Genomic DNA, 89,178 nt, shown 5'->3' with positions numbered 1-89,178 from the left:
ATTAAAAACACATCGATGGAAAATCTTATTCAGTCAGAGAATTACAAAATTCAAAAACCAGCAGAATGGGCTACTAATATTAATGACAATCAACTTATTGAATACATTAAGGAATCGGATTTTGCAAGTAAACAAATAGATGAAGGACGTGATTATTGCTACTTTTTAGATAAAATTTATTATACAAGTGATGAGGAAAATAGCGAATATGCTTGTGTAGCTTATACGCTTAACGAGCCTGCTAATCTTGAAAATGCTTCGGTGATGGATGTTGTAGTCGAAGAAAATGAAACTTATATTATACACAGAATAAGCGTTTTGAGAGAAGGTGCTTTGGTTGACAAAATTCCTGATACGAAAATTAAAGTATTAGACAGCGAAAACCAGAGTGATGGCGGTGTTTTAAGCAGCAATAAAAAAATTAATATTACGATAAAAGATTTACGTCTTTACGATGTTTTGATCATGGAAGATTCGAGAGTAAAAGTGTTTACAGAACGTGACTTTTTACGTAAGGAATTTTCTAAGTTCGTTTGGGTGAGTCCAAGTACTTATTGGGCTTACGGAAGTTATAAGTTTACTTTTATCAATGATCGCAAAAAAAATATTGCTTACAAAAAAACGTTTTTTAGAGATGAAGACGGGAATGTATTGGCTCCGGAAATTAACTATTTAGAAAAGGGTCAAAAATTTACTATCGAAAAACAAAACTACATCAATTTTGTAGATACAAATAGAGAAATTGCTCCTTTTATCGATTTTGCAACTGATAGTAACTGGATCGACTTATCGAATTATATTTCTCCTTTGTATGAAGAGGTTTATGCTAAATCGTCTTTACAGGAATTTGCTCCTAATCTAGTCGAAAAACTGGATGCCATTACCAACAAAGATGAACAATTGCAGTTTGCGATAGATTATGTGCAAAATCATGTTTACTATGTTTTTAATGCTGATGAAATGAATGGGCACAAACCTCAGGAACCTTCGATCACGTATCAAAACAAACAAGGAGACTGCAAGGCAAAATGTGTTTTACTAAAAGTAATTTTAGATTATATCAAAGTCGATTCGTCTGTGGTTTTGGTAAATTTCAATACAGATCATTACCTTAAATATTACTTGCCTTCTTTATTGACTTTTAATCATGTTATTGTAAAAATCGATTATAAAGGCGAAACGTATTTTATTGATGCTACAAGTCGTGATGAATTTGGATTGATCGAAAATCGCGGTTTTATTTACTTCATGCATTATTTAGAAGTAAAACCTAATCAGGATTTACAAATAAAAAAATCGCATAAATTTCCTTATTATGGTATAAATGAAAAAGCTGAATTTAATGTTCAGAATAATACTGGAAAGCTTTCACTAACGACTACTTACAAAGGAAATCGCGCCAATTATATGCGTAAGTATTTTAAAAACACCAACAAAAGAGAAATCATTGACAGCTGGAATAATTTCTTTTTTTATACGCTGAATTACAATAACGACAGAAACGGAACTGATGTTCGAAATATATTTAAGGATGCTACAATCGAAACAATCAGTGATGATAAAAAGCTGAATGAATATACCATTCAGTACAAAGCTACGGTTGAAGATCCATATTATACAGATCCTCAAAAGAATCGTTTCTTAATGTATTTTGATCGAAATGTAATTAAAAATAATGCTCGTGACTTTTTGCATACTGATATCGCCTTCTGGCATAATTTTGATAACGAAAAGTACGAAATCAACCTTTACACAGATCAAAGAATAGATGTTGAAGAGAAATTTACAGCACAGGAAAGCACCATTAAAAATCCGTATTTTGATTATACAAGCCGAAAAAAGATCACAAAAAATGGCGCTACAATAAACATCGATTTTACACCATTGGTTAATTTAGAAATTCCGCCTGCAGATTTTGAAGAATTTAGAAATGCGCATCACGAAGTGGCAGATAGCAATTTCGGACTGGGAATTGATATTATCGAACAGGGTTTTATGAATTTAATGAAGTTTAATTTCAAAAAACTGGTAAAATAATTGTAACAAAAAAGGGCTTCAAAACGAAGCCCTTTTTTATTGTTGTTGAATTGTTTTATAACAACTCAAAATTAGATTTTACTTTGATATCTGCTGATGAAGCTCCTATTAAAGCTTCGAAATCTCCCGGTTCTGCAACAAATTCTAATTTATCATTGTAGAAAGAAAGTTTCTCTTTGTCGATTGTAAATTCGATTGTTTTAGATTCTCCTGCATTTAATTTTATTTTTTGAAAATCTCTCAATTCTAAAACTGGTCTTACAACTGATCCAAATTTATCTTTTAAGTACAATTGTACTACTTCTTCTCCAGCTACTTTTCCAGCATTCGATAATTGAAATGAAACTTTAATGGTTTCATTATTTTTCATTTTAGTCGAAGATAATTTCAAATCTGAATAATTGAATTTAGTATAACTCAAACCATATCCAAAAGGAAATTTAGGTGAATTTTTTAAATCGATATAAGCTGAAACATAATTTTTTGAATCTTCGTCTTTAGCTGGTCTTCCTGTACTGTAGTGATTGTAGTAAATTGGAATTTGTCCTACTTCTCTCGGGAAAGTCATTGGTAATTTTCCAGACGGATTATAATCTCCAAACAAAACATTAGCGATTGCATTTCCAGCCTCAGTTCCTAACCACCAAGTGTAAACAATTGCAGGAACGTTATCTGCAGTCCAGTTAAAAATAAGAGGTCTTCCTGCATTTACCAAAACTACCACTGGTTTTCCTGTAGCCTGAATTGCTTTTACTAAATCTTCCTGAACACCTGGCAAATGAATATCACTTCGGCTTTTTGCCTCACCACTCATGTCGCGTCTTTCTCCAATACTCAAAATAACAACATCAGCTTGTTTGGCAGTTGCAACAGCTTCTGCAAAACCATCTTTATTGTCTCCGTCAACTTCACAACCTTTAGCGTAAAGCAACTTGGTATTTTTACCTACTTTATTTTGTAAACCATCCCATTGCGAAACGATCCATTTATTATAATCTACTTCAGGTAATTCTACAGACCAGAATCCCATGTTTTCTTTGTACTCTTTTACCATTGGCCCGATAAAAGCTATCGTTTTCAGGTTTTTAGAAAGTGGCAAAGTTTCGTTTTCGTTCTTTAATAAAACGATACTTTTTTGCGCTACATCAAGAGCTGCTTTTCTGTGTTCAGGATTGCTCAAAGCTTTATCAGCTCTTTTTTGATCTGAATATTTGTACGGATCATCAAATAATCCTAATTCGAATTTCTTGCGAAGAATTCTTTTTACGGCATCATCAATTAATTCAACAGGCACTTTCCCTTCTTTAACCAAGTCGGCTAAATGATATCTGTAAGCATTACTTTCCATATCCATATCACTTCCGGCAGTAATTGCAGAAAGTGCTGCGGCTTTAAGATCTTTAGAATATCCATGTGCTACCATTTCGCCAATCGAACCCCAGTCAGAAACTACAAATCCCTGAAAGTTCCATTTTCCTTTTAAGATATCACGTTGTAAATGTGCATTTCCTGTAGCAGGAATTCCATTTAAATCGTTGAATGAGTTCATGAAAGTTGCTGCTCCTGCATCAAGAGCGGCTTTAAATGGTGGTAAATAAGTTTCCCATAACATTCTTTCGCTCATATCTACTGAGTTATAATCCCTTCCGCCCACTGCTGCACCATACGCTGCAAAGTGTTTCACGCAAGCCATAACTGAGTTTAAATCGCCTAATTTATTTCCCTGAAATCCTTTTACTCTTGCATAAGCAATTTTAGATCCTAAGTAAGTGTCTTCTCCGGCACCTTCCATAACACGTCCCCAACGAGGATCACGGCTAATGTCTACCATTGGTGCAAATGTCCAGTGAATTCCGCTTGCAGAAGCTTCTACAGCAGCAACTCTTGCTGCTAATTCTATGGCTTGTAAATCCCAACTTGCAGCCTCGGCCAACGGAAGCGGGAAAGTTGTTTTATAACCATGAATAACGTCCTGACCAAATAACAACGGAATTTTAAGACGTGATTGCATTGCCAGTTCCTGATATTGTCTGGTGTATTTTGTACCCACAATATTTAACATAGAACCTATAAGTCCTGCTTTTATCTCGGCTTGTTTGTTTGGGTTAATTGTGATTGGTCCTGTTGCCGAATTATCTCCCGTATATTGATTAAGCTGACCAATTTTTTCTTCGATGGTCATTTTTTTCAATAGAGCATTTACTTTTTGATCTATTGTTTCTTGTTGTGCTGTCGCAAAAAGCGATACCATCAACAAGGCAAATGTGGTTAATTTCTTCATGAATTTAATTTTGATTACCAAACATAAGTAGCCACAGCACCTGCGTTTAAGGTAGTTGAAAATTGTTTTTGATTGTATTTTATATTAAAAGTTTCTGTTGTAGTTCCGTCGTTTTCTACAATTAAAACCGTTTGTCCTGATGGCGTTTTAAAAGCGACATTGTATAAATTTCCGCTAATATTACTTCCTATTCTTACTGATCCTTCAGGAACAAATTTTGATGCGTGACCTATTATATAATACCCTACTTCTCTTTTGATATTCTGAGCCTGATCGATCATTAACGCTCCTTTACAAGTAGAACATCCGCCTGGTGTAAATGGTTTGTAATACTCATCATTTGCTAATCCCCACGAAAGCGCATTTACGCTCCAGTTACGCATTGAACCAATAACAACATTTTTTACACTCCATTTTAAGTCAGATTCGAAACTGCTTTTTGACCCTGTATATTGTTCGGTAAAATACAAATCTTTATTTGGAAATGCATCATGAACCGTAGATAATGCGCTGATATCTCCTTCGTACAAATGAAATGCAGAACCTGCTACAAAAGGATTCGCTTTTGGATCTTTTAAAATCGTTAAAGGATATTCGGGTTTGTTGCAATTGTGATCGTAAATCACGATTTTGGTTTTTATTTTAGCTTTCGCGAAAGCGGGACCTAAATGATTGCCAATAAAATCTGCCTGTTGTTCAGCAAGCATTAATAAACTTGGATTATTTCCCGGATGCAATGGCTCATTTTGAGGTGTAATCGCATCAATTACAATTCCGTGCGATTTCATTGCCTGAATATATTTTACAAAATACTCGGCATAAACCTGATAGTATTTTGGTTGAAGACTTCCGCCTTTTGAGCTTCCGTTGTCTTTCATCCAAACTGGAGGCGACCACGGAGAACCCATAATTTTTATTTTTGGATTAATAGCTAAAATTTCTTTTAACAAAGGCACAACGTCGTTTAAATCCGGACCTAAATCAAATTTTTCCAGTTTTAAATCAGTTTCACCTTCCGGTAAATCATCATACGAAAAAACTTTTTCATTCAAATCAGAAGCTCCAATACTAATACGAAGGTAACTTAAACCAATGGCATCATCTTTTCTGGAAAACAATTCCTGAAGCAGGGCTTCTTTTTTTGCTTTATCCAGTTTTAAAATGGCCTGAGCGCTTCCTCCTGTCAAAGAAAATCCAAAACCTTCGATGATTTGAAATTTTTCTGAAGGATTTACTTCAATAGTCTGGTTTGAATTCGTTTCTGCATTAAAAACTAAATCATTTTGCTTTTGAAGTTTTAAAGACTCATCAGTTGTTGTTATCCACGATTCTGCTTTATTAGAAGTGGCTACTGCATTTTTTGAAGTTCCGCATTTTATCTGAACTGCAATAAGTGGCAGTAAAAATAAAATTTGAAGTTTTTTGTTGATGTTTTTCATTTTAATCTATTTCTATTAAAACAGGTAAATGATCCGATGGATATTTTAAATCTTTAGAATCACTTAAAACTGCATGTTTTTGAATTTTTAATCCGCTGTTTTTTGAAACAAAAATATAATCGAGTAATAATGTTACAGGTTCGTTGTGTTTGAAATCGTTAAACGTTCCTGATGGTCCAAAAGGTTTTTCTTTCGAAACATCTTTGGTATCATCCATTACTTTTTTAATTTCTGCAATTTGTTTTGTATCTGGTTCTGAATTGAAATCTCCCATTAAAAATGCCGGATATTTCTTTGTATTCAATTCGCTTATTTTTTTCAAAGCAAGCTGTACGCCTTTTATTCTTGCTTCTTCTCCCATGTGATCAAGATGAAGATTAAAAACCCAAAATGTTTTTTTAGTTTTTAAATCTTGAAAAAGCCCGTACGTGCAAACTCTGTTACAAGCTGCGTCCCAGCCTCTTGAAACTACATTTGGAGTTTCTGATAGCCAAAATGTATTTGACTGCTCTACTTTAAAGCGATCTTTTTTATAATAAATCGTACACGCCTCTCCTGTTCCTCCTTCTTCTCTTCCTACTCCAAATTTATTATAATTTGGCAAAGCCGATGCAATATCTGTTACCTGACCTGGCGTTGCTTCCTGAACCCCAAAAATATCCGGGCTGTAAAATTGTATTTGAGAAGCAAAATAATCTTTTCGTTTTGGCCATGCATTTTCTCCATCAGAAGCAACATCTAAACGAATATTATAGGTCATGATTTTTAAATTTTGACCATAGAATGATCCACTTGCAAAAAGTAGGAATACTACTAAAATAATTTTGTTTATCTTTTTCATCTTTAAAAAATTTTAATCGGTAAAGCTAATGTTTCTGTAGCCTTAAAGAAAAAAACTTATTTAAAAGTTATGTTAATTATGAATGTTAGAATGGTTAATATTAAATTTATCATCGCGCTCTGCTTTAAATATTTTGAATATAAAATTCTTACAGAATAATTTTACGTGAATTTGCCCTTCTGTTGAGTTTTCTCTTTAGCGAAGAAACTTTCAGAATTTTAAATTATTTCCAGGTATAAGTGGCTACAGATCCCCCTTGCAAAGAAGTAGTTACCCACTTACCGTCGAATTTAATATTAAATATTTCAGCCGCTTGTCCGTCATTTTCAACAATTAAAACTTTCGATCCTGATGGCGTAATAAAAGCTACATTTTGCAAATTCCCACTTATATTACTTGCAATTCGTACTGATCCGGCCGGAACAAATTTAGAAGCGTGTGCTATAATATAATAGGCTACATTACGCTGAAAAGCTTCGTTTGATGTTACTGTTAATGCGCCTTTGCAGCTATTACATCCGCCTGCAGTGTACGGCCCGAAAGAGGCGTTATTGGCTAAATTCCATTCTAATGCATTTCTGCTCCAGTTGCGCATTGAACCAATGATTACATTTTTAAGATGCCATTTTAAATCTCCGCCAAAATCACCTGTAGAAGAAGTCCATTGTTCTGTGAAATAAATATTTTTATCCGGATATGCATTATAAACATTTGAAAGTGCACTGATATCTCCGGCATATAAGTGAAATGCTGAACCATCAACAAAAGGATTTGCTACCGGATCTGCTAAAATTGCTTTTGGGTACTCTGGTTTATCACAATTATGATCGTATGAAATAATTTTTGTCGCAATGTTGGCCGCTTTAAACGCCGGACCTAAGTTATTTTTAATGAAATTGGTTTGCTCTAATGCCGACATTTCCATACTTGGATTATTTCCGCCGTGAAGCGGTTCGTTTTGAGGCGTTACGGCATCAATAACAATTCCTTCCGCTTTCATTTGCTGAATGTATTTTACAAAATATTTTGCGTAAACATCGTAATATTGAGTTTGTAATCTTCCTCCAATAAAACTGTCTTTATCTTTCATCCAAAGCGGAGCTGACCAAGGCGTGGCTAAAATTAAAATCTTAGGATTAATGGCCAGAATTTCTTTTAAAAGAGCAATTACTCCTGTTTTATCTTTATCTAAACTAAATTTCGCTAAATCTAAATCAGTACTTCCGGTTGGAAGATCATCATAAGTAAAAGGAGATGCATTCAAATCAGAAGCTCCAATACTGATTCTAATATAACTTACGCCAATAGAATTCTCTCCCGAACCAAACAATTCCTGCAAAAGTGCAGTTCTTTTGGCTGCTGTTAATTTATAAATGACATCAGCGCTTCCGCCGGTTAAAGTATATCCAAAACCGTCTACAGTTTGGTATTTTTGGGCAGCATTTACTTCAATATTTGCATATGAATTACTAGTGGTGCCAAATCCTAAAACGCCGGTTTGTTTTGCCAGTAATACGCTTTGGTCTCCTTTGGTAAGCCAAAAATCGACATCGTTTGTTACTACAACCGGAGGAGTTACTACTGGTGGTTTCACCACCGGATCAGCAGCATCACTAGACGAAGAGCATTTTGCCTGAGCAAAAACTGCCAGAGCCAGGAACAATACTTTTATGGTGTTTTTAAAGTTTAATTTCATTTTATAGTTTTTAGTTTAGCACTTAGTATACAATAGTTTGCATAGCATGTGCCGGGATAGTTATAGTGTTTTGCAAATCGTGGTTCATTAGGGTATAAACAATCTCCTTATCTGATTGGTTCATGACAATTGTAATTATTTTGCCGTCAGAGTTTTTAAATGAAGTGCTTATTAAATTTTTATCGCTTATGGTTTGAATTATTCTTTTTGCTCCAGGGCGAATAAATTTCGAAAGGTGTCCGATATAATAATACATTGGTGTGTAAATTAACTCATCTTTTGTGGTGTCAGCGTGAATTGGCGCAAAACAAAAATTCCCCACATGATTTGGTCCTCCGTTCTGGTCTAAGAGGATGTTCCAGTCTGTCCAGGCAACGGTTCCGTTATTGAAATCGTTAATCATATTAAGTCCGTATCGTTCTGCATTTCCCCAGAACTGAAATTTAGTTGCATCGAATTTTTCTATACAACCTTCGGTAAATATTAAATTTTTATTCGGAAATGCTTTGTGAACCTCTCCTACCGATTCGAATTTTGGAGCACCGCCATTCCAGGTTTCGTACCAGTGAAATCCAATTCCCCATGCATATTTAGAAACCTCAGGATCTGAAAACACAAGATTGGCTCTTGTGGTTAGCATATCTCCACGATTGTGATCCCAAATGATAACATTTTTAGCACCAAGTCCTTCTTTTTCTAAAGTGGGCCCAAGAAAATTTTTCAGGAAATCTCTTTCTGCTTCGGGAGTATAAATACAAGATTCCCAACGTTGTTTTGCCATTGGCTCGTTTTGAATCGTTAATCCCCAAATCGGAATTCCTTCTTTTTCGTATGCTTTTATAAATTTAGCATAATAATTTGCCCATGACTGGGCGAACTCAGGCAATAAAACGCCGCCGTGCAAAATATCATTATTGTCTTTCATGAAAGCTGGGGGACTCCATGGACTAACAAATAAAGTTAATTTCCCGCCGGCTGTTTCAATTGCTTTTTTGATTAATGGAATTCTGTATTTTCTATCGTGATCGATATTGAAGGTTTTTAAATCTTTATCTCCTTCCTGAACATAGGTATAGCTGTCGCTGCTAAAATCGCAACTGTGAATATTTGTTCTGGCCAAAGAATAGCCAATTCCTTTGTTCTTATCGTAGTAAGCGGTAAGAAACTCTTGTTGATTTTTAGGTGATAGTTTGGCAAAAACTTCAGCACTTGCATCAGTTATAGCTCCACCAATTCCGAGAAAAGTCTGGTCTGTTTTGTCAGGATCTAAATTTATAGATACTGTTGAAGTTTTTTGTTGTGAAGTTGGTTTTGAAATGAAATTATTAGATAATGATAATCTCAGATTTGTGTTTTCGGCAGTAGTATAAACCTCTATTTTTTTATTTTTTTTGGATGTATGAGCATTTTGTCCAACAACTTTTGATGAAGAACAAATTAATTGCAGAACTAGTATTGGGGCTATTAAAATTCTATTGATGATTTTCATTGTACTTTCAAAAAACGATTTAATTTAAATTAAATTGAGGGCTAATCTGGATGATTCATTCAGAACAGCCCTCGTTTTATTACTAACAAAACATTAATACACAAGCGTTTGTATTGCATGTGCAGGAATCTTAACTACTGATTGTTCAGCACCTATAATTAGTTTATAGTCAATTGCTTTATCAGTTTGGTTCATGACAATTGTAGCCATTGTACCATCAGCATTCAAAAATGATGTACTTAATAAAGCACTTCTGCTTACTGCTGAGCTTACTCTTTTTGCATTTAAGCGAATGAATTTTGAAAAATGCCCAATATAATAGTATGATGGAGTGTAAATTAACTCTCCTGTTCTTGTATCAGCATGAATTGGCGCGAAACAAAAATTACCAACATGATTAGGACCTCCGTTTTGATCCAGAAGAATATTCCAGTCTGTCCATCCGGCAGTTCCGTTATTAAAATCATTAATCATAGAGATACCGTATCTTTCTCCGTTACCCCAAAATTGATATTTTGTAGCATCAAATTTTTCAACGCATCCTTCTGTAAACATTAAACCTTTATCTGGATATGCTTCGTTTACTTTTGCAACATTTTCAAACATTGACGATCCTCCTGACCATGTTTCGTACCAGTGAAATCCCATTCCCCAAACATATTTTGAAGCTTCCGGATCAGAGTAAATTACATTTGCTCTGTAATTCATTAAATCACGATTATGATCCCAGGCGATAATTTTTACATTGCCCAGTTTTTCTTTTTTTAATGTCGGTCCAAGGAAATTTTTAATAAAATCTCTTTCTGCTTCTGCTGTATAGATACAAGATTCCCAGGTTTGAACGGCCATTGGTTCATTTTGAGTAGAGGTTCCCCAAATTGGAATTCCTTCTTTCTCATACTCTTTTATAAATTTAGCATAAAAATTTGCCCAGGTTTGATAATATTCAGGTAGTAATGTCCCGCCTTTTAATACGTTTCCGTTGCTTTTCATAAAAGCATTTGGAGACCATGGTGCAGCATAGGTCATTAATTTACCGCCTGCAGTCTGAATGGCTTTTTTAATTAACGGAATACGAAATTCTCTATCGTGTTCAATAGTAAACGTTTTTAATTCTTTATCTCCTTCTTTGATATAAGAATAGCTTCCACTGCTAAAATCAGAACTTTGTATCGTGGTTCTTAGCAATGAATAGCCTATTCCTTTTTGTTTATCGTAGTAGGCATTCAAAAATTCTGTTTGTTTTTCTTTTGAAAGTTTAGCGAATATCTCGGCACTCGCATCTGTAATAGCTCCTCCAATTCCTATAAAAGTCTGAAACTTTTTTGCAGGTTCTACAAAAACAGCTGTTTCTACTTCCAGAGGTTGTTTAGCGGCAGTAAAGGTTAGATTATCTGTAGAGGTTATTCTTAAATTTGAATTTTCAGCTGTGGTATAAACTGTTATCTTTTTTCCATGGGTTGTAAACTCTTTTTTTGTTTTGGGTTGTTGGGCAAAGGCCGCTAACGAAAACAAAAAACATAGCGCTTTTAAACTATTTTTTTTCATTCTTCCTTATTTTTTTAAAATTCTAAATTGAAACTTTTTGTGAACTCGTCTCCACTAAAAAAAGTTTCCGCCAGCTTACGGATTTAAAAAATAGCCCATACTCATACTGATTATGGGCTATTTACAACCAAACTTAAACTTAACTTAAACTTATTTTCCTCGAAGCTCTACTTCGGTAACTTTTATTCCTGTTGGAGTAAATGCATCTCCACCACTTTTTATTACTAAATAGATTTTACCTGTTTCAGTGAATTTTACAACATTACTTACTGTATTATCTAAAGCACTGTTTTTTACGCATCCTACAGCTGATAATTTCCCGTCAAAAGCTTGTTTTCCACAACCTTCAGCAGAAGCAAGTCCCATAACTTTATTGTCTGTATATGGTACTCCGGCAGTTGGTACTGTTTTTCCAGCGAATACTTCAAACACAAAATTCTCAGAACCACTTGTTGCGCTTACATGCATATCTATTAAGTATTCTTTATCTTTTACAACATCAATTGCCTGATAAATTGCCTCCTGATTTGAGGTTCCGCTTACGTTTATAGTTGCAAATCCAGGAGTAAATGTCCATGTTGCTAACCCATTAGTGTTAAGGTGCAAATTCGTCCACTGTGATTGTTCTGCTGCATCTGCAAAGTTGTTACCTTCTACTAAATTTCCTTTTTCAGGATCAGCTTTTACAATAATAATTTCTTTCGTTGCAGTATTAGTTTTTCCACCACGGCCTACAGCAGTATGTACTACTGTATATTTTCCTCTATCAGCTAAAAAAACTTCCAACTCCATTTTTCCGTAATACTCAGCTTTACCAACTTTCCAGTAAGAATTCAGCACGTTTTTTGTACCGGACACTAATAAGTAGGTATTATTTTTTCCTGCTACAGGAGTAATTGTAAATGAAGGATCAACATTTGGGTCTTCCAATCCATTGCCTTCACTTGCTGTATCAGGCTCACAACTTACTATTATTGAACCTAATGTTGCGAGAGCGAACATTAGATATATACTCTTTTTAAAAATTATATTTAAACTCATATGATTTTATTTAATTGTTATAATTAGGGTTTTGAACAATTTTAGTGTTTTCTAATTCTTTGAAAGGAATTGGCCAAATTTCATTTTTACCTGCCTTGAATCCTTTAGATGCCAAAGCTGCAGCAGCTTTTCCTGTTCTTACTAAATCGAACCAACGGTGTCCTTCTCCAGCTAATTCTTTTCTTCTTTCTAATGCGATTGCATCCAAAGAAACCGGAATTGATCCTAAACCTACACGTGCTCTTACAGCATCAAGTAACGCTTGCGCTCTTGCTCCTGTACCGCCTAATGCTTCAGCTTCCATTAAATAAGTATCTGCCAAACGAATTGCATAAACATCTTGCTTATAATTTAAAGCTGTTGCTCCACTACCTGTAGAAGTATCTGAGTTTAAAGGCATGAATTTCTTAAGAAAATATCCTGTATCATCATAGTTAGGTGACCATTTTGCTTGCCCAGCATCCGTCATCGCTTTCATATCAAGAATAGTAGCATCAAAACGAGGATCTCCTTTTAGAACATCATATAAACCTTGTCTTACAGTATTAAAACTCCATCCTGAAACGTAGTCCGGTGCACTTGGAAGTATTCTATTATATCCCCTAGGTCCAACCATGATACAAACAGAGTTCCCTTCATCTTTTCCACCACCCCAAAAGCCCCAATCGGCATTACTTTTGTCAGTGTGAACAATTTCAATAATAGCTTCTGAGTTAAATTTGTTGCTTACTTTCCATAAATCAGCAAATTTATCTACCAATTTATATCCGTACATACTTGTTCCTCCAGGAGTACCATTTACATCAGCAAATTCTGCTGCTGATAATGCGTTTTTCCCTTCGTACAAATACACTTTTCCTAACAATGCTTTTGCTGCTCCCTGAGATAAACGACCAGCTTCCTCGGTCATATTTGTAATTTTAACAGGTAAACCCGGAATCGCTTCTTTCAAATCTTTTTCGATTTGTGCATAAATTGCTTCCGGAGCAACCTGAACTACATTGAATATATCAGCTGTTTTAATTGGCTCCAATATCAATGGTATATTTCTAAACGTACGAACTAATTCAAAATAATAGTAAGCACGTAACGCTTTGGTTTCAGCTGCAAATCTTCCTTTTTTAGCTTCATCCATAGGTACTGCCGGTAATTTTTGAAGCAATACGTTCGCTCTAAAAATTCCCTGATAAAAATCTCCCCAAAAACTACCCGGAATTGTAGACTGACTAATAGAATAATCTGCAAATGAATGTATTCCTACACCATCTGTAGCACCACCACCAGCTGCATTAAAATCATCTGAACCTGCATTCATCATACAGATCATATTTTCAAATCCTTTAGATTGTTTACCAATTATATCATAAACGGCCACTAATCCTGCATAAGCCTGACTTTCATTTTTGTAATAATTAGCCTCTAGGGAAGTTCCTTTCGGCTCTACAGTTAAAAAATCCTCACTGCACGAAAGGGCAGTAAATAGTGCACCGCAAACAACAAGTGAATATTTTATATTTTTTAGTTTCATGATTCTTGTTTTTTATTAAAATTGTAAATTAACTCCCAGCATGAAAGTTCTTGCCTGAGGATAAATACCTCTGTCGATCCCCATAACATTTCCTGAGGCACTATTTGCTCCAATTTCAGGATCATATCCAGTATATTTAGTAAAAGTGAATAAGTTCTCACCTGTTAAATAAACTCTTGTTTTGTCTAAACCAATTTGACTGATCGTTTTAGTTGGCAATGAATAACCAAGTTGAATTGTTTTGATTCTTACATAATCTCCTTTTTCAAGATAGAAATCAGATGGATTATTAAAGTTTTTGTTGGTATCATCAGATGTTAATCTTGGATAAGTATTCGATGTACCTTCTCCTGTCCAACGGCTTAAAGCTTTAGTCTGAAAATTAGAATTGTCGATATCTAACCTACGTAACCCCTGGAAAATCTTGTTTCCTGTCGCTCCCTGAGTAAAGATCATTAAATCGAAATTTTTGTAATCTAAATTAACTGTAAATCCAAAAGTATATTTTGGTATTGGGCTGCCAAGAAATTTTCTGTCATCCGGAGTAATCTGACCATCTCCGTTTATGTCTGTCCAACGGAAATCTCCCGGTTTAGCATCAGGTTGAATTAATCCTCCTGAAGCATTTCTGTACGCATTAATTTCAGCTTGGTTTTGGAAAATACCTGCTGTTTGAAATCCGTAGAAAGATCCATAAGCTTGTCCTACCTGTGTTCTTGTAATATCAAATGTCATCGCTTTAAATTGTTCTCCTGATGCTAGGAAACCAACTCCACGTCCTAAAAATGTTACTTCATTTTTCAGGTAAGATACGTTTCCACTTAAACCTATATTTACCTGTCCTAATTTTTTACGCCATCCTAATTCTAAATCGATACCTTTATTTTGCATGTCAGCAACGTTTCCTGTTGGGTTTCCTGAACCAACATAACCTGGTAATAAAATATCTTGAAGAATTCCAGTAGTTTTTTTAATGTACCAGTCAAATGATAAATTGAAGTCAGAAAAAATAGTAGCATCAAAACCAATGTTAGTTTGGCTTGTTTCTTCCCATTTTAAATCTGGATTTGATGGTGCATTAGGGCTGTTACCAATAGTTACAGATCCAGATGTACCAATTGTATAGTTACGACCGTCTCCAATAGTTGCTAAATATTTGAAATCTCCAATATTATCATTACCAGTTACACCGTAACCTCCTCTGAATTTTAATTGGTTTACAACTTTATTTTCAATCCAAAATGCTTCTTTTGAAGGAACCCAACCTAATGAGAATGATGGGAATGTTCCATATTTATTGTTTGATCCAAATCTTGAAGATCCGTCTCTACGAATAATACCTGTCAATAAATATTTTTCTTTGTAGTCATAAGTTAATCTTGAGAATAATGAAGTTACTCTATGCTCATTTCCTGTACTGGCTGTAGCATTAATTTGATCTTTTGGCAAGTCAAAGTTAAAAGATGCATCTTTATAACTATCTACTGGTAAGTTAGTATACGTAATTGTAGTACCGCTATTTCTATTGTCTACATATGCTCCCTGACCTACTAATACGCTAAAGTTGTGATCACCTATACTTCTTGTATAAGAAGCAACATTCTCAATATTCCATCCAAAACCTTGATTGGTATTTCTTGAAAGGTTATTAACCTGTGTAATATTTGTTGAGTTCAGGTAAGAAACTGGTGTGAAGTTTTCATAACCCCAATACGCTAATTTACCCCCTACAGTTGTTCTGAATTTTAATCCTTTTATTGGCTCAATTTCTAAGTAAGCATTTCCAACAAAGTTATCTGCCCAGTTGTAGTTTCCTAATCTTGTTTGCGTATAAGCTAATGGATTAGACATTTCCTGAGTAACCATAGTCGAAACACCGTAAGGGTTTCCGTTCGCATCTCTTAAAATTCCTTTACCTTTCCCGTCGATACCTACAGAATAAGGTGCATTTGCAGCCATAGTAGGATCTGTTACAATAGCAGGAGTGATTGGATCTAAGTTGATTGCAGAACTTAATGGTCCTCCAAATTCACTATTTGTATTTCCTAATCCTACTGTTTTTTCTCTAGAAAAACCTAAAGTCTGACCAAAAGTCATCCATTTAGTTATTTTGTGAGTAGAATTTAAACGAATATTTTTTCTGTTGTAATGAGAAATATCTGTTGTTACAATACCTTCTTGATCTAAAAGACCAAAAGATACATAAAAAGTAGATACATCATTACCTCCGGATAAGCTTAATTCTTGACCTATACGTGCTGCACTATCATTAAAAATTTCTGATTGCCAATTTGTACCTACACCATATGATGAAGTAGGACTATCGAAAGGCAATTTGAATGTATCAGTTGCATTCTTTTTAACATATCCATTTGCATACTTTTCATTTTGCAAAGTTGCATATTGAGTAGCATTTAAAAGATCTAATTTTCTTGCAGGACCAGAAAAGCCAGTATAACCATTATAGCTTACACTCATTTTACCTGATTTTCCTTTTTTAGTCGTAACGATAATTACCCCAGCTGCTGCTCTTGCACCATAAATAGCTTGAGAAGCTGCATCTTTTAATACCTCCATAGATGCGATATCAGACTGGTTTAAGTAACCTATTCCTCCCGCATCAACTACTACACCATCTATAACCCATAAAGGATCATTGTTTCCTAATGTAGTGATACCACGCACACGAATAGTAGAAGAAGCTCCAGGTTGTCCTGAACTTGCTGCAACTGTAACCCCTGAAACCCTACCTTGTAAAGTTTGTTCAACTCTCGTTATCGGTAAATTTTCGATATCCTGAGCTCTTACTTTAGAGATCGCTCCTGTTACTACTGTTTTCTTTTGAGTACCGTATCCAACAACAACAACTTCATTTAGTGATTGTGATTCAGGTTTTAATTGAACCGATAATTTTGTTCTTCCGTTTATAGCTTCAGTAACTGTAGCATAACCAATAAAAGTAATTGTTAAAACTCCATTTGAAGGAACTTGCAACTGAAATTTCCCATCAAAATCTGATGCAGTTGATTTTGTAGTACCTTTTAATAGAATAGTTGCGCCTGGAACTGGCATTCCACTTTCATCATTTATTATTCCACTTACTGTGACATCCTGGGCCACAGCTATAACCGAGAATAACAAAGACGAAACACAAAAAATAAGTAATTTTGTTAATTTCATTTTTCTAAAAATTTTGGTTAATTAATTAGTAATTTGATGCAATAATAATGTTAATTTTTCACTACCCGCAACTAATTTTCACTACAAAAACACATCAAATCAAATTTTATTACATTACAAAAACACATCAAATTTTATATAAAATATTGATTTACAAATATTTAAAAACAAAATTTAAGATGTTATCAAAATGTTAATTATAAAAATAAACACTACACTACTATTAGAATGCTTATTTTTATAAAAAAAACAGCTTCCTACATCGTGATAGTAGAGAAAAACAAAACATAAAACACTACAAAAGAGATAATTAACTATTAAAAATTTAAAAAAAACCAAAAACCCATGCAATTGATAAAATCATATTTTATTATAACTTTTTTTACATTATTCTCAATTACATTTTTTGGCCAGGTTAAAAGTATAGGTCTTCCAGACGTAAGAAATTACAAACGAAATGAATATAAAGGAGGGACACAAAACTGGAATATTGGTCAGGATAAAAACGGAAACTTATATTTTGCGAACAATAATGGTCTTTTTCAATTCGACGGATCGTCATGGCGAAAATATCCACTACCTAATCACACTTCTGTACGATGTTTAAAAATTGATGACTCAGGGAAAATTTTCGTTGGCGGATACAATGAGTTTGGGTACTTTAAAACAAACAATAAAGGAAAACTAGAATACACATCATTAGCCCAAAAAGTAGATAAAAACAAAATCAAAATCATCGATTTTATCTGGAAGATCCACACTTTAAATAATGAGACTATTTTTCAGTCTTTTGCACGGGCCTATATTTTAAAAAACGGAAAATTATCGATCCTAAAAGCGCCTAAGCGATTCCAATTTTCATTTGTAGTTAATGACAAACTTTACTTTCAGGATGTCGAAAAAGGTATTTTAGAGTACCGAAATGACAAATTATATCCTTTACCTAATACTACAGTTTTAAATAATACCGAAATATGGGGAATGTATTCCTTATCAAAAGAGAAAATACTTATCATAACGCTCGAAAAAGGATTATTTATGTACGAAAACAATACCGTTAAACCGTGGGAAACTGAAGCGAATAATTTTGTCAGGAAAAACAACTCTTTAGGAGGCGCCATCATAAACAAAAAATTTATTGTTTTAAACTCAGTACTTGACGGAATCATTATTTGTGATTTTAATGGTAAAATAATTCAGCATGTAAACAGAAAGAAAGGATTACAAAACAATACAGTCCTCACCTCTTTTATTGACAACAAAAATAACTTGTGGCTTGGACTGGACAACGGTATAGCTTTTTTAAACGAAAGCTCTCCGTTTACTTATTTTGGGTTCAGTTATGACATTAGTACCGTCTATGCTTCTGTAATTCATCAGGGAAACCTATATGTAGCGACAAATCAGGGTGTTTTTTATCATGCCTGGAACAATAGTTTTAAGGAAGATGTTTTTAAACTTGTTGAAGGAACTACTGCACAATCATGGAATGTTCAGGTTATTGATAATGAACTTATCTGTTCTAACAATAGAGGAGCTCTAGCAATACAAGGCGGAAGAGTAACACATATTATAGATACTAAAGGATATTTCGGATTCAAAAGTATGCCCAATCATCCCGGATACTTTATTGGTTCTAATTACGACGGATTTGCCATTTTTCAAAAAACAGGAAACGGACTGGTATTCAAAAATCAAATCGCTGGTTTCGATAAATCTTCTAATAGTTTTGAGCTTGATGATTCTTATTTATGGCTTAAAAAGGATGAATCTATATACAAAATGCAGCTTAGCAGCGATTTGACACGATTTATAACCATCAAAAAAATAAGTCAATTATCTCCTAAATATAAAAACATTGGAAGCCTTCAAAAAATAGACGGAAAAATATACTTTCAGACCAACAATCACTTTTTCAAATTTTCAAAAGAACAGGATTTGTTTTATGAAGACAAAAATTTATCCGCATTATTCAAAAATATTCCAATTATAAACGCTTTGAGCGAAGATTCGCAATCGAATTTGTGGTATGCATTCGATGAATCTTTAGGCGTACTAATGAAACAAAATAATCATTATAAAAATGTTGTTGCACCTTTCTCTAACTTAACCGGCAATTTGGTGAGCAGTTATTTATCTGTAAACACAATCGACTCAAAAAACATTTTTATAGGATTAACAGACGGTTTGGCCCATTACGATTCTGAATTACTCAACAATTTTGTAACCAAGCCTAAAGCTTTCATTAGGAGCTTTTCATTTCCCGGCGACACAATTGTTTTGGGAAACAATCAAAATAAGATCGAAAACATTCGTATACCTTACTCGTCAAACCATGTACGTTTTACATTTTCATCTCCTATATATGAAAATCTTGAGACTGTGGAATTCTCTTACCAATTAGAGCCTTTTGATGACAAATGGAGCAATTGGTCGACAATTTCGATAAAAGAATATACCAATTTAAGAGAAGGCGAATATACGATGAAGGTAAAAGTCAGAAACAGTTACGGGATTCAATCTGAACCTTCGACACTTTCATTTATGGTATCTCCACCTTGGTACCGACACTTTTTAGCCTTTATGATTTATTTTATACTCATTATCGTAGGCATATATCTAATTTCCGCAAGGGTAAAAATGAAAATTCGTAAAAACAAATACTACGAAACGATCGAACAGCGTAGATTATATCTTGAGAAAGAATCTAAAATAAGACAAGAACAATTTGATCTTGAAAAAGAAATTGAAAAACTAAAAAGTGACAAACTTCAGATTAAAATCTTAGCAAAGGATAAAGAACTGGTAAACAACTCTCTGCAGGTTGTAAAGAAAAACAAAATCCTGAATGGAATTATTCATAAACTTAAAGAAATCGACGTTGAAGCGCTTGACGATTCGACAAAATTTCAGGTGAGTAAATTAAACAAAAGCATTGTAAAAGAAGTAAATACAGATAAAAGCTGGAAAGACTTAGAAAAACACATTAAAAACGTTCATTTTGAGTTCTTAAAAAGATTGAAGGAAAAATATCCCACAATTTCGCCTCGTGAACTCGATTTGTCTACTTATTTATTGATGAATATGTCGACCAAAGAAATAGCCGAAATTATGAATATTTCTACAGGAGGTGTCGAATTAGCCCGTTACCGATTACGAAAAAAACTCGGTTTAAATAAAAAGGAAAATCTAATAGGCTTCTTAATGAGCATATAAAAACAAAAAAGCCATCTTGATCAGGATGGCTTTTGTTTTATTTAATATATTCCAGAGTGCGCTCTAAGGCCATTCCTCTGGATCCTTTTACGAGGATTGTATTTTCGCTAAAATGTCTTGTTTTAAGGTATTCGACAAAAGCATCAAAGGTTTCAAAAAACTGAATATTATCTTTAGTAACTTTATTTTCATAAAATGATTTACCTATCAAATAACACTCGGACTCATTCTGCTTCAATAAAGAATCTACAATTAATTTGTGCTCCTGCGGACTTTCATCACCCAGCTCAAACATATCACCCAAAATCATCACTTTGTTTTGATTTTCTAATTGCAAAAAGTTAGTTATCGCAACAGCCATACTACTAGGATTAGCATTATAGGCATCCAGAATAATCTGATTAGAATCAATTCTTAACAATTGCGATCTGTTATTCTCAGGGATATAGGTCTCAATTGCTTGTTTCATATCCGCCTCGGTAACTTTAAAGTAATATCCTATCGCAATAGCCGCATTAATATTATTGGCATTATAAAGCCCAATTAAATGCGATTCTACACTAAAATTATCATACTCTATAGCAACAAAAGGATTGGCTTTGATATTTTTGATTTTTAAGTCAGCAGTATCGTTATTTATTCCGAAAGTAAAGGATTGTATTCCTGCAGATCTTTCTATCTGAATAGAATCTTCAAGATTTACAAAAGCTAATTTGTTATTTTTTGCCAGATATTGATACATTTCGCTTTTACCTTCAATAACACCCTGAACTCCACCAAAACCTTCAAGATGAGCTTTACCAAAATTGGTAATATAACCATAATCAGGCTGAGCAATTTCACATAAAAATTCAATTTCTTTTTTATGATTTGCCCCCATTTCAACAATACCTATTTCTGTTTCTTTAGTAAAAGACAATAAAGTCAACGGAACACCAATGTGATTGTTTAAGTTACCTACTGTAGCTTTGGTTTTGTATTTCTTTCCAATAACAACATTTATAAGTTCTTTGGTCGTCGTTTTACCATTACTTCCCGTTAAGGCAATAATAGGCAGTTTAAGATAAGTACGATGAAACTTTGCCAGTTCCTGCAAAGTTTCTAAGCTGTTTTCGACAAGAATTGTTCTCTCATCGATAATATAAGCTGCATTATCAACAATAACAAATAAAGCACCTAATTCCAATGCTGTTGCAGCAAAGGTATTTGCATCAAAATTTTCGCCTTTGATAGCAAAAAACATAGAATCGTTTTCAATCTTTCTTGTATCAATTGAAACTGATTTACATTGCAAAAACAAGTTATGAATGTCCTGAATATTCATTTATAAAAATATTTACATATTATAAAATAAGCAATAAAAAAATTCCAAATTCCAAAAGCTGAGTAAATCAGTTGGAATTTGGAATTTTTTTTATTGAATTTTCTAGAATTTAGTTTCTAGGCGATTTTCTTTTTTCAGCTTTTGCACCTACTCTAGACATAGCACATCTAAATCCGATGTAATCTGTTGCCATATCCTGAGGGAAATATCTTCTTTGAGCAGGATCTAACCAATAAGCTCTATCTCTCCAAGAACCACCTTTGTAAACTCTTACATTATCATCGATTAATGTAGTACGTTTACTAGAGCTATCATATTTTCTAACCATTTGACCTAAACTGTCTGTTGTTACATTGTGTTTAGGAGAGTTGTACATTGACTGATCAGCTTTAGCTCCTGACTCAGAATCTCCAAAGTCAAAATATTTAGATGATTGTTTATCACCATCTCTATAGTTGATGTTATCACTTGTAGTGAAGTTTTGTCTCAAGTAAGTTTCGTTTTCGTCAACCGGAACCTGAGCAATTTCTCCTGGTAAGTTTGTTGCAACTTTTTTACCGTTACTTAAAGTTTTGTATTGGATATTATCTTTAGTAATAATTTCGATTTTACCGTCTTTACCAATTTTGTTTTTAGCATATTGATTTCCTCTAAAGTAGTTAAAATCATTCGCTTCATTATCGATAATAGGTCTGTAAACATCGGCAACCCATTCGGCTACGTTTCCTGCCATATCGTATAATCCAAAATCATTCGGTGCATAGCTTTTTACAGCATTTGTAATATCCGCACCATCATCAGACCAACCTGCAATTCCACCGTAATCACCGTTTCCTTGTTTAAAGTTAGCCAATTGATCTCCTTTGTTTTTACGTTTAGATGAACGTGTATAATCTCCAGACCAAGGATATTTCTTTTGTCCTTTATATATATTGTATTCTCTTTGTCCAACATCTGCAGCAGCAGCATATTCCCATTCTGCCTCTGTAGGAAGTCTGTATTCTGGCAAGATAATACCTGAAGAACGTTGTGCGTAAACATTTTTTTCTTCCGGAACTACACCGTCTTTACCAGCTTTTGGTCTTCTTCCGTTTGGATTTTTCTTTAAAACAAGCTCTTCATTACCACCGTAAGTAGTACTTGGAGATGCAACATAAGCTTCTGTATTAAAGATACTTTCAGCGCTTACATCCTGAGTTTTAGCTCCTTTTTTAAGGTAACCGTTTTTCTCTAAAACTGCTTCGTTTACACGATCAGTTCTCCATTTAGCAAATTCAACAGCCTGAATCCAGTTAACACCAACTACAGGGTAATTTGCATAAGATGGATGTCTTAAGTAGTTATTAGTCATCGTTTCGTTATATCCTAAACGATTTCTCCATACAAGCGTATCCGGAGATGCTCCTTCGTATATGTTTTTGTAATTTTCTTCTGTTGGAGGGAAAACTTTCTTTAACCACTCCAGGTATTCTAAGTACATACCATTCGTAACCTCGGTTTCATCCATATAGAATGACTGAACGTGTTGTTGGGTTGGCGTGTTATTCCAATCGTGCATAACATCATCCTGTACTTTACCCATTGTAAATGTACCTCCCTCAACAAAAACTAAACCAGGACCAGCCTGTTGTTTTTTGCCTGCATTTCTAGCAGCCGTTCCATTCTGACTATCTACATCCCAACCAGTTGCTCTGGAAGCACGACTGGAACTCGATTTTTTGCTACAACTAGCCGTGCCCAACATCAATATCATTGACATCATTAATTGCAAGACTACAATTTTGTTTACTTTCATACTCATTCTTAGGTGATAAATTTAGGTGCTGCAATATAATAATTAACATTTAATTAGCAACATCTGTTCTAATAATTTTATTTAGCTGTTTTTTACCAGAAAATAACCTATAGTTACGAACGCAAAAATATACTTTTTATTATTTACTATAACATGAAATACTATATTTTTACTTACTAAAATATTTTTAATTTAAAACGGTTTTACATACCAATGAAACAAGCCCTATACTTATACCTTTTTTTAATTCCGTTCATCTCATTTTCTCAGGTAAATTGGAGCTTTACGCTAGATTGGCAAAATAAAAAAGAGATGAGTTTTGGCGAATCAAAAATCAAAATACCATACTTTTCAGGAGGCAGTTTCCGATACGATACTACTAAAAAAAACATAAGCTTATTACTAAACCTAAGCGAATCGGGCTCTTCCAACAATAATTCCGTACAAATTACAAACGTAATTTACGAATCGGTTTCAGTTACCGACTTGGGAGACCTATCACTCGAAAACATACCCGAAAAACCAAATGAAACGTTAAAAACAACTATTTCCAGAGATACAAAACAAACTTTCCTGTCGTTATCACCTATAATAAAGGAAGGCAATAACTATAAGCGAATCCGGTCATTCTCTTATTCAACAAGCAGTTCTGCGTCAAAAAGCAGTAATTCTTCTACTTTTCAAAAATCAAATTCCGTTTACAATTCAGTTTTAGCTTCCGGAGACTGGTATCGTTTTTATATTGAAAAATCAGGTGTTTATAAAATTTCGAAGTCATTTTTGCAAAGCCTTGGGTTCGACCCTTCAAAAGTAGATCCAAGAAGAATTAAGATCTATGGAAACGGCGGAAAAATGCTTCCTCTGGCCAACAGCACGTATTACCCTGAGGATTTAGCAGAAAATGCCATACAGATTATTGGAGAAAACGACGGAATCTTTAATAACGAAGATTATATTCTTTTTTACGGCGAAGGAATCGAAAATTGGAGCACTGAAAGCCAAACCAATCTTAACTTATACGCCACAAGATCTTATTATTACATTACTGTCACTGGCAACGAAGGAAAGCGTATCTCAAATTTCAATCAGCCAACTGGAAACAGCACCCTAGAATTAAACACTTTTGACGACTATCAATTTCACGAAATCGATAAAACCAACATTGCTCATTTAGGCCGTCAATGGTTTGGAGAATCATTTGACATTAATCAGGAACAGGAATTTCAATTCAACTTTCCGAACATCGAAACTTCAGTTCCCGTAAAAATAGAAGTCAATGCAGCTTCGGCCGCCTTTACTCCGACCTCATTTACTGTTGCTGCCAATGGTCAAAATATTGGTACTATTAATTTTCAGGCATTAGTTTCTAATTCTGAACTAAAATTTTACACGCAAAAGCTGCCCTCAAACAGCACGTTTACAGGTGCCGAAAACATAAAAATAAAACTTACCTATAATAATAACAGTGTTCCGGGATCAAAAGGATATCTGGACTACATCAATTTAATCGCTAAAAGAAAATTATTAGGTACAGGAAAACAATTTAAATTTCAATACGACTTAGCCGGTTCAACCGCCGGAATCGTAAATTATACTTTAGGTAATGCCTCGGGAATTTCTCAAATTTGGGATATTACAGACCTATATAATATATCAAAATTAGAAAACAGCAATCAGGCAACTTTTAGCTTTAAAGCTTCTTTAGGAGAAGTTAGAAAATATGTCGCAATTGATGCCACTGATTTTTTTACTCCTTTAAAAGAAAACCAATCAAAAATTGCCAATCAAAATTTGAAAGGAACACTTTTCAAGAATAACCAAAACAACTTTCAGGATATCGATTATGCCATAGTTACGCCAAAATTTTTAGTTTCTCAAGCCGAAAAACTAGCCAATTTTCATAGAACACATTCTAATTTAAATGTAAAAGTAATTGCATTAGAAAATATCTATCAGGAATTTTCTTCCGGAAAACAAGATATTGCCGCTATACGAAATTGCATCAAATACATTTACGACAATGCATCATCACCAGATAAGAAAATAAAATACCTCAATTTATTTGGAGATGCTTCTTTTGATTATAAAGACAGAATTATAAATAACAATAATATTGTACCTATATATCAATCTGTAATTAGCAACTCGACCGGAGAAGCTTCATTTGCATCTGATGACTTTTACGGCCTAATGGACAATAATGAAGGAGTGGTCGTTTCTCCTTTTGGCGGAATTGATATTGCAGTTGGCCGAATGTTAGTTTCCGACAATGCACAGGCAGGCGAAATGATCAATAAAGTACTGGAATACCACGACACGAAATCCTACGGAAACTGGCGCAATAACATTGTTATGGTAAGTGATGATTCTGACCAGACCTCAGACGCAACATTACAATTTCATCAAAACAATCTGGCGGATAATATAGGTATTCAAAAACCTTTTTTAAATGTAGACAAAATCATTCTGGATGCCTACACACAAGAAGCTTCTGCCGGAGGATCAAGGTATCCTAAAGCAAGAACTGATTTATTTAACGCTTTCGAAAAAGGCGCTTTAATCTTTAATTATTTAGGTCATGGCGGCGAAGATGGCCTGGCAAGCGAACGCATCTGGGAAAAATCAGACGGTCAAAACCTAAACAATCAATATAAGTATCCTTTATTTATAACCATAACTTGTGAGTTTTCAAGATTTGATGATCCTACAAGGCCTACAGCCGGAGAATACACTTTTTGGAATCCGAAAGGCGGCGCAATTTCTATGCTAACAACCATTCGTGCCATAGGACAATTTAATGCGGAAGATTTTAATGACAGTTTAAGCAAAAACCTGCTTTCGTACGGATCTAATCAATACACCAGCATCGCCGAAGCGCTTCGAATTTCTAAAAACGAAAATCCAAGTTCTGCCAGTAATGTCATTTTTTATATTGGAGATCCTGCCCTGATGCTAGCAATTCCGAAACCAAAAATTAATCTAACAAAAGTTAACGATGTTGTGATTTCACAAACAATTCCGGATTTTAAATCTTTGGCAAAAATTAAAATTTCAGGCGAGATTACCGACGAAAATAATAATCTTTTAAGTAATTATAATGGCGAATTGGCAACGGCAATTTTCGACAAATTAATCACCACAACTACCCTAAATAATGATGGTTATAGTCCTGCAATGTCATTTAAAATACTAGGAGAAACAATCTTTAGAGGTAATGCATCCGTAACCAATGGCCAGTTCGAATTTAGCTTTGTTGTACCACGAGATATTCGTGTTCCTGTTGATTATGGCCGAATTAGTTTTTATTCGAAAAAAAATCAGGCTTTGGAAAATCAAACCGGCTACAATACCACCATAAAAATAGGAGGAATAAATGAAAATGCACCTCAGGACAATATAAGTCCGAAAGTTAAGTTATATATGAACGATGAAACTTTTGTATCCGGTGGTACCACAAACGAATCGCCTTTTTTACTGGCGTTTCTGGAAGATGAAAATGGCATAAATACAGCAAGCGGAATCGGGCATGACATTGTAGCAATTCTGGACGGAGACGTTAGTAATCCCTATATTTTGAATGATTATTATCAAACAAAATTAGACGATTATACTAACGGAAATTTGCGTTTCCCGTTAAGAAATTTAGCTCCCGGTATGCACACTATAAGTTTTACGGCCTGGGATGTATATAACAATCCGGTTACAAGCGAAATACAGTTTATAGTTGTTGGAGATGAATCGCTAACACTTACTCACGTTCTTAATTATCCTAATCCTTTTTCTACTTATACGCAGTTTTGGTTTTCACACAACAGACCTTACGAACCCCTGGATGTGCAGGTTCAGGTAATGACTATTACAGGAAAAGTAGTCTGGACAAAAAACCAGGTCATCACCACAGAAGGGTTCTTATCGAGAGAAATAACCTGGGACGGAAAAGATGATTTTGGCGACCGGATAGGAAAAGGTGTTTATATTTATAAACTTACGGTCAGATCTAATTTGACAAATAAAAAGGCAGAAAAATACGAAAAGCTTGTCATCTTATAATATTATATATATTTGTATCATAAATACATTAAGTCCCTAAATGAAAAAAATATCACTACTTTTAATTTGTTCTTTTATTCTTTTTAAAGCACAGGCCCAGGACAACCGACCTATTACAACGGGAGTTCCTTTTTTATTAGTTGCAGCAGATGCCAGAGCAGCAGGTTTAGCTGATCAGGGTGTAGCCACATCAGCAGATGCATTTTCTCAACAATGGAATCCGGCGAAATACGCTTTTTCAGTAGATAAGCAAGGGTTTTCTATTAGTTACACTCCTTACTTAACAGATTTAGCAAATGACATTTCGCTAGGTCAGGTAACGTATTACAACAAAATTAATGAAAGAAGTGCCTTCGCAGGAAGTCTTCGCTATTTTGGTTTTGGAGATATCGAGTTAAGAACAACCGGAGATCCAAATGAAGCTGCCAGAATAGTATCACCAAATGAATTTGCCTTAGACGGATCTTATTCTTTGAAATTAAGTGAAACATTCTCGATGGCAGTTGCAGCAAGATTCATCAATTCAAATCTAAAAATTGCTTCAGAAGATGTCGATGCTTCGGCAGCCAGCACTTTTGCAGTTGACATTGCAGGTTTTTACCAATCTGAAGAAATTGCTTATTCTGACTTTAACGGAAGATGGAGAGCGGGTTTCAATATGCAAAACCTTGGACAAAAAATAAGCTACGACAACGATGACTTAAGTTCAAACTTTTTACCGGCCAACTTAAGAGTAGGTGGTGGATTTGACTTCATTCTGGACGACTACAATAAAGTGGGACTAAGCGTAGAGTTTACCAAACTTTTAGTACCTACTCCTCCGGGACCTGGAACTCCGGTAGATTTAAACGGAGATGGTGATTATAATGATCCGGGAGAAATTTCTCAGGAACAGGCAAATGCCATGAACTACAAAAACTACAATGATATCGGTTGGGTTTCCGGAATTTTTAAATCATTTGGAGATGCTCCAGGTGGTTTTAGCGAAGAATTAAAAGAAATCACCTATAGTGTAGCCGGAGAATATACTTATCAGGATGCTTTTTCGATGAGAGCAGGATATTACCACCAAAGCCCACAAAAAGGAGGCGTTCAGTTTTTCTCTTTAGGAGCAGGTTTCAAATATAATGTAGTAAAACTTGACGTTTCTTATTTATTTTCAGCCTCAAAAATCAAAAATCCTTTAGAAAATACACTTCGCTTTTCTTTAACCTTTAACTTTGGCGACAAATACGAAGTTTACTAAACGAATAAAACAATAAAAATAATAACAATCCAAATTTCTACTTTTTAGAGATTTGGATTTTTTTTCCCATAAAAAGAATGAAAGAAATTAGCATTACATCATCATTTATAGTTTTCAATACTTTACAAGAACTCTCACAAGACATTCAGGATTTAATGAATGAGGCTGTAGAAATTCGCAAAAAAGCATACGCACCCTATTCTCAATTTAGAGTTGGAGCTGCATTATTATTAGATAACGGAAAAATAGTTTTGGGATCAAATCAGGAAAATGCCGCTTATCCATCTGGATTATGTGCCGAAAGAGTTGCCATTTTTCATGCCGGAAGCGTTTATCCTGAAGCCAAAATTCTAAAAATTGCTATTACAGCAGCTTCAGATACGAATCAGACTACAGCGCCAATTCCGCCGTGTGGTTCTTGCCGCCAATCTATTGCCGAATACGAAATCAGGCAAGACACCCCAATAGAAATCTATTTTATGGGCGAAATTGGTCAGGTTTATAAATCAGCATCCCTAAAAAATTTGCTTCCTTTTATGTTTGATAAAAAGTTCTTGTAAAAAAAAGCCAAAAAGTCCCTTTTAAATTTTACTTCTTAATAGGAATGTCTTATTTTTGCATCCCGACCTTTCGGGCGCAAATTTGTGGGAGGAAACTATTTTGCGTTATAGGCAACAATTGATAACACAAACAAACTTTAGCAAAAGAAAGAATTCAGATGAAAGAAGTTACAAAAGAAGTATATTTAAAGTGGTACGAAGACATGCTACTTTGGAGAAAGTTTGAAGACAAACTTGCAGCATTATACATTCAACAAAAAGTTAGAGGTTTTTTACACCTATATAATGGTCAGGAAGCTGTACTAGCGGGTGCTTTGCACGCTATGGACCTGACTAAAGACAAGATGATTACTGCTTACAGAAATCACGTACAACCAATTGGTATGGGAGTTGATCCCCGACGTGTAATGGCTGAGCTTTTAGGAAAAGCAACAGGAACTTCTAAAGGTATGGGAGGTTCTATGCACATTTTCTCTAAAGAACACCGTTTTTACGGAGGACACGGAATCGTAGGTGGACAAATTCCGGTAGGAGCTGGTTTAGCTTTTGCTGATAAATATTTTGAAACTGGCGGAGTTACTATGACCTATTTTGGTGATGGTGCTGCAAGGCAAGGTTCTCTTCACGAAGCTTTCAACATGGCTATGCTATGGAAATTGCCAGTTGTATTTATCGTTGAAAACAACGGTTATGCAATGGGAACTTCTGTAGAAAGAACTGCAAACCATACTGATATCTGGAAACTTGGTTTAGGATATGAAATGCCTTGCGGACCAGTTGACGGAATGAATCCTGTAAAAGTTGCTGAAGCAATGACTGAAGCTATTGACAGAGCTCGTCGTGGTGACGGACCAACTTTCCTTGAAATGAAAACGTACCGTTACAGAGGACACTCTATGTCTGATGCACAATTATACCGTTCTAAAGAAGAGGTTGAAGAATACAAAAAAATTGACCCTATTACTCAGGTTTTAGATGTAATTATGGATCAAAAGTATGCTACAGAAGAAGAAATTGAAGTAATTGACCAAAGAGTAAAAGACTTGGTTGAAGAATGTGTGAAATTCGCTGAAGAATCTCCATATCCTGAATTAGAACAATTATACGATGTAGTATACGCACAAGAAGACTATCCATTCACACCTCATAAACTATAATATATTATGGCCATAAAAGTAACAATGCCTCGTTTGAGCGATACTATGACGGAAGGAACGGTAGCGACTTGGTTAAAAAAAGTAGGCGACAAAATTAGCGAAGGAGATATCCTTGCTGAAATTGAAACAGATAAAGCAACAATGGAATTTGAGTCTTTCAACGAAGGAACTCTTTTACATATCGGAATTCAGGCTGGAGAAACTGCTCCAGTTGATTCATTATTAGCAATCATTGGTAACGAAGGAGAAGATATTTCTGCTCTTTTAGCTGGTGGTGACGCTCCTGCTGCAGAAGCTCCAAAAGCGGATGCTGCTCCTGCTGCTGAAGCAAAAACAGAAACTGCTGCTCCTGCAAAAGCTGCAACTGAATTACCAAAAGGTGTTGTAGTAGTAACTATGCCACGTTTGAGTGATACAATGACAGAAGGAACTGTAGCAACATGGTTGAAAAAAGTAGGTGATGCTGTTGCTGAAGGTGATATTCTTGCTGAAATTGAAACTGACAAAGCTACTATGGAGTTTGAGTCTTTCAACGAAGGAACATTATTATACATCGGAATTCAGGAAGGAAACACGGCTCCTGTTGATAGTTTATTAGCTATTATCGGACCTGCCGGAACTGATATTTCTGGAATTGCTGACAATTATACTGCTGGAGGAACTACAACTGCAAGTGCTCCTGCAACTGAAGAAAAAGCTGCTCCTGCTGCTGAAAAAGCTACAGAAGCTGTTGCTGAAACTTCAAACGGAAGAATTTTAGCTTCGCCATTAGCGAAAAAAATCGCTTCTGACAAAGGAATCCAATTGAATCAGGTTAAAGGTTCTGGAGAAAACGGACGTATCGTAAAAAGCGATATCGAAAACTTTACTCCATCTGCACAAGCGCAACCAGCTGCAACAGCAACTGCTGCTGCACCAAAAGCTGAAACTGCTGCTCCTGCTGCGCCAAAAGTATTTGTTCCTGCCGGAGAAGTTTTCACCGAAGAGATCAAAAACTCTCAAATGCGTAAAATTATCGCTAAACGTCTTGCTGAGTCATTATTTACTGCACCTCACTACAACTTAGTGATCGAAGTAAGCATGGACGAAGCTATGGCTTCAAGAGCGACAATCAATACTGTTCCGGATACAAAAGTATCTTTTAACGATATGGTAATTAAAGCTTGTGCTTTAGCATTGAAAAAACATCCAAAAATTAACTCTCAGTGGAAAGAAGATGCTATCATCATCAACCACCACGTTAACATTGGTGTTGCCGTAGCTGTTGAAGACGGATTAGTAGTTCCTGTATTGAAATTTACAGATGCTATGAGTTTATCTCAAATTGGCGCTTCAGTAAGAGATCTTGCCGGAAGAGCTAAAAACAAAAAACTTGGACCACAAGAAATGGAAGGAAGTACTTTTACAGTATCTAACCTTGGAATGTTTGGTATCACTGAATTCAATTCAATTATCAACCAACCAAACTCTGCTATCCTTTCTGTAGGTGCAATTGTTGAGAAACCAGTAGTTAAAAACGGTCAGATTGTAGTAGGAAACACAATGATGTTATCATTAGCGTGCGACCACAGAACAATTGACGGTGCAACTGGCGCTCAATTCTTACAAACATTAAAACAATACATCGAAAGCCCGGTTACAATGTTGGCATAATTTGATGTTTATCCTGAGCGAAATCAAAAGATCATTTTGAGCGAAGCTTAAGGTTATTTATATAAAATCCCGTTTTGTTTATTCAAAACGGGATTTTTTGTTTAATTTTCCTCCACTAATTCAATTCTTCATAAAATGAAAAAACTAATCCTTGCCACTTTATTCCTGACAGTAATAGCCTGCCAGAAAAAGGAACAAATCGAAAAAACCGCTGCTGTTACAGACGAACACAGTTATTCTAAACCAGAACTTGCTGTTGTAAAACATTTAGATCTGGATATAAAAGTTGACTTTGATACTCAAACTATTTCAGGAAAAGCTTCCTGGTTAATTGACAACGCAAGCAAAGGAAACGAAATTATCTTTGACGAAAACACACTTAACATTACAAAAGTAACTTTAGGTGATGATGAAAAAGAGACTAAATTTGAGCTTGGAAAAGACGTGGAATTTCACGGAAAACCACTTCACATTACCATCGAACCTACTACTACTAAAGTAAACATTTACTACAGCACCACTAAAGATGCCGTTGCATTACAATGGCTAAAACCAGAACAAACTGCAGACAAAAAGAAACCTTTCTTATTTTCTCAGGGAGAAAGCGTTTGGTCTCGTACCTGGATCCCGTGTCAGGATTCTCCGGGAATTCGTTTTACGTATAATGCAAAAGTTACAGTTCCTAAAGATTTATTAGCTGTAATGAGTGCTGTAAATCCTCAGAAGAAAAACGATACAGGAGTTTATACTTTTAAACAAGACAAAGCAATTCCTTCTTATTTAATGGCAATTGCCGTTGGAGATCTTGAATTTCAATCTATTGATAACAGAACCGGAGTTTATGCAGAACCATCGATGCTAAAAAAATCGGCTTGGGAATTTGCTGAACTTGGAAAAATGGTTGTAGCTGCCGAAAAACTTTACGGACCTTACCGTTGGGGACGTTACGATGTTTTGGTTTTACCTCCAAGTTTCCCTTACGGAGGAATGGAAAATCCTAACTTAACTTTCCTTACTCCGGGAGTAATTGCAGGAGATCGTTCTTTAACTAGTTTATTAGCGCACGAATTAGGTCACAGCTGGAGCGGAAACTTAGTTACAAACGCAACCTGGGATGATATTTGGTTAAACGAAGGTTTTACCACTTATGTAGAACACCGCATTGGCGAAGCCATTTTTGGAGAGAAAGAATTTGAAATGCAAAACGTTATTACACGTAAAGAATTAGTTGATAATGTAGCGGAATATGGAGATACAAGTCCAGACACAAGATTAAAAGTGAGCCTGACAGGAAGAAATCCTGATGACGGAATCAGCATGATTCCATACGTAAAAGGATATGCTTTTTTAAGAGTAATAGAAAATGCTGTTGGACGTGAAAAGTTTGACGTTTTTATTAAAAATTATTTCGATGCACACGCCTTTAAATCTATCACAACAGAAGATTTTCTTAAATACTACAACGAGAATCTTATAAAAGGAGACAAAGCACTTGCAGATAAAATAAAAGCAGAAGACTGGATTTACAAACCTGGAATTCCCTCAAATATTACTCCTGTAAGCTCTGCTGATTTTGATGCAATTGATAAAATTCAAAAAAGCTGGAGAGAAACGGGCGTTGCAGGTTTAAGCAAAAAAATCACTACAACAGCCGAAAAACAGCATTTTATAGACCATCTTCCAGCTGATATTACAGCAAAAGAAATGGAAGCGATCGATAAAGAATTTAACTTTACCAATGGCGGTAATTTCATCATTAAACGTCAATGGTTTGTTCAGGCAATCAGCCACCAATACAAAGCCGCCAATCCTGCAATTGAACAATTTTTAATTGGAAGCAGCAGAACCGGATCAGTAATGATGCTTTATAAAGAAATGGCAAAAACTCCGGAAGGAAAAGTTTGGGCAAACAAAATTTTCGACAAAGCAAAATCAGGTTATCATGCTACAACTGTTCAGGCAGTTGAAGGTGTTTTGAAATAGTTTTCAGTCGCAGTTTATAGTCGCAGTTTACGGTCGCAGTCTCAGTTTTCAGCTTACGATCTGGCCGAAGACTGCGATTGTAAACTAAAAAATCCCCAGTTACAAATTGTAATTGGGGATTTTTTTATTCTTATTTATCATCGCGAAGAACGAAGCAATCATACTAACAACAAACGCAATCATCAATAACAAACAAAGCACCCGCATGTGATTGCTTCGTTCCTCGCAATGACTAAACAAACGAAAACACTCTTATGAAAACAACTGCCCTAGCCCCGATAGAAGTGAAAATCCTTTTGTGGCGGGGTTCGCCACAAAAGATTGTAACGGATAGCGGGATTAGCTCCTAAAAAAACAACTCAGGGAAAATTGTCCATCACATAGCGTAAATCCTCCATGTTCCAGATTCTGTAATCGTCGCACCTTTGTAATGTCAAAAGACAACAACTAATAATTAACATAAAAAATTAAATACAATGACACGATTAACAGCATTAAACCCAGAAGAAGCAACAGGAAAAACTAAAGATTTATTCAACGCTGTACAGGCTAAATTAGGCGTTGTACCTAACATGATGAGAACAATGGGAAATTCTCCGGCGGTTCTTGAAGGATATTTAAATTTAAGCGGCGCTTTAAGCCACGGAAAATTAAGTGCGAAAACTGGCGAATTATTAGCCTTGACAGTTTCTGAAAGCAATTCATGTGACTATTGCGTAGCTGCCCACACTTTTATTGGCGGAAAATTATTAAAAGCAGATGCACAGGTTTTGCACGATGCGAGAACAGGAAATTCTGCTGACGCAAAAACGGAAGCGATTCTACAATTTGCTAAAACATTAGTTCGCAAAAATGGCTTGGTAAGCAACGAAGATGTTCAGGCTATTAAAAATGCCGGAGCTTCAGAAGCCGAAATTGCAGAAATTGTAGCGCATGTAGCTTTGAATGTTTTAACGAACTATTTTAATAATACTGCAAATACTCAAATCGATTTCCCGGAGGTTGCAAGTTTAGAACTTCAAAAATAATTCAGACAAAAAACGAATTATAAAGATAGTTGTGAATTCATTTCATAACTATCTTTATATTTTAAAAACGCACAAAATATGAGCAATGTTTTTACTTTAATTAATCCGCAAACCGGAAATCTCGCTTTCAAACTGCTTCCGTTTGATGACAACAGCCATTTTGATCATTTGCAACGCAATAATTATTTCTCTTTAATTTGGGTAACGAAAGGAAAAGGCAAAGTAAAAGCTGATTTTGCCGAACATCATTTTGAAGAAAACTCACTCCTCGCCTTTTCGCCTTATCAGCCTTTCATGCTTTGCGTAAGCGAGCCAATTGAAGGAATTGCGATTCATTTTCACCCTGATTTTTACTGCATTCATTACCATCAAAAAGAGGTTTCATGTAATGGTGTTTTGTTTAATAATGTATATCAACCGCCTTTTACACGAATTACAAGCGAAGCTGCTGCTACTTTTAAAATGGTTTTAGACCAGATGAAAACTGAGATTCAAAATGCAGAATTGGCGCAATATGAGTTATTAATTTCTTATTTAAAGATATTTTTAATTACTGCATCAAGGCTTAAAAACGAGCAATTAGAAGAAATGAAAGCAGTTCCTGACAGTAAAGAACCTTTTATTCTTCAGGATTTAAAAGATGCTATTGAAGTGCATTTTAAAACCAAACATTCTGCGGGACATTATGCAGAAATGCTAAATATTTCGGCGAAAGCCTTAGCTAAATTATCGAAAAATTATTTCAACAAAACGCTTACTGATTTAATCGCCGAAAGAATTATTATTGAAGCGAAAAGAGAATTGTACATGACCAATAAAACGATTAAAGAAATCGCGTACGAACTGGGTTATGACGACGAACATTATTTTAGCCGATTTTTTAAAACGAATGCTGATGTTTCGCCACAATTGTATCGTGAAACTGTAGGATTTGGAAAAATGGTAAATTAATTTTTATTTTTAGCTTCAATCCATTTTGACATATACATGGTACTTTTATAAGCATGATGCTGCAACAAACTTCCCATAAAATTATGCAAACGATGACTTTCAAAATCATTTAATAATGAATTAACTGCTGCTATTAATGCTGTAGAATATTTACTCAATTGATAACATTCGTTGACAATTGCAACTCCATTTTTTTGAGATTGTTTCCAAAGGTTTTCGTCGTGATACAATTCAACCGCTTTTTTTGCAAACAATTCAACATCATCCGTTACAAAACCATTCCATGGTAAATTGGCATGCATCGCTTCAGAACCAATTGTCGAAGTTACACTTGGCGTTCCGCATTGCATGGCTTCTAATAATTTTCCTTTTAAACCTGCTCCAAAACGAATTGGCGCGAGAACTACACGTGCTTTTTTTACAATTTCATTGGCATCAGCTGCTCTTCCCATAATAAAAAAACCGTTTTTAGGCTGATGCAATTGCAATACTTTTTGCGAAGGATAAGCGCCATAAACCTCTAAAACCGCTTCCGGAAATTGTTTTTTTATTATTGGCCAAATGGTTTCTTTTAAGTACTGCACGGTATTCCAATTGGGTTCATGAATAAAATTCCCTATGAACACAAAGTTTTTTCGTTCTTCAAATGATGGTAATTTCAAAAGATCTTCTTCTGACATTTCATCTACTAAAAAAGGAAGATAATGCAACAAAGCAGCGTCTATTTTAAAAAGATCTTTCAGTAATTTCATTTCAAATTCAGAAATTATAAAAGAAAGATCGCATCTTAAAATACTGGCAATTTCACGTTTTGTAATATCTTCAGACAATAAATCATGAAGCTCAAAAGTCCTTTTTTCTTTAAACGCTTTTTCTCTTGCCGCTCTCAAACAATGCAAATCTTCGGTATCTAATAAACGAATTGCTTTAGGGCAATTTTCAGATACCCGCCAGCCATATTGTTCTTCGATCGTATAACGATCAAATAAAACAACATCCGGATTTAATTCGATTACAAAATCGTCAAAACTAGCATTATTGAGTTCTATTGAAACTTTCTTTACTCCAAATTCAGATAAATCGACCATAAAATCACTGTCTAAAGCCGCGCTTGCAAATGTAATTTCAAATCCATTTTGCTTAAAAACAGAGATCAATTGCATCATTCTTCCGCCCGCTGCAGATGAATTTGGTTCAGGCCAAACGGGGCCAATGATTAAAAGTTTTTTTATCTGATTCATTTATATCGTTTCAAGCTACAAAATAATGCTTTTTTGAGCGTATTTACACGATATTTCCTAAATTTCAGTGATAAAAATGACTAATTTTGCAGAATACTTTTTTTCAATAAAATTATGTTAGGATTAAAATTAGCCACAGACCCTCGTTGGGTAAATATAGTCGAGTCGAATATCGAAGAAATACTGACAGATCATGCCTGGTGTGAGCAAAAAGCAGCTTCAAACGCCATTAGTTTAGTAACTTACAATTCTGAGTTAGAAGAATTAGTTACTGAAATGCTTGTAATTGCGAGAGAAGAATTAGAGCATTTGCAAATGGTTCACGACATTATCAAAAAAAGAGGTTTAACTTTGGGACGCGAAAGAAAAGATCATTATGTAAACGAACTTTTTAAATTCATGAAAAAAGACGGAAGCAGAAAAGATGCACTTTGCGATCGTTTGTTGTTTTCGGCTATGATCGAAGCGAGAAGCTGCGAACGTTTTAAAGTATTATCAGAGAATATTAAAGACGAAGAATTAGCTAAATTCTATCGTGATTTAATGATTTCTGAAGCGGGACATTATACAACATTTTTAGGATTTGCACGAAAATATACAGACAATATAGATATCGATAAACGCTGGAAAGAATGGATTGAATACGAAGGTTCTATTATTACCAATTATGGTAAAAGCGAAACTGTTCACGGATAATATTCAATTTAATCTTACCTATAAATACCACAATTTGTTATGTCTACGAATAAAACGAAGTCGATTTTATTAAAAATAGCAAAATATCTTGGAATAACTTTTGTCGTTATTATAGGATTATTGTTTTTGACTCCTATTGTTTTTGCCGATAAAATTAAGGAGCAAATTAAAAAAACAGCAAACGAAAGACTGAGCGCAGAATTGAATTATTCTGATGTTTCGGTTTCGTTTTTCCATCATTTTCCTTCGCTTACGTTAACCTTAAATGATTTAAGCCTTAACGGATCTGCGCCTTATACAAGCGAAAAATTCATCACTGCAAAAGAGGTTTCTTTTGGAATAAATGTGGCGAGTTTAGTTTTTAGCAAGGAAGTAAAAATTGATCAGATTTACTTATCTGATTCGTTTATCAATATAAAAGTAAACCCAAAAGGAGAGGCAAATTACAACGTTTACAAATCTTCTGCGCAAGCTTCAGATGCTAAAGACAGTACTGATACGGCTTTAAAACTGGAACGAATTGAGATTTTGAACAGTAAAATAATCTATGACGATTTATCGACAAAAGTTCATTTTGATGCTTTTGGTTTTAATTATTTAGGAAAAGGAGATTTAAATAAAGCTGTTTTTGACTTGTATTCGAAAGCTAAAATCGAGAAACTAAATATTGTTTACGAAGGCGAACCGTATTTAATGAACAAGAAAATTGATGCGGATCTGATCACAAAAGTAAATGTAAATTCGTTGTCTTTTTTCTTTCAGCAAAACAACTTAAAAATCAATCAGCTTTTGGTCGATTTTAAAGGAAAATTTGATTTCCTGAAAGATGGTTACAACATGGATTTTGTTATTAAATCTGATAATAGTAAACTGAATGATGTTTTTACTGCTTTCCCTCCAAAATACATTACATGGCTTTCTAAAACTGAATTAAAAGGAAATACCAATTTACTTTTAACACTAAAAGGAGATTATATTGCATCAAAAAATATAGCGCCGGATCTTAATCTGGATGTAAAAATCGATAGCGGTTTTGTGAATTATAACAAAAGTGCTTTTCCGGTTTCTAATTTAAACTTAGACATAAAAACAAAGGTTCCGTCGTTAAATCCGGATCTTGTTATTGTTGATGCTAAAAATGTATCTTTAAACATTAACAAGGATTATTTAAAGTCTAAATTTTATGTTGAAGGCATCAATACTCCAAATATCGATGCTGATTTTAAAGCTAAAATTGATCTTGAAAAATTAATGAAAGCGCTCGGAATTCCGAATATTGTTTTAAAAGGAAGTTTGGCCGGAGATGTAAAAGCAAACGGAAAATTCGATCTAAAAAAGAAACTTTTACCGGTTACAAATGGCGTTATCGATTTAGAAAACGGATATTTAAAAACTCCATATTACCCAAATCCGATCACAAATATTACGATAAAATCTAAAATTGAGAATCAGAAAGGAACTTTTGATGCTTTAAAAGTGAGCTTAAAACCTACTCAGTTTACTTTTGAAGGAAAACCTGTTTTTGTAGAGGCTGATTTGAGTAATTTTGATGATCTGGCTTATGATATTAAAGCAAAAGGTGAACTTGATGTAAACAAAATCTATAAAGTTTTCTCTCAAAAAGGACTTGATTTAGATGGTTTCGTAAAAGCTGATTTAGTTTTGAAAGGCAAACAAAGCGATGCCGAAAAAGGACGCTATAGTAAACTTTACAACAAAGGAACGCTTGAACTAAGAAACATTGGTATTGCATCAGAATATTTGCCAAAAAAATTCATTATCAAAGAAGGAATATTTAAGATCAATCAGGATAAAATGTCTTTTAATAACTTTTTGGCTGCTTACGGTCAATCAGATTTTAAGATGAATGGTTATTTGCAGAATGTTTTTAATTATGTAACTACAAATACAGGCGTTTTAAGAGGTTCTTTTAAAGTTACGTCAAGATACATCAATGTTGATGAATTTATGTCGAGCACCCCTGCAAATACTTCTGTAACACAAACTAAAACCGAAGCTCCTGCGCCAACTTCAATAGAAGCAAAACAAACCGGCGTAATTATTATTCCGACCAATTTGAATTTGCAATTTGTTGCTAATGCCCAAAAAGTAAATTTTGATAAATTAAATCTTCAAAATGCAGTTGGAAATTTAAATATGAACAAAGGCAAACTGAGCATGCAGAATACCGGTTTTGACCTGATTGGCTGCAAAGTTAGCATGAACGCAACATATCAGGCTGTAACTCCTAAAAAAGCCAATTTTGAATACGCTATTAAAGCGGCTGATTTTGATATTAAAAAAGCTTACAACGAAATTGAAGTATTCAGAAAAATGGCCAGCGCTGCCGAAAAAGCACAAGGAATTGTTTCTGTAGATTACCAGTTAAAAGGTCGTTTAAATGGTAACATGGATCCCGTTTATCCATCGCTTGTGGGTGGCGGAATACTTTCTATAAAAGATGTGAAAGTGCGAGGATTAAAAATGTTTAGTGCCGTAAGCAAAGAAACCAATACTGAATCTATAAAGAATCCTGATTTATCGAAAGTAGACATTAAAACTACAATCAAAAATAATATCATCACTGTAGAACGTTTTAAATTTAAGTTTGCAGGCTTCAGGCCAAGAATCGAAGGCACAACAAGCCTTGACGGAAAACTGAACTTAAAAATGCGTTTAGGCTTACCTCCTTTTGGTATTTTTGGTATTCCGCTAACCGTTACAGGAACACAGAATAGTCCTAAAGTAAAAGTGGGCCGTAAAACAGAAGATCTTGAAGAGACTAAGGATACTGAGAATTAAAATTTCAACTTCTTAAATTTAAAATCCCAATTACTGATATATGCCTTTGTCAAAGTTTAAAACTTTGACAAAGGTTTTTTTTTCGCAATCTTGTCATTTCAACCTACACATACAACATTGCCGAAACATACAAAATACCTTTCGCTAACAACCATAATAAAACAGCCATTCCTAAAAATCCCCATGTAGTAGTTCTGCTTCTCTTCCAGCGCGTGAAAAGAAACAAAATCTCCCAAAATTTGATAATGATATAAATACTTGTTCCTACTAAAGATGCCCAAATAATCTGGGCGGAATGAATATGAAAACTATACAACAATACTGATACAAGAAAGAGAATGGTAATGATTTGTATATAATAGTAATTTTTATAATTGCGTTTGAAATTCTCCTTAAGTGATAAAATCAAAAATGAGATAATCAGCAAACTTGTCAAAGCGATTACAACATAAGAAAAAAGCGGATTGTTTTGTATTATAAAAAAGCCATCAATAGCAATTGCCAAGACAACACAGGCTGCAAGCGAATAAATACTTCTTTCGATATAAGTATCTTTGTACGGAATAAGAATTCGGCTAAAATACTTGTCTAATATACGCCAGAAAGGCAAAGCACAAAGTACTGCCATTCCAGATACAACAATTTCATAATTGTATAATACATCCTCCGGAATCTTATACAACACATACAAAAGAGCAATCGTAACAATAATAGCAGGAAGACAAATTGTTTTTACTACTTCCCACTTATTGCTTCCCCAGAAAGTGTTTCGTATTTCAAAAATGTATTTCTTCACTAAATATTTCTGAGTAAAAATTGCCGTAGACTGACTCCACAACAAAAACAAACCTACATGGATTATTACGGTACGCAAGGTCATTTCTTCTATATAACATCCGCCAATAACAAAGATGATTCCGAGAAAGAATAATTCGTAGGTTACTAAAATTGCCGAGAATAAAAATCTGAATAATGGCTCAAATTGCCTGATAAGAATATCAATAAGCGAACTCCAATAATTGCGCAACAAACCTATTATAGCACATATTGCAGTAAAGGCGGCCAAATACAACATCCAATTAGTTAACGTTTGTGTCTGCATCCACAATTGAATCGCAGAATCTTTTACAGGAGTGTAAACGATATGAGAATTAGCATAAATTTCATTCGCCAATTGATCTCTTACCGAATCATTAATTGCAGAAAACTGATTCTTATGTTGCTGCCAATAAGTATTAGCGTCGGAGCCTCTTTTTTGAAGAACAGCAAACTCGTATAAAATCTTTTTTTGAGAATCGTTTAATGATACTACTTGTTCAGCAGAATGAATTTCTTTTGCGAATAGGCTTGTACAGAAAAGAAATAAAAGGAATACTATTTTTTTCAAGGCTTATAATGTATTAATCCAATCAAAAATACAAATAATACTGTGGTAAAATTTCGATTTCCAATAACAAAAACAAAACTCACTATTTTTTTTACCGCAAAGAGCGCAATCCCGATAGCCATCGGGATTCGCAGAGTTCGCTAAGATTTAAGCCGTGTTTACACAATTAAAGCACACAAAGCTTTGTGAACTTTGTGTTTTTTGTTTTGCTAAACTTAACATTTAAAAACTTTGCGTTCTTTGCGGTAATTTTTTTTTCTCTCTACAGGTTTTTGAATTGGCTCAAAACAAACCCAATTACCTCTACTTTAAACAAATAACAAAACACAGCAACCTTAAATTTTCTTATATAACTTATCTGGTTAAGTCATAAAAATAAAAAACCCGCTCTTTTCAGAACGGGTTTTGTAATAAGTAGTCTAATGATTATGCTTCGAATGGAAGGATAGATACATAAGATTTGTTATCTTTTTTCTTTTGGAACTTAACAACTCCAGCTACTCTTGCGTGTAGTGTGTGATCTTTACTGATGTAAACGTTTTCACCTGGATTATGTTTTGAACCTCTTTGTCTAACGATGATGTTCCCAGCAATAGCAGCTTGTCCACCAAAAATCTTAACGCCTAGACGTTTTGATTCTGATTCTCTACCATTCTTCGAACTACCGACACCTTTCTTGTGAGCCATGACGTATGAGTTTAAATATTGTTATTATTCTTTAGTAGCTTCTTTTTTTGCTTTTGGAGCTACTTTTTTAGCTTTAGGAGCTTCTACTTCTTCAGTAGCTACTTCTTCTGCCACAACTGCTTTCTTAGCTGCTGCTTTTTTAGTTCCTCCAGCTGCAGTAATACCTTCAATTACAATTTGAGTAAGATATTGTCTGTGACCATTTCTCTTTTTGTATCCTTTTCTTCTTTTCTTTTTGAAAACGATAACTTTATCTCCTTTTAAGTGTTGTAACACTTTAGCTTCTACTGAAGCACCTTCTATAGCTGGGGCGCCTAAAGTTACATTTCCATTATCGTCTAATAAAAGAACTTTGTCAAAAGAAACTTTTGAACCTTCTTCATTAGTCAAACGGTTAACATAAACCTTTAAGTCTTTGCTTACTTTGAATTGTTGCCCTGCTATCTCTACGATTGCATACATACCAAATTGATTTATTGATTTTTAAGGTTGCAAATATACAATTAATAATTTACTGTGCAATCTCTTATTCTAAAAATATTTATTTCGTTTTAAAGTCTGTTTTTCAAGGCGTTTCATGGCTTAAAAAGAAACATTTAGCCGTATAATACTGTTAAAGTATCACCAAAACAGACCCTAACCCATAATTGATAATTAAAAAAAGTTAATTTTGATGTAACGATAATCAACTCTTGGCTACCTACATATATAGGTAAATAAAAATTATTAATCTTTATGAAAAAATCAATAATGATGTTAAGTGCAGCACTAATGCTCGGCGGAGTGGCTCATGCTCAAAAGGTAGCTTTTGAAGAATATAATTTAGATAACGGCATGCATGTTATTTTGCACAACGATCCATCGGCTCCCGTTGTGATTACTTCGGTAATGTACCACGTGGGATCAAAAGACGAGCGCCCGGACCGAACTGGTTTTGCGCATTTCTTTGAGCATTTATTATTTGAAGGAACTCAAAATATAAAACGCGGCGAATGGATGAAAATCGTTACTGCAAATGGCGGAGTAAACAACGCCAATACTTCTGACGACAGAACGTATTACTACGAAGTTTTTCCATCAAACAGTTTAGAATTAGGTCTATGGATGGAATCTGAGCGATTGATGCACCCAATTATCAACAAGATTGGTGTTGAAACACAAAATGAGGTGGTAAAGGAAGAAAAAAGAATGCGTTACGACAATCAGCCTTACGGAAACATTTTGCCGGAAGTTAAAAAGAACATGTTCAAAAATCATCCGTATCGCTGGACAACTATCGGATCGATGAAAGATCTTGATGCTGCAACGCTGGAAGAGTTTCAGGCTTTTAATAAAAAATTCTACACGCCAAACAATGCGGTTTTAGTTGTTGCCGGAGATTTTGATAAAGCAAAAACAAAAGAATGGATTCAGAAATATTTTGCTCCAATTCCGCGTGGTGAAGAAGTTAAGAAACAAACTTTTGTCGAAGAACCTATCAACCAGACTATAAAAGCAACTTACGAAGATCCGAATATTCAGATCCCGATGATTGTAGCTTCTTACAGAACTCCTTCGATGAAAACAAGAGATGCAAGGGTTTTAGACTTGATTTCTTCTTATTTAAGTGACGGAAAAAGCTCAAAATTGTACAAGAAAATAGTAGATGATAAAAAAATGGCGCTTCAAATTGGAGCGGTAGGTTTTAGTCAGGAAGATTACGGAATGTACATTTTATATGGCTTGCCAATGGCGCCTAATACAACAGCCGACATTTTAAAAGAAATGGACGAAGAAATTGTAAAAATTCAGACGGACCTGATTTCTGAAAAAGATTACGAAAAACTACAAAACAAATTCGACAATAATTTTGTGAACGCTAACGCAAGCGTAGAGGGAATCGCCGAAAATCTGGCTTCTTATTACCTACTTTACGGAGATGTAAATTTAATCAATACTGAGATTGACATTTACCACTCTATTACCAGAGAAGAGATTAGAGAAGTGGCTAAAAAGTATTTAAACCCTAACCAGCGTTTAATTTTAGACTACGTTCCTTCAACTAAAGTTCAAAACTAAGCTTATCGAATCATGAAAAAAATACATACATTTTTAATCCTTTTATTCCTGACTGGAATTATGCAAGCACAAAATCGTCCACAACCCAAACCAGGGCCTTCGCCAGTAGTCAATATCAAAAAACCGCAAACTTTTGTTTTGGCAAACGGTATGAAAGTTTTGGTGGTTGAAAATCATAAATTACCAAGAGTAAGTTTTAATTTGACTCTAAATAATGCTCCTTTTACAGAAGGAAACAAAAAAGGTGTCGATGAACTTACCAGCAGCTTAATTGGTAACGGAACTAAAAAAACAACCAAAGAGGCTTTTAACGAAGAAATCGACTTTTACGGAGCAAGCATTAATTTTTCATCAACAGGTGCTTATGCAAGTTCTCTTTCTAAATATTCAGGACGTGTTCTGGAGCTTTTGGCAGAAGGTGCTTTGCAACCGAATTTTACTCAAACTGAATTTGATAAAGAAAAAGCAAAATTAATCGAAGGGCTTAAAGCCGATGAAAAAAGCGTTCCTGCAATTGCAAATCGCGTTGTTGATGTTTTAGCTTTTGGAAAAAATCATCCGTCAGGAGAATATCTTTCAGAAGAAACGGTAAAAAACGTGACACTTGCAGATGTTCAGGCGAATTACGCGACTTATTTTGTTCCTGAAAATGCTTACTTGGTAATTATTGGTGACATTAAATTTAAAGAAACAAAAGCAGCCGTAGAAAAACTTTTTGGAGGATGGAAAAAACAAGTTGCTCCAAAAAACACTTACCCAAATCCGGAAAATGTGCCTCAACTTCAAATTGATTTTGTAGATGTTCCAAATGCGGTACAATCTGAAATCTCATTAGTAAATACTGTGAATTTAAAAATGAGTGATCCTGATTTTTTCCCTGCTGTAATTGCCAATCAAATTTTAGGAGGAGATTTTAACAGCTACTTAAACATGAATTTACGTGAGCAACATGCCTGGACTTATGGCGCAAGTTCAAGTATTGGAGCAGGAAAATATGTAACTAAATTTAAAGCATCTTCGGCTGTAAGAAACACGGTTACTGATAGCGCAGTGGTTCAATTTATAAAAGAAATTAAAAGAATCAGAACTGAACAAGTTCCTCAGGAGGTTTTAAGAAATGTAAAAGCGGGATATATTGGCCGATTTGTAATGCAGGTTGAAAAACCACAAACTGTTGCCCGATATGCTTTGAACATTGAAACAGAAAATCTTCCGGCTGATTTTTACGAAAAATACATTCAGACCATAAACAATGTTACGGCTGAAGATATTTATCGCGTTGCAAACAAATATTTCTTGCTAGACAATATGCGAATTGTAATTGCAGGAAAAGGTTCTGATGTTATTAGCGGTTTAGAAAAACTTCAAATTCCGATTTTCTATTTTGATAAATACGGAAATCCTGTTGAAAAACCAGTTACTAAAAAAGAAGCTCCGGCGGGAATTACTGCCAAAACTGTTTTCGAAAATTATCTAAAAGCAATTGGAGGAGAAAAAGCAGTTTCTGCGGTTAAAACTTTGGCTATGACAGGAACTACAACGGTTCCTCAGGCTCCGGGTCCTTTAACTTTTACATCTAAATTAGATTCGAAAGGAAAAATGATGGTTTCGCTTGCAATGGGAACCATGAATTTAATGAAACAGGTTGTAAATGAAAAAGGAGCTTACATCGAGCAACAAGGTCAGCGCAAGAATCTTGAAGGCGCAGATCTTGCCGATATGAAAGCCAGCGCTGCTCCTTTTGAAGAGTTGCAATTACAAAAAAGAACAGACTTAAAAGTAGAAGGAATAGAACCTATAAACGGCAGCGATGCTTATGTAATTAAAGACGGAAAAACAACGTATTATTACGATGTAAAATCAGGCTTAAAAACAGCAAAAGGTAAAGTTCGTGAGCAAGACGGAAAATCATCTTCGCAAATAACAAACTTCAACGATTACAGAGAAGTAAAAGGAGTAAAAGTTCCTTTTAATTTAGTTCAGAATGTAGGTTTTGAATTGGATATCAAAATGTCTGAAATTAAAATTAACGAAGGAGTTTCTGAGAAAGATTTTCTTTAGGAAGGTTCTAAGGCACTAAGTTGCTAAGATTCTAAGATTTTTAGAAGCTTTGTCAAAGTTTAAAACTTTGACAAAGCTTTTTTTATGCGTTATTTTTTATCAGGCTGAATGGAGTCAAAACCCTTTTTACTTCATCATAATCACAATCTTTTAACGAAAACATTATTATGAAAATGATTGCCCTAGCCCCGATAGAAGTGGAAATCCTTTTGTGGCGGTGTTCGCCACAAAAGATTGGAATGGATTGCTTCGCCAGTTCGCACTTTCAGGCTCGGGTGCGGGATTAGCTCCTGAAAAATAGCATAATCGAAATAACATTTTACAGACAAAATTTACTTTTTGGCCGATAAATAAACTCCGATTAAAATAATAAATGCTCCAAAAAACTGAATTGGCGTTAGCATTTCGTTATCTAATAATCCCCAAAAGAAAGCTACTATCGGGATTAAATAGGTTACTGATGTTGCGAATACAGGTGAAGACATTTGTATTAATTTAAAGAACAAAACATTGGCGATTCCGGTTCCTACAACTCCCAGAATCATTACAAAGAAAATGGAATGTTGGGCAGCATCAAAACTTATTCTTTGTGTAATATCTGTAAAACTCAAAATAATCAAAGCCGGCAGAAGCAAAACAGCAAAGTTTCCGGTTGTGATACTTACCGAATTTAAATCTGATAGGTATTTCTTGATTAAATTGACATTGATTGCATAACAAAGTGTCGCAATAACCACCAAACCCACATAATAATAATTTTGTCCGGGATGAGCAGATGCTCCGCTTAAAACCAACAATAAACACCCAACTAGCCCAACAAAAACACCTAAAACCTGTCGTTTTTGAAATTGGATTCCAAACAGAAGTATTCCTAAAACCAAAGTATTTAATGGTGTAAGCGAATTTAAAATGGCCACAATCGAACTATCGACCTGGGTTTCGGCAATTGCAAAAAGAAAGGCGGGAGTAAAAGTTCCAAAAACGGATGTTATGGCAACAAATTTCCATTGGCGACGCGAAATTTTCTTTAGACTTTTAAAGCCAAAAATCAATAGAAAAAGAGCCGCAAAAATAATTCGGAATGAACCTACCTGAACAGCAGTTAAACCAACCAGGCCCCTTTTTATTAAAATAAAAGAACTTCCCCAAATAAGAGAAAGAACAAATAAATAAGCCCACCTTAATTGCTTTGCGTCCATAAATACCATTTTGATGCAAATTTGTAATAAATTTATGAACTGACCTCTTCCTTTTTATTAATTTTGCAAAGAACACAACTGTCTAATTAAAATTATATAGAATGAAATTCACAAAGATTATAGCCACTTTCGCCATAGCGGGTTTAGTATTGGTAAGCTGCAAAAAAGAAGAGGACAAAAGCATGGCTTTAATTAAAGCTCAAGCTGAAAAAGAAGCGCCTAAAGAACACAAAGCAATTGCTGCAGAAAATGTACAAACCGCAAGTTTTGAAATCGAAGGAATGACTTGTGCTATGGGTTGCGCAAAAACAATCGAAAAAGAATTATCTAATCTTGACGGAGTAGAAAAAGCTACTGTTGATTTTGATAAAAAAACAGCTACTGTTGTATTTGATAAAACGATTCAGAATCAAGAAAACCTAACCAAAGTTGTTCAGGCAACGGGAGATGGTAAAACATATAAAGTTTTAAATGCTAAATCTTAAAAAATTAAATTTCAATTTTTTAAAAAATTCCAAATTCCAACAATAGTACAGGTTTATGATTTAATTTTAAGACATAAAAAAAGGGCGTTCAAATTAAACTGAACGCCCTTTTTTTATGATTTGATTTTTCTATTTCCACTTCAAAGTTTCCATTAATCGCTGCATGTCATTTTTAATATAACTTGCTGCGGGCATAATAGAATCAAAGTTTGGCTTAGCATAAAAATAAACTGATCCTGTTATAAAATGCTTTGTACTATCTGTAACGTAAAACTGCGAGTTTGTAGCTGCATTTCCGTCCACTTGGTAAAACATTCCGTAAACCTTTTTTTGAGGGTTTAAATAAGGCTGTTCTAAGATGTCATCAGCTTTAATAACATGCTCGTAAGTTAGTTTTTGAGCATCTTTAAGCAATTTCTCAATATTACCATTTACGGGTTTATATGTCAGGTAAATAGTGGCTTTCATTTTAGGATATGTAATAGCAAATCCGCAATCTTTTTCACCTTTTATAACTGCTGCTTCGTTCATTTCAAAAGCAAACGGGCAATTATTTTCAAAACTAACATATTTAGCTTCGGGATAATCTAAACGAAGAAAACCTGATGGCTTAGGCACCACATCATCTTTACAACTTAAAACAGTCAATGCCAGTAAAATTGTTGCTATTGAAATTGTTTTTTTAAACATTTAATCTATTGTTACTTTTATTTGTTTTACACGCTTTTTATCGACTGTTTCTATGGTAAAGACACAATTATCAAAAGCTACTTTTTGATCTTTTTTAGGGAAATTGCCCAGAATTTCAAGAATGAATCCTGCCAATGTTTCGGCTTCTCCTTTATGTGATTCGAAAACATCTTCGTTAACATCAACGATTCTGTAAAAATCCTTCATGTTAATCTTTCCTTCAAAAAGAAAATTCTTTTCATCGATTTGGGAGAAATTCAAATTCTCATCGTCAAACTCATCGCTTATATCCCCTACTATTTCTTCGATAACATCTTCTAAAGAAACCAATCCGGAAGTTCCTCCATACTCATCAACCACAATGGCCAAATGGCTTTTAAGGCTCTGAAAATCCTTTAATAAATTATCGAGCTTTTTATTTTCAGGAACAAAAAACGCTTCTCTTATTAAGGATGACCAGTCAAACTCTTCTTTATCAATATGAGGTAATAAATCCTTAACGAACAAAACGCCTTCGATTTGATCGATATTATCTCTGTACACCGGAATTCTTGAGAATCCTTTTTCGATTATTTTAGGACAAATTACTGAAAAAGGTTCTGATATTTCTAATGCAAAAATATCAATCCTGGGACTCATAACTTGTTTCGTATCTGTATTTCCAAAGGAAACAATACCTTCTAATATTTTTTGTTCTTCGCTCGATGTTCCTTCAGAATCTGTAAGTTCTAAGGCTTGCGAAAGCTGATTTATCGAAAAACTATTTTTTTGTTTCCCTAATTTGTTGTGCAAATATAACGTAAGGCTTCGCATAGGCAAACTTATTGGAGATAGCAATGTATCTAAAATAGCGATTGGGTATGCAACGCGTTTTGCGAATTTTATATTGTTACGGCTGGCATAAACTTTAGGCAAAACTTCGCCAAACAGCAAAATAAGAAAAGTAACCAGAACAATTTCAAGAATAAATTTAAAGACAGGCGAACTTACATTAGCAAAAATATTTTGCCCGATAAATGAGAACAAAATAACAACTCCAATATTAAAGAAATTATTGGCGACTAATAAGGTGGCTAAAAGTTTTTTGGGTTTATCTAAAAGATTTGAAATAATTTTTCCTCTCGGATTATTTTCATGTAATGTTTCATCAATGTCTTTTTGCGATAAAGAAAAAAGCGCTACTTCGGCACCTGAAACAATTGCCGAAAGAAACAGCAAAATAAATATTCCGACAAAACCAATTATTAAATTGATGTCTAAAGTGGTATTAAAAAATAAACTGGGCTCCGGGTCCAAATTAAAAAGGATTAGTTAAACAATCAAAAAGGCAAGTCATTTATAGGCAAACCTTCATTCGTCGCATCAAAGTTAGTGTTTTTTGCTGGTTCTGATTCCTGATGTGGTTTATGATTTCCGGTTTCTTTTTTGGTAGTCAAGAAAGTAAACTCAGTCACCTGAATCTCGGTGGTATATTTAGTAGTACCGTCTTCAGCCTGCCATTGGCGCGATTTTATACGTCCTTCTATATAGATTTTATCTCCTTTAGAAAGGTATTTTTCGCAAATTTCGGCGGCTTTATTGCGCACAACTAAATTATGCCACTCTGTTGAAGTTATTTTTTCATTGGTTGTTTTATTGATATAAACCTCGTTTGTAGCCAATTGAAAACGACCTATACAGTTTCCGCCATCAAAATAATGCATTTTTACATCATCGCCTAAATGGCCAATTAGCATCACTTTATTTAATGTTCCATTCATAATTTTATAGTGGTATTTATCCCAAAGATACATTTTTTTAGCAATTTATTTCTTGCTTTTCTATAAAATTATAAATGACAACAGGAAAAGGAAAAGTTTTTAATTGACTGGAATTCAATCCGTTTTCGATTTTTTCCGCTATTTTAACCTTCCAAAACTGAATATGAAGATGTTGATGCGAAAGTTTATGAACTACAGTTGTTTCATTACACTCCTCTATACCTAATATAGTATAGGAAGGAAAAACATCATTTTTGACGGCTTGCGAAACAATATCAAAATCAACAATTTCAGTAGTTTCGAAAAGTGGAAACTCATATAAATTATGCCAGATTCCTTTAGCGGTTCTTTTTTGTATTAATGTATTTCCTAAAACATCTTCTAAAATTAAATAATTAAAGAAGCGATTCGTTACTTTAAGCTTTTTAGATTTTACCGGCAAAACCGATACTTTCTTTTTTTGAAGCGCCAGACAACTGTCATTAAATACACATATAGAACAATCCGGACTTTTAGGCACGCATTGCAAAGCGCCAAACTCCATAATCGCCTGATTAAAAATCGCAGGATTATCTTTAGGCATTAACTCATAAGCCAACTCTGTAAATTCTTTTTTTGTTGCAGGCAGAGAAATATCTGATTCGATATCAAAATAACGAGAAAGCACACGAAATACATTTCCGTCAACAACAGGAACGGCTTCATTATAAGAAAAAGAAGCAATTGCCGCGGCGGTATATTCACCAACTCCTTTTAATTTTAATAAAGCTGCATAGTTCGAAGGAAAGACTCCATTAAGGTCATTTGCGACATGTTGCGCCGTTTTATGTAAATTTCTGGCCCTGGAATAGTACCCTAATCCCTGCCAAAGTTTCAAAACCTGCTCTTCTGAGGCATTTGCCAAATCAAATACAGTAGGAAATTCCTCCGTAAAAGCAAAAAAATAAGGCGTTCCTTGCGCAACTCTAGTCTGTTGCAACATAATTTCTGAGAGCCAAATATGGTATGGATTGGCCGTTTTTCGCCATGGCAAATCACGTTTGTTTTGTAAATACCATTTTATCAATATGTTAGAAAAATTCATTGCAAAATACTTAGAATACAAAAGTAAATGTTTATGTAATTAAAATTTAACGAATTAGCTTGATTAATTATTTTTTTAATTCCTATATTTGCAAACTCAAAAAAATAGTACACCATTTATAAAATAAAATAGGAAAGAAAATGACGAAAGCAGATATCGTAGCGAAAATTTCAGAGAAACTAGGTCTTGAAAAAGGAGATGTTCAAGCAACAGTAGAAACTTTTATGGAAGAAGTGAAAACTTCACTAGAAACTGGAGACAATGTTTACCTAAGAGGTTTTGGTAGTTTTATCGTAAAAACCAGAGCTGAAAAGACAGGTAGAAACATTTCTAAAAACACCACTATCAAAATTCCAGCACACAACATTCCTGCGTTTAAACCTGCAAAAGTTTTTGTAGAAGGAGTAAAAACAAATAACGAAGCAAAATAATACTATTAATTAATCATAAAATCGACACGATATGCCAAGTGGTAAAAAAAGAAAGAGACATAAGGTAGCTACGCACAAAAGAAAAAAAAGAGCGAGAGCTAACCGTCACAAAAAGAAAAAGTAGTTTTAAACTACTTTTTTCTTTTTAAACGTTCATTGAAATTTGGGAAATTTCAAAAATTCCAAAAAATAAAATCCAAAATCCAAAAATTAAGAAATCAATATTGATTGAATTGGAATTTGGAATTTAAAAATTGAGATTTAAACTTTCCCTCCCGGGTTCAATACCTGTTAAAAAAATATTGTTTAATCCATCTGTAGATAAGATTTTAGATCTTAGACACTAGATTTTAGATTTATTTTAAATCTATGCTCTTCTCTCTATACTCTATTTTCTGAAAAAACAGATAAAAATTTACAGTGTGAATAAAGAATTAATCATTAGATCTAGTTCTGAAGCCGTAGATTTTGCCTTATTAAAAGATGGAAAACTAATTGAATTACACAAGGAAGAAGAGAAAAGCAACTTTCAGGTTGGTGATATTTTTATCGCCAAAATACGAAAACCCGTTGCTGGTCTTAACGCTGCTTTTGTAAATGTGGGCTTCGAAAAAGATGCCTTTTTACATTATCACGATTTAGGACCTAACTTAGCTTCCCAACTGAAATTCATAAAACTTGTAAGCGCAGGTAAAATAAAAGATTTCTCCCTAAAAACCTTTCAGTTTGAAAAAGAGATTGACAAAGATGGCATCATTACTGATATTTTAAGTGCCAATCAATCTGTTTTAGTTCAAGTTGTAAAAGAACCTATATCGACCAAAGGTCCAAGGATAAGCGCTGAGCTTTCATTGGCAGGAAGATTTATTGTTCTCGTTCCGTTTTCTGACCGTGTTTCTATTTCTCAAAAAATAGAAGACAAAAAAGAAAAGGATCGTTTAAAAAAACTTGTTCTATCGATCAAACCTAAAGGATTTGGTGTTATTGTTCGCACAGTAGCCGAAGGCAAAAACGTAGCCGAATTAGAAAAAGATTTGCAGAACCTGCTTGGCAGATGGACTGCAATGTGTAAAAAATTACCAACTGCTCATCATCCTTCAAAAGTATTAGGAGAGCTCAACAGAGCTTCTTCGATATTAAGAGATGTATTCAACGATACCTTTAGTGGTATTCAGATAGATGACGAAGAGTTGTACCATCAAACGAAGGAATATCTGCAAGAAATTGCACCTTCAAAACAATCGATTGTTAAGTTTTATCAATCAAATGACAATCCAATTTTCGAGAAATACAATATAGAGAGACAAATCAAAACTTCATTTGGACGAACCGTTTCCATGAGTAAAGGAGCGTATCTTATCATCGAACACACTGAAGCTCTTCACGTTATAGACGTAAATAGCGGAAACCGTTCGAATAAGGCGACTAACCAGGAAGACACCGCCATGGAAGTAAATATGATTGCTGCCGCTGAAATTGCCAGACAACTTCGTTTGCGTGATATGGGCGGAATAATCGTAGTTGATTTTATCGATATGTCTAATCCTGAAAACAGGAAGGTTCTGTTCGACTTCTTGCGAGAAGAAATGAGCGACGATAAAGCAAAGCATAAAATCTTACCGCCTAGTAAATTTGGTTTAGTTCAAATTACCAGACAACGCGTGAGACCCGAAGTTAATATTAAGACTAGAGAAGAAGATCCAAACAATGAACATGGTGAAATTGAAGCGCCAATTTTGATCATTGACAGAATCGCATCTGATTTAGACAGAATTTTAAAAACCCACAAGGGTGTTGTACTTAATGTACATCCGTTTGTGGCTGCATACCTCAGTAAAGGTTTTCCATCATTACGTTCAAAATGGTTTTTTGAACATAAGAAATGGGTGAAAATCATACCTCGTGACGCTTACACGTACTTAGAATACCATTTCTATGATAAAAAAGGAAATGTTATTTCAGAATAAAAAACAAAAACCGCCTCTCGAAAGACTGGCGGTTTTTTTGTGCTTTTAAATTAAATTTCAAATTTGTTTTTCGTCTTATAACGGCACAAAAAAAACTTTTCATTACCATGATGAAAAAGGCATTTGACTATGTTTACAATGATTTATTAACTACCAATTCAATAAATACATGTCAACAAACCCGATACTTTGCTTCCTGAATCAAAAAAAGATGGTTTTATATTTTATCATCTTTGTTTTTTTGTTTTCTTCTAAAATAAAAGCCCAAAATGACACTATTTTTTTTGACAAGCACTGGAACAGAGAATCCAAAAAAGAACTTGCTGTTTATTATAGAATTTCTGATAAAGAAATTAAAACAGAAGATGCTTTAAATTATACTCCAAAGAAAAATGACTACATTATTCCTTCTGAAATTTTTCCCGTTAAAGATTACTACATAAAAAACAATCAGTTACAGTTTCAAGGATATTTAACAGGTAAATATAGACTGAATGAATACTCCTCGATAGGTGAAGCAAAATGGTATAGCGAAGATGGTCATCTTATTCAATCTAAAAATACCTCTCCACGCGAATATCGCAAAAAACTAATGGGACCCGTTAAATTTCCCTCTGAACGAAACTCTTTCAGTAAAGAATCTGTAGACCTGAGCCCGGCTTTTTATATCTCATATTCAATTGCATTAAAAAGTCAATATACAGCTGGTCTGGAATTTTGCTTAGATTGCCAAAATGATAATAAACTGCTTCTTGGTTTAGGATATGGAATTATGCGCTACGATGACAAAACTTATGGCTTGCCAGATTTTCATTTGTCTTACAATCTCTCCGAGAAATGGCTTTTTGCAAAAGTTGGAGGCTCACACAGAAACGCTTACGCGATTGCCGGTCTCTCATTATTAAGCATCATGGATCTGGGAATTGGCTATTCTGTTCCATTCAATCAGGAAAATATTCCAGTAATAAAAGGCTTTACATTTGGAGCTACTATCAGATTCACCGATAATAAGAATCTCCGTTTAAATTTCAAATATTAATCTATTATTCCCTTACAATTTCAATTCTGCGTCTAATTTCATTTCCGGAAGCATCAATAACCGTAATATAATGTATTCCTGCGGTTGGTGTAATTGGCAATTCATGAAATGTTTTTGTTGTGGCTTTATACACATCATCAACATACCAGAATAATTCTTTATCTCTTTCAGAATACGCTACTTTTAAAATTACCGGCTGGACATTGCTGTTAAAATCCTTTGTTAAGTAGATTTTACTGTTTGCTTTTGGATAAATAAAATCCATTGTAGTGGTTTGCGTTCCTTCGCAGCCTTCTTTAAATGGTGGTAAAGGCAGATATTCAATATGCTGGCTTTTGTAATACCAAGCCATTACCGGAGGCAGTACAAACCAGTTTTTAGTTACAATATTTTCTACACTTTCGCAGCTGCTGTTTACTTGAAATTGTTCTGTCTTATCTAAATGAATCATTCTGTGATAAGGACAAACCTTTGTCGATTTCCCTTTTTTAGCAACCCATTGTTTGATTTTCGGGCAGTTTTCTTTTGCTAAATAACCACTTAAACGACAAACCTCAACTTCGGCCAGATCTTTATAAGGCGTATCAAACCATCTTTGTCTTGGCAGTAAATTAAAAACATCGAATAAAATTGGCGCTGCGCTGTTAACTCCGGTTAAAGTAGGTCTTCCTTCTCCGGTTGCATTTCCAACCCAAATTCCAACTACATATCTTGAATTTGTTCCTATTGCCCAGGCATCTCTATTCCCGAAACTTGTTCCTGTTTTCCAGGCAATTTTCAATGAGCTGTCATAAAACTTCCAGGCTTCGTCTCCTTCCGGCCTATTAACCTCTTCCATTGCATTATACGTTAACCAAATTGATCCCGCGCCCAAAATATTCTTTTGATCCGTTTCTGAACCAAAATCGGGCTTAAAATCGTTTTTGTAATTTAGCTCTGTAAACTCATTGGTTCGGTATTTATCCTGATGCTTAGAGTAGTAATTTAATGTAGAAGATAAATTAGCGTAGGTTCGGCATAAATCCCACAAATTACTCTCGGCTCCGCCCAAAATAAGCGATAACCCGTAATGATCGGGCATTTTATTTATATTCTTTAATTTGAATTTTTGCAGTTCTTCATAAAACTTGTTTACCGTAAATTCCTGAAGCATTAAAACCGCAGGAATATTCAACGAACGCGATAAAGCTCTATGAGCAGGCACCGCACCATCAAAAGTAAGATTGAAATTTTGAGGTGTATATCCGGAAATTTGCGTTGGAATATCGGCCACTAAAGTATTAGGCAGTAATTCGCCATCGTCTAACATTGCACCGTATAAAAGCGGTTTTAAGATACTTCCTGTACTTCTTGGCGCATCAATAATATCAACATCTTTTTGATGGTCTTTATCCGTTGGAGCGTTGCCAACATAACTCATCACATTTCTGTTCTGAACATCAATTACCAAAATAGCCAGATTATGAACTTCATTTTGTTTGTACTGATTGTAATAATACCTTGCAATTTGATTTACTCTGGTCTGCAGTGCGTAATCAATCGTGGTTTTTACTCTGGTTCCTTCTTCGTTTTTGGCTGTTCTCTGCAATAAATGCGGTGCGATTTGTGGCAGATCATACGGTTTTTGAGGTAAAGGTTCTTCTATCGAAAGTTCATACGTCTGCTTGTCGATTATTCCTTCTTTATGCAATTTTAGCAAAAGCTGATTGCGTTTTTTGAGTAATTTTATCTGATTTTTTCCGGGATAAATTAAACTTGGTGCATTGGGTAAAACAGCCAAAACCGCATTTTCTGCCCACGATAATTGATTGGACTGCACGCCAAAATAACGCCATGAAGCCATTTCCAGTCCTACAACATTTCCTCCAAATGGAGCATGAGCGGCATACATTTCGAGAATTTCATTTTTAGAATAACCCAACTCTAGTCGGGTTGCGAGAATAATTTCGATTATTTTTTCAAAATAGGTTCTGTTTTTTCCTTTTCGGGATAATCGGATTACTTGCTGGGTTAAAGTACTTCCTCCCCTAACCACTTTTCCTGCTTTTCTGTTTTGCTTAAAGGCATTTACCATGGCAACCGGATTAAATCCCGGATGTTTATAAAAGTATTCGTCTTCAAAATAAACAATGCATTTTTTGAATTTATCCGGAACGCTGTCTTGTGCTGGAAAACGCCATTGTCCGTCACGGGCAATTTTAGCGCCGAGTAATTCTCCTTCTCTACTCTCAATAACGGTCGAGTAAGGTTCTTTAAATAAAGTTCGGGGTATCGAAAAATAGTAAATCAGCAAGAGAACAAAAGCAATTGCTGATTTTATTTTATTTCTTTTTATCCAGTCTATAATGCGTTGGAAAAACGCTTTTAATTTATTTTTCAATTCTGATTATTTTACCGCAAAGGCACGAAATTATTCGCTAAGATTTTTTTTCTCGCAGATTCAGCAGATTGGGCAGATTTTATTTGATCTGCCCAATCTGCTGAATCTGCGAGAGACTTTATTTTGCTAAGTCCGCAAATTTTTTTTGCCACAGATTAAAGGATTAAAAAAGATTTTAAAATCTGTGCTAATCTGTGTAATCTGTGGCAAAAAAAGTTTATTTCACAACCTCAACCCAGAATCCTTTTGTTCTGGCTAAGAATGTATTATCATACATCGCTTCGCATTGTAAGCCAGGTAGATAATAATTCCCTAAATAAGATGCGTTTAGCAGAATTCGGAAAACTTTGGTTTCTCTTGATTTCATTCCGAAGTAGAAATTCGTTCTATCGTCTCGAATATCGATATAATCAGCGATATTATTTACTGCATCTCCATAATCTGTGAAACGTGTATTGACAATTTCGAATCCGGAAGGCAGAATTTGAGATAACGCCACATTTTGAACGCTTTCGCCTCTTTGGTTTTTAATGGTAACTTCGGCAATAAATTCTGTTCCCTGACTAATTCTCGAAACATTGATTATACCTCCTTTTCTGTCTTTGAAAACAATACTGGCCGAAACATCACTTTGAACCGCATTTTCTTGTCCTATTGGTAATATTCCGGTATTCAATACACGAACATAAACTGTATTCGCTTTATTGTTTTTCAATGTGCTACTATTTGTTCCGGAAGCGACAGACAAACTACGATCTGCAACCGATTTACTAGTGTTTATTGTTTCTCCTTTTCCGTTTTTGCTAAACTGGATATTAATTCCTTTTGGACCATTGCTGATTGCAAATTTCGACATCGAATACAAGCAATACGCAGTTGTCTGTGTGCTCATCCATTGATTGGCCGACATTTCTTTGGCTAGTTTTGTCGCCATTGCAAATGCTTTTTGCGTTTGTCCTAAAAGCAGCATTGTTTCCAGCGCCATTGCTCTGTTTCTTTCGCTTGAACCATAATAGTAATAATTGTATCCGTCTGAATCTCCGTCAATACTTGTTTTTAGGAATAAACTTTGCCCAGCTGATTTTTGTCCCGCTAAAACATACGCAGCAGCCAAACGAAGCTTACTTTCGTTCGAAATTCCTTTTGTTTCACGAAGTCGGTTCATGGCAGATAAATCAGCATTTCCTGCTAAAGCCAAAGTATATAATCGATACGCCTGAGCCAGATCATTACCATATTTTGGCTCAAAACGCCATTGTTTGGCTTCTTTTTGCTGATACGAAAGCCATTTTGATTTGAAATTAATTGGAAGTACATATCCTTTTTTCTCTGCTTCAATTAAGAAATGTCCAGCGTAAGAAGTTCCCCAATCATCAGCAATCGCATTCCCCTGCCAGTAAGGCAATCCGCCGTTTGATAACTGGAAATTACCCAATCTTGCAATTCCGGCTGTGATATTCTTTTGAATGATTTCTTTGCGTTTAGCATCGATATCAGCAACATCGCCTAAAAATAATTGCGGGAAAACCGATGAAGTTGTCTGCTCTACACATCCATGCGGATACTGAATTAAAAATTGCATTCTTCCGTTCAAATTCATTGATGGCATAGACGAAACTTCTAATCTGGCTTTATTACTTCCGGCCACTCCAAATGTTTTCCACGAAAGTGTTTTAGTGCTGTTTGGAGCTAATATAACATCGGTAAAAGTACTGGTTACCGGATTTGGATTTGTCATATCGATTTCAACCTCATAAACCGATTTTTCGGTTCCTGAAGTCGCAATTACCTGCACTTTTGCAATTCCGGTTGCAGCGCCAACAACTAAATTGAAATACGCCATTTTTTCGTCTGGTTGCGCAAAATTCAATGCTTGAACAGCACTTCCAGCTACTTTTAATCCGTTGCTGGTTTTTATCTGAATCGAAACATTTTTAATTTTATTCTCCGTGGCAAAAACAGTCACCGGAAGTGTCACTTTTTCTGATGGCGAAATTTTTCTCGGCAACGAAGCTAAAACCATCAACGGACTCTTAACCTGAGTCGCTTTTTCTACGCTTCCGTAAGCACTTGTTGCAGCATCTCCGGCAACTACCATCGTTCTAACCGAACCAATATATTTTGGTAATTTTAATTGATGTGATTTCGTTTCTCCTTTTCCTAATTTAAACGGACCGTAATACAATACAACCGGTTTAAAACGGTTTGCTTTTTTAGCTTTTCCGCCGCCTAAATCCTGATCTCCTCCAATACTGAAAATCTGGTTTATTTTTCCGCCATAAGCACCAATTACATCATCGTAAACATCCCAGGTTTTTACTCCAAGTGCTTCACGAACATAGAAACTATCCCATGCATTTGGCGTTTTAAAACGGGTTAAGTCTAAAAGTCCTTCGTCGACAACCGCAATTGTATACGTCATTTCCCTGCCTGATTTCTCGCCTACTTTAACCGTAAATGGCTGTTCTGGTTTCAAGACATCTGGCATATTAATAGTTGGTGCCAAAATGGTATTTTTATCAACCACTTCAATTGGTACGATTCCGTACATACGAATTGGCGAATCGTTTTTGGTCGAAGCGTGAGGCTGTAATAATGTAATATTAAAATAAACATTTGGCGCCATTGCCCCGGTAATTGGAACTTCAACTTTTGTCTCGCCATTTTTAGTTTCTGCCCAAAGCGTCTGTACTACTCTTGAGCCGTTTTCTATCGAAATCAAAGCACGACCACCTTCACTTGATGGGAAAGAAATCTGTGCTTTTTCTCCAACAGCATAATTTTTCTTATCGGTAGAAAAAACTAACATATTGGCTGTAGAAGCATCTCTGTTACGAGTTTTTCCTGACCAGATTGGCCAATCGATATTTACGGTTAAAGCCGTGGCATGACCATCTTCCTGATCTGAAACCCTAATTAAATAACGTCCCCATTCTTCATCGGTCAAGGTAAATTGAATACTTCCTTTTCCGTTTGAATCCGTATTAACGACAAAAGTTTTATATGAAGTTGTAGCATTTGAAGAATTATAATTCGATAAATTATCGCTTGATGAATCCCACCACCAGCGCCAATCTACTTTAAAGACTTTAACTTCCAGATTTCTAACTGCTTTTGGTCTTCCGTTTTCATCAACCGTAACAATATCAAAACGATTTGCCGTTCTGGTTTCAAGCATACTGTACTTGTTTGGTTCAGGTGCTTTTAGCCCTACATAGGTTTTGTATGGCGAATAAGTTGTAGAAATAACATCGGTACTAAAATCACCGCCTTCTTCGTATACTTTTGTAATAAACGAAGCGCGCAGCATTCCCGGCGCCTGACCTTGCAATCTTGGCTGAATGTTTACGGATGCTTTTCCGCTTTCGTTTAATTTTCCTGAGAAAACATTGATTTCTTCGGTACTAAACTGACGAACCAAATCATCAAAAGTATATTTTTCATATCCTTTAAAAGTCGTAGTCTGCTGCGAGAACTTAGCCTGCATTTCTACATTCAGGTTCTTTGCAATTGCTCCATGAAGCCAGGTTACTTCTATATTATCTGTATTTGGATACGATGATGAAAGTGTTTTTCTGCTAAACGTATTTTTGATTTTTAAACGATTTGGTTTTATCGTTTCTATTTTAATGCTTTTATAGAATCTTGCGCCTCCTACACTTACCATGGCTTCCCAATTTCCGGTTGGCGCGTCCTGATTGGTAGGAACCGTAAAGGCATAATGATTTAAATCATTTGCTTTTTGAACAGTTTGATAAACCGTTTTTCCGTTCGGGTCATTCAGCCTAAATTTAATTGGATGCGATTTCGGAAGTTTATTCGAAGCATCATTTAAGATGAAAGACAAATACAAATTATCTCCCGGACGCCAAACACCTCTCTCTCCGTAAATAAATCCTTTTAAACCTTTTTGTAAAGTCTCTCCGGCAACATCAAAATTACTAACCGATAATGAAAGTCCATCGTCAAGTTTCACGTAAGTAGACTGATCACCCAAAGTAACAATAGCAAAATAAGCGAATTTATCTAATTGGAAAGAAGCAATTCCTTCACTGCTTGTCGCTTCCGATGCTATTTTTTGCTGTTGAAAATTATACAAATCAACTCTTGAGTTTGATATTGGTGCTGTCGTAACAATATTATTTACCGCAAACAAATACGATTTGTTCTCTCCTCTTTTGGCAATAACGCCTAAGTCTGAAGCCAGAATATTGGTTGCAATTTTGGCATTATAATAATACGAACCAGTACACGGATCCTGGCTTTCTCTCCAGTTGTAATCATCATAGTAATAATCGTCGTAAGAGTTACCGCTGTAGTTTACATCATTTTCATCAACTTCTTCTTCCTCTGTTTCCTCCTGATCTCCATCTGATGTTTCGCATTTATAAAGCGAGTATTTCTTTTTATATTCAAATTCAACTCTGTAAATTGCTCCCGGCTCTGGTTTGATAATTTTAGATAAATCTAAAGCATACGTATTCCATTTGGTAAGATTTACGAGTGTGCTTTCTTTTAAATTAAGAGTCGTTTTGGCAATGGGCTGCGCTACTTTCTTAAGATTCTGCGCACCATTCAATTCATTGTACTGAAGAAACTGCAGGATATTGTTTTTGTAAATTTTATACACTTTTACATCAACAGCACTTAAGTTTACGGCTTCAAAATTCAATTTCAGATTATTTGAACTTGGCAGAATAGTTCCGTTTTTAATAAAACGAACACTTGGTTTTATCTGATCAAAAGAGATTTTCTCTGTATAGTTGGCCTCCATTTTCTTGCCATACTGGCTTTCAATTCCCTGGAAAACCTCCAAAAGCAATTCTCCTGTAATTACTTGTTCCGGTTCTTCGTCAGGAACAACTTCCACTATATCTTCAACCTGAGCAGTATCGACCACTACAGATGCCGAATCTACTGCAACTGCTGCAGAATCTACCGTTGCGGTAACAACTTCTTCTTCAACAGGAACCGGCTTTTCTTTTCTGGCTGCCGTTTCATTTGTAAAATATACTTTTAGTAAATTTCCTTGAGTAGAAAATTTCAAATTATTAGTATTTTGAATAGAAACCAATCCGGCAAAATCCTGACCTTTTTCTAATGGTTCAGAGAAATTAATTAAAACCGATTGATTGTTGCCGTCCGGAACCTCAACTTTTACAATTTTAAATTCGTTGATGCTCGTAACAGGAAAATCGATTTGTCCTTTCTGGTCAATGTCAAAATCATTTCCATCGTAGATAATTTCAAGATTTGATGTTTCAGCATAACGCTGAATGCTGTCGATTATAAAACGGAATTCTTTACCTGAACCCGTTGTTTTCTCAAATTTAATTTTAAGATTATTGCCTTTTTGTTTGGCTTCAACTAATTTTTTAGCTGTTTCAAGATCAATATTATCTGCTGTTTTCAAAACGCAATTTAAATACTGATATTCTTTACTGTACGACTGTATATCGCCAGTATTTATGGTAAAATCCTGTTTAACCGTTTTAACCGTAAAGTTGAATTTAGACAACTCTTTTTCTTTCTCTTTCGGAATAGCAGTCAGTTTATCTAAGTTTAAAGTAACCTGATATTCTGTTCCTGCTTTTAGTTTTTTCTCAGGAATAAACGCAATTGTATTGGTAGAAAGTGCTACAATTTTTCCGCGAACGTTTGGTGAGATATCAAACAAATCGTCATCTAATTCCTGATTGGGTTTCCAGTCATTTTTATCGAAAGCCAAAACCACGCGAATATCAGAATCCGAAGAAACAATCCCGCCCGTAAAACTGGTGATATACTCTTTAAATAGTGAAAAATCTGAATTGAAATCTGCCGCCGATTTTCTGCCGCAGGACTGAAAAATAAAAAACACAAAAAATACGAGACTTAATCCTTTTACTTTCACTTTTATTAGAGTTAATGGTTAGCAAATTAGAAATGTAGCATGATTTACCGTTAAAACGACAATATCAAACTACAAATTAAAGTAAGATAAATATAAAATATTTTCCTATTGCTTTAAGAAGAAAATTCTCTAATAATGATTATTTAACTTTTGTTGAAGTATTCAGAGTATTATAAAGGTGTTTAGGAGCATATTCCAGCTGTCCACTATATCTTTTTACTGCTAAAGAAGCACTAAAAAGGATGCCGCTCCCATCTGGGCTAGGAAGTCATTTTCATAAGATCTTTTTAAAGTTCTTCTCCAAGTTGAGACAAGACCTCATCCATCTCACTAAGATGTTCTTGAGAATTTGCGGCGTAAAACATTTGGTTACCGCCCGTAATTATAATGACCTCATCATCATGGTTTCCGTAAAATTGTATCCCTTCAAGCCATTGCTTAAATGACACCTGTTTGTTTGAATAATTTTTGATGATAAAATCCAGATCATTCGGCTCTATTTCATAAAATGTATTACCGGGAAATTCCAGCCCAAAACCAGCCTGAAGAAAAGCCATTGCAGTAAAAAAATCAGTTAAGTTTTTGGTTTCCAAATTCCATTTTTCCTGATCATAACTCATATAAACCGGCGGATTCTGAATCGATAAATCCTCTTTATGAATGCCCCAAACACAAACACGCTGATTTTCGGTATAAAAAATCAAATAGTCATCATGTTTATAATACTGAAAACGTTCGGGAATTATTAAAGAATCCTGAGTATAATTTAGGTTTTGAATTTTACCCAATTCTGTATAATAATCAATAAATACTTGTGGAAGTTTTCCGAAGATATTTTTAATAATTTGAATCTCATTTTCAGCAAAACCATTAGATTCAGTTATGCCAAAAAGCTTTTTTATTATAGCGAAATCCATCATGATGATTAGTGATTATTTACGTCTTTCAATAAAAAAACGTTTCATTAAATCTGCAGCTTCATTCGCCATAACTCCGGAAACTACGGTAGTTTTAGGATGTAGTTTTGTTCCCATAGTTATAAAACCCCGTTGTTCATCTCGGGCGCCAAAAACAATTTTCGAAATCTGACTCCAATACAAAGCACCTGCACACATTTGGCAAGGTTCGAGAGTAACATACAAAGTACAATCTTTTAGATATTTACCACCCAGAAAATTTGCTGCTGCGGTTATCGACTGCATTTCGGCATGAGCCGTAACATCATTCAATAATTCGGTTAAATTATGACTACTTGCGATCACTCTGTCTGCAACAACAATTATAGCCCCAACAGGAATTTCGCCTTTCTCAAAAGCGATTTCAGCTTCCTGTAAAGCTTTTTTCATAAAATATTCGTCGGTAAAAGGATTTATCATAATTGCAAAAATAGAACTTTACACTTTAATTTTTATTATATTTAAATTTTGAATTTAGATATGGAGCAAAAATTTAAATTAACAATTCCTAAGCCTTGTCACGAAAACTGGGACGAAATGACTCCGCACGACAATGGTCGTTTTTGTCTGAACTGCTCTAAAACGGTTATTGACTTTAGTGCACTATTGCCTGAAGAAATTCAGCATTTTTTTATTCAAAATCAAAATAAAAGAATTTGCGGAAGATTTAAAAATTCGCAATTAGAAACCATTACCATCCAAATTCCAAGTCGGGTTTTATATACACAAACCAATTATCATAAAATGTTTTTATTGGCTTTGTTTGTTGCTATGGGGACAACATTGTTTAGTTGTCAGGATAAGGACGGAAACAAACATAAAATTGATAAGATAGAAGTTATTCAAGATACCGGAAACCGAAGCGATTCTACAAAATTACCAGCAGCTAAAGATTCTTTACTTCAAAAACCGCAACCTTCAAAAATAACTTCAACAAATTTTGCTGCGGTATCTTATGTTACAAAAGGAGAAGTAATTGCAGTAGATCATAGTTCAGTTTCTGACCCTGTCGATTATGATGGTATTTTTAATTCCGCAAGTTTAGATATCTCACCCGTTCCGGAAAAGGGAATTGAAAATTTTTATAGCTTTATTAAAGACAATTACGTTAACCCCAATAAAACAGAAAAAATTACTGGTAAAATTTACATTACCTTTATTATAGAAAAAGATGGCAGTCTGAGTACCTTCAAAATAATTAAAGATGCAGGATCCGGGACTGGCGAAGAAGCTGTCAGGGTTTTAAAAATGGCTCCAAAATGGATTCCAGGTCGATTAGACAATCATGATGTTCGAACATTGTATGCTTTACCCATTTCACTTGAGCAATAATATGGATAGAAAATTTAAAATAACGATTCCTGAACCTTGTCACGAAAACTGGGACCAAATGACTCCGCAGGACAATGGTCGTTTTTGCATGAACTGCTCTAAAACGGTTATTGACTTTAGTTCGCTATTGCCTGAAGAAATTCAGCATTTTTTTATTCAAAATCAAAATGAAAGAATTTGTGGAAGATTTAAAAATTCGCAATTAGAAACCATTACCATTCAAATTCCAAGTCGGGTTTTATATACACAAACCAATTATCATAAAATGTTTTTATTGGCTTTGTTTGTCGCCATGGGAACAACATTGTTTAGTTGTCAGGATAAAGACGGAAACAAACATAAAATTGATAAAATCGAGATTGTAAATAATACAGGACAAACTCAAGAAGAAAACGAAACAACTTCTTGGTGTTACGGTCATCAGATCGAATCTAAAAAAGAAAAACATGCCGAAAAACATGTTGGTAGCTTTACAACTGGATTGATAATGATGAATGAAAAGCCTTTAAGTTATGACATTATTTATAATTCAACTGATCTAGATGTTTTACCCGTTCCGGAAAAAGGAATGGAAAATTTTCTTGCCTTTTTTACCAAAAATTATAATACTCCAAAAGCAGAAAAAAGATTCAAAGATAAATATTCACTTATATTTGTTATCGAAAAAGATGGGAGTCTGAGTAATTTCAACATTGCTAAAAATACACCGAAAGAAATAGGAGAAGAAGCTATTAGAGTTTTAAAAACGGCGCCAAATTGGATTCCTGGAAAACTAAAAAACAAAATCGTTCGATCAACTTACGTTTTACCCATTACAATTAAGCAATGAACAATAAACACAAACTAACGATTCCCGAGCCTTGCCACGAAGATTGGGATAAAATGCAACCTAAAGATAATGGTCGTTTTTGTTTAAGTTGTTCTAAAACAGTTGTAGATTTCACAACTATGTTACCGGATGAAATTCAAAACTACTTCATTCAAAATCGAAACAACAATGTATGTGGAAGATTTAAGAAATCTCAATTAGAGGCGATTACAATCCAGATTCCAAGTCGTATTCTTTACACACAAACGCACTATCACAAAATATTTTTATTAGCATTGTTTATTGCTATGGGCACAACTTTGTTTAGTTGCGCTGATAAAGATGGAAACAAACAGAAAATTGATAAAATAGAACTTGTCGAAGATTCTTTACCAAAAACTGACACAAAATTTAATAGCGAGGATAGCATATTAAAAGAACCAACACCTCCACATCTATCTACTCAATATGTAACTACAATAAAAATCGAGCCCACCGGATCTAGCGTATATATAGACAATTATCCTCATGAAACTCTCACTGGCATTCCACCGCCTGAATATATCGAGACAATACCAGATTATCCGGGCGGGTTTGAAAAATTTACGGAGTTTATTAAAAATGAATTTCAAATTCCTAAAAAAGCCAAACGTATCTCGGGAGAAATTAAAGTTTCTTTTGTAATCGACAAGACCGGAACTTTAAATGAAATAAAGGTTTTTGATAATATTGGCCATGAAACCGGAGAAGAAATAATTAAAGTTTTACAAGAATCTAAAAAATGGAAACCAGGTATAATTAATGGTAAAGGCATTTCAACCGTTATTAGATTGAATATTGTCGTAGAGAAAGATAGCCTGAATACTGAAAGAAGAAAAAGGAATCTTTCAAAAATAGTTTCAATTAATCTTGTGAACAAAAATGATGACCGCATAAGCCAAATAAATTAAATTTTAATCATGGAAAGAAATTTTAAAATAACAATTCCAGAACCTTGCCACGAAAACTGGGATAAGATGACACCAAAAGACAATGGAAGATTTTGTTTGAGTTGTTCTAAAACTGTTGTTGATTTCACGGCAATGCTTCCGGAGGAAATCCAGCAGTATTTTATTTCACATAAAAATGTCTGTGGAAAACTTAAAAGTGAACAGTTAAGTGAAATAAATATTCAGATTCCATCTCAAATATTACACAGCCAAATCCATTATCGAAAAATGTTTTTATTAGCACTTTTTATAGCTATGGGCACTACATTATTTAGTTGCCAAGACAAAGACGGAAATAAGAAAAAAATAGATAGAATTGAAGTTGTAGAAGATGTCAAACCAGAACAACATGCTACTACTGGAATTATTTTGATGCCTATAGAGAAACTTAACGCCGAAGAACATTCTCAATCTGAACAAGAGGAACCTCAATCTGGACATTACGGAATTATTTATAATTCAAATGATTTAGACATTGCAGCTGTTCCAAAAAATGGAATAAAAAAATTCAATTCTAATTTTTCAAAAAATCTTATCACAGCAAAACAAGGAGAAATATCCGTTTTATTTGTAATTGAAGGCGACGGAAGTCTTAGCAATTTTAAAATACTTGAAAATACAACATCTGCAAGTGAAAAAGATATTATCGGAATTTTAGAAAAAACTCCAAAGTGGGTTCCCGGAAAACTAAAAAATAAAATTGTTCGATCAACTTATGTTTTACCGATTACAATTAAAAAGTAAAACACTGCTAATAGAACCTTATGTTCTAATTAAATTTAAAACCGTAAATTTGCTTTTTACCATACAATGAAAAGCAATTTACTTTCCGGCATATACAATCCAACTGATTTACGCTTATTAACCGAAGCGCAACTTCCTCAAATTGCGCAAGAATTGCGTCAGTTTATTATTGATGTTGTTTCTGTAAAAGAAGGACATTTGGGCGCTAGTCTTGGTGTTATTGAATTGACAATTGCTTTACACTATGTTTTTAATACACCTGAAGATTTATTGGTTTGGGATGTTGGACATCAGGCTTACGGACACAAAATTTTGACCGAAAGAAGGGAAATCTTTCATACCAACAGGCAAATCGACGGAATTTCAGGTTTCCCTAAAAGAAGCGAAAGTATTTACGATACTTTTGGCGTTGGGCATTCTTCTACTTCTATTTCTGCCGCACTCGGAATGGCGATTGCATCTCAATTAAAAGGCGATTTAGACAAACAGCATATTGCAGTAATTGGCGATGCTTCGATTGCTTCAGGAATGGCTTTTGAAGGTTTAAATCATGCCGGTGTTACAGATGCCAATTTACTGGTGATTCTAAATGATAATGCTATTGGAATTGACCCTAGCGTTGGTGCTCTAAAAAAATACCTAACTGCTGTAAAAGAAGGAAAGAACCCGAAGAAGAACAACATGATCAAGTCTCTTAACTTCGATTATTCGGGGCCAATTGACGGTCATGACATTTCAGCTTTAATTAAAGAATTAACCCGATTAAAAAATATAAAAGGACCAAAATTCCTTCATATTGTTACCACGAAAGGTAAAGGCCTGCAACAAGCCGAAGAAAATCAGGTAAAATATCATGCACCAGGAAAATTCGATGCTTCGACTGGAGAAATTATTTTAAAATCTGAAGAAAATTTACCTCCAAAATATCAGGATGTTTTTGGATTGACGGTTTTAGACTTAGCGCGAAAGAATGATAAAATTATCGGAATTACACCTGCAATGCCATCTGGTAGTTCTTTAAAGTTCATGATGGATGAAATTCCGGAACGCGCTTTTGATGTGGGAATTGCCGAACAACATGCGGTAACACTTGCTGCGGGAATGACGACTCAGAGTATGATTGTGTATTGCACTATTTATTCTACTTTTTTACAACGGGCTTATGATCAGGTTATTCATGATGTAGCTTTACAAAATTTACCTGTTATTCTTTGTTTAGACAGAGCTGGTTTGGTTGGCGAAGATGGCGCAACACATCATGGTGTTTTTGATATTGCTTATTTGCGCCCAATTCCTAATATGATTATCTATGCTCCCATCAACGAAATTGCGTTGCAAAACATTTTATATACAGCTCAATTGGGATTAAATCATCCTATCGCGATTCGATATCCAAGAGGTCGTGGTGTCTTACCTAATTGGGAAGTAGAAAATTTCGGACATTATGAAAAAATTATTATAGGACAGGCTAGTCAATTAAAATCGGGAACAAAAACTGCTGTTTTATCTACCGGAACTATTGGAAATAATGTTATTTTAGCACTTAAAGAATGTAATAATTCTGAGACAATTGCACATTATGACTTTCCATTCATTAAACCATTAGACATCAAATCTTTAAATAGCATTTTCACTGATTTCGAAAGGATTATAACTATAGAAGAAGGGACTGTAAACGGAGGTTTTGGAACGGCCATTTTAGAGTTTGCCGCATTATATAATTTTAAAAATAAGATAGAAATTTTAGGTGTTCCTGATGTGTTTATTGAGCATGGAACTGCTAATCAATTACAACAATTATGCAAAATAGACGTTAAAAGTTTGGTAAATCTTTTCGAAAACGAGACAAAATAATTATTTTGCACTATTAAAAAACTAAATTCATAATGAAATTATTGCGTTCTACCCTTTTGCTTTTATTGCTTTTGTGTACCTCACATAACTTTGCTCAAATCATTCAAACGACTTTAGCGCCTAATCAACTGCCTCCACCACCATCTAATTGGACTAAGAAAAATCAGTTGGGATTTGACATTTCTGAAATTGCTTTTGTGAACTGGAGCGCAGGGGGAACAAGTTCGATCTCAGGTTTGTTTAAAGGGGAATTTGGAAGAACTTATATAAAGGGAAATCATAAATGGGCGAACGAATTGATTATAAAATATGGTTTAAATAAACAAGACGGTACTGAACTTAGAAAAACGGATGATGCTGTTATGCTGAATTCTACTTACGGATTCAGAAAAGATACAATTTCGAATTGGTACTATTCTGCTAAATTTAATTTCAACACGCAATTTACAAATGGATATAATTACCCAAACAGGGATATAGCCATTTCGAAACCTTTTGCACCGGCTTATGTATTTTTAGGAGCTGGAGCTGAAAACTCAAATAAAAAGAAAAACAGAACTTTTTATTTCTCTCCAATTACGTTAAAAACAACTTTAGTATTAGATCAGGATTTAGCGAACCAGGGATCTTTTGGTGTTAAAAAAGCGATTTATGCGCCGGATCCGATGGACCCTAACAGCCAGATTATAGTTGAAAACGGACAGAAAGTAAAAGCCGAGTTTGGTATTTTATTAACTGGATATATGAAAAATGAAATCTACAAAAACATATTCTATGAAAACAGATTAAGCTTATACACCGATTATCTGAACAAATTTGGGAATGTCGATATCGATTATGATACTCGCTTAGATCTTGTTGTAAATGCGTATGTAAAAGCGAATATCGGGATTCATTTAGTTTATGATGATGATATCAAAACCAAAAAAGATGTTGTTGATCCTGCCACGGGATCTACTTCTCAGGTAAATGACGGACCAAGAGCTCAGTTAAGACAGGTTTTAGGCGTTGGTCTTGTATACGCTTTTCAATAAAAACAGTATAGCTATTAAGCAAAAAAAACACCCGATAGAAACAAGTATTTCTATCGGGTGTTTTTTTATATCCAAGAGGAAATTTTTTGTTTAATTCTTCTTTCTTCCGTTAATGGTTTCGAATAATTCCAGCGCGTTTCCGTCTGTTAAAAGCGAAACATAATGGCAAATATGCAATAAGCGCTCGTATAAATTCTCTTTCTCTAATTGATGCTTTTCCGGCAACATTTTCAGAATCAATTTATCGTAGTTAGAAGCAGTTCCTTCGTATTTATTATTAAAAGCGGTTATAAATTTATCCAATAAAGTCTGAATGATTTGATAACCTACAATTTCTTTTTCTATAACCTCACGGCTTTGGTAAATTTTATCAATGCTTAAATTGATGATGTCATTCATCTGCGCTTTGTATTTACTTTTATCTGTTAGAGCAAAAGGAAATTTTCCGGCCAGAATCGCTTCTTCATTCTCTATAAACACATTTACAGCATCGTTGATCAAAGTTCCTATTGCAAGCGCACGCAAATAACTGATTCTGTCTTCTTTTGTTGTTAAAGTCTTGTATTTCGCAACTCCAATATTGTCTTTTACCAGTTTTATCAGGTATTCTAAAGCGTAATCTTCAGATACTAATCCTAAATTTATTCCGTCTTCAAAGTCGATAATAGTATAGCAAATATCATCTGCCGCTTCTACCAAATAAGCCAAAGGATGTCTTTCAAAACCAACATCATCTCCTGATTTATTGGCAATCATACCCATATCTTTTGCTACTTCTTCAAAAAAGGTTTTATCTGTCTGGAAGAAACCGTATTTTTTATCGGCGATATCATTTGTTGGCTTTTTAGGCAAACTTTCTTTTGGATATTTCATAAAAGCACCTAAAGTAGCGTATGAAATTCTAAGTCCCCCTTCGATTCCCGGGCGACTTGCCGTAAGAACTGAAAAACCGTTTGCATTTCCTTCAAAATCAATTAAATCCTGCCATTGTTTGGCTGTTAACTGATCTTTGTATTGCAACCCGTTTCCTATCGAGAAATACTCTCCAATTGCTTTTTCGCCAGAATGACCAAAAGGCGGATTCCCAATATCGTGTGCCAAAGAAGCCGCAGCTACAATAGCACCAAAATCATTCATATGATAACCGTGAATTTCTTTTAAATGGGGATATTTTTCTATGATTTTTTTTCCAACTAAACGTCCCAGAGAACGTCCCACAACCGAAACCTCTAAACTATGTGTTAGTCTGGTGTGCACAAAATCTGTTTTTGAAAGCGGAATAACCTGAGTTTTATCCTGAAGTGATCGAAATGCAGCCGAAAAAATAATTCTATCATAATCTACCTCAAAACCCAGTCGGGTATCATCTTGTTCTACACGTAATCTCTTGCTTGTATCGCCTTGGCGTTTGAGTGATAAAAGTTGTTCCCAGTTCATTGTTGTATTTTAGATTTCAGATTGTAGATTGTAGATTTCTCATCTAAGCGTCAAAAATACATTTTATTTTAGGATTTCATCCAAACAAAATAGACTATCCCTGCATAATTAAAAGATAGTCCTTTGTGCTGTAAGATTATTATTTTAAAAGACAATACTTTATTTAAGGATTACATTTTTGAAATATTTACTAAAAACAGCAAATGCTTCGGCTTTACTTTCTGCTGTTGGCGGTACAGTATCTTTTAGAGCATAGGGCATATTAAGCAATTCCCATTTTTGAGATCCAAGTTGGTGAAAAGGAATAATCTCTACGCGTTCAACCGTTTTATAATTGGTAAAATGTTGCCCCCATTCTTCAAGATATTCGGGTTGGTCTGTCCAGCCGGGAACTAAAACATAGCGTAACCACATTGGTTTTCCAGTAGATTCTCTATATGCCGCAACCTCTAGTGTGTTTTTATTGGTTAAACCGGTTAATTCATGATGTATTTTATCATTAATATGTTTTACATCTAATAATAAAAGATCGGTATTATCAAAAAGTTCTTGTGCCTGATGATTGTTTAGTCTTCCGTTGGTGTCTAAACACGTATTTATGCCTTCTTCATGTAAACGTTTAAAAAAGTGAAGTAATTTATTTCTTTGAAGTAAAGGCTCTCCTCCTGAAACTGTAACTCCCCCCGTTTTACCAAAATAACTTTTTTGACGAACGGCCCTTTTCACTAATTCTTCTATTTCTACTAATGAACCTCCTTTAACATCGAGTGTATCAGGGTTCTGACAATACAAACACCTGAACTGACATCCCTGCGCAAACACCACCATCCTGATACCGGGGCCATCATGGGTACCAAAGGTTTCCAGAGAATGTATTCGTAAATGATCAGGATCATCAATGTTTAGCTTGGCAGCTTCAATATCTTGTAGTTGGAAATACATAGTTTCTTAAATAATAGTTGAATATAATAAAATAAAAAATAGGCTGGCTAATTTCTAGCCAACCTATCTCTAATTTCACGCTTGGCCGATTTACATTGCTTCGTGAAAAGTACGCGCTATAACTTCTAATTGATGCGCTCTTGATAATCTCACAAAATTAACAGCATAACCCGAAACTCTTATGGTCAATTGTGGATGATTTTCAGGATGATTATAGGCATCTTGAAGGGTTTCGCGATTTAATACGTTTACATTTAAGTGATGTGCCATTTGTGCAAAATAACCATCCATAACATTCACTAAATTGGTTACTTGCTCTTCTCTGGTATCTCCCAATGATTTCGGAATCATAGAGAATGTATTAGAAATACCATCCTGAGCATCGTTATAATCTAGTTTTGCAACAGAATTTAATGAAGCAATTGCTCCGCTAGAATCACGTCCGTGCATTGGGTTAGCACCCGGGGCAAAAGACTCACCATCTTTACGTCCGTCAGGAGTCGCTCCGGTATTCGTTCCGTACATTACATTCGATGTAATCGTTAATAATGAAAGTGTTGGTGTTGCATTTTTATATGCAGTATGTTTTCTAAGTTCTTTGATAAAGAAAGCGGTAATTTCCTGAGCAATAGAATCTACTCTGTCGTCATCATTACCAAACTTAGGATAATCACCTTCGATATTAAAATCTACTGTAATTCCGTTTTCATTTCTTACTGGTCTTACTTTAGCATATTTTATTGCTGATAATGAATCTGCAATAATAGAAATTCCTGCTGCACCGTACGCAATATCAATATGCGGATCAGAATCAATCACCGCCATTTGTGCTCTTTCGTAGTAATACTTATCATGCATATAATGAATAACATACATAGACTTAGCATATACTCTGGCAACTTCTTTCAGTGTACGTTTGAAAACATTGCTTACTACATTATAATCTAATACTTCGTCATGAATAAACGGAATATCTTTCATAATTAATGCTCCACCGCGTTCTTCTCTACCTCCGTTTAAAGCAATTAATAATGCTTTAGGCAAATTGGCACGTGCTCCAAAGTGCTGAATAGATTTACCAATTTCCTGATGAGATACACAACAAGCAATTCCGTAATCATCAGAACCTCTGTTTGGTCGCATTAAATCATCATTTTCGTATTGAATAGATGATGTATCAATTGAAACTTGTGCACAGAAATCCTTAAATCCTTGCGGAAGATCTTCTGACCATAAAACCGTTAAATTAGGCTCTGGAGATGCTCCCAAGTTATATAATGTCTGTAGGAATCTAAATGATGTTTTGGTTACTTTCGTTCTTCCGTCATTAAACATACCTCCAATACATTCCGTTACCCATGTTGGGTCTCCACCAAATATTTCATCATAAGCACCTGGTCTTAAATGACGCACCATTCGTAACTTCATTACAAACTGGTCTACTAATTCCTGTGCTTCAAATTCAGTAATTAATCCTTCTTCAAGATCTCTTTGTATGTAGATATCAAGAAATGAAGAGACATTTCCTAATGACATTGCAGCTCCATCCTGCTCCTTAACCGCAGCCAGATAAGCAAAATAAACCCATTGCACTGCTTCTTTTGCATTTTGTGCAGGAAGAGAAATATCAAAACCATAATCTGCTGCCATTACAAGCATATCTTGCAGGGCACTAATTTGAGCCGAAATTTCTTCACGCAAACGAACTTTATGTTCTGTCATTTCACCACCCACTTTGGCATGATCCTCTTTTTTAAAGGCAATAAGCTGATTCACTCCATACAAAGCCATACGACGGAAATCACCTATGATACGTCCGCGGGCATAATTATCAGGCAAACCCGTTAATATATGTTTAGAACGATAATCTCTTATTTCTTTATCATACGCATCAAAAACTTTTTCGTTATGATTTTTAGCATAGTTGAAAATATCGATTACACGATCAGAAACTTTTAATCCTCTCTCTTTTACCGCAGATTCTACCAGCTTAATTCCTCCAAAGGGCTTCATTGCTCTTTTTAAAAGCTGATCTGTTTGTAAACCAACCACAACTTCATCTTCCTTTTTAATATATCCTGGCTTAAATCCGTTTATAGTTGAAATCGTTTCTACATCTATTGCCAAACACCCGTTACTTGCTCGTTCTTTTAATAAAGCTTCCTTACAGATATTCCACAAATTGGTAGTTTTTAATGATGGTCCGGATAGAAAAGAAGAATCTCCTTCATAGGGAGTAATGTTTTTTAACACAAAATCCTGAACGTTCACTGATGCTCCCCATTTTCCGGGTGTAAATACCTTTTTTTCGACATTTGCTTTCATAACTCAAATAATTTAATTGCGTTTATTATATGATCAAATTTCGGTACTTTTTAGGCCGAAAACTATGATAATAATCATTTATAAGGCTTATTTTTATAAAAATCGTAATTATTTTCGATAAATAAGCCTTGGTTTTACCAGCAAACACATTATTGCAGTAAAACTTAAAATTCCTGCAAACAAATAAAAGATTGCAGTATAATTTTTGGTTAGTGAAATTAACCACGGTCCCACAAAAGCTGCAGCAGACCAGGCAATTAATATAAAACCAAAAGGAGAACTCATTTTATAAGGTCCGTAAACATCTTTAACAAAAGCAGGCATTGCTGCAAAAGCACCTCCGTAACAACTTATAATAATAAAAACCAAAAGCTGGAATACAATTGGGGTATTGCTCTGGCTTAATACCAGAAAACAACAGGCACCAATCGCAAAAAACAGAAAAAAAGTAGACCATCGGCCAATTTTATCTGATATACTAGACCAAAACAATCTGCCAAATCCGTTGAAAAAACCAATGAATCCAACAAAATTAATCGCTTGTCGATCATCAATATGAATTATTTCTTTTGCCATTGGTGCAGCAATAGAAATTAATGCAATACCACAAGTTGTATTTAAAAACAACATGAACCAAAGACTGTAGAAACGAACATCAGTTAGTAATTCCTTTAAAGGAATAGGAGAATTATTTTTGAGATCATCTTCTGCCGAAGTAACAGAAGAAGGAAGAGAAAGGCATAAAGAAGCTACAACCATTATTAGAAAATAAGCAACTCCCAACAAATAAAAACTCTGGGAAACCCCTAATGATTGTGTTAATGGTAAAATAATACGTGAGGCTAATATCGAGCCTACGGCAAACGACATGATAACCAATCCTCCTGCAAAACCGGGCTTTTCAGGAAACCATTTTACAACGACCGAAATAGGTGTGATATAGCCAAACCCCAATCCGATACCGCTTATTACGCCATAAAATAAATAAAACAACGGCAATGATTTTTCTGCAATAGCCCATCCGCTGCCCATTAATCCTATACCAAAAAATAATGCAGCGAGTAATCCGGCCTTTTTAGGTCCGATTTTGCGAACAAACTTTTGCATAAAAGCAGCTGTAAGTCCTAAAAAACAAATAGCCAAACTAAAAGATAGTTTCAATTGATGCGCATCCCAGTCATTTAGAGAATGAATAGGATTAATCCAAACACTGTAAGCGTAAATAGACCCAATTGATAATTGCAATAACATTCCTGCCGATACAATTACCCACTTATTTGCTTTTATCATAAGACGAAACATTTAAAATGCGTCTTACAAATGTAAAAGTCGAAATTTACAGAAAACGTGATTTTTATCGTGTTTGGGCCAAAAACACCGAATAAATTTACGAAATCGTTGTATAAAAAACAGCCCTAAAATTCTAATGCTGTGCTGTGTTTGATCGCGTTTAGTTTTTTTTGAAGCAGAAAAAATCAGTTTTCAAAACACCTTCTGTCCCGCTATTCACTATATCTTTTCCTGGCTAAAGGAGCCAGAAAAAGGATACCGCTTCTATCGGGGCTAAATGAGGCGTTTTTATTTTCAAAATAACAAACCATAAAAAAAACACCCCAATTGGAGTGTTTTTATAAAATTAAGGATTAGAAGTTTTTAGAAATTCCAATAGTAACTGTTTTACCAAAATTGAAATAGAATCTGCAAACATCGGTATCAGTAGAATCAAAATTTAATGTTTCATAGCCTAAACCGCCAATACTAAAGTTTAAACCAAAACCTTTTTTCATATTGATAAAAAGAGCCGGAGTTATTCCTGCATAGAAACCGTCTGCTTTACTATCTAAAGTTACTGATCCATTTTCCAGGTTTTTACTTTTTTGATTCTGAAAACCGGCTCCTAAATCAGCAAATACAGAAAAAGTCTCACTCAACGGAACTGAATATCGTACAAAGGCACCATATGAAAAAGTATTACTTTTATTTTCTAATCCACCCCCATTTTGTTTTGAAGATGACACGGTAAATTCACCTCCAATAGTCCAGTTATCATGAAACTGATAACCCACTCTTGGAGAAAATCCAAATTCGTTTGTTTGTGTTTTCACTAATGGATGATCATAAGTTATAGAATTGTACTCAATGTTTCCACCAACTAAAATTGTTCCCTTTTGGGCATTTGCAAAGCTTACTGTAGCTAATGCAAGAATAAGTAGCATTTTTTTCATGTGTAAATAAGTGTTAAATTTTAGATAGACATAACAACAAAAATACCAGTATCCAATCGCAACACATTTATTAACAATTTGTTAAAATCATCACATTAAATAAAGAAAACTAAAACAGTGGCTTAACTCTGCTTGAACAAAACAAATATTTAAACATAAAAAAAAGCATCCGCCGCGACGGATGCTTTTTGAAATCGAAATATATCATAGATTTAAAAATTCTTCGAAATCCCTACAGAAAATGCTTGTCCTAAATTGAAATTAAAAGATTTAATTCTATTTCCATTAACTCCGTCATATTTTAAAGTAGAATACCCTAATCCCCCAATATTAAAATTCAGACCAAAACCTTTACTCACATTGATGAAAATTGCAGGAGTAATAGCAGCATAAACTCCATATCCTTCTGTATTAGGAACCCCTATGTTGTTTGTTGTTTTAGTATTTTGATATCCAACTCCAAAATCTGCATAAGCAGAAAAAGTTTCATTTAACGGCTTAGAATAACGTATGAACCCGCCTACTCCAAAACTTGTATTTTTAGACTCAGTGTGATTACTAAGCTCTTGCTTAAGAGTGCTTACCCGACCTTCAATACCACCTGTCCAATTTTCGTGAAACTGATATCCCACTTTTGGCGAAAAAGAAAAAGAATGTTGATTGGTATCTGAAATAGAATTTGAATCCTTTTGAGAATTGTAACCAACACTTCCCATAACTAAAATTGATCCTTTTTGAGCATTTGCAAAGCTAAACATAGCCAATGCAGCGATAACTAGAATTTTTTTCATAAATGTGATATTTAAATTTTAATACTGTTTTAACAACAACAATGCCATTACAAAAAACAAATCACACGACAAATATCTATAAATCCGCATTTTAACGTTTTAGCAAACAATAACAAAACACAACAAAAACGCTACAAAACAAAAAAAGCATCAGCTATAGCTGATGCTTTTTCGAAATTGAAATATATTTCTAAAAATTAGAAATTTTTTGAAACTCCAATGTTAAATGTTTGTCCAAAGTTGAAGTAGAAACGGCTATTATCTCCTCCGTTATTCTCAACATTCATTGTTTCGTAACCTAAACCACCAATACTGAAGTTAAGACCAAAACCTTTTTTCATGTTAATGAAAAGTGCCGGAGTAATACCTACGTACATACCATCTGCTTTAGTTTTTGAGTAACTATTATCAGCACCATAAACTTTTGTTTTTTCATTTTGAAAACCTGCACCCATATCTGCAAAAACAGAAAAAGTTTGACTCAATGGCACTGAGTAACGAACAAATGCTCCAAGTTTAAAACCATTCTCTTTTATTTCTCTAACTGCGTTCTCATCATTAGATGAAGACACTGTAAACTCACCCCCAACAGTCCAGTTGTCATTGAATTGGTAACCAACTTTAGGAGAAAAAGTAAATGTATTTGTTTTTGTTTCACCAAATCTAAATTCAGTTTTATCAGAAACATATCCGATGTTTCCACCAACTAAGATTGTTCCTTTTTGTGCATTTGCAAAGCTAAACATAGCTAAAGCCAGAATAAGTAAAATTTTTTTCATTATAAATTATTTTTTTAATTACTACTGCTTTAGCAATAACGATGCCGTAGCTGTTGACCTTTAAGTTTTTTTTATGATTTCTTTAAAAGACAAAATCGTAGCAATCGATCGTATTTCTGTTTACTTTTGTAGCAAATAAAAAGTCATGTCGATAGAAGTAAACAACATATCAAAAAGTTACGGAACTCAAAAAGCGTTAAACTCAATTTCGTTCTCGATTCAAAAAGGAGAAATCGTTGGATTTCTTGGTCCAAACGGAGCAGGAAAATCTACTTTAATGAAAATTTTGACTACCTATTTACTTGCCGATGATGGCTCAGCCCTTGTAAATAGCCATGATGTCATGACGAACGCAAAGGCAGTGCAACGTTCTATTGGTTACTTACCAGAACATAATCCGCTATATTTGGATTTGTATGTTCGTGAGTATCTAGCTTTTAATGCCGATGTATATCAGGTTCCAAAATCAAGAATTGAAGAAGTGATTCAACTGACAGGACTGACACCGGAAAGCCATAAAAAAATAGGACAATTGTCTAAAGGATACCGCCAGCGTGTGGGACTTGCGAATGCTTTGCTGCACAATCCTGATGTTTTGATTCTTGACGAACCAACTACTGGTTTGGACCCTAATCAGTTAATGGAAATTCGTAACGTAATTAAAAATGTGGGGAAAGATAAAACGGTTTTTTTATCTACTCATATTATGCAGGAAGTCGAAGCCATTTGCGACCGTGTTATTATTATTGACAAAGGCCAAATTGTTGCCGATAAAAAATTAGATCATTTAGTATCTGAAAATAAAGAACAAGTTATTGAAGTTGAATTTGATTACCAGATCGAAGAACAACTTTTAGCACGACTTGAAAACATTACGTCATATCGAAATATTCACGATATGACCTGGGAACTTACTTTTGTTGCCGAAAAAGATATGCGTCCTGCTATTTTTGATTTCGCTAACGAAAATGGTTTAAAAACATTACAACTTAATCAAAAAAATAAAAACCTTGAAGCGGTTTTTAGGGAAATTACGAAATAAAGAGCATCGCAGTTTTCAGTCTCAGTCTCAGTTTACATACAAAAGCCAATTCTTTATTCGTGAAGAATTGGCTTTTTTAATACAATCTATCCAAATATTATAAACCTGAAATCATTATATTCTTTAAGATTTTACCTTATAATAGTCTTATTATTTTACAATTTTCTATTTTTCTCGAAATCACGAAGCATTAATTATCAATTCATTATACAATCCCATATCAAATTTTAACTATTTTTATTTAGACTTGTTATAAATAGTGTTATATTTGAACACTGAAACTTCAAATGCCACTATAATGTTTTCTGCAATCAATTCTACAAAAGTCCCTTTTTCTAAGCTCTTTCACTATTTTTCAAATCTTCGAAAAACTCTTTCTGATAAAGTAGAACAAATCATTTTAAATTAGAAAATAGCGATTTAAAAGAGATTTAGTTCTTATTTCTGCTTTACAAATTCAACGTACCATTACATTAAAACCCCTATTACAAAATCAAATCCAGATATCATGAAGAATTTTATAACATCTATTATGCTTGCATTTTCAGTCTACGGATACTCGCAGACCGAAAAAGAAACCGACAGTATTGTCGAAACTTCGATCAATGCATTAGATGAAATTGTAATTACAAAAAAGAAAGTTCTATATACTCAAAAATCAGATCGATTAGTTTTTAATGTTGAAAACAGCATTGTTTCTGAAGGCGGGACCGCATTAGATGTTTTATCGCGTGCTCCGGGCGTTGTGGTGTCTCAGGATGGAGAATTATCGATTCGCGGACAACAAGGTGTTGGTGTAATGATAAATGGCAAATTAACGCAGCTTTCGCAAAAGGAATTGGCGAATTATTTAAAATCGACTACCTCATCAAATATCAAACAAATAGAAGTTATTACAAATCCTTCTTCTAAATATGATGCCACCGGAAAAGCCGGAATCATTAATATTATTTTAAAGAAACCAAATGCCGGCGGACTTAAAGGAACCGTTTTTACAAACTACGGAAGAGGCCGAAAAAACAGAACCAATTCTGGCGCCAACTTAAGTTACAACAAAGACAAATTTGGCGTTTACGGAAACTACAGCTACACTTTTAGAGGAGAAGAAGAACGCAAGGAGTTTGACCAAAATCAATATACTGATGCAACCCGCCAGACGATTTCGACAAAAAATCATCAAACCTCAACTACTGATGAACCGCTAACTTCTAACAACTTTAAAGTAGGAACAACTTATGAAGTTTCTCCTAAAACAAATTTAGAAGTATATGTTGATGCTAAATTGGGGCGATATGAAAATATTGCCAATGGTAGAAATACGCTGCTTAATGCAATGGATCAGGTACAGTTTGATGCCTCAACTTATAATGACAGTAAAGAGAAATGGAATGATTATACCTATGCTTTTTCAGGGGTTCATAAATTTAATACCGAAGGAAAAAATATGTCATTCGATTTTGAATATGAAACTTCAAAATTCAGATCGAATCAGTTTCAGAGCGCAAAGAATATCGATCCTTTAAGCACAACTAGCATTAATGATAGAAGAGGTTTTATTCCTTCGCAATTGAAAGTTTTTACCGGAAAAATTGATTTTACCAATCCGCTTAAGGAAAAACAATCGATCGAATGGGGATTTAAAGCCAGTGTAAAAAATAACGATAATCCATCAGTTTACGAATACAACGACAATAATCAATGGATTGTAGATCTTAATTCGACCAATCATTTCGAATATAAAGAACAAATTTATGCGGCTTACGCCAATTATAAATATCAGATGGAAAAATTGAATATTCAGGGTGGTTTGCGTACTGAATATACTGCAATCAATATTTTGCAAAAAACGTTGAATGAAGAGCACAAAGACGATTATTTAAAATGGTTTCCGAGTGTTTCTATGAAATATGAACTGAGCACGAACCATTCGATACATGCTTCTTACAGTAAAAGAATCAACAGACCGAGCCAGTTTGATTTGAATCCGTTTCGTTTTTATGATGATTCATTCAATTACTCTCAGGGAAATCCGAATCTGGTTCCTGAAATCACGCATTCGACAGAAATTGGTTATTCCTGGAAAAGTGCTTTTATGGCTTCGCTATACTTTAGCAAAACCAAAGATGTTTTTACAGAAGTTTATGTTTATAATCCAGATAATTACACGACTGTTACGTCGCAAATTAATGTTGACAAGTCTTATAATTATGGAGCCAATATTACCAATACAGCCGAAATTTATAAATGGTGGTCTGTAAATACACTATTCAATATTTTCGAAAATAAATTTATGGGCAATGTAGTGAATACAGACAAAATCGATCCTATTGTAACTTTAAATTTAAGTGTACAAAACTCATTTACTATTACAGAAAGCTGGAAAGCAGAAGCCAACGCACAATATCAGTCAAAATCGAATCTTGGTATTTATGAGAGAGATGCTTTCTTTGATTTCAGTATCGGAATTTCGAAACAAGTATTGGCCAAAAAAGGAAATATCAAATTGAATGTTACTGATATTTTCAATACCAATAATTTTCACATCAATTCAGTTATTGCGCAAACGAGTATAAATAAAAGGTATGACCTTGATAACCGTATTGCTACGATAGCCTTTACATACAGAATTTAATATTTTGGATTTTTAGTTTCCCCCTTGTTTTTGTTTTTTTTTGATGGAAAAGAGCCTGTTGTAGTTATCAGGCTCTTTCTGTTTTAATACACCTACCGCAAATGGTATTGATAATGGGCCGCGGATGACACGGATTTAAGCGGATTTAGGCTGGTTTTTATTTTACTGATATAAACAATAATGTCAGACTGAGCGAAGTCTAAGTTCCGCGAAGTGATTCAGCATATGAGACTTCGACTTCGCTCAGTCTGACAAACAATATCATTATTGAAGAACTAATTGAAATGTATACTCTCCTTCGTTTTAAAACAAGAAAAAAGTCTCCTGAAGAATGTTACTTCTCGCAAAAGACTTTTAAACACTAACCAACAAAAAAATTAAATAAAATTAAAGCAGATTATGCTTTGGTTTTTTGTTTTTTCTTTCTTCCCCACCAAATATAAAATCCGGTAACCGGTAAACTGGCGCATATTAAACTGCCTAGAAAATAAACAATCTTAGTAGGTATACCGCCTATTGCGCCAATATGAAGGCTGTAATTAGATCGCATCAGCCATTTCGCAAAACGTTCATCACCAATATACTGATGCGAGTTTGGAAGTAATTCTAATGTCTGGGAATCAAAGTATAAATCTCTCCATACTCCTTTATTCATATCTGTACAGGCATAAAAATCATCTTTGGGTTCATCCGGAAAATGAATGATAACAGCTTCTTTATTTTCTTTAGCAATTTCTGTTCTTACTTTCTTCCAGATAAAATCGGCTCCAGCCAGCTTATCTAATTGCTGTTGCGATAAAGTATCTTTTTTTTCTGCAACAACTTGTTCTTTCTTATCATCTGCCCATCCTCCTGCTACCCAATACGTAGTTTCCCTTAACCAATGAAAACTCATTAACAGTCCTGTAAACGCAATAAGCACAGCCAAAATGAGTGTATAAAACCCCAGAACATTATGCAAATCATAATTCAGACGTTTGAATTTGGCATCCCATTTTATTTTAAAACTACTGTTTCGGGTCGTTTTATTCCATTTTTTCGGAAACCACATTATCAATCCGCTAACTAACAAAAAGAAGAATACAACTGTTGCCCAGGCCGTTATTTGAGAACCTATTTCCCGCTCTAACCAAAGATTACGATGCCCTTCATCCATAAAATGAAAGAAATCTTCATGATGCACCATTCCGGTAATTTTACCGTTATACGGATTTACATAAATCAACGAATCTGATTCGATATCGACTTTAATTGACTTATCTAAACCATTATACCAAACGCCATGAATTTCTTTATTAGGCAAGGCCTTATGAACTGCAGCGTAAATTTTTGAAGGCGGTAACAATTTTTCAGGACCTTGCGCTTCTACACTTAAATATGGTGATGTTAATTCTTTTATTTCCTGTTCAAAAACCAGAATACAACCGGTAATTCCCATAATAAAAACGATTATTCCTGAAGCTAAACCAAGCCATAAATGCAACCAGGAATTGATTTTACTAAAACGGGATTTTTTACTTTTTTGATTTTTTGATTTTGATAACGAAGAAAACATAATTAAAAGGTATAAAAGATAAAAAACCACAAGCCACCAAAATGGCCTGCGGTTCAAAAAAATAATTTAGTCTTTTTTGGGTTAGATTATTTTAAATTATCTAAACGTAAAATATAATCATAACCACCAACAATTTCTACACCTGAAGTTACAGCACCTGTTGTAGTATTCACTTCCCAAATATAATCTTTAGTAGTCTCGGCATTAACCTGAATAAATACTTTACCATCAGATGTAATTACGTTTTGTAACTGGCTTCCTTTATCTGCAGGTAAATCTAATTTTTTAATTACCGTGCCGGTAGCAACATTTATCAAGGCAAATTTTGTATTAAATAATGTAGAAGGATTTGCAGCTACAATTTTTGAATCTAAGTATTTAACAATTGCCTTACCATTACCAACATACCATAAACCACTGGCAGTTTCTCCACCTAAAGCAGTACCAAGATCAAAATTATAAGTAGTATCTAATGCACTTGCACCCTTTTTGATTCTAAATACTTTTGTTGGGCTGGTAGTAGGAGTCATCCAATCAGCGAAAAACATCATATAAACGTCACCAGATTCATCAGTACAAGAAGTTGGCATCCACATGTTAGATCCTCCTTTTCCATCAGCATCTGAGCTTTTAATAATCTTTTCAACAGCAAAACTTGGATAGTTTACTACTGCAATATTCATCCCTGACTCAGCAAGTGCTGGCCAAACAGCCATATTAGAGAATGCTATATATATTTTTCCGTTTGAATATTCAATATTTCCCTGACTATAAGATGTATATCCAGTTGGAATCGCTGGCAATGCCAATTCTCCATTTTTAATTTCAAGTGTTGTAGCGTTTACAACAGTATATAATACCTTGTTTCCATCACCATTCGTACCAAACAATAATAGCGTATTGTCATCAACCCACGCATAATTAGTTATGGATTTTTGATATGTAAAAGGAACTTCTTTTACAACAGCTAATTGATTGTTTTTAAATTCGAATTTAGTCATTTTACCAAAATTAGAACTTGTACTTGGATAGTAATAGAATCCGTTTTTGGCAATAATTCCGTAATCTGCCTTGCTTGTAACTTCGGCACCATTACCTACCAAGCTTACAGTACCTTTAGTTAAATCATCAACTCCTACAATGTATTGAGTTGTATTTGGCCAGCTCCCTAATTGTAACCATAGAGCGTAATCAGCTTTTCCATCACCAGAATTATCATTATTTCCAGAATCATCATTACTAGAGCAGGAAATAGTAATACCCATTATCAGTGTACTAAGAAATAGAAAATAAAAAGAGGGTTTAATAAATCGTTTCATGTTTAAAATGTTTTTTTTATATAATTATTAAAAAAATAGAATTTCGTTTAAGTCTATTTTAGGAAGTAGTGAAATTTAATTGAAAAGGATCGCCCTTGCTTTTGTAGCCTAAAATTATCATAAGCCAAATCATTTGTCAAATTGTTACACTCTAAAGAAATATTATACATTCCAGAGTGCATAGAATAAGAAACGGATGCATTTTGTATGTATTGATCGGGAATTATACTTTTCCCTTCTTTTGCGCCATAGTTTTCCCAAGTGAGATAATACCAGTGAGTGTATTGCATGTCCCAATTAAACTGTAGATTATTTCCTTCTTTGAGGAAGTTTGCCTTTCTATATCCTAAATTGGCATTACCAAACATCCAGGGTCTATTAGGCAAATTATCTTTGTATGTAGCTGATATTGTTCCTGAATTTGATCCATTAGGATATTTTGTATTATCAAGCGTACTTTGATAAGTAAAATTTATCCCGGCGTTTATTTTATTCTGATAATTGTATTTAATATCAGCCTCAAGTCCTTTGATCAGAACATTTGAGGTATTTTCGAATCTGCTTATTTGACTATTTGATTGATAAACAACTGCAGAAATAAAACCTTTTGCATTTCTTAAATATCCTCCTGTTTCAACAAAAAAATGGTGATTTTCCGCTTCATTTTTCCAATAAGCTCCCAAATTATAATTGTTACTATTCTCTGGCTTAAGGGCAGGATTTGCTACAACCGAGTATCCATTACCAAATACTTCATCTACTCTTTGTAGGCGATATGCTTTTTCATACGATGCTTTTACACCTATAGATGGGGTTATTTTATAACGTGATGCAATTCCATATCCGGTGTAACCATTGTTATCTTTAATAGTTTGGCCCGCTCCCGTTCCAGAATCAGTAATAGCAAAAGGTTGCTCTAACAACATACCGTAATATTTTCCGAAAAACGTATTGGTTAGTTTTTCTTCAAAGAAATTCTGTTGATAGGATAGCCCTATAATATTTTTTGTAAGTTTCCCTGGATTATGATCTTTATCGGTAAGTAATTCGTCATAAGTTTTGTTGTCTACCTTATCCAAAGTATAGTTGAGACTTAACGAATTATTATCGTTTATTTTGTAGCTAAGATTCGATCCGATAAAATATTTTGGACGTTGAATATTCCATTTAGTTGCAGGCCCTCCCATTTCAGAAGAAGTAGTAGGCACAAAACTTCCGTCCCAATAATATTTTCTAAACGCAGTATCTGTAATAGTATATTGATCGTCTGAATAGGAAGAAAAAAAGCTTAAATCAAGGTCTTTCGTGAATAAATTCTTTTTTAGATATCGTAGTGAAAATGAATAAGCATCTCCACCTCTACGTACTTGACCGTATACTACGTCTTGGTTTGTACCTGTCTGTATTCCTTTTTCTGTTGCCGAATAACTTCCTCCAACAAAAAACACATCAGCCCATGATTTATCAACGAAACCTACTTCAGCCTGCCCCATAGCAGCCTTATATTGATCATTGAATCTTTTAAAATCACCAGTAACAAAACGAGAATTATCTTTATCAATAACTTCTATTACTTGTACATCTCTCATTTTATAATCATTATCAGAATAATTTAAAAAACCGGAAGTTTTAAAAGTCAGTCCTGATTTTTTATTACGAACCTGCCCTGTCAATGAGGCACTATGTGTATTGAAAGATCCGAAACTATAAGACATATCAAAATAATCTGATATTTGCTGATTCGTAATTATATTTACAGCGCCACCAAGAGCATCAGAACCTAAGTTTACTGGCACTACACCTTTATATACTTCAATTCTTTCAGATAAATTAACGGGTATATTATTTAAAGACATTGAACTTCCCATTATATCCAAAGGCACTCCATCAATAAAAAACTTTACAGCACTACCAGACAGACCATTGATAGAAAAATCAAAATCAGATCCCATACCTCCTTGCTCCCTAACTTTTACTCCGGTAGTTTTATTTAATACCTGGCTCAAATTGGATGTAATATTGGCCATAGCTCTAGTGTCAACCGCATTAACCTGAAAAGCAGATTCTTTTATTTTAGTTACTTTCGATATTCCTTTAACCTGAACTTCGTTTAAAGTAGCCATATCCTCTTCGATACTAATGCTTGGCAACGTTTGGTCTGATTGCAGATTAATCTTTGTTTGTTTAGATTTAAATCCTACAGAACTAACAGATAACACATAATTCCCTGGTTCTGCTGCTATTTCATATTCTCCTTTTTCATTCGTTAAAGTAGAATAAGCTGTTCCTTTTAGTGCTACAGAAACACCTTCAGCAGGTTTACCAGTATTTTCTAAAATGATTCCGTTTAAAATTACTTTTTTGCTTTGTGAGAAACCCTGAATTGAAATTAAGAGAATCAAGGTTAAAGAAAATATCTTGCTTATTTGCATTACTTAAAGTTGAAATTAATTTGGCACAAAATTAACATCAAAAAATAGTACTTGCAAATTATTTTTAATTATTCTAAAT

General features: G+C 34.5%; 60 protein-coding genes. 26 read left to right on the top strand and 34 right to left on the bottom strand.

What is annotated here, in order from left to right; all coding sequences use genetic code 11:
* Window positions 1–15 precede the first annotated feature (15 nt).
* Window positions 16–2,037 carry a DUF3857 domain-containing protein gene (locus FLACOL7796_RS05345; RefSeq protein WP_173969797.1) on the top strand — a complete coding sequence of 674 codons (2,022 nt, stop codon included), beginning with the start codon at window positions 16–18 and terminating at the stop codon, window positions 2,035–2,037.
* Between the two features lie 55 nt (window positions 2,038–2,092).
* Here the strand turns inward: FLACOL7796_RS05345 and FLACOL7796_RS05340 are convergent, their stop codons facing one another.
* The 9 genes from FLACOL7796_RS05340 to FLACOL7796_RS05300 form a co-directional block, all read right to left on the bottom strand.
* Window positions 2,093–4,318 (bottom strand): glycoside hydrolase family 3 N-terminal domain-containing protein, encoded by a 2,226-nt coding sequence (locus FLACOL7796_RS05340; RefSeq protein WP_173969796.1) that lies wholly within the window; start codon window positions 4,316–4,318, stop codon window positions 2,093–2,095.
* Window positions 4,319–4,332: 14 nt separating this feature from the next.
* Window positions 4,333–5,757, bottom strand: coding sequence for a glycoside hydrolase family 30 protein (locus FLACOL7796_RS05335; RefSeq protein WP_173969795.1), 1,425 nt, complete (start codon window positions 5,755–5,757; stop codon window positions 4,333–4,335).
* A 1-nt stretch (window position 5,758) separates the two neighbouring features.
* Window positions 5,759–6,598 carry an endonuclease/exonuclease/phosphatase family protein gene (locus tag FLACOL7796_RS05330; RefSeq protein ID WP_173969794.1) on the bottom strand — a complete coding sequence of 280 codons (840 nt, stop codon included), beginning with the start codon at window positions 6,596–6,598 and terminating at the stop codon, window positions 5,759–5,761.
* 223 nt (window positions 6,599–6,821) lie between these two features.
* Window positions 6,822–8,294 carry a glycoside hydrolase family 30 protein gene (locus FLACOL7796_RS05325; RefSeq protein ID WP_173969793.1) on the bottom strand — a complete coding sequence of 491 codons (1,473 nt, stop codon included), beginning with the start codon at window positions 8,292–8,294 and terminating at the stop codon, window positions 6,822–6,824.
* Window positions 8,295–8,316: 22 nt separating this feature from the next.
* Complete coding sequence (locus tag FLACOL7796_RS05320; RefSeq protein WP_173969792.1) at window positions 8,317–9,783, bottom strand: glycoside hydrolase family 30 protein; 1,467 nt, start codon at window positions 9,781–9,783, stop codon at window positions 8,317–8,319.
* Between the two features lie 93 nt (window positions 9,784–9,876).
* The gene (locus FLACOL7796_RS05315) at window positions 9,877–11,331 is read right to left on the bottom strand and encodes a glycoside hydrolase family 30 protein (protein ID WP_173969791.1); all 1,455 of its coding nucleotides are present in this window, start codon (window positions 11,329–11,331) and stop codon (window positions 9,877–9,879) included.
* 150 nt (window positions 11,332–11,481) lie between these two features.
* Window positions 11,482–12,372 carry a hypothetical protein gene (locus tag FLACOL7796_RS05310; protein ID WP_191408306.1) on the bottom strand — a complete coding sequence of 297 codons (891 nt, stop codon included), beginning with the start codon at window positions 12,370–12,372 and terminating at the stop codon, window positions 11,482–11,484.
* A gap of 10 nt (window positions 12,373–12,382) precedes the next feature.
* Window positions 12,383–13,900: a RagB/SusD family nutrient uptake outer membrane protein gene (locus FLACOL7796_RS05305; RefSeq protein ID WP_173969789.1), complete on the bottom strand. Its 1,518-nt coding sequence runs from the start codon at window positions 13,898–13,900 to the stop codon at window positions 12,383–12,385.
* Between the two features lie 15 nt (window positions 13,901–13,915).
* Entirely contained in the window at window positions 13,916–17,080 is a 3,165-nt protein-coding gene (locus FLACOL7796_RS05300; RefSeq protein ID WP_173969788.1) for a SusC/RagA family TonB-linked outer membrane protein, read from the bottom strand.
* Between the two features lie 345 nt (window positions 17,081–17,425).
* Between FLACOL7796_RS05300 and FLACOL7796_RS05295 the strand changes: the two genes are divergently transcribed.
* Window positions 17,426–20,296 (top strand): triple tyrosine motif-containing protein, encoded by a 2,871-nt coding sequence (locus tag FLACOL7796_RS05295; protein WP_173969787.1) that lies wholly within the window; start codon window positions 17,426–17,428, stop codon window positions 20,294–20,296.
* Between the two features lie 37 nt (window positions 20,297–20,333).
* Here the strand turns inward: FLACOL7796_RS05295 and FLACOL7796_RS05290 are convergent, their stop codons facing one another.
* Both FLACOL7796_RS05290 and gldJ read right to left on the bottom strand, forming a co-directional pair.
* Window positions 20,334–21,620: a UDP-N-acetylmuramoyl-tripeptide--D-alanyl-D-alanine ligase gene (locus FLACOL7796_RS05290; RefSeq protein WP_173969786.1), complete on the bottom strand. Its 1,287-nt coding sequence runs from the start codon at window positions 21,618–21,620 to the stop codon at window positions 20,334–20,336.
* A gap of 109 nt (window positions 21,621–21,729) precedes the next feature.
* Window positions 21,730–23,415, bottom strand: a complete 1,686-nt coding sequence (gene gldJ, locus FLACOL7796_RS05285) for a gliding motility lipoprotein GldJ (protein ID WP_173969799.1) — start codon at window positions 23,413–23,415, stop codon at window positions 21,730–21,732.
* 213 nt (window positions 23,416–23,628) lie between these two features.
* Here gldJ and porU point away from each other — a divergent pair, with 213 nt between their 5' ends.
* The 8 genes from porU (at window position 23,629) to FLACOL7796_RS05245 (ending at window position 36,043) form a co-directional block, all read left to right on the top strand.
* Window positions 23,629–27,465 (top strand): type IX secretion system sortase PorU, encoded by a 3,837-nt coding sequence (porU, locus tag FLACOL7796_RS05280; RefSeq protein ID WP_173969785.1) that lies wholly within the window; start codon window positions 23,629–23,631, stop codon window positions 27,463–27,465.
* A 40-nt stretch (window positions 27,466–27,505) separates the two neighbouring features.
* Window positions 27,506–28,711 (top strand): type IX secretion system outer membrane channel protein PorV, encoded by a 1,206-nt coding sequence (porV, locus tag FLACOL7796_RS05275; protein WP_173969784.1) that lies wholly within the window; start codon window positions 27,506–27,508, stop codon window positions 28,709–28,711.
* Window positions 28,712–28,788: 77 nt separating this feature from the next.
* On the top strand, window positions 28,789–29,271 hold the full coding sequence (cdd, locus tag FLACOL7796_RS05270) for a cytidine deaminase (RefSeq protein WP_173969783.1): 483 nt from the start codon (window positions 28,789–28,791) through the stop codon (window positions 29,269–29,271).
* Between the two features lie 158 nt (window positions 29,272–29,429).
* Window positions 29,430–30,428 carry a pyruvate dehydrogenase (acetyl-transferring) E1 component subunit alpha gene (pdhA, locus tag FLACOL7796_RS05265; protein WP_173969782.1) on the top strand — a complete coding sequence of 333 codons (999 nt, stop codon included), beginning with the start codon at window positions 29,430–29,432 and terminating at the stop codon, window positions 30,426–30,428.
* A gap of 6 nt (window positions 30,429–30,434) precedes the next feature.
* A complete protein-coding gene (locus FLACOL7796_RS05260) occupies window positions 30,435–32,081 on the top strand; it encodes a pyruvate dehydrogenase complex dihydrolipoamide acetyltransferase (RefSeq protein ID WP_173969781.1) in 1,647 nt (548 codons plus the stop codon).
* A gap of 135 nt (window positions 32,082–32,216) precedes the next feature.
* Entirely contained in the window at window positions 32,217–34,064 is a 1,848-nt protein-coding gene (locus tag FLACOL7796_RS05255; RefSeq protein ID WP_173969780.1) for a hydrolase/aminopeptidase, read from the top strand.
* A gap of 476 nt (window positions 34,065–34,540) precedes the next feature.
* The gene (locus FLACOL7796_RS05250; RefSeq protein ID WP_173969779.1) at window positions 34,541–35,092 is read left to right on the top strand and encodes a carboxymuconolactone decarboxylase family protein; all 552 of its coding nucleotides are present in this window, start codon (window positions 34,541–34,543) and stop codon (window positions 35,090–35,092) included.
* 78 nt (window positions 35,093–35,170) lie between these two features.
* Window positions 35,171–36,043: a helix-turn-helix domain-containing protein gene (locus FLACOL7796_RS05245; protein ID WP_173969778.1), complete on the top strand. Its 873-nt coding sequence runs from the start codon at window positions 35,171–35,173 to the stop codon at window positions 36,041–36,043.
* Here the strand turns inward: FLACOL7796_RS05245 and FLACOL7796_RS05240 are convergent.
* On the bottom strand, window positions 36,040–37,284 hold the full coding sequence (locus tag FLACOL7796_RS05240; protein ID WP_173969777.1) for a glycosyltransferase family 4 protein: 1,245 nt from the start codon (window positions 37,282–37,284) through the stop codon (window positions 36,040–36,042). The genes FLACOL7796_RS05245 and FLACOL7796_RS05240 overlap by 4 nt on opposite strands.
* 114 nt (window positions 37,285–37,398) lie before the next feature.
* Between FLACOL7796_RS05240 and miaE the strand changes: the two genes are divergently transcribed.
* Window positions 37,399–37,980, top strand: a complete 582-nt coding sequence (gene miaE, locus FLACOL7796_RS05235) for a tRNA-(ms[2]io[6]A)-hydroxylase (RefSeq protein ID WP_035685975.1) — start codon at window positions 37,399–37,401, stop codon at window positions 37,978–37,980.
* A 39-nt stretch (window positions 37,981–38,019) separates the two neighbouring features.
* Complete coding sequence (locus FLACOL7796_RS05230; protein WP_173969776.1) at window positions 38,020–40,782, top strand: AsmA-like C-terminal region-containing protein; 2,763 nt, start codon at window positions 38,020–38,022, stop codon at window positions 40,780–40,782.
* A gap of 103 nt (window positions 40,783–40,885) precedes the next feature.
* Here the strand turns inward: FLACOL7796_RS05230 and FLACOL7796_RS05225 are convergent, their stop codons facing one another.
* The 3 genes from FLACOL7796_RS05225 to rplU form a co-directional block, all read right to left on the bottom strand.
* The gene (locus FLACOL7796_RS05225) at window positions 40,886–42,169 is read right to left on the bottom strand and encodes a hypothetical protein (RefSeq protein ID WP_232067298.1); all 1,284 of its coding nucleotides are present in this window, start codon (window positions 42,167–42,169) and stop codon (window positions 40,886–40,888) included.
* 426 nt (window positions 42,170–42,595) lie between these two features.
* Window positions 42,596–42,856: a 50S ribosomal protein L27 gene (rpmA, locus tag FLACOL7796_RS05220; protein ID WP_017497241.1), complete on the bottom strand. Its 261-nt coding sequence runs from the start codon at window positions 42,854–42,856 to the stop codon at window positions 42,596–42,598.
* A gap of 24 nt (window positions 42,857–42,880) precedes the next feature.
* Window positions 42,881–43,318, bottom strand: a complete 438-nt coding sequence (rplU, locus tag FLACOL7796_RS05215) for a 50S ribosomal protein L21 (protein ID WP_173969775.1) — start codon at window positions 43,316–43,318, stop codon at window positions 42,881–42,883.
* A 273-nt stretch (window positions 43,319–43,591) separates the two neighbouring features.
* Between rplU and FLACOL7796_RS05210 the strand changes: the two genes are divergently transcribed.
* Both FLACOL7796_RS05210 and FLACOL7796_RS05205 read left to right on the top strand, forming a co-directional pair.
* Window positions 43,592–44,914 carry a M16 family metallopeptidase gene (locus FLACOL7796_RS05210; protein ID WP_173969774.1) on the top strand — a complete coding sequence of 441 codons (1,323 nt, stop codon included), beginning with the start codon at window positions 43,592–43,594 and terminating at the stop codon, window positions 44,912–44,914.
* 12 nt (window positions 44,915–44,926) lie between these two features.
* Complete coding sequence (locus FLACOL7796_RS05205) at window positions 44,927–46,975, top strand: M16 family metallopeptidase (protein WP_173969773.1); 2,049 nt, start codon at window positions 44,927–44,929, stop codon at window positions 46,973–46,975.
* Between the two features lie 332 nt (window positions 46,976–47,307).
* Here FLACOL7796_RS05205 and FLACOL7796_RS05200 read toward each other — a convergent pair whose 3' ends face one another.
* Window positions 47,308–48,174 carry a DMT family transporter gene (locus FLACOL7796_RS05200; protein WP_173969772.1) on the bottom strand — a complete coding sequence of 289 codons (867 nt, stop codon included), beginning with the start codon at window positions 48,172–48,174 and terminating at the stop codon, window positions 47,308–47,310.
* A 101-nt stretch (window positions 48,175–48,275) separates the two neighbouring features.
* Here FLACOL7796_RS05200 and FLACOL7796_RS05195 point away from each other — a divergent pair, with 101 nt between their 5' ends.
* The gene (locus tag FLACOL7796_RS05195) at window positions 48,276–48,659 is read left to right on the top strand and encodes a heavy-metal-associated domain-containing protein (RefSeq protein WP_173969771.1); all 384 of its coding nucleotides are present in this window, start codon (window positions 48,276–48,278) and stop codon (window positions 48,657–48,659) included.
* 129 nt (window positions 48,660–48,788) lie between these two features.
* On the opposite strand, the gene gldD is transcribed toward FLACOL7796_RS05195, so the two are convergent.
* From gldD to mutY, 4 genes are read right to left on the bottom strand one after another with little or no spacing between them, the layout of a single operon-like run.
* Window positions 48,789–49,349: a gliding motility lipoprotein GldD gene (gene gldD / locus FLACOL7796_RS05190; protein ID WP_173969770.1), complete on the bottom strand. Its 561-nt coding sequence runs from the start codon at window positions 49,347–49,349 to the stop codon at window positions 48,789–48,791.
* Entirely contained in the window at window positions 49,350–50,645 is a 1,296-nt protein-coding gene (locus FLACOL7796_RS05185; protein WP_173969769.1) for a gliding motility-associated protein GldE, read from the bottom strand. It lies immediately after the preceding gene.
* Between the two features lie 23 nt (window positions 50,646–50,668).
* Window positions 50,669–51,109 (bottom strand): single-stranded DNA-binding protein, encoded by a 441-nt coding sequence (locus tag FLACOL7796_RS05180; RefSeq protein ID WP_065448112.1) that lies wholly within the window; start codon window positions 51,107–51,109, stop codon window positions 50,669–50,671.
* 37 nt (window positions 51,110–51,146) lie between these two features.
* Complete coding sequence (gene mutY / locus FLACOL7796_RS05175) at window positions 51,147–52,193, bottom strand: A/G-specific adenine glycosylase (protein WP_173969768.1); 1,047 nt, start codon at window positions 52,191–52,193, stop codon at window positions 51,147–51,149.
* A 140-nt stretch (window positions 52,194–52,333) separates the two neighbouring features.
* On the opposite strand from mutY, the gene FLACOL7796_RS05170 reads away from it, so the two are divergent.
* The 3 genes from FLACOL7796_RS05170 (at window position 52,334) to FLACOL7796_RS05160 (ending at window position 55,630) form a co-directional block, all read left to right on the top strand.
* Window positions 52,334–52,624 carry an HU family DNA-binding protein gene (locus tag FLACOL7796_RS05170; protein ID WP_007805026.1) on the top strand — a complete coding sequence of 97 codons (291 nt, stop codon included), beginning with the start codon at window positions 52,334–52,336 and terminating at the stop codon, window positions 52,622–52,624.
* A gap of 422 nt (window positions 52,625–53,046) precedes the next feature.
* Entirely contained in the window at window positions 53,047–54,591 is a 1,545-nt protein-coding gene (locus tag FLACOL7796_RS05165; RefSeq protein WP_173969767.1) for an Rne/Rng family ribonuclease, read from the top strand.
* A gap of 211 nt (window positions 54,592–54,802) precedes the next feature.
* The gene (locus FLACOL7796_RS05160) at window positions 54,803–55,630 is read left to right on the top strand and encodes a hypothetical protein (RefSeq protein WP_173969766.1); all 828 of its coding nucleotides are present in this window, start codon (window positions 54,803–54,805) and stop codon (window positions 55,628–55,630) included.
* Between the two features lie 4 nt (window positions 55,631–55,634).
* Here FLACOL7796_RS05160 and pbpC read toward each other — a convergent pair whose 3' ends face one another.
* The 4 genes from pbpC to FLACOL7796_RS05140 all read right to left on the bottom strand — a co-directional run bounded on the left by pbpC (window position 55,635) and on the right by FLACOL7796_RS05140 (window position 65,279).
* Entirely contained in the window at window positions 55,635–58,010 is a 2,376-nt protein-coding gene (gene pbpC / locus FLACOL7796_RS05155) for a penicillin-binding protein 1C (RefSeq protein WP_173969765.1), read from the bottom strand.
* A 217-nt stretch (window positions 58,011–58,227) separates the two neighbouring features.
* A complete protein-coding gene (locus FLACOL7796_RS05150; protein ID WP_173969764.1) occupies window positions 58,228–63,903 on the bottom strand; it encodes an alpha-2-macroglobulin family protein in 5,676 nt (1,891 codons plus the stop codon).
* Window positions 63,904–64,190: 287 nt separating this feature from the next.
* Entirely contained in the window at window positions 64,191–64,823 is a 633-nt protein-coding gene (locus FLACOL7796_RS05145) for a hypothetical protein (RefSeq protein WP_173969763.1), read from the bottom strand.
* A 12-nt stretch (window positions 64,824–64,835) separates the two neighbouring features.
* Window positions 64,836–65,279: a nucleoside deaminase gene (locus FLACOL7796_RS05140; protein WP_173969762.1), complete on the bottom strand. Its 444-nt coding sequence runs from the start codon at window positions 65,277–65,279 to the stop codon at window positions 64,836–64,838.
* Window positions 65,280–65,339: 60 nt separating this feature from the next.
* Here FLACOL7796_RS05140 and FLACOL7796_RS05135 point away from each other — a divergent pair, with 60 nt between their 5' ends.
* From FLACOL7796_RS05135 to FLACOL7796_RS05110, 6 genes are all read left to right on the top strand, one after another.
* Entirely contained in the window at window positions 65,340–66,191 is an 852-nt protein-coding gene (locus FLACOL7796_RS05135) for an energy transducer TonB (protein WP_173969761.1), read from the top strand.
* A 1-nt stretch (window position 66,192) separates the two neighbouring features.
* A complete protein-coding gene (locus FLACOL7796_RS05130) occupies window positions 66,193–67,020 on the top strand; it encodes an energy transducer TonB (RefSeq protein ID WP_173969760.1) in 828 nt (275 codons plus the stop codon).
* A 53-nt stretch (window positions 67,021–67,073) separates the two neighbouring features.
* Window positions 67,074–67,949, top strand: a complete 876-nt coding sequence (locus FLACOL7796_RS05125; protein WP_173969759.1) for an energy transducer TonB — start codon at window positions 67,074–67,076, stop codon at window positions 67,947–67,949.
* A 9-nt stretch (window positions 67,950–67,958) separates the two neighbouring features.
* On the top strand, window positions 67,959–68,732 hold the full coding sequence (locus FLACOL7796_RS05120) for a hypothetical protein (RefSeq protein ID WP_173969758.1): 774 nt from the start codon (window positions 67,959–67,961) through the stop codon (window positions 68,730–68,732).
* Between the two features lie 66 nt (window positions 68,733–68,798).
* Window positions 68,799–70,586, top strand: a complete 1,788-nt coding sequence (locus FLACOL7796_RS05115) for a 1-deoxy-D-xylulose-5-phosphate synthase (RefSeq protein WP_173969757.1) — start codon at window positions 68,799–68,801, stop codon at window positions 70,584–70,586.
* Window positions 70,587–70,618: 32 nt separating this feature from the next.
* Window positions 70,619–71,620, top strand: coding sequence for a DUF3078 domain-containing protein (locus tag FLACOL7796_RS05110; RefSeq protein ID WP_173969756.1), 1,002 nt, complete (start codon window positions 70,619–70,621; stop codon window positions 71,618–71,620).
* Window positions 71,621–71,710: 90 nt separating this feature from the next.
* Here FLACOL7796_RS05110 and FLACOL7796_RS05105 read toward each other — a convergent pair whose 3' ends face one another.
* The 7 genes from FLACOL7796_RS05105 to FLACOL7796_RS05075 all read right to left on the bottom strand — a co-directional run bounded on the left by FLACOL7796_RS05105 (window position 71,711) and on the right by FLACOL7796_RS05075 (window position 80,119).
* Entirely contained in the window at window positions 71,711–73,057 is a 1,347-nt protein-coding gene (locus FLACOL7796_RS05105; RefSeq protein ID WP_173969755.1) for a deoxyguanosinetriphosphate triphosphohydrolase, read from the bottom strand.
* A 159-nt stretch (window positions 73,058–73,216) separates the two neighbouring features.
* On the bottom strand, window positions 73,217–73,999 hold the full coding sequence (pflA, locus tag FLACOL7796_RS05100; RefSeq protein WP_173969754.1) for a pyruvate formate-lyase-activating protein: 783 nt from the start codon (window positions 73,997–73,999) through the stop codon (window positions 73,217–73,219).
* 90 nt (window positions 74,000–74,089) lie between these two features.
* Entirely contained in the window at window positions 74,090–76,324 is a 2,235-nt protein-coding gene (pflB, locus tag FLACOL7796_RS05095) for a formate C-acetyltransferase (RefSeq protein WP_173969753.1), read from the bottom strand.
* A 108-nt stretch (window positions 76,325–76,432) separates the two neighbouring features.
* Window positions 76,433–77,614, bottom strand: coding sequence for an L-lactate MFS transporter (locus FLACOL7796_RS05090; protein WP_173969752.1), 1,182 nt, complete (start codon window positions 77,612–77,614; stop codon window positions 76,433–76,435).
* Between the two features lie 353 nt (window positions 77,615–77,967).
* The gene (locus FLACOL7796_RS05085; protein WP_173969751.1) at window positions 77,968–78,549 is read right to left on the bottom strand and encodes an outer membrane beta-barrel protein; all 582 of its coding nucleotides are present in this window, start codon (window positions 78,547–78,549) and stop codon (window positions 77,968–77,970) included.
* 212 nt (window positions 78,550–78,761) lie between these two features.
* Window positions 78,762–79,340 (bottom strand): outer membrane beta-barrel protein, encoded by a 579-nt coding sequence (locus FLACOL7796_RS05080; protein WP_173969750.1) that lies wholly within the window; start codon window positions 79,338–79,340, stop codon window positions 78,762–78,764.
* Window positions 79,341–79,537: 197 nt separating this feature from the next.
* Entirely contained in the window at window positions 79,538–80,119 is a 582-nt protein-coding gene (locus FLACOL7796_RS05075; RefSeq protein WP_173969749.1) for an outer membrane beta-barrel protein, read from the bottom strand.
* A 145-nt stretch (window positions 80,120–80,264) separates the two neighbouring features.
* Here FLACOL7796_RS05075 and gldA point away from each other — a divergent pair, with 145 nt between their 5' ends.
* Complete coding sequence (gene gldA / locus FLACOL7796_RS05070) at window positions 80,265–81,161, top strand: gliding motility-associated ABC transporter ATP-binding subunit GldA (protein WP_173969748.1); 897 nt, start codon at window positions 80,265–80,267, stop codon at window positions 81,159–81,161.
* Between the two features lie 508 nt (window positions 81,162–81,669).
* On the top strand, window positions 81,670–83,793 hold the full coding sequence (locus FLACOL7796_RS05065) for an outer membrane beta-barrel family protein (protein ID WP_173969747.1): 2,124 nt from the start codon (window positions 81,670–81,672) through the stop codon (window positions 83,791–83,793).
* Between the two features lie 397 nt (window positions 83,794–84,190).
* Here FLACOL7796_RS05065 and FLACOL7796_RS05060 read toward each other — a convergent pair whose 3' ends face one another.
* The 3 genes from FLACOL7796_RS05060 to FLACOL7796_RS05050 all read right to left on the bottom strand — a co-directional run bounded on the left by FLACOL7796_RS05060 (window position 84,191) and on the right by FLACOL7796_RS05050 (window position 89,099).
* Window positions 84,191–85,348 (bottom strand): PepSY-associated TM helix domain-containing protein, encoded by a 1,158-nt coding sequence (locus tag FLACOL7796_RS05060; protein WP_173969746.1) that lies wholly within the window; start codon window positions 85,346–85,348, stop codon window positions 84,191–84,193.
* A gap of 86 nt (window positions 85,349–85,434) precedes the next feature.
* Window positions 85,435–86,667 carry a DUF4374 domain-containing protein gene (locus FLACOL7796_RS05055; RefSeq protein WP_173969745.1) on the bottom strand — a complete coding sequence of 411 codons (1,233 nt, stop codon included), beginning with the start codon at window positions 86,665–86,667 and terminating at the stop codon, window positions 85,435–85,437.
* A gap of 53 nt (window positions 86,668–86,720) precedes the next feature.
* Window positions 86,721–89,099, bottom strand: coding sequence for a TonB-dependent receptor (locus tag FLACOL7796_RS05050; RefSeq protein WP_173969744.1), 2,379 nt, complete (start codon window positions 89,097–89,099; stop codon window positions 86,721–86,723).
* Between the last annotated feature and the right edge of the window lie 79 nt (window positions 89,100–89,178).

Source organism: Flavobacterium bizetiae (assembly GCF_902804475.1).
GTDB lineage: Bacteria > Bacteroidota > Bacteroidia > Flavobacteriales > Flavobacteriaceae > Flavobacterium > Flavobacterium bizetiae.
The sequence above is the reverse complement of the archived record's forward strand: the minus strand, read 5'-3'. Positions and strand labels throughout refer to the sequence as shown.

What these genes read in the sequence shown, in the direction of transcription:
- FLACOL7796_RS05240 (WP_173969777.1), bottom strand. Translation starts at nt 37,284, where the DNA reads ATGAATCAGATAAAAAAACTTTTAATCATTGGCCCCGTTTGGCCTGAA.
- FLACOL7796_RS05160 (WP_173969766.1), top strand. Translation starts at nt 54,803, where the DNA reads ATGGTTTTATATTTTATCATCTTTGTTTTTTTGTTTTCTTCTAAAATA.
- FLACOL7796_RS05295 (WP_173969787.1), top strand. Translation starts at nt 17,426, where the DNA reads ATGCAATTGATAAAATCATATTTTATTATAACTTTTTTTACATTATTC.
- FLACOL7796_RS05260 (WP_173969781.1), top strand. Translation starts at nt 30,435, where the DNA reads ATGGCCATAAAAGTAACAATGCCTCGTTTGAGCGATACTATGACGGAA.
- FLACOL7796_RS05115 (WP_173969757.1), top strand. Translation starts at nt 68,799, where the DNA reads ATGAAAAGCAATTTACTTTCCGGCATATACAATCCAACTGATTTACGC.
- FLACOL7796_RS05130 (WP_173969760.1), top strand. Translation starts at nt 66,193, where the DNA reads ATGGATAGAAAATTTAAAATAACGATTCCTGAACCTTGTCACGAAAAC.
- FLACOL7796_RS05065 (WP_173969747.1), top strand. Translation starts at nt 81,670, where the DNA reads ATGAAGAATTTTATAACATCTATTATGCTTGCATTTTCAGTCTACGGA.
- FLACOL7796_RS05080 (WP_173969750.1), bottom strand. Translation starts at nt 79,340, where the DNA reads ATGAAAAAAATTCTAGTTATCGCTGCATTGGCTATGTTTAGCTTTGCA.
- mutY (WP_173969768.1), bottom strand. Translation starts at nt 52,193, where the DNA reads ATGAATTTTTCTAACATATTGATAAAATGGTATTTACAAAACAAACGT.
- gldD (WP_173969770.1), bottom strand. Translation starts at nt 49,349, where the DNA reads ATGTTTAAAAAAACAATTTCAATAGCAACAATTTTACTGGCATTGACT.
- FLACOL7796_RS05300 (WP_173969788.1), bottom strand. Translation starts at nt 17,080, where the DNA reads ATGAAATTAACAAAATTACTTATTTTTTGTGTTTCGTCTTTGTTATTC.
- FLACOL7796_RS05245 (WP_173969778.1), top strand. Translation starts at nt 35,171, where the DNA reads ATGAGCAATGTTTTTACTTTAATTAATCCGCAAACCGGAAATCTCGCT.
- FLACOL7796_RS05230 (WP_173969776.1), top strand. Translation starts at nt 38,020, where the DNA reads ATGTCTACGAATAAAACGAAGTCGATTTTATTAAAAATAGCAAAATAT.
- FLACOL7796_RS05320 (WP_173969792.1), bottom strand. Translation starts at nt 9,783, where the DNA reads ATGAAAATCATCAATAGAATTTTAATAGCCCCAATACTAGTTCTGCAA.
- FLACOL7796_RS05135 (WP_173969761.1), top strand. Translation starts at nt 65,340, where the DNA reads ATGGAGCAAAAATTTAAATTAACAATTCCTAAGCCTTGTCACGAAAAC.
- FLACOL7796_RS05110 (WP_173969756.1), top strand. Translation starts at nt 70,619, where the DNA reads ATGAAATTATTGCGTTCTACCCTTTTGCTTTTATTGCTTTTGTGTACC.
- pflB (WP_173969753.1), bottom strand. Translation starts at nt 76,324, where the DNA reads ATGAAAGCAAATGTCGAAAAAAAGGTATTTACACCCGGAAAATGGGGA.
- FLACOL7796_RS05325 (WP_173969793.1), bottom strand. Translation starts at nt 8,294, where the DNA reads ATGAAATTAAACTTTAAAAACACCATAAAAGTATTGTTCCTGGCTCTG.
- FLACOL7796_RS05335 (WP_173969795.1), bottom strand. Translation starts at nt 5,757, where the DNA reads ATGAAAAACATCAACAAAAAACTTCAAATTTTATTTTTACTGCCACTT.
- FLACOL7796_RS05180 (WP_065448112.1), bottom strand. Translation starts at nt 51,109, where the DNA reads ATGAATGGAACATTAAATAAAGTGATGCTAATTGGCCATTTAGGCGAT.
- miaE (WP_035685975.1), top strand. Translation starts at nt 37,399, where the DNA reads ATGTTAGGATTAAAATTAGCCACAGACCCTCGTTGGGTAAATATAGTC.
- FLACOL7796_RS05090 (WP_173969752.1), bottom strand. Translation starts at nt 77,614, where the DNA reads ATGATAAAAGCAAATAAGTGGGTAATTGTATCGGCAGGAATGTTATTG.
- FLACOL7796_RS05055 (WP_173969745.1), bottom strand. Translation starts at nt 86,667, where the DNA reads ATGAAACGATTTATTAAACCCTCTTTTTATTTTCTATTTCTTAGTACA.
- FLACOL7796_RS05315 (WP_173969791.1), bottom strand. Translation starts at nt 11,331, where the DNA reads ATGAAAAAAAATAGTTTAAAAGCGCTATGTTTTTTGTTTTCGTTAGCG.
- FLACOL7796_RS05340 (WP_173969796.1), bottom strand. Translation starts at nt 4,318, where the DNA reads ATGAAGAAATTAACCACATTTGCCTTGTTGATGGTATCGCTTTTTGCG.
- FLACOL7796_RS05105 (WP_173969755.1), bottom strand. Translation starts at nt 73,057, where the DNA reads ATGAACTGGGAACAACTTTTATCACTCAAACGCCAAGGCGATACAAGC.
- FLACOL7796_RS05085 (WP_173969751.1), bottom strand. Translation starts at nt 78,549, where the DNA reads ATGAAAAAAATGCTACTTATTCTTGCATTAGCTACAGTAAGCTTTGCA.
- FLACOL7796_RS05140 (WP_173969762.1), bottom strand. Translation starts at nt 65,279, where the DNA reads ATGATAAATCCTTTTACCGACGAATATTTTATGAAAAAAGCTTTACAG.
- gldA (WP_173969748.1), top strand. Translation starts at nt 80,265, where the DNA reads ATGTCGATAGAAGTAAACAACATATCAAAAAGTTACGGAACTCAAAAA.
- rplU (WP_173969775.1), bottom strand. Translation starts at nt 43,318, where the DNA reads ATGTATGCAATCGTAGAGATAGCAGGGCAACAATTCAAAGTAAGCAAA.
- FLACOL7796_RS05290 (WP_173969786.1), bottom strand. Translation starts at nt 21,620, where the DNA reads ATGAATATTCAGGACATTCATAACTTGTTTTTGCAATGTAAATCAGTT.
- FLACOL7796_RS05250 (WP_173969779.1), top strand. Translation starts at nt 34,541, where the DNA reads ATGACACGATTAACAGCATTAAACCCAGAAGAAGCAACAGGAAAAACT.
- porU (WP_173969785.1), top strand. Translation starts at nt 23,629, where the DNA reads ATGAAACAAGCCCTATACTTATACCTTTTTTTAATTCCGTTCATCTCA.
- FLACOL7796_RS05255 (WP_173969780.1), top strand. Translation starts at nt 32,217, where the DNA reads ATGAAAAAACTAATCCTTGCCACTTTATTCCTGACAGTAATAGCCTGC.
- porV (WP_173969784.1), top strand. Translation starts at nt 27,506, where the DNA reads ATGAAAAAAATATCACTACTTTTAATTTGTTCTTTTATTCTTTTTAAA.
- FLACOL7796_RS05060 (WP_173969746.1), bottom strand. Translation starts at nt 85,348, where the DNA reads ATGTTTTCTTCGTTATCAAAATCAAAAAATCAAAAAAGTAAAAAATCC.
- FLACOL7796_RS05345 (WP_173969797.1), top strand. Translation starts at nt 16, where the DNA reads ATGGAAAATCTTATTCAGTCAGAGAATTACAAAATTCAAAAACCAGCA.
- pflA (WP_173969754.1), bottom strand. Translation starts at nt 73,999, where the DNA reads ATGTATTTCCAACTACAAGATATTGAAGCTGCCAAGCTAAACATTGAT.
- gldJ (WP_173969799.1), bottom strand. Translation starts at nt 23,415, where the DNA reads ATGAAAGTAAACAAAATTGTAGTCTTGCAATTAATGATGTCAATGATA.
- FLACOL7796_RS05330 (WP_173969794.1), bottom strand. Translation starts at nt 6,598, where the DNA reads ATGAAAAAGATAAACAAAATTATTTTAGTAGTATTCCTACTTTTTGCA.
- cdd (WP_173969783.1), top strand. Translation starts at nt 28,789, where the DNA reads ATGAAAGAAATTAGCATTACATCATCATTTATAGTTTTCAATACTTTA.
- FLACOL7796_RS05195 (WP_173969771.1), top strand. Translation starts at nt 48,276, where the DNA reads ATGAAATTCACAAAGATTATAGCCACTTTCGCCATAGCGGGTTTAGTA.
- FLACOL7796_RS05125 (WP_173969759.1), top strand. Translation starts at nt 67,074, where the DNA reads ATGCAACCTAAAGATAATGGTCGTTTTTGTTTAAGTTGTTCTAAAACA.
- FLACOL7796_RS05170 (WP_007805026.1), top strand. Translation starts at nt 52,334, where the DNA reads ATGACGAAAGCAGATATCGTAGCGAAAATTTCAGAGAAACTAGGTCTT.
- FLACOL7796_RS05305 (WP_173969789.1), bottom strand. Translation starts at nt 13,900, where the DNA reads ATGAAACTAAAAAATATAAAATATTCACTTGTTGTTTGCGGTGCACTA.
- FLACOL7796_RS05145 (WP_173969763.1), bottom strand. Translation starts at nt 64,823, where the DNA reads ATGATGGATTTCGCTATAATAAAAAAGCTTTTTGGCATAACTGAATCT.
- FLACOL7796_RS05050 (WP_173969744.1), bottom strand. Translation starts at nt 89,099, where the DNA reads ATGCAAATAAGCAAGATATTTTCTTTAACCTTGATTCTCTTAATTTCA.
- pdhA (WP_173969782.1), top strand. Translation starts at nt 29,430, where the DNA reads ATGAAAGAAGTTACAAAAGAAGTATATTTAAAGTGGTACGAAGACATG.
- FLACOL7796_RS05310 (WP_191408306.1), bottom strand. Translation starts at nt 12,372, where the DNA reads ATGAGTTTAAATATAATTTTTAAAAAGAGTATATATCTAATGTTCGCT.
- FLACOL7796_RS05120 (WP_173969758.1), top strand. Translation starts at nt 67,959, where the DNA reads ATGGAAAGAAATTTTAAAATAACAATTCCAGAACCTTGCCACGAAAAC.
- FLACOL7796_RS05210 (WP_173969774.1), top strand. Translation starts at nt 43,592, where the DNA reads ATGAAAAAATCAATAATGATGTTAAGTGCAGCACTAATGCTCGGCGGA.
- FLACOL7796_RS05200 (WP_173969772.1), bottom strand. Translation starts at nt 48,174, where the DNA reads ATGGACGCAAAGCAATTAAGGTGGGCTTATTTATTTGTTCTTTCTCTT.
- rpmA (WP_017497241.1), bottom strand. Translation starts at nt 42,856, where the DNA reads ATGGCTCACAAGAAAGGTGTCGGTAGTTCGAAGAATGGTAGAGAATCA.
- FLACOL7796_RS05205 (WP_173969773.1), top strand. Translation starts at nt 44,927, where the DNA reads ATGAAAAAAATACATACATTTTTAATCCTTTTATTCCTGACTGGAATT.
- FLACOL7796_RS05075 (WP_173969749.1), bottom strand. Translation starts at nt 80,119, where the DNA reads ATGAAAAAAATTTTACTTATTCTGGCTTTAGCTATGTTTAGCTTTGCA.